We start from the raw sequence: 115,343 nt of genomic DNA, 5'->3' as shown, positions 1-115,343 counted from the left end.
GCGGCGTGGTGCCTCGCCACCCAGCCACGATCAGCCATCACTATTATCGACATCAGCCCGAAGCCAACCCCACCGAGGGAAACCAGATCCGATATTTTCTCACCTTTGGTTCCCCGCCTGTCATAGGGGAGACCGGTGGCCGTGTCGGCACCATCCCAGAAATATGCGGCATGCTGGCGTTGAATAGTGTCAAGGAGACTAGGAAGCGATAGGTGCTGGGGCCGAGGCGGATGACTCATGGACCGGGGTTGGCTCACGGCATCGTATGTTCCCAATAAAGAAATTACATCCGCCATTTCAGTTCGCGTCTTTTTATTGCGTACTCTGCAGCCAGTCTCAGCTGCGTGCGGGTTCGCAGGAAAAATGTGTTTCGAGGACGCGTCATCGGCGACACGCTTAGCGGTCATGAGAATCGCATCCGCAACCATGTTTTTGCACTTCGCAACGCGAACTTTTGAGCATCGATATGCCGCAGAATTCGCGTCAAGTTGCGACTCCTATATTTCGATTGTCGGCGGCACCAAGACAGCAACCCAACTGTCCTTGGCAGGATGGGAACTCCGCCTCCGATCATCAGTGATCGGCGACCAACGGTAAGCCGCCGCACCCATGCGCAAACTGACGCCGTCAAAGCGCCATAGTGTGCCGAAACCCCGCGGGCCGGCTTTCAAACGTCCGCCTGTCGCCAGATATGCAAGTCGGCCACCGGCTTTTCCCGCAGGCTCCTCCGCCCAGATCCCGCAGGCTTGTTCAATCGAAAAGACAAGCGTTTTCACAGCATAAGCGACCGGCAGAAGCAGCTTATCGCGCTTGGCGCTTCACTGTGCATCAGCGTTTCGGTGCCTGCGAAGTTGCGGAATCGTCGAGCAAAGGCGCACACTGACCTAACTGTTGGAGGACAGTGCCAGCAATGCCGGCAGCCTTCAACCTGTCTTAAGCAAGGAACGAGGGTTGAACAATGAAGCTCACTGGTGGCCAAGTCGTCGCGAAGGCCTTGAAGGAATACGGTGTAGAATATGTGGCTGGTGTACCCGGTCACGGGATCTGGTCGCTCTTCGATGCCTTTTTGGAAGAGGGGTCTGAAATCCCATTCATCCAGGTCATGCACGAGCAGAGTGCTGTCCATATGGCCGATGGATACTATCGCGCTTCGGGAAAACCGATGGCTTGCTCGACCTCCGTCGGACCAGGCGCCGCAAATACCATCATCGGTCTCGCCACCGCTCTTTGCGACTCCACTTCGCTCTTCTACGTTTCCGGCTCCCCCCAGACTTACATGCACGGCCACGGGACGATGCAGGAACTGGAGCGCCATCAAGACAACGCATTTCCGCGCGTGACCGAGCAAGTCACGAAACGTGCATGGCAAGCCAATTCGGTGCAGGTCCTCCCAAGCATCATGCACCGTGCCTTCAACGCGATGATGACGGGGCGCCCTGGACCAGTCCACGTTGAAGTTCCGATGGATGTCCAGGTTGAGGCTGCGGATGTCGCCATCCACCCGCTCGAAAAGCGCCTTCCCATCGGTATTGCCTATCCGGACCCAAAAGCAATCGAAGCTGCTGTCAAGGTCCTTATGACAGCTGAGCGCCCAGTTATCGTAGCCGGTGGCGGCGCGATCACAGCGAATGCATCTGCAGAGCTTACTCGCCTGGCTGAAAAGCTCGGTGCGGCTGTCTCGATCACCTGGAACGGCAAGGGCGCGATTTCAGAGGATCACGAACTCTTCATCGGTGCTGTCGGACAGACGGGAACAACGTGCGGCAACAAGATCACTGCTTCAGCAGACGTCGTTGTCTCGGTCGGCTGCCGCTTCACCGATTGGTCTGCATCTTCCTATGCCAAGGGGGTGTCTTTCTCCATTCCGTCTGCGAAGCTGATCCATATTGATCTGGATCCGCGCGAGATCGGCAAAAACTACGAAACGGAAGTCGGTATCGTGGCCGACGCTAAGGTCACGCTCGAAGCTATCCTGTCGCTTATCTCTGACAGTGACTCGCAAAAATTGCTGTCACGGCGCGAAAACTTCCTTGCTGACGTTCAGAAAGCGAAAGCCGATTGGCGCGCTCAGGTAGGCCCTCGTGAAAACAGCGTTGAAACACCATTTACCTCGCAGCGTCCGCTGATGGCGCTTCGCAAGGTCCTCGATCGTGACGGTATCGTCGTCGTCGGCTCCGGCAATACTCAGGGTTCAGTCAAGCAAAGCTTCCCTGTCTATCAGCCACGCACCCATCTGACGTCCGGTTCTTACTCGCCAATGGGTTGGGCAGTGCCGGCTGCTCTTGGCGCCAAGCTCGCGTGCCCTGACAGGCAGGTCGTGGCGATCGTCGGCGACGGTGATTTCATGATGTCGTTGCCGGAAATGGGTACTGCCGTGATGAACGGTATCAACGTCGTGTTCCTTGTTCTCAACAATCAGGGCTACATGTCGATCCGTGGCGGACAGCGCAAGTTCATGGGCCGTCATGTTGCCTCGGAATTCAATCATCATGCCGGCAACGGCGAGCCATACTCCGCTGACATTGCCGCGTCGGCTCGCGCGTTTGGGCTTGAAGCCTGGCGTGTCGAGAAGAACGAGGACCTTGAGTCCAGCATCAAAGCCGCTCTCGAATGCGGTGGGCCAGCGCTTGTCGAAGTGATTGTTTCGCGTGACGCGGCCGGCCCGTTCGCGACGGGTTGGTGGGACTTCCCGTCGCCAGCTTACTACGAAAAGGAACAGGCGGCTTACGCGGAAATGCGTGCCCGCGAGCAGCATCTCTAAGCTGCACTGATCCTCGGGGCGCCGGGCAGGCGCTCCCAAAACCCAGGTTTTAATCATCGCGACTGCGGAGCGTGCTGCTTCCGCGAACGAAGAGCTATGTCATGATCAGACACATCAAAACAGCCAAGGCAAGCAATGGAGGCGGCAGTGACGCCGCGGTAACCAAGGCAGTCGAAACACTTCTCGCGAAGGTGGAGTCGGGCGGCGACAAGGCTGTTCGGGAGCTGTCGGTACAGTTCGACAAGTTTGATCGGGAGTCCTATCGCCTGTCGAAAGAGGAAATCTCAACCGCAGTCAATTCGTTGACGAAACAGGAGCGTGAGGATCTGGACTTTGCCCAGGATCAAATCCGCCGTTTTGCTCAGGCTCAAAAAGATTCCCTCAAGGATCTTGAGATCGAAACGATCCCGGGTGTTGTCCTCGGCCACCGGAATGTCCCGGTTCAGAATGTAGGCTGCTACGTCCCGGGTGGAAAATATCCTCTCCTCGCGTCTGCCCACATGACGGTTCTGACTGCGCGCGTGGCAGGATGCGAACGCGTAATAACCTGCGCACCGCCGTTCAAGGGGCAAATATCAAACAAGATTGTTGCTGCGCAGGCGCTTGCCGGAGCAGACGAAATCTATTCTCTGGGCGGTGTTCAGGCGATTGCAGCGATGGCATACGGGACTGAGACCATCCAGCCCGTCGATATGCTCGCCGGCCCGGGCAACGCCTACGTGGCCGAGGCAAAGCGTCTGCTTTTCGGAAAGGTGGGCATCGATCTTTTCGCTGGCCCGACGGAGACTCTCGTCATCGCTGATGACAGCGTCGACGGCGAGATTGTCGCAACCGACCTACTCGGCCAAGCGGAACACGGCGCAAACTCGCCGGCGGTCCTGATAACGAATTCCGAAAAGCTCGCGCGAGATACGCTCCACGAGATCGAACGCCTTCTCAAGATCCTCCCCACTTCCGCCATCGCAAGTCAGGCATGGGCCGACTACGGAGAGATCATCTTGTGCGACTCCCTCGAGGAAATGGTTGCGGAAGCTGACCGCGTCGCCTCGGAGCACGTCCAGGTCATGACCCGAGATCCCGACTATTTCCTGAACAACATGACGAACTATGGAGCACTGTTCTTAGGCGCTCGCACGAACGTCGCTTTCGGCGACAAGGTGATCGGCACCAACCACACGCTGCCAACAAATCGAGCCGCTCGATACACCGGCGGCCTGTGGGTCGGAAAGTTCCTGAAGACCTGCACCTACCAGCGCATCGAGACCGACGAAGCATCAGCATTGATCGGCGGCTACACCTCACGGCTTTGCATCATGGAGGGCTTCGCTGGCCATGCGGAACAAGCAAACATTCGCGTCCGTCGCTATGGCGGACGGAATATTCCTTATGCCGAGGGGGCGTCGCCCGTCAGAGCATAATTCCCTGGCGGCATCAGCTTTGAGCGCTCGGGCCGCCAGCCACAATCTCTAACCAAAAAGGGGAACTACCATGAAACTCAAAACTCTGCTTGCAGCATCGATAGCATTTCTTCCGGTCGCGGCTGCGGCCCAGGAAAAGACGAAGATCGAGGGCATCCATCATTGGGTGTCCGAGAGCGAAGTGAACGCGCTCAAGGTAATCACCAACAAGCTCGCAACCAAAGGCTATATCTGGCAGGACAGCGCAGTCGGAGGCCTGTCTGGCGGCAATGCACTGCAGGCTCTGCGGACACGCCTTGCGGCGGGCAATCCCCCCGCGACAATGCAATTTCTCGGCTTTGAAGGCCTGGACTGGGCAAAAGAAGGAGTCCTCCGCTCCCTCAATGACGAGTACGAGAAAAATGGCTGGGAGAAGACACTCGCTCCGCAATTGCTTGCTTTCGTCAAGAGCGACGATGACTTCATCTCGGTGCCCATCAATATGCACCGGCAGAACTGGGTCTGGGCCAACAAAGCCGTATTCGACAAAGTTGGACTTTCGGAACCGAAGAGCTGGGATGAGTTGATCGCCTATGGCGACAAGCTCAAGGCTGCAGGGGTGGTTCCACTCGCAATGGGCGATGAACCATGGCAGATTCTCGAGGTGTTCGAAGCGATCGTTGTCGACGTAAACGGTCCTGAGTTCTACAAGAAGGCGATAATGGACCTCGATGAAGAGGCCCTCGGCAGCGACAAGATGGTCGACGCTTTCGAGAAGCTTCGCAAAGTGCGCGGACTGGTCGACGACGGCTTCACCGGCCGCGACTGGGCTGTTGCGACCGGCATGGTTGCAAGTGGAAAGGCTGCCATGCAGGTCATGGGTGACTGGGCCAAGGGCGAGTTTCTGGCCAAAGGCATGAAGCCCGGTACGGACTTCCTGTGCTTCCCGACTCCGTCGGCCACGCCAAACTACAAGTTCGTCATTGATGCGTTCGGCATGTTCAAGATCGACAACGAAGCGATTACCGCCGGTCAGGACGCGTGGGCAGAATCGATCATGGACCCTGAAGTCCAGAAGGACTTCAACAAGATCAAGGGTTCCATCCCGGCGCGTTCCGATATTTCTGTTACCGATTTTGACGCGTGCGCTCAGCGCAGCTTCGCCGATCGAGAAGCGGCTATCGCCAGCAATGCGATGCTTGGCGGCCTGACAGAAGGTTTCGCCACTCAGCCACAGTTTTCCGGCGTGTTTAGTGATGTCGTCGGCAAGTTCTTCGTTACAGACATGTCTGCGAAGGATGCGGTCAAGGCCCTTGTAGACGGGATCGACAACGCTCGCTGACCGATCGTCAGAGCGCCGGCTATCGCGCCGGCGCTCTGAAACACTAGTACGCCTTCAACGCCGGATTACTGTGATGCACAGGACACCTTCACTAAAAGATAAACTAGCGCGCTGGCTACCTCGGCTCGTGTTGTCGCCAAGCCTAATCGTCGTTTTCGTCGGGGTTTATCTCTTCATCGCCTGGACGGCCGGAATTTCTTTGTCGTCCTCAAAAATGGTTCCTAGGTTCGATTTTGTGGGCTTGGAAAATTATATGCGTCTATGGGCGACGCCTCGATGGGAAACAGCGGTCGCAAATCTGTTCATCTTCACGGTGCTGTTCCTTGCGGTCACCATCGCGCTTGGTCTGTTCATTGCGATCTTGCTTGACCAGCAGGTGCGGGCAGAGGGTTTTCTTCGGGCTGTCTATCTCTATCCGATGGCGCTGTCGTTCATCGTAACGGGCACGGCATGGAAGTGGATTCTCAATCCCGAGCTGGGTGTTCAGAAGGTTGTCAATGAACTCGGCTGGACAGGCTTCGTATTCGACTGGATCACTCGGCCGGAATACGCAATCTATTGTGTGGTAATCGCGGCGGTGTGGCAGTCAACTGGATTTGCCATGGCGATCTTCCTCGCTGGTCTCCGCGGTATCGATACGTCGATCATTAAGGCTGCTCAAATCGAGGGTGCGACACTGCCGCGCATCTACATGAGCATCATCGTCCCCATGCTGCGACCAGCATTTCTCAGCGTCGTTGTTCTCCTCAGCTACATCTCGATCAAGAGCTTCGACCTCGTCCTGGCATTGACGGGCGGTGGTCCGGGCAGCGCGACCGAAATGCCCTCAACGTTCATGTTCTCTGCCACGTTCAAGCGGAACCAGATGGGCATCGGAGCGGCCAGCGCGATGATGATGTTGATGACCGTCGCGGCAATCATCGTGCCTTACCTGTATTCGGAGCTGAAGGAGAGCCGCAATGCACACTGAAGCTAGCTCAGCGCGACGCTCTTTGCAGTTTGGCCGGATATTCATCTACGGTTCGCTCATCGCACTTGCCGCCTTTTATCTGATGCCGCTGTGGGTGATGATCGTCACCTCTTTGAAGTCTCTGGACGAGATTTATTCCGGTTCGTTTATTGGACTTCCCAAGGTGATCTCCTTCGAAGCTTGGCAGAAGGCCTGGGGTGAGGCGTGCATTGGCACTGCGTGCGGCGGTCTCAAGCCGTACTTCGTCAACTCGCTCCTCATGGTCGTCCCTGCGGTCACCCTTTCGACCATGATAGGCGCAATCAACGGCTACATTCTTACGAAATGGCGATTTCCGGGCTCGAACTTCGTGTTTGGAATGTTGTTGTTTGGCTGCTTCTTGCCATTTCAGGCAGTGATCCTGCCAATGGCTCAGTTGCTTGGGGCACTGAAACTTTCCGGCACCATCCCCGGACTGGTCCTAGTTCATACGGTATACGGGATCAGTTTCACGACCCTGTTTTTCCGCAACTACTTCATCACGATTCCGGACGAACTTACCCGCGCAGCTCAGATCGACGGTGCCGGATTCCTTCGTATCTTCTTCTCTATCATGTTGCCAGCTGCTCTTCCGATCATCGTGGTCTCGTGCATCTGGCAGTTCACGCAGATCTGGAACGACTTCCTCTTTGGCGTGTCGTTCACCGCGGGTGAGTCATCACCGATCACCGTAGCACTGAACAACATCGTCAATGTGACGATGGGTAGAAAACAATACAACGTCGATATGGCCGCAGCAATGATTGCCGCAATTCCAACCCTTGTCGTCTATGTCATCGCCGGGCGCTACTTCGTCCGCGGACTGACTGCCGGTGCCGTGAAAGGCTGATACAATGTCTACTCTTGAAATCGATCGAGTTCGCAAAGCCTATGGTGACCTTGAAGTGCTGAAGGAGGTCTCGATCTCCATTGGCACCGGCGATTTCCTCGTGCTGCTAGGACCATCCGGCTGTGGAAAATCGACACTCCTCAATATGATCGCTGGTCTCGAAACGATCACCGGGGGCCAGATTCGCATCGCCAACAACGTGGTCAATGATCTGTCGCCAAAAGACCGCGACATCGCGATGGTGTTTCAGTCCTACGCGCTTTACCCGACCATGACGGTGCGTGAAAACATCGAATTCGGCATGAAGATTCGCAAAGTCTCCCCCGCCGATCGCGATAAAGCCGTGCGATCAGCAGCCGAGTTGCTCCAGATCAGCCACCTGCTGGATCGAAAGCCATCACAGCTTTCCGGAGGACAGCGTCAGCGCGTCGCAATGGGACGTGCCATTGTCCGCCAGCCAAAGCTCTTTCTGTTTGACGAGCCTCTCTCGAACCTTGATGCAAAGCTTCGCGTCGACATGCGAACGGAGATCAAGCGCCTCCATCAGCGCTTGGGAACGACGATTGTCTACGTCACGCACGATCAGATCGAAGCAATGACGCTCGCGACACGCGTTGCCGTGATGAAGGACGGTATCGTCCAGCACCTGGATGAGCCTCAAAAGGTTTATGATCGGCCGGCCAACGTCTACGTCGCGAAATTCGTCGGCTCTCCGTCCATGAACATTGTCCCTGCACGGGTTGAAGCCGACGGTTCCGGTGTGAGCGCAGTCGTGCAAATTCCGAACCGGGCACCGGCTCGCATTTCCGGCATTCCGATCTCCGCATCCGCACTGAAGAAATATTCAACCAAGGATGTGCTGATCGGGATCAGACCGGAAAACTTCAGCCCCGCACCGAGCGCAGGCGCAAACTGCCTGACGGTTGATATTGACGTTGTCGAGCCCACCGGGCCGGACGCGCTTGTTGTTTTCCAGCTTGCCGGTGTGGAAGTGACAGCACGACTTCCCCCCAACAGCGCCAGGTCAAGAGCTGAAGCTTGTTTGTCTGTCGACGGCTCGAAAATCGTGCTGTTCGATGCACAAACTGAAGCGCGGATCGATTGAGGATTTACACAGCCATGCAACACAATGCAGACATTGTGATCATTGGTTCCGGAGTTGGTGGCAGCTCCTTGGCCTATAGCCTGGCCGCATCGGGGCGACGGATCGTTATCCTGGAGCGCGGCGACTACCTCAAGGACAGCGCCGAAGCTCGGGACGACATTGCGATCTTTCAAAAGGGGTTCTATCGACCGGCCGAGGAGTGGCTTGGGACAGACGGTGAGAGCTTTCTGGCCAACAACTACTACTATGTCGGCGGAAACTCGAAATTCTTCGGGGCGGTCATGTACCGTTACCGGAAGGAAGATTTTTTACCCCGTCCCCACCTCGACGGGAACTCACCAGGCTGGCCTATGGCATACGACGACCTTGAGCCCTGGTATGAGCGCGCTGAAGAGGTGTTTCGCGTGCGTGGTGCCACTGGGGAGGATCCAACCGAACCTCCCCATAGCCGACCTTATTCCTACACGGCCGTTCCGGACGAGCCATCCATCGCATCAGTGCGAGCGCGTCTAAAAAGGGCGGGGATCCATCCCGCCAGCCTTCCGCTTGCCATCGACCTCGAGGCGTGGCTTGGACGTGCAAAAACCGGCTGGGACGCCTTTCCAAATACCGGGTTAGGCAAGATCGACGCCGAAGTCGGACCTTTAACTCGCGCCCTTCAGCATCCGAACGTGAGTGTCATCACCGGCGCAAGCGTATCTCGCCTGGAGACCGATGAAACAGGTAAGCGCATCATATCAGCGACGTTCACCAAGGACGGAGCAGTACATTCTGTTACGGCGGATGTCTTCGCTGTGGCCGCCGGCGCTGTTCAGACTTCCGCGTTGCTTCTTCGGTCTGCGAACGCGGCTCATCCGATGGGCCTGGCAAACAGTTCGGACCAATTGGGCCGGAATTTCATGAACCATAACACCTCCGCGATGCTCGTACTGGACTACAAACGGAACGCCTCAGTCTATCAGAAGACCTTGGCTTTCAATGATTTCTACAATGAGAACAACGAATTCGGAGCGCCCTTGGGAAACGTGCAACTGCTTGGTCACATCACCGGTAACATCCTGAAAGCGAATTTTCCCGTACCCGCACCATCCTGGCTCATCAACATCATCGCAAGGCATGCATATGGGTGGTTCCTTACGAGCGAAGATCTCCCCAACCCGGAAAGCCGGGTCATGGTCAGGCACGATCGGATCGTCGTCAACTGGGTGCGTTCAAACATGCGCGCGCATCAAGCGTTAATCAAAAAGACGAAGCAGGTGATGCGGAAGGCCGGCTTCCCGGTCGTATTGACCCATACATTTGGAAGAAAGACCACGTCCCATCAGTGTGGAACCGCCAGGCTCGGAAGTGATCCCAAAACATCGGTTGTCGACCTGAACTGCCGGAGCCATGATATCTCGAACCTATACATCACTGACGCGTCGGTATTGCCGACCTCGGCAGCCGTCAACCCGGCCCTTACCATTGCTGCCCTCGCAATTAAGGCAGGCGCATCGATAGGGAGCCGCTAATGTTCATGAACTGTCTCGGTTCTGCTCGTTACGGCGTGAAGCCGATCTCAGGCAAGGAAAGCCGCTATGACTATATCGTTGTCGGAGGTGGCTCGACCGGTTGCGTGATTGCATCGCGCCTTTCTGAAAACGAATCCGTCAAAGTGGCTCTTCTCGAAGAGGGGCCGCCTGATGCCAGCCCATACATACACATCCCTGGAGCGTACTACAAAACAGCGCAAGGTAGCTTGCTCAAGCGGTTAAGCTGGGAAGCCGGTCCCGAGTTGGCCCGAAACGAAAAGCAGACAATGGTTCAGGCCCGCGTCTTGGGCGGCGGCAGCTCTGTGAACGCGATGATCTATATTCGCGGCGTACCGTTTGACTACGAGCAATGGGTTCAGCTCGGCGCTGAGGGGTGGGGATATGATGATGTTCTACCCTATTTTCTTCGCGCAGAGGACAACAATCGCTTTTGCAACGAAGTTCATGCCGTTGGGGGGCCGCTAGGCGTCTCTGACATTGACTACATTCACCCGCTCACTCGCAGCTGGCTGCAGGCTTGCCAGCAGGCAGGCTTGCCTTACAATGCGGATTTCAATTCCGGAAATCAGGCTGGGTGCGGTCTCTATCAGATCACAGCGAAGGACGGTCGACGCAGCAGCGCAGCTGTAGCCTACCTTAAGCCCGCACGGGAAAGGCCAAATCTGCAGGTTGTTACTCGTACCGTCGTTACTCGTATTATTATCGAAAACGGCAAAGCGGTCGGCGTTGAATATATTCGAAACGGCGAAAAGCATGTGCTTCGAGCTGAACGAGAGATTATTGTTTCGGCCGGCGCGATCGGCACGCCGAAGTTGCTGATGCTATCTGGCATCGGTGCAGAAAAAGAACTGTCCCGTCATGGCATCGCGGTACAGGCTGATCTCCCCGGCGTTGGAAAAAACCTTCAAGACCACGTCGAAATATCGCTTATCTACCAGCTAAATGGACCCCACAGTTACGACAAATACAAGAAATTGCATTGGAAAGCCGCAGCGGGTCTCAATTACGCGCTCTTTAAGGGGGGGCCTGCCTCCTCAAACCTCATTGAGGGAGGAGCTTTCTGGTGGGGCAACAAGGAGGAACAGGTTCCGGATATCCAATATTTCATGGTGGTCGGCGCGGGTATCGAGGAAGGAGTCGATGCTGTTCCGGGTGGTAATGGATGCACCATCAACCTCGGGCAGATTCGGCCAAAGTCACGCGGTGAAGTTACATTGACCAGCTCCGACTTTGCCGCTGACCCCCGGGTGTCTCCCAATTATTTTTCTGATCCTTACGACTTGGATGCAATTACGGAAGGCACGATGAAGGCAATGGATATCATGTCCAAACCTGCCATCGCGAAATACCTTCACTCCAGATACGTGCCCGACCGGAGCGTCCTGACGCGGGATGAGGTGAGAGCATTCTGCCAGCGTAACGCACATGCAGCTCTCCACCCGTCGGGCACCTGCCGAATAGGCACGGACGAAATGGCCGTTGTCGATCCAAAGCTTCGCGTGCGGGGAATCGAAGGACTTCGGGTCGCCGATGCTTCAGTCATGCCCACTTTAATTTCGGGAAATCCCAACGCGGTATGTATCATGATTGGGGAGCGAGCCGCGGATTTTCTGCTTGCTTGCGCTTAGCGCATTGGCCCGAACTCCCAGGTCGGCCGATTTAGTGGATTAAGTTCGTTGCTTACCCGCTCACATTGCAGGTCCACATAGCAACCGAGCATTGTCGGTCGCGGTTGAGCGACCGACTGCCAAGGTTTAGCGGGGTCGATTGCAGAATGTTGCCCTCCTTATTTATCGGGAATGACGCAGCCCATGCGGCTGAGGTGCTGGGCCGTGTCCATTGGAGTTCCAGGGAAAATCAACACTACATCGTTGGTAATTTCAGCGCATGATGGCGGCGTTCGGCGCGCCCGACGCTTACGCTTTTCGCATGCCTTTGTTGAGCGGAACAGTTGTTGGGGCCAGAAGCGCGCCATCGACTCAAGCCACCGGATTTCTAGGCAGGCTCATGCGCTTGCAGGAGGCGACAGTTCACAAAAATTGCAGCTATATCGGCCTGGCTTTCAAAAAGGGCGGCAATGGTCCAGAAAGCGAGTGAACTGCTGAATGGCCCTGTCACAAGAGATTTGGAATTCGATCCGATCGTGGATCTCACGACGGCGAGAGGCTCGCATTTGGCAGAGCTTTGTAATCTTGTCTGGAATTGCCTCGATGTCTTTGAAACACAAAATTTTTCTCAGGTGGCTATCGAGCATCTCCTTCAGGCAACGATGATAACGCTCCTAAAAAAGGCATCAGGCCTTTGTGGGTGCCTAGCGTCCGTGAAGCGCGATTTGGCGAAACTCTTTTCAGGCTAACACTTTTGTCGGTACATTCAATTCTGAATTCCCTGTTGCGGAGCCATATTTTCGGAAGTTCGACGGCGTCGTGCGCCATTTTGACCGAAATGCGCGTACAAGATGGGAATCGTCGGCGAAACCGCTGGATGCCACAGCACAACGCGAGCTTCTGCAGAAAAAATGGTGGGCCTGCCGCTAAGCGTGAAGCCGTCGCGCATCTGAAGGCCGTCATGGGGCTTTCGGAACGGCCGTCCCGCCAGATCATATCCGCCGAGCGCAAGACGGTTCGCTATCGGTCATGCCGACCGCCGGAGATTGAGCTGCGTGCAAGGCTGCGAGAACTCGCAACCGAGACGGCGTTTTAGTTATCGGCGACTGTTTGTCCTGCTTTGGTGGGAGGGAGAGCCGGCCTGGATTTCGTCCACGACCAATTCGCCTGCGGCAGACGCTTCCGCGTGCTCAATGTCGTCGATGACGCGTCACGCGCCCTGGCGGCGATACCTGACACCTCGATCTCCGGTCGTCGCGTTGCTCGCGAATTGGCGGCGCTCATCGAACTGCGGGAAAGCCCCGCATGATTGTCTCCGACCATGGCACGGAATTCACGTCGAACGCGATCCTCGTCTGGTCAAAGGAACACAAGGTCGAGCGGGATTACATCGCACGGGGAAAGCCGATGCAGAACGGCTATGTCGAATCCTTCAACGACCGCGTGCGCGACGAACTGCTCAACGAAAGCCTGTTCTTCGGCCTCGACCATGCCCGAAGCGCAATGCTTAATGGGCCGACCGATTACAACCACTTCCGGCCGCATTCATCGCGGGGATACAGACCCCGGCGGCTTTTGCCGATGATATTGCCGCAACCGGCTACAACGCTACGCGAGATGAAAGCTTCGCGTTTCCGCCGGTTGCTCACCCTGCGCCACTTGCCGGATCGAAAACCGCCGAGGCTCTAATCGCCGCTGGATGAAAGTTCAGTGGCAGGTCATAGTCGACCCAGGCGCCTCTTAGGGCACGCCGCGACCGATGCGTGTTTGAGGAAACCTGAAAAAAGTAGCTCAAGATTTGATCTCAAACTGCTGGGCCAATGAGCGATTGCATCAGGGATTTAAGCTGTCTTGCAACGTCAAAGCTGTTTTCCTGGTGATTTCGATTGCAGAAAAGCTCGCAGCTCCACCAGCCTTCATAGCCAGTTGATTTCACCGCATCTGTCCATTCCTTCAGGTTCAAAACGCCGTCACCGGTTGGTACGTCGCGCAAAATGGGCTCGTCAGGTATGCCGCCTTTGAACTCCAGGGAGTCACACACGTGCACACCATAGATGAGATCCTTGTCGATTTTGGCAACTCTTTCAGGAGTATCGCCGGAGGTATAGCAGTGCCAATAATCTATGAGCAGCTTGATGTTGGTCCGTCCCGCCTTCTCGATGACCTTGAGCTGCTTGTCGATGGTATTCAGTGGTGTCCAGGATAGCGATTCAAGGTACAGCGTAAGATCATGTGATGCGGCCACGTCGGCGAGTTCCCGCAAATTCGCTGCAGTAAGGTCAATCTGCTCCTGTTCTGGGCGATCGATCAGACCGCGATATAGCCCCTGAATCGGAGTTTTTGATCTTACAGCATCAAGGCTGAGCGGCCCCGTTATAACCTCGACACCCTTTGCGCCGACTGCCGTCGCCAACTCGAAAAGTCGTACGGCGTCACTGAACAACTGGGGTCGTTCGTCGTTTTGGCGTTCAATGTTGATCAGGAAGCCAATCCCGGGGATAAACATACCATCGACCATCTCCCGCAGTGACGCTTTGGAAACGCCGGCGGCCAGGCAGTCGCTGATTTTCGACCCCGATGCCTCCAGCCCATCAAATTCAAGCCGCTTCGCAATCTCCAGATCGATCGCCATGGTCGAGTGTCTGGCAACCAGAGAGTGAAGGATGATTTTTTGAGTGGTAGTCACGAACCTGCTCCTGCGCTAATTGGCCGATATATTGTTCAAATCAACGACCTCACCCGTTTTCACTGACGTTCGCAGTGCCTCGATAGTTTGAAGATTTGATATGCTGTCTTCTCCGGTCGAAAGCCATGTGGGCCTTCCATGCAAACCGGTAACGAAATCATGCATCGCAGCGGCGTGCACATCGCGCTCGCGTATTGGGATCAGTTCGTTCTTACCCGCGATCCGTCGCGTAAGCGTTCCAGCTCCGCGGCCGTTCAACGTTCCATTCGCAATGAGCGAGCCTTTGTTGCCGGCCACCAGCACCATATCCTCGATCTCGGAGGTTGCGAAACTCTCATGCCCCTGAACGATGCAGCCGTCGTTCATCCGCAATAAGAACGCAAGATGCAGCGGGAGTTGATCCTGTACCTTTTTGAGACCGCTGATTTGGCGAGGTTCGGCGTCGGTAAGGTATCGGGCAAGGTCGACACTTTCGATGGCTGCATCGAAGAAGATGTCGCCGGCAGCGCGTTCGACCTTACCGCGCCGTTGCGGCGGTGGCTCGTGGGGACCGCCACGAATGACGATTATAGATTGCAGTTGGCCGATGTCGCCGTCGCGGATTAGCCTCTTCATCGTCTGGTGCACATTGGATGCGCGGGCGACGTGATGTACTGCTAGGGTGACCTTCATGTCATGGCAGAGTTTCACTAGTTCCGTGGCTTGCTCGCGATCATCGCAGAGGGGCCCATCGCATAAGATGTGCTTTCCGGCTCTCGCTGCTGCAGCCACGTGATAGGGGCGCCGATCTCTCGTCGCGCTAACATAGACAAATCGGACCTGGGGCGCAGCCCAGACAGTTGTCAGATCACTGGTAGCGTTCGAAATATCTAGATCGCCTGCAAAAGCCTGCGCATATTGAAGGTTTCGGCTGAAAACCCATAGAGGCAAATGGCCGATCGACCGGATCGCAGATACCATGTGCTCCGTAGCAATGGTTTCCGTGCCCATAATCGCCCAACCGATTTCGGCGCTTGCTGGCAATGATCGATCCCCTTCATATTCGCAATAAAATGTAAGGGGAATGACGGCCGGAGCAATTTCGCATTGCGTCTAAGGCTTTCGCGATATAGCGTAGCTATAGCGTCAATACGCGTCATTTTCTGGACGGCCAATGAACCATCTTATCAGCGATACGGCCTTCTTCGCTGCCAATCTTCGAACTCTTTGCAATCAACAAGGGTCAGTGGCAGCTGTATGCAGGAAAATAAAGGTAAATCGGCAGCAGTTTAATAAATATCTGTCTGGATCTCATGTTCCGTCGGCGGCGAACATGAGGATCATCGCAAACTACTTCGGCCTCAGTGTTCCCATTCTTTTCTCCGACCCCGAAGAGTTCAGAACCCTGGTCGATGGCAACTTTTTCCACGCTATGTCGGCGGCGCGGCAATTGCCTGAGTTTTCGCGATTTGTATCGACCATGTTGGTGGAAAACTCGGTACCCGATAGCGACCTGATCGGCGTCTACGATCGATACCAATTCTCGTCGATCTACAAAGGTTTTGTGCTGAAGTCGGCATTCTGCATCTACCGGTCCAACCAGTTCCTGCAACATTATTATGTCGAACGGTTCCCCAGTTTCGACGACCCGAAGAAGATGGAGTATGTCTTCAAATATTATGGGTTTTGCTTTCCGATCGCAGATCGCCTCTTTACCGCAGACTTTGAAGGAATTCAGTCAAACGAACTGACCTTCGGTGTCTATGCGCAGGTGAAGCGAAACTCCAAAAAGTTCATGTTCGGGATTTCAAGCGGTATTGCCGCAACCGTCTTCCGGCAGCCTTACTCAACCAAAGTAGCCCTTCACTATCGAGGGCCTGGGCTGCTTAGGAGGGAGCAAATCAAGGGGATTACGGTAATGGATAAAAATGACCCCGCAATACCTCGCGAGGCCCTTCAGTATCTAGGAGATGGCTCGGACATGATCCAGATGTCTTGAGACTCGCCCGAAGGCCATCAAGGATGCAGCTCAACAGCCAACCAGACGGAATCAGTGTCTGCGTAATATCTATGCCAAGGATAGGTCCACTGATTATATCCTGTCACCCTGCAAAACGGGTCGTGCGAATAGCCAATCGGCATGACGACGTCTTCATAGAGCGTTAACTGATCGCGTTCGGCGAATTTCTGCATCCGCCCCAGGCCGTGGATTTGTGTGTGCACCTCGAGGAAAGGATGTTCATTGTGAATGAAGCAGTCCGTGTCGCCAGGGGACCACCACAGGTTCAACTTCAGCGTAAAAGTTTGCTCGGCGATAGACTCGGCGGTTTCGTTGGTGAAAACGCGGGGGTCCACCCTCACCTGACCGATCTCGTCTTGAGCGGAAATGAAGAGGGGCGTGTCGCGCGGGAAGCTACGGATACGATTTCCGAGCCAATCCCAACCGCGGAATTGCGCGCCGCCAAGGTTCGTGGCTTTGACGACCTTGATCAATGCTGCGCGTTCCGCCGACTTGATTCTCCCGCCTTTCAGCCAGGTCGATTTCCAGGCGGGAACGATCGCTGGATGTTCCGTACCCGTTACCATGGGCGAGGGGCCGAGGTTGACAACAACCGCGTCGCTCACGTCATAATCGACAACGTTTTCCACCAGCTTGGCGGAGATAAACTCATCTGCGAATGCAAGGTCTCTTGTTGCGTTCTTCACGGTCGTCGGATCCCATAAATTCCAAAGCTCAAGCATATGAAGCCACGGATGGGTACTCGAAAACAGTGCGCGGGCGCCGCTTTTCTGAAGTGACACGCTGCTTGGTTTGCGCCACATTGCGTCAGAAGTCGGCATGAGGACGAGGTTGCCCAGTCCGAGCCGGCGGCGATACCAATTGGAAGGCGGAGCCGCGCCGTCGCCTGCGGTCGATGCGGCCCCGGTGGGCATCGAGCTTCAATGGGAATTGTTCGCCCCCTATAATGCGCTCGCCCGGATGGTTAGCCACCCTTCAAGATCGAGCTCATTCGGCTGCGCAGACAGTGGTGGAGTTTCGAGGGCTTGCAACGTCAGCCCATGGGCGCGCGTCAGAATAAGCTAGCCGGCGTGGTGACCATAGTCCGTATCGCCGAGCGTCAGGGTTGAAGCGCGATGCGAATTCGGGATGCGTAATTGTTCATCGCATTCAGCCATAAGCCGCAGAAGCTGCAAACCATAGGTGGCGTCGCAATATGGTTTTTCCTCTTTTCCGCTGACCAACTGACGAATTGCTTCGCGATAGGCCTCTGCTGCACCCCCGTTGATCATGTCGATCTGCGGCAGTTCAACCTTGCCTTCACTCCCAACAAAAGCGGTGTCACTTGCGAGGTCAGCGTCGAGCGCGGTTAATGCGAGTTCCGAATATGATGTAGCGCCGCCTTTGTGGCGAGCGAACAGCAAAACATGGCCCTTGGCATCAAACTTAGCGCAAACCTCTGAGATACCTCCGAGGACGGACTGCAAGACGGAAAGTGCGTGTGGCCCCAAGTCCCAAAGGGCAGCATGCGGATCGTGGCGCCACTGCGAGTTGTTGTATGGCGATGAAACTCTCATGGAGTTCGCCACGATCCTCACTCTCCCATGCATCAAACCGTGTGCTTGAGCAGCCGATGCAAGCTGCGATCGGAGCCGCGGGTGAAACAGGCGGGTCAGAAAAACAACAGAGCGTACACCGCTGTTGAGTATTGCATCGTTCAACGCGATGCCATCCCCCAGATTGAGCGCTATCGGCTTTTCGAGCAGCACATGTTTTCCCCGTTCTGCGGCCCTTTTTGCTAACGTGGCTTGAGCGCCGGGCGCGACGGCGAAGCTGACGGCATCCACTTCGTCCAATAGCTCGTCAAAATTGTCGAACGCCTCGACCATGTGGGTGTCGGCCAGTGCAGTTGCTTTGCCCCGATCTCTCGCCCAAACTCCAACGAAGGTCACATCAGGATCACCGGCGAGCCCGGGGGCGTGAATTTCCGATGCCCAGTGCGCGGCACCGACAAGCCCGATCTTCATGCCGTTTGCATCCTCTTCTGCGGCGATTCCTGATAGCCTAAAGCGCGAGAAACTTCCTTTGCAGCCGCCGAGATAACATCACCGATCGATGCAATGTCCTCCGAAACGATGCGACTAACGGGGCCGCTCATGCTGATTGCTGCAATTGGGCGCCCCGTCGCATCGAATACAGGCGCGCCGATACAACGTCCCCCGAGTGACGATTCTTCGTCATCGACCGCAAAGCCCAGCGCACGGATGGTTTGGAACTGAGCCCGCAGCAGAGATCTGGTTGAGAGTGTATTCTTGGTGAATACTTCCAGCGCTGGCGTGGGCAGCAAAACGTTAAGCGTCTTCTCGTCCAGCCAAGCCAAAATCGATTTGCCAAGTGAACTTGCGTGCCACGGATTCGGCAGTCCGACGGTTGCTCCCTGTTTAAGTGCCTGAGTGGCCTCAATACAATCAATTACGACAAGTTCATTATGAACCCACAGCGCGAGACTGACGGTCTCGTTGTAACGGCGGTGAAGCGCTTCGAGCTGGGGACGCGCCAGATTGCGTACATCACGATGTTGGAGGGCTTTCTGCCCCAGAAGGTAAAGCCCGATGCCAAGCACGTATCGCCCATTGCCGTCCCGTTCGACGTACCCGTGGCCGACCAGGCTCGTTAGATACCGCGACGTAGTCGGCTGCCCCAATCCTACCTCACGGGCAATTTGCGACAAAGAACTCGGTCCGTTGGCAGCGCCGAGAGCAGCGAGAATTGCAGCTGCCCGGTCGACAGCATCAAATCGTGTCGACTTTCCGCTTTCCACTTCCATCCGCCCGTCCTTATTAACTAGGAAACCGAACCACGCGAGATGCGAGGTATTTCGCCTGAACCCTCGGAGCTGCCTCCAAGAGAAGTCGCGTATATTCGTCCTGGGGGGAACGCAAAACCTGGTTCGTGCTTCCGCGTTCTGTCACCATACCATTCTTCATTATGATGATAGATTCGGCAATCTCGGACACCAATGGAAGGTTGTGGGTTATGAACAACATTGATAACCCGTCACGCTTCAGCTCCATAAGGAGATCGACAACGGCTGCTTGTACGGAAACATCGAGGGCTGAGGTGATCTCGTCGCAGATCAGCAGGTGGGGGCTCATTGCAAGAGCCCGGGCAATCGCAACACGTTGCCTCTCTCCACCTGATAGGTCCGCCGGATACAAGGTGGAAACGCGTCGTGGCAAACGCACTCTGTCGAGCAGCTGCGTCACCTTAGAGTCCATTGAGCCTTCGTCCGCGCCCGCAAGTTTTGCTGCGCGACCCACCGCATTATAGATGGATTCACGCGGATTAAGAGAACGATCAGGGTTCTGAAACACGATCTGAAGCGCGGCCAGTTGCGCCCGCGAACGGTTACGGTAGCCGAAGCTCAGCGCCGCATTCTGAAAAGTCATTCGGCCGTGACCGTTTGCATGAAGACCGGCAATGCACCGCCCCGTCGTTGTCTTGCCGCTACCACTCCCGCCGACAAGAGCTAGGCATTCTCCACGATCGATTGAAAATGAAATCCCGTGGACGACCCTGACATCACCATAGGAAACGCTCAAATCTTCAATCTTAAGCACAGCGGGGAGAGCCCCGTTGGAAGCGCCAACCTCCTCGACGACGTTACACCGATCGGGTAACTCCGGAATTGTGCTGAGCAGCGTGCGCGTATAGTCAGTTGCGGGCTCCGCAAAGATTTGCTCTCTCGTGCCCGTTTCAATGATCTTTCCGCCAAGCATGACGGCGACGCTGTCGGCGATGTTATGCACGACTGCAAGGTCGTGCGTCACATATACGAAGCTCGCCTTCGACGTCTGGACCAGTTCGCGTATCAAGTTCAAAATGGTTTGTTGCGTCGAGACGTCGAGCCCCGTGGTGGGCTCGTCCATGACGATCACGCGAGGGCGAGTAATGAACGCCATCCCGATCGCGACCCTTTGCAACTGGCCGCCGCTGAGTTCAAACGGGTAACGGCGCAGGAAGCCACCATCTGTGGGTAAGCCGACATTCTCGAGCATGTCCCGCCTCAAGGCCGGGGTCTCCGCCGCTGAGTAGCCGTGAACGCTCAGCAGTTCTGCGATCTGATCGCCGATTCTCATGCGCGGGCTGAAACTCGTCGTCGGATTCTGTGGGACCAACGAAACCTTGCTTCCCCTGTATGTTTGCAGCTTTTGCTCCGAGACACTCAGGATATCTTCATTATCGATCATCACCTCGCCGCCGCTGATCAGCATACCGGGCCGCGCAAAGCCCAGCAGGCCAAGAGCCAATGAGGTTTTCCCGGACCCCGATTCCCCGATAATAGCGAGCACTTCGCCCTCGCCGACAGCTATCGAGGCGTCGTCTACTATGATGCGGCCCTCGGTGTCGCGCATCGACAAGTTCTTAACGATCAATGGAGAATCAAGCATTTCCCTGCCTCTTCGAATGGCCGATGGAACGCGCGAAGTTGTCGGTCAGGACGTTCACTGCGACGGAGAAGATCGCTATCGCGGCCGCCGGTGCTACCGCAAGCCAGGGGGAGATCGTGATGCCCAAGCGATTCTCGCTGATCATCATTCCCCAGTCTGCGGCAGGCGGCGGCAGTCCCAGGCCAAGGTAACTGAGCGAGGCATAGAGAATGATCGATCCGCAAAGCCGGACGCCATAGTCAGCAAATATCGGAGGAAGGATGTTCGGCAGGATGTCTTTGAGGCACACTGCCGACCAGCTTTCGCCTCTGACGAATGCTGCCTCGACATATTCGTTTCGAGATATGTCGATCGTAATGAGCCGAACGATCCTCAGGACACGGGGTACGTGGATAAACACAATGCCGAAAATCACCGTGGTCAGGCTGGGCCCGGTTGCTGCGAGGAGCACGAGCAGAAAGATGGCGGGCGGCAAGGCATAGACGATGTCCGACAGCGCCACGAGAGCGTGGTCAAACGAGCCGCGCCGAAGACCTGATAATATTCCAATCGGCACTGCGATCATAAATGCCAGGGTCGTTGCAAGCACGGCGATCGTCAAGATGGTTTGGCCGCCGGTGAGAAACCGGCTGAAAGCGTCTCTCCCAAGGAAATCCGTCCCCAGGATGTGGTCCCGTGATAGCTGTGAAAAAGGCGGGCCAACGATCTCATCGTACGCGTAAGGCGCCAGCCAGGGCCCGACGGCGGCGACGCCGACGACCGCTACTATGAGGAGCAAAGATATCCATGAGGCACGATTTGAAAACATAAGGTGCAAAGTTCGAAGCATTGATCTTCCTCACGAAATCAAAGCACGGCGTGCTGTGCCCGCAAACGCGGGTTGAGAAACATGATCAGGATCTCAGAGATCAGATTGATCAGAACGTATGTTGCCGTGATCAACAGGGTCACGGCCAATACTGTCGGCATGTCCCGGTTGATGACAGCGTCTGCGAACGCACTGCCGATGCCGGGCAGTTGAAATACCGCCTCCGTCACGACGACTCCACCTGCAAGCCAAGCCGCGTTCAGTGCAATGGTCTGAATTGATGGGGTTACGACGTTGGGGAAGACATGGCGTATGAGCACGCGGCCTGGGCCAAGGCCACGGAGACGAGCCATATATACATACTCTGCCGACAGCACCTCGATGGCGACGGCCCGCACCATACGGACGACTTGGGCCAGCGTGGTGCACAGGAGAGTGACGACCGGCAGAAAAAAGAGGGTCGACTGTGACAGCAGCGTTCTGTTCCCCTGGATAAGCGATACCGGCGGGAGCAGGTGTAGACCAACGGCGAAGACAACGATCAGCACAGTGCCGACAACGAATTCCGGCAGCGCCACGAGGACTATGGTCGGGACGGTGATGATGTGGTCAGGAAATCGATCCTTCCATATCGCTGCTGCGATTCCCAGTAAAAACGACAGAGGAATCAACAACAGAAGCGAAGAGGCTGTCAGGATCACGGTATTTATCGCCTTCGGTCGGATCATCTCCCAGACCGGACGACCCGACGGAATGGACTTTCCAAAATCTCCGGAGACAACGCCTGTCGCCCAAGAAACGTACTGGGAAAATGCAGGGCGGTCCAAGCCGAACTCAACACGCAGCGCCTCAACGGCGGCAGGATCAGCTTTTGCGCCGAGCGCGGCCCTTGCCGGATCTCCTGGAAGGTAGAGCGTCGCAGTGAAGACCACCGCCGAGACAGCTACCAGTGTCAGAATCGAAAGCGCCAGTCTTCCGATCAGCAGCTTGGAAAAGCGTGCAATAATCATCCGTGTTCCCTTCTTTTGGTGCTCCGCCTCATCGCCAGGCGGAGCATCGTAGGCAAGGCAAAAGCTGACTAGGCTTGCAGGGAAATCCCTTCGAAGCGGTAATAGCCAAGATTACGCTGGCTGGAGGGAAGAAGCCCCTTTACGCGGACGTTCGCGGCGTCCAGGAGGTCTCTAAAGCCCCAGATGATATAGCCGCCATCTTCCCAGATGATCTTTTGCGCCTCGAAGAGGTACTCCTTCCGCTGAGATGGATCGAACGTGGTGCGAGCCATGGAAACCCACTTGTCAAACGTGTCGTTGGTCCAATCCGGTTCGTTCCAATAGGCACCGCGGGCATATGCCTGTCCAAACACCGACTCGATCGTGTGTTGTCCCCAGTCAGAGCTGGCCATGGCGGTCTTCTTGAATTTCGGTCCGGAGTAATAGCTGTCCGGCGGGACAACACTCAGGTCGATTTTCACGCCAGCCTGTTTTGCCTGGTTCGCGATAAGGGTCGCGGATGCCAGCATTCCTGGCGCCGCGTCCGAGGTGTAGAGCTCAAACGATAGATCATTGTCGTATCCTGCTTTTTTCAGGAGCGCGCGGGCCTGATCCGGATCGTGCTGTCGCTGCGGCAGCGCAGAAGCGTAATCGGGATCCGTTATGCAATGAAGATCGTTGCCAACCCTGCCATAACCGGCCAACGCGTTGGTCACCAGCTGCTCGCGATCGACAAGAAACCGCATCGCCTGGCGTACTCGGACATCGGTGAACGGCTTCTGCGCCACCATCATGAATTGGTCTGTAGTGGCGGCGCTCTGTGACCGCAGCAAAGCCATCGCTGGGTTTGCCTCGATGATACGAGCAAGATTGCCATCGAGTTGTGCAACAACATCGACCTGATCGGCAATCAGCGCGTTCATTCGTGCCGTCGGGTCATTGATTGCTATGAACTCGACACCATCGAGATAGGGCATTCCCGCTTTCCGGAAGGCGTCATTGCGCTTCAGGGTCACCCGTTGACCTTGGCTCCACTCGACAAATTTAAAGGGCCCGGTCCCGATAGGCTGGTTGAAGTCCTTCGTGCCATCCTTCACCAGAAACATCACTTTGCTGCCGAGAACCTGGGGCAGAAGCGCGTAGGGTTTGGCGAGCGAGACTTCAACCGTGCTATCGTCGAGCGCCCGAACGTTCGACGGCTTCATCAAGGTTGAAAGGTTGGTGTAGCCGTCCGCCTTGTTTTCCGGCGTCAGCATGTACTGCAGCGAGTAGACTACGTCTTTCGCAGAGAATGGCGTCCCATCATGCCAGACAACGCCGCTGCGAATTCGGATTTTCCAAATGTTGCCTTCCTTGTTGTGACTGAAGTCCTCCGCCAGGCTGTTGTAGATGTTTCCGTTGCCGTCGAAATCGGTCAACCGGTCGAAGATCGATTGTGCGACGGCAAAATCCATGTCTCCCGTCGAAATAAACGGGTTCAGCGATGACTTGGCCCCTGCTGCGCCCAGACCCACTCTCAGAATACCCCCGCGGGCCGGCTCATCGGCAAGCGCTCGATCGACAATGGCTGGGTTTAGTGCGATGCAAGACCCGACGGCCAGTCCCGCCTTGAGGAAATTGCGTCGCGGCATTGTCGCCGATGTAAAGATGTTGGTGCTCTTCTCTTTCATGACAGCTGCTCCCTTTTTGTGTTTGTAACGGCAAGCGGATGAGGTGCCGAAAGCTGGAAAAGATGATCCGACACCTCGGAAGGTCTTTGAGCTATGCGATAAGACCTGCGTGGCGCAGCGCAGCGCGGATATTTTCTTGATCTTCTCTGGCCAGATCGCCGCTGGGCTTCCGCGGTTCGCCCACCCGACGACCCAGGAGATTGATCGCGAACTTCACACGTGCGGGAAAGTTGGCCGGCTTGATCATCTCTCGCGCAAGAGGCGCGATTTTCTCGGTCAATTCTCTGCCCCGTCTGTAATCGCCTTCGACGTGAGCTCGGTAGATTTCCCCGTACTCTTTCGGGATCACAGTGTTTACGCCGGAAATCGACGCGTCAGCGCCCAATAGGAAACTTGCAATGTTCACACTATCCGCGCCGGCAGCAATCGCAACTCGGTCGCCAACTGTCTGAACGAGCTCAGCGACCGGCTCAAGCGCGACCTCCTTTACGCAAATCACACCAGGAAGCTTGGCGATGCGCTGCATGACCGAAGGAGGGCTGAAAAAGTGATTGTAGAAAATGATCGGCATTTGCGTCGCGTCGTGGATATCTCGGACAAACGCCTCGAGACCCTCCTGCGACGGCGTCGTATAAATCGGCGGGCCGACCATCAGGGCGCTCGCCCCTGCCTCTTTTGCCTTCTGGCCGCGCAGGATCGCATCCTTCGTTGTTGTTGTGATCACGCCGGCGATAATGCGAATGGAGCTGTTCTGCACCGCCTCCGAGACAAGCTGCTCCAGCTCATCAGCGGACAACTCATCTCCCGACCCTGTACTGCCTCCAACGACAGCCAATGTGACACCAACACTCTCCATGAAGCGCAACTCGTTTCGGAAAAGCTCGAGATCCAAGCTTCCGTCCGCCGCGAACGTCGAAACGAGTGGCGGTATGACGCCGCTAATCTCTTCCTTGCGTAGCGTTTGTCTCGTCATGATTCTTTCCTTATTTCACTGAATGAAAGCAACATTCGCACAATGAAATTCTTCAGCAGTCGGCTTTATGTGTCAACTCGCATTGAAAGCAAGTGCGCCACATCGCGTCACTTATCGATTTATTGCGAATGCTCCTCGAGCGTGCGATGGCCAGTAGGCCGTCACGGACGACAGCGGCACCGGACAGACGCGTCGACAGCGCCTGCCGGGTCTCACGCGAAACAGCGCACTCCCCGGCCGACCGTCCGGAGCTCCAACTTTGCAAACAGTGGCGAAGTGTTCCTCGTCGTAATCAACGAATGAGGGCGAGCTAGCTTGTTTCCATACAATGTGGCTGATTGGTGTAATCCTGCCGGCTTGTAGATCTCGGCAGCCAACCGAAAAAAGATGGATCGGCGTCATGCGATTTTCTCACGTTGAAGCATTTCGGGCGGTCATGCTTTCAGGCTCGACCACGGCCGCGGCGGAAATCCTGCACACGTCTCAACCCAACGTGAGCAGGTCGATTGCTCAGCTCGAGAAAATCAGCGGTCTGCAGCTGTTCGAGCGCTTGCCCGGCAAGCTTGTCCCTACCAGCGACGGACTTTCGTTCTTCAAAGAAGTGCAGCGCAGTTTTGCGGGTTTGCGGCACCTTGAGGAGGCGGCGAGAAGAATCCGCAGGTTTAGCGGCGGTTCTCTCACTATCGCCGCGATCCAGTTGATCGCGCTCGGTCTGGTTCCTCGAACGGTCAAACGCTTTGCCGAGCAATATCCCGAGGTAAGCATATCGATCCATACCGGTCACTCATCTGCGATCACCGAATGGGTGGATGATCAGATTTGCGACATTGGAATTGTCTCTCAACTCAACGCAGCTTACGCGCTTGAAAGCGAGGTTCTGTACGAGATTGACGCCGTCTGTGTGATGCCGAAGGGACATCACCTTGCGGCCAAGACATCCCTGGGGCCAAGCGATATTGCTGACGAGCCATACATCTCGTTTCCGCGCAACGAATCCGGTTATTCAGCTGTCGACGCGATTTTTGAAGAGGCTGGGATAAGCCGCACGATCAACTTGGAGACCTCGTACAGTTCGATCACGTGCTCGCTTGTTGCTCAAGGGCTCGGTATCGCCATAGTGAACCCGTTGGCCGCTCTGGACTACCGGCACACAGATATCGTAACCCGGCCGTTCCGTCCTGCGATAAAGCATTTTGGATATCTGATCTATCCGAAAGGCCGCCCGGAAGATCGGCTCATTGCCAGCTTCGTCGACACGCTCAAGCTCGTATTGCGCGATGACAAGCACCTGCTGACCGGCTCGTCATTGCCTTGAATGGGAGCTGCGCCCAGAAGTGAACTTTAGGCCGCGATAGGCGTCAGAGCTCTCGTTCGCAGACGGTAGAAAAGCCGCACCAATATAAGCAACCGGCCAAGCGCCGGATACAACAGAGACATACCGCAGCGAGCATTCAGGTCGATATCGCCGGTATTGTAGTGGCGAGATACGGAATTTTTGCTTCATCGATATATCAAAAACGCATAACCCCTTGTCGTATTTCTATTTGCTTCACTCCCCTTCCGCTCCTACCGTGCGTATCCGTCAGGCCGAAAGGCGAGAGCGGACCGACCGCTCACAAGCGGACCGCCCGAAACAAACAAGGGGAACGATGATGAAAATGAATACGCTTTGCTTGCTTGCAGCAACCGCATTGAGCTCGCCCGCGTTAGCGCAGGATACGCTGTATTTCGCCGGCTATTCCGGTGACTTCCAAACGATGTTCGAGAAGGAGATTTCTCCGTCGTTCGAAGCGAAGCATAATGTCAAGATTGTCTATGTCCCCGGAAACTCCAGCGAAACCATTGCGAAGTTACAAGCGCAGAAAGGCAACCAAGAAATCAACGTTGCGATGGTCGATGATGGCCCGATGCACCAGGCGATCCAGTTCGGTCTGTGCGACAAGGTTTCGGACGCGCCGGTCTACAAGGATGTCTACGATCTCGCAAGTATTGCAACTTTCGACGGCCGGGCGATCGGGCTCGGTTTAGTGGCCACCGGCATCACCTACAACAAGCAGGCTTTCGAGAAGAACGGCTGGCCGGCCCCCACCTCCTGGAACGATCTTACTGATCCGAAATTCGCTCAACGGCTTGCTTCCAACCCCATTTCCGGAACCTACGGTCTCAACACCCTGGTCATATTCGCTCGAATGAACGGCGGCGGCGAAACGGATATCGAGCCGGGATTTGACGCGATCCGCGAGAAACTGGCGCCGAACGTTTTGAGTTGGTCGTCATCGAATGCGCAGCTCGCACAGATGTTTCAGAACGGCGACATCGATGTCGCGGTCTGGGGAAGCGGCCGATCGGTGGCGCTGAAGAGCACCGGGTTCCCGGCTGAGTTCGTCTACCCCAAGGAAGGTGCCCCGGCAATCGTGATCTCCGCCTGTGCCGTCGCCGGTGGGAAGCTTCCGGAGGCGTCACAAGCGCTCCTGCAATACCTGGCGTCGCCGGACATTCAAGCGAAGTTTGCAACGCAAGGCTATGGACCAACAAATCGTCAGACGAAACTCACCGATGAACTTGCCGCGGCCGTGCCTTACGGCGAGGAGCGGCTGTCGAAGCTCGTTGCCGTTGACTGGACGACAATCAATCAGAAGCGCGCCGACTGGACGAAGGAGTGGACGCGGACGGTCGAAAAGTAAGCGCGACGCGCTTTGACCGTAACGCCAACGATTGAGCTTTATCCGATGACTACATTGTCTATTCGCGGACTTTCAAAAACCTATGCGGGCGACATCCATGCCGTCCGCAAGGTTGATCTTGAGGTCGAAAGCGGAGAATTCCTATCGCTGCTCGGCTCCTCCGGGTGTGGTAAAACCACCACGTTGCAGATGGTCGCGGGGTTCGTACCTCCGACCGCCGGCGCCGTTCTGGTGGATGGTCAGGACATCACGCATGCCGCGCCTGAAAAACGTGACATGGGAGTTGTCTTTCAGAGTTACGCCCTGTTTCCCCATATGACCGTCGCGCAAAATGTCGGCTTCGGTCTTGAGATGCGGAAAATGAAGCGGCCCCAGCTAGAGGACCGCATCGCGGAAGCTTTGTCCATGGTCCGGTTGTCCGGTCTCGAAAAGCGCTATCCGGGCGAGTTGTCGGGCGGGCAACGCCAGCGCGTTGCCATCGCTCGCGTGCTGGCGATCCGTCCACGTGTCCTCCTGCTGGATGAGCCGATGTCCAACCTCGACGCCAAACTGCGCGGCGAGATGCATGTCGAACTCCGAGCCCTGCAACGGCGCTTGGGAATCACGACAATTCTCGTGACGCACGATCAAGTCGAAGCCATGACGATGAGCGACAGGATCGCGGTCATGGCCAACGGGGGAATTGCCGAGCTCGGTACTCCCCAGGAAATCTACGATCGTCCCACCTCTGAATTCGCGTTTAAGTTTCTCGGGCAGACGAACGTCATTGTCGGGGATATCACCTCGGTGCAAGGGGAGATCGCCAGGGTTCGGGTCGGCTCGGCGGTCTTGCAGGCCAAGACCAGCGGAGGTCACAACGACCGGCAGATCAAGCTTTTCATTCGACCTGAGCGGCTCCGCATTTGTCCTGCCGATAGCTGCAGGGTCAAAGGAACGATCGTCACGCGCCTGTTTCTGGGGGGCGTGTGGTTCTATGAAATCGAAAGCGATCTTGGAAATCTGCGCCTCAGCGTAGTCAATATCGGAACTCCACAGCCTGAGGAAGGCGAGGTTGTCGGGATCACTTGGAATGACGGCGACTTGCAATGTGTCGCATCGGAGGCCGCCAATGGCTGAGATAAGTACACGCGGCAATGGTCGGCAATGGTTTCTATCGTCACCGGCACTCGTCTTGTTTTTAGGACTTCTCGTTGTTCCTATGGCGCTGACGGCGATGCTGTCGTTCAACGCATTTGATTCGGCGCGTGGAACATTGCCTGAATACACCTTGAGCAATTACCTCGAGGTCCTGTCGGACAGCTATTACTATGAGCTCTTCCTGCGCACCGCGCTGATGTCCCTCGGCGTGACAGTCCTTTGCATTGTCCTCGGTGTGCCGGAAACACTGATCCTGGCCAGGATGCGGCCGTTTTGGCAGGGCGCCTTTTTCGTTGTCATCCTGGGACCCTTGCTGATCTCGGTGGTGGTTCGCACCCTTGGCTGGTCAATCATTCTTGGCCGTGAAGGATTCATCAACGCGTCGCTGGTTTCGCTTGGCCTCGTACAGAAGCCGGTTCAGCTGATGTTTTCGATGACGGGCGTTGTCATCGTGCTGACGCATGTGATGCTGCCGTTCATGGTCATCGCGGTCTGGAGCACGCTGCAGAAGCTCGACGACCAGGTCGCCAATGCTGCTCGTTCGCTCGGTGCCGGGCCTCTGACAACGTTCCGTCGCATCATCCTTCCCCAACTGATGCCGGGCATTCTGTCCGGAGCCATCATCGTTTTCACCTTGTCCGCATCGGCTTTCGCAACGCCGGCGCTGATTGGCGGCAGGAGGGTGAAGGTCGTGACCACCGCAATCTACGACGAGTTTCTGAGTTCGCTGAACTGGCCGCTTGGCGCTGCTGTTGCGGTCCTGCTGCTCTTCGGGATCGTGTTCGTGGTGGTCGGAAGCAATCGCCTGATCGAGCGCAAATTCAAGCAGGTGTTCTCATGAGTAACCGTGGCATTGGCCAGAACGGGCCGGCGGCCCTGGTATTCCACACGCTGTTTACAGCGTTCATCATTGCTCCTTTGGCGGTAATCGTTTTGGTTTCCTTTTCCGACAAAGGCTTCATTTCGATGCCCTTCGATGGCGCCTCCTTGAGGTGGTATCGCGCCATATTCGACGCTCCTGAGCTTGTGAGCGCCTTCTGGCTGTCGATATGGCTCGCTTTGGGATCTGCAACTTTGGCAACTGCGGTCGCGATTCCTGCGGCGATCGCAATTGCCCGGTATCGGTTCATCGGACGCGACGCGCTGACCGCCTTGCTCCTGTCGCCTCTCATGATCCCTCATGTTGTCCTTGGCGTTGCCTTTCTCCGCTTCTTTTCCGTCATGGCATGGACCGGTTCCTTCGCGGCATTGCTTCTCGTTCATGCGCTGATCGTGGTGCCCTTTTCTCTCCGGCTTACCCTTTCCGCCGTTATCGGCCTGGACCGCGATGCGGAGCTTGCCGCCAGGTCGCTGGGTGCCACACGATGGATTTCATTCCGCCGGATCCTGTTTCCGCTGATCCTGCCCGGCGTGGTCGGAGGCTGGGTCTTGGCGTTCATCCAGAGCTTTGACGAAGTCACTATGACGATCTTCGTCGCGACACCGGGTACGACCACTCTTCCGGTAGCACTTTATCATCGGGTTTCGATGCTCACGGATCCGGTCACCACTTCGGTGTCGACGGTAATGATCGTTGGAACAATGCTCCTCATGTTCGTTCTCGACCGCGTGGTGGGATTGGACAAGGTTTTGATCGGCAAAAAGTAGGCGCGGCAACGGCCTGATCGTCCTCGCCACCGAGCGAGAGGACAGGAATCGTGCGCCGATTTCACAGAAAGAGCGGCCCGCTATGGGGATGTTGAATGAGTAGAGAACTAGTGACAGTCGTAGGGGGCGGGCTCGTCGGAGCAGCGATCGGCTATGGTGCAGCAAGGTGCGGCGCGCGCGTTCGGGTGCTCGACCAAGGCGATGCGGCCTTTCGAGCGTCGCGAGGGAATTTTGGTCTAGTGTGGTTGTCCAGCAAGGGAAGCGGCATACCGCGTTATGTCCGCTGGACGAGAGACGCCTGCCGCCTCTGGAGCGATCTCCATAACGAGTTGCTGGATCTAACTGGCGTCGACACCGGCCTCCAGCAAAAGGGTGGCTTCTGGCTGGGCTTCAGCGAGCAGGACGTGCAAAAGCGGGCGGAGTTGCTGGCGAAGATCGATCGCGAAGTCGGCGATGTCCCGTTCAAAATGATGGAGCCGTCCGAGCTGCGGCAATATCTTCCCGGCCTCGGACCAGCTGTCGTCGGCGGAAGCTTCGGTGCTCACGACGGCCATGCCAATCCATTAATGTTGTTGCACGCACTCCACGCTGGCCTTCGAGAAAAGGGTGCAGAGGTCATCACCGGCGCAGATGTCGTCGAGCTCAAGCACGATTTGGCGAGGGGTCAGTTCACGATCAGGGCCCGAGACGGCCAAAGCTGGAAGAGTGACCGGCTTGTGCTGGCGGCAGGCCTCGGCATTGCAAAGCTCGCCGACCAGGTGGGGATCTGCGCGCCCGTGACCACGACACGTGGTCAGGTGTTGATTACTGAGCGCCTTAAGCCGTTTCTCGACTATCCGACAAACAAGGCACGGCAAACACGCGAAGGTTCAGTTCAAATTGGTTCGACAACGGAGGATGTGGGGTTCGATGACAGTACGACGACCGACAAGATCGAATGGCTTGCACGCCGGGCCGTGGCAACGTTCCCACTTCTCGCCAGGGCGCGGCTGGTTCGCGCCTGGGGTGCTTTGCGTCCGCTGACGCCGGACGGCTATCCCATTTATCAGAGTTCGACGTCTTGCCCCGGTGCTTACGTCGCCATCTGTCACAGCGGCGTTACGCTGGCTGCCGCGCATGCGTACCTGATCGGCCCTTGGATGGGCGGGCTGGCCGAAGCCCCGCCTGACTTCGACATCTTCCGGAGCGAGCGCTTTTTGGATCCCAATGCGAGTTTCAGCCATGCCCACTGACGCACTCTTTTCCATTCCAAAATCGCCTAATGTACGACTGATCACGATTACCTTCGAAGACGCGAAGATCATGGTCCCCGAGGGTATCAGCGTTGCAGCGGCCTTACTGACCGGTGGGGCTCGGTCCTTCCGATCAAGCATCGTCAGCGATGCGCCACGAGCACCCTATTGCATGATGGGCGTTTGCTTTGAGTGCCTCGTTGAGATCGACGGGATGCCTGCCAGGCAGAGCTGCCTGATCCCGGTTCGCGAAGGAATGCAGATAAAGCGTCAGCAGGGCGCGCCGGCGCTGTGTGACGCGGCTATGGGAGACGATCATGACTGAAGTGGTTGATCTCGTTATCATCGGTTGTGGCCCCGCTGGAATGGCAGCGGCCTGTGAGGCTCGCAAACTCGGACTTTCGGTTGTCCTGCTCGATGAACAAACGGCGATCGGGGGACAGATCTATCGCCGGATTGAAACAGCGCCGCGCCAGCTCGTTGAGGTCTTGGGCAAGGACTACGAAGCTGGGCAGCGGCTAGCATCAGAATTCCGCACCAGCGGAGCCCATTATATTGGCGGCGCTGTGGTCTGGAACGTCGCTGCTAAGGGCGTCGTCGACTACGTCGCGAACGGCAAGGCTGATAAAGTCGCCGGCAAGTTTGTCCTGCTTGCCAGCGGCGCGATGGAACGGCCGTTCCCGATCAAAGGTTGGACCCTGCCGGGGGTAATGGGGGCAGGGGCAGGGCAGATCATGTTGAAGGGCTCGGGCGCTCTTCCCGCCGGGCCTGTGGTTCTCGCCGGCTCGGGTCCATTACTCTATCTTCTGGCGTGGCAGTATTTGCGCGCGGGGATCAGAATTCGGGCGCTGGTCGATACGACGGAACGATCAGCGTATTTCCATGCTGCCCGCTATCTGTTCGGAGCGCTCAAGGGCTGGCGCGATCTGCTTAAGGGCATCAAGCTGATTTCGGCGATACGGCGTCATGGCGTCCGAGTGTATTCCGGTGCCCACGATCTTTCGGTCGTTGGTGAGGCTCGCGCCGAAGGCCTGACATTCCAATCGCACGGCAAGACCATTCAGGTGCCTGCGTCGCTGGTGCTCCTCCATCAGGGCATTGTGCCCAATACCCAGCTGAGCTGGTCGACAGGATCAGCGCATAGCTGGAACGCTGACCAGCTCTGCTGGCAACCGGTGACAGATGAGGCGGGGCGTTTGGGAAGCACGTCTGTCTACGTGGCCGGTGACAGTCGTGCCATCGTCGGGGCCAAGGCATCAGCAGTCCAAGGACGATTGGCAGCGCTGGCTATCGGTGAGGAGATCGGCGTGGCGAGGGACTCGGCCAGAAAGATATCAGCCCTCAAAGCTGAGCTGAAGCGATCTATGCACATCCGCCCGTTTCTGGACGCGCTGTACCGGCCCCGCGACGAGAACCGTATTCCACCCGACGAAGTGCTCGTCTGCAGATGCGAGGAAGTGACCGCCGGACAGGTTCGCCACTATGTCGAACTAGGCTGCCTGGGACCCAATCAAACCAAAGCGTTCGGTCGCTGCGGGATGGGCCCGTGCCAGGGCCGCCTCTGCGGACTAACCGTCACAGAGGTGATTGCTGATGCGCGCCGGGTCGAACCAGCCGACGTTGGTTATTACCGCATCCGGCCTCCGGTCAAACCAATTCTTCTCGGCGACTTCGTCGATTAGAGACCCGAGATCCTTTGTCACCACACGAAAGGAACGTTAATGAACGACATCACTCGCATCGACACCGATCCCCGCCGCAGCCGCGCAGTTGTTTATAATGGCATGGTATTTGTTGGCGGCATGACTGCTGACGATCGCAGCCAGGACATTACGGGGCAAACCAAGCAGACGCTGGCGAAGATCGAGCAGTTTCTTGAAAAGGCCGGTACGGACAAAAGCCGACTCCTAACCGCGCAGATCTGGATCAAGGATCTTGCTCGTGACTTCGACGCAATGAATGAGGTCTGGAACGCCTGGACGGCTCCCAACTCTGCACCGACGCGCGCCACCGCACAGGCCGAAATGGGCGCTCCGGACGTACTCGTCGAAATCATCGTGACTGCAGCTGTAGGTTAGTAACATCCCCGATCCTTGCAACAGATGGATCATTCGGCGCGAATGATGCTGCAGCGGGGACCTGTTCGGCCTTCCGCTGCCCTCCATTCTAAGGAAAATAATGGACCATCAAAATGCCGGAACTAAACATCTAGATTCTCCCCAAAACTGGAGGGAACAATCGGCTCAGGTCACAACCGTTGCCGTCGGCCTCATTCGGGAATATCGGCAGAAAAGCGGGCTTCGGAAGGGCGCCGAAAACTGGAGCCGAAGCAGTCTGCAGCGTCGCCACGGCATCGACAATCAGATGCTGCAACGTCGTGCTGAGCGGAGGAAATTTTTCATCCTTACCGGCATCTTTTTTGGCCATCGAACATATTCCCTCGCTGCTTCCACCGAACGGTCAACATATCAGCGTGAAACAGGCGGATTCAATATGCCAGATATGTAAGTATCTTAGCTCATGCAGATGATCGAGCTCTAGATCGGCGTTTACGCTGCACGCTCCCTCAACGAAGCCTCGTCCCGGCGATTGCGGCCAGAACCAGCAATCCGCTGATTCCGAGGAAGGCAGCTGAAAGATCGGCCGCATGGGCGACGAAGCCAACCAGCGCCGGGCCGAGCAGGATTCCCGAATAGCCGATCGTAGTGATGGTCGGGATCGCGACGCTTGCTGGCATGATATTTTGGCGTCCGATGGCCGAAAACAGCACCGGCACGATGTTCGCGCAGCCAAATCCGGCCAGGAAATATCCGGCGAGGATGCCGGCAAATTGCGGGATGACCGTTGCAACGAATAGGCCGGAGGCCGCACCGATTGATCCCACAACGACAATCTTCCGGGGGCCGATCTTGCGAACCAACCAGTCGCCGATCAATCGTCCAAAAGTCATGGCGGCAGCAAACGACGCGTAGCCAAGTCCGGCATAATCGGCTCTGATACCGCGCAGCGTCGTCAGGAAAATTCCGCTCCAGTCGAGAACGACGCCCTCGGCTAAAAACAGCACGAAACACAAGACACTGATCAGCAAAACGGGACCTTTCGGAAGAGCATACCGAAAGCTTCCGCCTGCGCCGAAGCGCAGCAGGTTTGCTGAAACCAACGCCATGGCGGCGAGGGAACCGAACGACACGACGACGGCGGCGGCAAAAGGTGTATAGCCTGCCGCCATAATCGCGACCGGGCCGCCTGCGCCAAAAATGCCGCCGACGCTGAACATCCCGTGAAAGCCCGACATCATGGGTCTGCCGCCGGCGCGTTCGACGATCACCGCCATGATGTTGATGGTACTGTCCATTGCACCGATCCCGGCCCCAAAGAAGAACAGGGTGAGGCCGATAACGGCGAGCGAGCCGCTATACCCAAGAAAGGGCAGCGACCCGCAAACACTGAGGCAGGAAAGGAGGAGGATCGACCGGCATCCGAACCGGTGCGCAAACCTGCCCGACAAAGGCATTGCGATGATCGACCCTAGCCCAAGCAGCAGAAGAAGAAGGCCGACGGATCCATCTGGAATGCCCGTTCGCTCCTTGACAAACGGAATGAGTGGCGCCCATCCTCCCATACAAAAACCGAGCACAAAGAAGACGACTCTGGTGGCGATCTGCTCCGGTCGACCCCGAATCAGGCTTTCACTCCCACTTCGGCTGGCGCTGCGGTGATCCATTAGATTGTGTCGGCACCGATGGCCGCGAGGGCTGCCCGAGCGACATGAAAATCCTGCTCTCCGCTTCCGGATCCGACACCGATGGCGCCGGCGAGCCGGCCCGAAAAGCGGATCGGCAGCCCGCCTGGCAGTGAGGTGACGCCGCCCTGGGAGGCGATGCCAGCCGCCGTCCCAAACTCGAATGCCATCGAGCCGGTCGCGCTGTTGATCGATGCTGCCGTCCGCGCCTTGGCGCGCGCTGTATGCATGCTGAGGTATTTCGCGCCGTCCATACGCAGGCTCGCAATCGTCTCGCCGCTTGCATCTACGACGAAAATGCATTGCGGAACGCCGATCGAGAGCGCTTCCGCGACGCCCGCGGTTATTGCCGACAGCGCGCCTTCATGCGTCATCGAGATCGTTTCTTTGAACGCGGCCATGTTCATTCCTTGCCTTTACCGAAGTGGCGAAAACGCCGTTGGAGTGAGAATACGGATATTCTGCACGTCGATCAGTCCCTTGATGCTGGCCAGATATCCTGGCCAGCGCGGGTCGGCGAGCATTTTCGCCCGCTTCTCGGCGCGCTCGATCATGTCCTCGTATCGCCACATCGAAACGACGTGGTTGAGTTCGCCGATATCCGAGACGAAGAAGGCGTGCGGCTCGCCGAGATGTTCGCGCTGAACCGCCAGCCCCAATGTTTGATAGTTTTCCAGAAAGTCGGCGACGTAGCCGGCTTTGATCCGGTAATCTCTTTCTTCCAAGATCATGCCGAAACCTCCAAGGCCGCCTTCACCAGGCAGCCGCCCCGCCGTCGACGGTCAGCATCGAGCCCGTCGCAAATCCAGACTCGTCGCACGCAAGGTAAAGGATTGCATTGGCGATATCGAGGGGCTCCCCGTAACGGCCCATCGGCGCGCGCGCCTTCAGTCCGTTGACAAAGGCATCTGGGTCGGGGACCTGGGTCAGCATCTTGTTGTAATAGTTCGACCAGATGACGCCCGGGGCAACAGAGTTGACGCGAATGTTGTCGACCGAGTGGTCAAGTGCCATGGCTCGGGTCAGAGCTGCAACGCCGCCCTTTGCCGCCACATAGGCTGCTCGATCCTTGATAGCGAATTGGACGATGTTCGACGCCGTGTTGACGATCGCCCCGCCGCCGCGTGCGCGCAGTGCTGGAATCGCATATTTCGAGCAAAGGTAGACGCCCTTGAGGTTGACGGCGATGATGTCGTCCCAATCGCCTTCTTCCATCGTCTCTACCGTTCCGAGGCTGCCACGGCCAGCATTGTTGACGACGATATCCAGGCCGCCGAACTTGCTGACGGCGAGGTCGACCATCGCCTTCACCTCGGCGCTGTCGCGCACATCGACAGTGCACCCGATGGCATCCTCGCCGAGGTGGCTCACGACTTCGTTAACGGCATCGGCGTTGAAATCCGCAACGACAACCTTCGCGCCTTCCCTGATGAATAGTTCAGCGGTCGCCGCGCCGATACCTGCACCGGCACCGGTGACGATTGCTACTTTATTGATGAGACGCATGTTCGGTTCCTCACAGTTCGATGTTCTGGAAGTGGCGGATGATGCTTTGCTCGATGCTGAGAGCAGCAAGCCAGGATGTCTTGGGATTGTCCGGGAGAGGGCGGTTCTCCAATGAAATCGAGAAGCGTCCGAACGCGCCATGGGCTTCCACCTGATGTATGTTGCTCATCGAAGCCGGATCGGCAATGAGTGTCACCTTGGTGTTGTCGAAGCCAACGCCGGCGAGCGCCACTGCAGCCGTAACGTTTGCGTTTTTGGGGTAACGTCTTGAGGCCTCGAGTGCAGTCCCATCAAAGATCACGGTGCGCTCGCTCAAAGCGGCAAGGTCGAATTTTTCATCCGCCGGCGTCCCTTTCCAAGCAGCCGGAGGCTTACTTCCCGTGTAGACGACCGCATCCAGGCCAGCGATTTTGGCCGACCGCAGAACGTCCAAACCGCCGATTGCGCCGGAGGCAACGGTTAGACGGCTGTTTCCCGATTGGGCCGCTTTTTCGAGGTCAGCCAGGAGCGCCTCGTCGGACAAACTGCCGACGGATACGACAACTACGTCAATACCCGATCGCAAGAGCACCGGGACCGCATTTTTGACCGCCTCGTGACTGGCACATTCGACGACGAGGGATGGTTCCCATGCAATCAGCTCTTCGACGGTGCTGCATACGAAAACACTGTCCGGCACAACGGTACTTGCGTGGAACTCCTTCGGAAGCAGCGTGGCCTTGATTGCCAGACCGCTTTGCGCCTCGGCCAATGATGTTTGGAGGCTGCGGGCCATCGCGCCGAAACCAATGATTGCAATCTTTTGCGGATCTTTAGGCATATCCGTACTCCAGAAATTGGCGGATGATCTTCGCGAACCTGTCAGGGTGCACTTTGGGGAAAAAATGAGCGCCATCGAGCACCGTCAGCTTCGCGCCGGGGATCATCGCAGCGAGGCGCTGCGAGTGATAAAACGGAATGAGAGCATCATCCGTTGCGCCGATGATGAGGGTGGGCGCCTTGATCGAGGCTAGCTCATCGGACCGATAGTCCGTAAAGAGCATTTCGATACGCGCGCTGGCGACTTGCACAGGAGACAATGCAGCGTGGGCGCCCTCGATAACGGTATTGAGCTCGGCCTGATGCTGGTCTAGATAGTCGGCAGGGTATCCCACGGCATGCGTCAGGCGCTGATATACCTGCGAACCTGCTTCGAGAAGCACACCTAACCGAGCTTCGAACATCATGCGAAAACGAGGATCGGGTTTTTCCCAGCTGCCGCTGATGACGAGACGGCAGACCAGATCGGGATAGTCCAGCGCGAGATACTGGGCTATCATTCCTCCCGTCGAGTGGCCGATGACCGTGGCGCTCGTGGCGCCAGTCTCAAGAAGGATCTGGTGCGCATCCTCAGCAATACGCGCGATCGTGTATTTTCCGTTCGGTCGATCGCTGCGACCGGTGCCGCGATGATCGAAGGAAACGACCCTGTAATTCTCAGCGAGGCGCGGCACGATTGCCGACCAGAAGGCTGCCTGGCCTCCAAGCCCCGGTATGAGAAGTAACACTTCCCCGTTGCCGGAGACATCATATGTCACCCGGCATCCGTCGGACGCCACTATCGTAGGCATTTTAGACCTCTAGGCGTTATTCCGGCTTGGCTGCAACGAATGCAGTGCGCCGTTCGATCTCCAATACGTCGTCCGGTCGCGCAAAGGGCGTCGGGTCGGGCTGACCCGCTTCCATCGGACGGCCGATCTCTTCGAAGAAATCCTCCAGCCCGTTTGGCTGGATGAACCAGAGCCAGTGCAGATCCTGATCCGTGCTGGTATTGATGAACTTGTGCTTGCGGTTACGGCCGACGAAAATCGTCGTGCCGGGCAGGGCGTCGTATTCGACGCCTTCGACGACAGCCGTCCCCTTGCCGGAGATGAAGTGCAAGACTTCGTCGTGGACCGGATGGGCGTGCTCTCGGACATAGCCTTGCGGAGGGAGCGTCTGCGTGCCGATGCTGAAGGGGGTTTCGACATTGACGAACCCCGGCGCCACACGCACTGAAATATGTCCGTTTGCCGGTACCGGCTGCCAAAAATTCCTGCCTTCTTCCGGACGCAGGATCAGGACATCGCCCTTCCGTTCGGTATTTTCGCTCATTTCGAACTCCTTCACTCTGCCGCCGGCAGGTAATAATCCGCCACTTCATTGGGAAGTTTCTTGCCAAGAATGTCGTCGGACAGCTTCTCGGCCATCATAATCACGGGAGCGTTGAGGTTGCCGCTAACGATTGCGGGCATGATCGAGGCGTCGATGACGCGCAGGTTTTCGATGCCATGAACCTTCGCATGGGTATCCACGACCGACATGCTGTCGGTTCCCATCCGACAGCTGCAGCATGGATGATAGTTCGTGCCGGCTTCCTTGCGTAGAAACGCGAGAATGTCCTCGTCGGACTGGACGTTCTTGCCGGGCGTGACTTCCTCGCCTCGAACGTCGTTCCAGGCAGGCTGGGCAACGATGTTGCGGATTGCTCGCACGGCTTCGATCGCCTCCTTGCGGTCTTCCTCATGTTCGAGGAAGTTGAAGACGAATTTCGGCGCGACGTCAGGATCGGCGCTGGCGAGCCAGACGCGACCTTCGCTCTTCGGCCGCATCAGGCTGAAGAAATATTGGAAGCCGTTCTCCAGAGCGACACTGCCATGCTGCATTTCGCCGATAAGGGGAACGAACTCCAACTGCACGTTGGGTACCGGATGCTTCTTGTTGGTCCTGAGAAAGCCGCCGACCTCGAAGAAGTTCGTCGCCCCCAGTCCCTTCTTGGCGATAAGCCATTGCAGGCCAAGCTTCAGCTTGCCAAGGCGCGTCAGTTTGCCGACAACGGAGACAGGCTTGGTCGCGCGATACTGCACGGGGGCGGCGACATGGTCTTTCAGGCCCCTGCCGACGCCGGGCAGGTCCTGCACGACCGGTATCGACAGCTTACGAAGATCTTCCGCATCACCTATGCCGGAAAGCAGAAGGAGCTGCGGCGAGTTGATGGCGCCGGCTGCAAGAAGGACTTCCTTGTCGACGCCGATCGAGAAATGCTTGCCGTCGATCCGCGCACGCACGCGCACCGCCCGTTTTCCTTCGAACTCGATCTTAAGAACCTTTGCCTTGATCACGACGTCGAGGTTGGCCCGCGCGGGCTGAGCGTGGATATATGCTTGGGAGGAACTCCACCGAATGCCGTGGCCGACATTGCGCTGGGTTATATGGATGCCTTCCTGGCGGTAGGCATTGTGGTCTTCGATATAGGCATAGCCGGCCTGCTCACCGGCTTTGATGAAGGCCCGATAAAGCGGGCTGTCGGCCTTGCAGGTCTCGATTTGCATCGGGCCTTTGCCGCCGCGATAGGCACTGCTGCCTTTGTCGGAGGTTTCTGCGCGACGGAAATAGGGAAGAACTTCCTTGTAGCTCCAGCCCTCCAGGCCCATGGCCGACCAGTTGTCGTAATCCCACGGGCTGCCGCGCACCCAATTCATGCCATTGATCGAGGAGGAGCCTCCCAGCACACGCCCGCGCGCTTCCAGAATAATTCGGTTGTTGAGGTGCGGCTCCGGCTCGGAATTGTAGAACCAATTGAACCGGTCATTTGCGAGCGGAAGCGGAAGAGCCGCCGGCATTCGAATATGGATATGCTGGTCGGATGGACCAGCTTCAAGGAGCAACACGCGGTTCTTACCGTCTTCAGATAGGCGGCCGGCCAGGACGCTGCCTGCGGATCCGGAGCCAATGATCACGTAATCATAAGAAGAGCGTGACGGAGCGGTCGAAATCTTACCCATTTTTGTCACCGTTGTTGCGTTCGCGGAGCGCGTCGGTTGATGCCGGAGCCTGTAACTGGCCTCTGTCAGTACCAGCGAGAAAGCCATCGACATCACTCCCTATTTCGAGGTCTTCCAGGTATCGCCAAGCTTGTAACCCGTCGGGAATGGATCCGTCGGATCGAGGACATACTGGTGGAAAGCGGTAATCCAGGCCGTGCCTGTAATGGCCGGGCGGATCGCCGTATGGCCGGCGATCGACGTCGTCTCGACCACTTCACCGACGAACTCCGTGCCGATGATCGACTCATGGACGAACTTCTCGCCAACACCGATCTGACCCTTGGCGTGCAGCACCGCAAGGCGCGCGCTGGTGCCGGTGCCGCAAGGCGAACGATCGTGACGGCCAGGCGAAACGATGACGGTGTTCTTGGACCGCTTGATTCCGTTCTCTACGCGCATCGGGCCAGCAAAAAGGGTCTGGTTGATCGTGTGGATCTCGGGATTTTCCGGATGCACGGCAGGAACCTGCTCGGCCGCCGCCAGCTTGATCTTTTCACCGACATCGACGAGTTCGGCCGCTTCGTCCTCAGTAATGGCATACCCCAGCGCCTTGGCGTCAACGAGCGCGTAGATCATGCCGCCATAGGCAACATCGACCGTGACGGTGCCAATTCCCGGAACTTCCACCTTGCGGTCGAGAGCCATGACGAAAGAGGGAACATTGGCGAAGGTAATGCCGGTGACCTTGCCGTCCTTGCAATCTGCCTTGACTCTGACTAGACCGGCCGGGGCCTCCAGTGTCAGATGCGTGACCGGCTCGACCATCGGGATCATGCCGGTTTCTAGAAGCACGGTTGCCGTGCAGATCGTGTTGGTGCCCGACATCGGCACGTAATATTCCGATTCCATGATGATGAAACCGGCATCGGCGTCAGGACGGGTCGGGGGGAGGACCAGATTGACGCATTGCGTTACCTTGCCCCTTGGCTCGTGAAGCAGAAACTGCCGCAACGCATCACCGTGCTTTTCCAGATATTGCATCTTCTGAAAAATGCTGTCGCCGGGCACCGGCAGGACGCCGCCGGTGATGACCTCGTTGAGCTCGCCGGCCGCATGAGCGCCGACGACAGTTACCATTCTGCTGAAACGCATCAGTAAACCCCTTTTTCCGCAATTCGAAAACTGCGGCTCTCTTGATTGATAAAAGGAGTAAACGTTTTCTCGAAATGCGTCAAGCGGCTCTATTCGAACCACTCGGAGCGCGCGCGATGGAGTCGCGCATGATGAGGCTTGTTTCGAATTGCATCGACGTCAGCTTCTGGCCTTCCTCGAGATTCGCGATCATGGCGCGCGCCGCGTAGCGACCCATATCGCCTGAGGGGACCGCAAGCGTCGTCAGCGGCTGATAGAGCAGTGAGGCGAAAGCGACATCCTCGAAACCCGAGACGGACATTTCGTTCGGGACGCTGATTCCGAGCTTGCGGCATTCGGCAAGGACGCCGCAGGCGAGTAGGTCCGTTGCGCATATAACAGCCGTAACATTCGGATTTTCTTCAAGAATTCTGCGGAAAGCCTGGCCGGCGTCATTGATCGTATAACCAGGCTGCACCATCTGGGCCGTCGTCTTCAGCCCGTTGGCCTGCATCATATCTTCGTAGGCCTTGCGTCGCGCTTGCTGGCGGTCGTTGCCCTTGGTCGGCCCTGAAATATGGGCGATATCACGATGCCCGAGCTGCAGCATCAACTGCGCAATCTTTTGAGTGGAAGCGTAATTGTCGATGCCGACAGAAGGAATCGGGTTGCCTTCAAGATAGGAATAGATCTGTATGATCGGAACCTGATTATTCTTGATAAAAGCAAGTAATTTTTCATCGTCAATTCGACCAAATATAAGTAATCCCTCCGCTCCACGATTTAATAAACGAAATACAGCATCGAATATCCGGCTGTTGTCGTAACCGGAAGTCTGAAGAAAGCCTACATAATCGTTGGCAAAGAGCGTTTCCTGCACGCCATGTGCAATTTCAGAGAAGATCGGATCGTCCAGCCGCGGCAGAAGCGTCCCGATTGTCCTTGTTCGGGCGATTTTGAGCGCTTTTCCGGCGGAATTCGTCGTGTATCCGAGCTGCGAAGCCGCCGCCATCACACGATCGTACATCTCGCGGTTTACTTTTTCAGGCTTGTTCAGCACCCGCGAAACGGTCGCGATCGACACGTTTGCGACCTTGGCGACATCGTGGATCGTGGCACGCCGCAAATTTTCTGGCATTTTCTTCATGATAGCTCATGGCTCCTTGTATCTCAGCGCGCTTAACAGGCCCAAGTGGAGCCTGTTTATATTTAAATAAGTTGAATGCGTCCACAAAAACTGCATTGACAAAGCGCAAGGCTGGTGTTTACGTGAAAACGTTTACTCGGCATGGAGGAAAAGCCGCCGAGAACGTCCTTCAAAATTAAGGGGAACTGATATGACTCAAGGGCCATTTTCCAGTGAACTGTCTCGCCGTGCATTGATGCGCACGCTGGCGGCAGGTGCTGCAGCCTATGCATTGCTCCCAGCGGGTCGCAGCTTTGCCGCTGCGGCGGCTGTCAATATCCTCAACAGCAACGTCGCCTGGTCGAATGCTCTGACGGGCAGCGTCGCCAACGCTTATACTGGCGCCAAAATCACCGGTGAGTCCAATGCCTACGAAGCGCATTACGAAAAACTGCTGATCGAGCTCAGCCAGGGGTCCACCACCTTCGATATATTTACGACGGACAATCTGTGGATCCGTCAGCCGCTTCGCAACGGTTGGGCGAGCTCTTTCGACGACATTCGCGCGGAGGATAGTTCCTTGCCGGAAATCACCGTTGAAAAGCTTTCGCCTGCTTCAACCCAATACACTGAATACGAGGGCAAGCGCTGGGGTCTCCCAGTAGCGATGACCACACCTGTCTTCGTCTACCGCAAGGATCTCTTCGAAAAGGCGGGCATTACCAAGGTTCCGGAAACATGGGACGAGTACCGGGATGCGGCGCAGAAGCTTCATTCCGATGACGTGGCCGGCAACGTCCTCATGCTCGGGGGGCAGGACGCTCATATGAGCGGCGATTGGGGCAGCCGTCTCATGGGAATGACGAAGATCGCGCCGCATGACGACGGCGTTCTCGACGAAAACAACAAAGTGGTCTTCAATACTGAAGGTCAGGGCGCCCGTGCGATCGAACGGCTGCGCGAAGTCCTGCCGTTCACGCCAAAGGGCGTGGAAGGTTTTGACTACGCGGAGGGATCCTCCACCATGCAGCAGGGCAAGGCTGCAATGATGGTGACCTGGTCCGATGTTATCGTCGGCATCGAGGATGGCCCCCACAAGGGTAAATTCGGTTACACGGTCGCGCCGACTGAAAAATTCCAGCAGTCCATGATCGGCGGCTGGTCGATTCTCATCAACGCGGCGTCGGAGAACAAGGCGGAAGCCTACAAGTTCCTGAAGTGGATGAGCGAGGGCGAAGCCTACAAGCTCTTCCGCGAAGGCGGAGAGTCGTCTCTTTGCCTGCAGTCCGATATCGACAGCGACGAAGTGCTCGCGAAGGTTCCGATGCTCCAGGCGTTCCGCGATTTCAAGAAGCGGGGAACGTCGCCGGTCAGTATCCCGCCTTACCGGCTCACCAACGCCGTCGAGGTACAGCGCGTTCTCTACGAGAACATTCTCGCAGGTGTGAACGGGCGCAAGAAGCCGCAGGAAGCTATGGACGATGCCGAGAAGGCACTCGCCTCCGTCATCCGAACCTAACTGCTAACTCTTGTCGGTCACGGCACTTGGCTGCCGTGACCCTCCTGGAAGGAAATCTGTTATGGCCAAAGCTGGCTCCATCGGCGTTTCACCGGCAGCAATCGGCGCGACGAAGGCGGTTCGCGCAGGCGAGAAGAATGTGCAGTGGCTGCTGCTTGCGCCGACCCTCATCATCATGAATGTGGTGGGCTTATATCCGCTGTTGCACTCTCTCTATATCTCGCTGACGAACTACAATCCGACGTTCGGTACGAGTTACTCGATCATCGGCGTCGGCAACTATGTGCGGGCCTTCAGCGATGGGCAGTTTTGGCACTCGGTCGCTCTGACACTGCTGTTCACAGCCGTCAGCGTCTCCATTTCGCTGACGCTCGCGGTCCTTCTGTCGCTTCTCTTCAATCAGAACAGGCCCGGTTTTCTGTTCCTGCGCACTTTCCTCCTCATTCCGATGCTGATAACGCCGATCGCAGTTGGTATCGTCTGGCGTACGATGATGATGCCCGATCTTGGCATCCTCAACTACCTGCTGTCCTTTATCGGGATTGCGCCGCTTGCATGGGCAGGCTCGCCGAGCGGCGCGCTGGCGTCGGTGATCCTCGTGGACGTCTGGCAGTGGACGCCGTTCATGTTTATCATCATTTTCGCTGGTCTTCGCTCGCTGCCGCGCAGCCCCTTCGAGGCCGCCCAGATCGATGGCGCCGGGCATCTCAGTACCTTCATCCACGTGACATTGCCGATGCTGAAGCCGGTGATCGTCATCGCCACGCTTCTGCGCATCGTCGATGCATTCCGTACCTACGATACCGTCTATATCATCACGCGTGGCGGTCCTGACTTCGCAACAGACCTGCTTAGCGTTTACCTCCAGCGCGTCAATTTCCGTATCTTCGATCTCGGCTACGGATCGGCTCTGTCGTGGATCGCGTTGGTGATCATCCTTCTTATTGTCATCGTCTTCGTCAACGTGACCGGCTTCCTCAAGCTGGTTGCCGACAAAGAAAACCGTTGAGGAGCGCGACGATGTCTAGCGCAAGACTTATCAAGAAAGGCGTCAGCGGCGTTACTGCCTATGTGCTCGCAATCGCCGCAGCATTGTTTTTCGCGTTCCCGATCTACTGGATGGCCTCCTCCTCCTTCAAATCCGAAGTGGACATCTCCGCCTTTCCGCCGATCTGGTCGTTTGGCCCGACGTTGGACAACTATCGGCAGCTCTTCACCGAGCTCAATGCCTGGGACGCCCTGATCAACAGTGCACTGATCGTCGGAATGTCCACCTGTATCGCAATGGCCGCGGGCACCATGGCCGCTTATGCGCTCGCCAGGTTCGAGATCAAGGGCAAGGAAGTCCTGGCCTTCGAAATCCTCTCGATCCGCATGTTGCCGCCAATCGTTTCGGTCATCCCGATGTTCATAATCGCGCGGCAGATGGGCATTTTCGATACGCCCTGGCTCCTGACGGCTGCTTATGCGCTTTCGGGGCTGCCCTTCGTCGTCTGGGTCATGCGCGTCTTTATCCAGGACATTCCGCAGTCGATCGAAGAAGCCGCGATGATCGACGGATGCAGTCGTTTCGAGACTTTCTGGCGGGTAACCCTGCCGCTGCTTCTGCCCGGTCTTGCCGCGACCATGGTCATCGTCTTCATGTTCGCCTGGAACGAGTTCCTGCTGGCCAGCATGCTGACCTCGCAAGAGGCCAAGACGCTGCCGGTCATCGCAGCCAATGCGATCAAGCCGAAGGCGATCGCCTGGGGACTGGCCTCGGCGGCAGGCGTCGTCATGTCTCTGCCCGTCGTCGTTCTCGTCCTTCTCATGCAACGTTATCTCGTGCGCGGCCTGACGCTCGGCGCAGTCAAAGGTTAAGGAGCCCAGCCATGGCTATTCATATCGATACCGTCACCAAGCAGTTCGGTGCGCTGCGCGTCGTCAACGGCGTTTCCGTCGATATCAAGGATGGAGAATTCTTCTGCATGCTCGGCCCGTCCGGTTGCGGCAAGACGACGACGCTGCGAATGGTCGCAGGACTTGAACTGCCGACTTCCGGTCGCATCAGCATCAATGGCGCCGACATGACCTACGCCGAGCCGCGCCACCGCGATATCGCGATGGCCTTCCAAGACTACGGTCTCTATCCGAACATGACGGTCTTCAAGAACATCGAGTTCCCCCTGAAGATTCGCAAGCTCGATCAGGCGAACCGCCGTCGCAAGGTGGAGGAGACCGCCGAGAAACTCGGGCTGCACGAATATCTTCAGCGCAAGCCGTCGCAATTGTCGGGTGGCCAGCGTCAGCGCGTGTCGCTCGCCCGCGCGCTCGTGCGCAATCCGAAGGTCTTCCTGATGGACGAGCCGCTTTCCAACCTCGACGCCAAGCTGCGCGCCGTCATGCGCACGGAAATCAAGAAGCTCGTCACCAATCTCGGCATTACCACGATCTACGTCACGCATGACCAGATCGAAGCCATGGCAATGGCCGATCGCATCGCCGTCATGAGCAAGGGCAACATGGTGCAGGTCGCCTCTCCGCTCGAGGTCTATGACCGTCCAAAAACCAGGTTCGTTGCCGAATTCATCGGCTCTCCTCCGATGAACCTCTTCCCGGCGCAGCTGCACTCCGGATCGGCGGTAACCTGTGTGATCCCCGGGTTTGCGCATTCCCTGTCGGAGCAGGAGCGATCTTTCGCCGCCAAGATCGTCGACGCAAAGGGCGGTCTCCTTCTCGGCATCCGTCCGGAACATCTGGTGGTCACCGCCGCCGGCACGGCGGGTTCGACCGACGCGCTGGTGGAGCTGGTGGAACCGCTTGGTCAGACGACCAATATCTATGTAAGCGTCGGCGACGTCAGGTTCGTGATCGTCACCGATCGCACACAGGCCCGGGCCGGCGATACGATCGGTGTCGCGGCGCCCTCCGAACTGCTGCGTGTCGTTGCCAATGACGATGTGGTAGTCCGCCAGTAATCGAATTCTCTCGAGCAAAGGAAAGACGATGACGAATGTCCGCGAGTATGGGAACTGGATCGACGGATCCTGGGTCAAGACCTCCGCTACCGTCGAGAGGACCTCTCCCGCCAATGGCGAGCTTCTCGCCCGCTTCGCCGACAGCGGCGAGAAGGAAGTCGACCTCGCCGTGAAGGCAGCGAGAAAGGCCTTCGACGACCGGTCGATCTGGTCGGCGCTACCGGGATCGGAGCGCGCCAAGGCCATCGGCCGCTGGATCGAGCTGCTTGTGCGCGACACGGACAAGCTGGCGAAGATGGAAGCCGAGGAGGTCGGCAAGCCGATCCGCTTCGGCAAGGGCGAAACGGAATGGTCGATCGAGCTTGCCCGTTATGCCGCCGCGCTCGCTTGGCAGATCCCGAGCGACCTCGTCAACAACGCCGGCGATGCCAATCTTGGCCTGGTCGTGCGAGAGCCGCGTGGCGTCATCGCCATGATCACGCCTTGGAACTTCCCGCTTGTGACTCTGTTCCAGAAACTGCCCTACGCGCTTGCGGCAGGATGCACGGCGGTGATCAAACCGTCCGAGCTGACGTCGAGCACCACGCTCGAGATTGCCGCGCTCGCCAGGGAAGCGGGGATTCCGAATGGCGTCATCAACGTCGTGACCGGATCCGGCAAAGCCGTCGGCGAGGCGCTGACGGGCCATCGCGGCGTCGATATGATCTCTTTCACCGGATCGACTGCGGTCGGCAAGCGTATTGCAGCCCGCGCGGCCGAGCAGATGAAGCGCGTCGGTCTGGAACTCGGCGGCAAGGCGGCAAACGTCGTCTTTGCCGACGCCGATATTGATGCCGCTCTCGATGGCGTGCTGTTCGGCTATATCCTTAACCAGGGTGAAGAATGCGTGCAGGGCACCCGCCTGCTGATCGAGGAATCGATTGCCGAGGAATTTGTCGCAAAGCTGGTCGAACGGTCGAAAAAGATCCGTATCGGACTGCCTGAAGACCCCGACGCGGACCTCGGCGCACTGATTCACGAACAGCACATGGAAAAAGTGCTCGGCTATATCCAGTCGGGACTGGAGGAAGGCGCAAGACTCGAAGTTGGGGGCAAGCGCCTCACTGACAGCACGTTCGGCAAGGGCTTCTATGTCGCTCCGACGATCTTTTCGAATGTCACTCCAAACATGAAGATCTTCCGCGAGGAAATCTTCGGGCCCGTTCTCGCCGTGACCACGTTCAAAACAGTCGCCGAAGCTATCGAACTTGCGAACGACACCAATTACGGTCTCGGCAATGGTGTTTGGACCAAGGATATCGACAAGGCGATCCAGGTCTCGCGCGAACTCAAGAGCGGCACCGTCTCGGTCAATACCTTCCTCGAAACCAGTGTGCAGATGCCGTTCGGCGGCTACAAGGAAAGCGGTATCGGACGAGAGAACGGCATGGACGGCCTTTTGGAGTTCACTGAGGTGAAGTCGATCTTCATCAAGCTCGGCAAACGACCGCACGCGCTGCCTCATACGGCAGACTAATCCGCTCGAAGCGGAACACAGCCGTTTCGAAGCGTCGCACCTTCCAAGTGGCTACAGCTGGTGACGGAACTTCCCTTCATCAGCTTTTTCTGAAATTTGCGGCATTGGAGTAATCTCATGGATGAAAGCTTTCTCGCGCCGAGCCCATCGGAAACGCGCAGTGAATATGACTCGCTCGGTCCCGTCGAAGTGCCGGCAGCTGCCTATTTCGGAGCGCAGACGGCTCGGGCGATCAGTAATTTCCAAATATCCGGTATTCCGATCGGACATTATCCGCTGTTCATCAAGGCGCTCGCCTTCGTCAAGAAAGCTGCCGCGGCCGCCAATTGCGAGCTCGGCGATCTGCCGGAAGACAAGCGCGATGCGATTGCGCTTGCCTGCGACGATATTGCTGCCGGTCGTCTGAGGGGCCAGTTCATGCTCGATGTCTTTCAGGGGGGGGCGGGAACATCGACGAACATGAACGTCAACGAGGTCGTCGCCAATCGCGCGCTCGAGCATCTCGGACTGCCACGCGGCCGCTTTGACATCATCCATCCGAACAACGACGTCAATCTTTCTCAGTCGACCAACGATGTGTATCCGACTGCGATCAGGCTCGCTCTTCTCCTGAGTTACAAGCAGCTGTCTTCCGCGATATCGGATCTTGCGGACGCGTTCGAAGCCAAGGCGCAAGAATTCGGCGATGTCGTCAAGCTCGGCCGCACGCAGTTGCAGGACGCCGTTCCGATGACGCTCGGCCAGGAATTCATGGCTTTCGCGGTGACGTTGCGCGAGGATATCCAAAGGCTGGAAGATGCGGCAGCTCTGCTTCAGGAGGTCAATCTCGGCGGCACGGCGATCGGCACCGGGATCACAGCAGACCCTCGCTATGCGGCGCTTGCGATTGCCGAACTTGGGAGAATCGCAGACGTCCCGCTGAAACCTGCAAATGACTTCGTCGAGGCCTGCTGGGATACAGGCGCTTTTGTCCTCTTCTCCGGCACCTTGAAGAGAACGGCTGTCAAAATCTCAAAAATCTGCAATGATCTTAGACTGCTTTCGAGCGGACCACGGGGTGGACTGGGGGAAATTAGCCTTCCGTCAATGCAGCCCGGCTCCTCAATCATGCCCGGAAAGGTCAATCCGGTCATCCCCGAGGTCGTCAACCAAGTAGCCTTTCAGGTCATTGGCGCCGATCTTGTCGTTACTCTGGCAGCTGAGGCGGGCCAATTGCAGCTCAACGCCTTTGAGCCAGTCATCGTTTTCAACCTGCTGCAGTCGATGACTCTGATGACCAACGCTTTGCACACACTCGACGAAAAATGCGTGCGCGGCATTATTGCCAATGAAGAACGTTGCCGCGAGAATCTAGAGGCGGGCACGGCGCTGGCCACGGCGCTGACATCCCTTATCGGGTACGAACGTTCGGCCATGCTTGCCAAGGAGATTTTGGCAACAGGACGCACGATGCGCGAACTCCTGGAAGCCGATCTCACGCTTTCGCCCGAATTGATTGATCAGGTGCTGGATCCGAGGGCGCTGACACGACCTTCCAGGCTCCGGCTTGCGCCAAAAGCAGTCTGACAGACAAGAGGCACGCATTGCATAACGGGTTCGCAAGGCAACCGAAAACAATTATTTTTGATTTCGACGGGGTTATTTTGGACTCTGCCCGTCCGAAAACGATGGCGTTCGCTCAGTGTTATGCGGGTGAGGACGAGAGCAAAATCGCCGAAGTCATCCGTTATCAGGAACGCCATGGGGGCATCGGTCGCCAACAGAAATTCGAATATTTCGAAGAGCATGTCTTTGGCAGGAGAGTGGATGCCAGCAGAATAGCCGACCTGTGTGACCGCTTCGCATCCATCGTCGATAAGGCAATGATGGATGCGCCGTTTGTCCCGGGCGCCGAAGAACTCCTGCAAAGGTTAAACGGTTGCATCCCTTTGCATCTGGTATCCGGCATGCCGGATGGCGACTTAAAGTTGGTGCTCATGCGTCGTGGGCTTGTGCATTACTTTTCATCAGTCGCGGGATCGCCGAAAAAGAAGATCACTGAATTTTGCCGGATTTTGAAAAGCGAACAGTGCGATCCCAAGGATGCCCTTGCTGTCGGCGATTCTCGCACTGAGTTCGATGCTGCAGTCGAACTGGGTATCCCGTTCCTGGCGGTGGTGGCGCAGAACGCTCCGGACTTCTTCCCAGCAGATGCGGTCCGGTGTCGCGACCTGACCGGATTCGATGCGCTGGTAGCGCTTAAGAATTAGGACCCATCCCCGTTCATAACGATGTCGTCCAACGTGCCACATTTCGCTACTTATGGGCGGCGGCTCATCCAAAGATGGAAAACTACAGATCCAGGCTGCTTCGGCGATTATTCACGAGCTCACCAGAAATCCGTCGGGCTTGACGGGCTCGACGTCCGTTATGAGCACACCAGTTTCCCAAGCGACCAATGCGCGCTGTGACGCACTGCAGGTTTACAATGCAGTCTCCGCAACGAAGAGATAGAGGCGGGAGCGGAAGGCGACCCGCTCCAGCACGCGCCGTCACCCAGCAAAGCGCGAGGAGGCATCGAGCTCATCACACCTGACCAAGATGCGCGACAGACTGGCCAACGTGGGCCGCCGAAAACGCCGAGGTCAAGGGCTCCTATGCATCAAGCGGTTATCTCGACACGCGACCCATCCGGAGTGGTTATGACCGCTTCGTAAAATCCGTCGCCAGTCATTCGCGGCCCGGAGACAAGGATACCGTCAGCCTTACAGCGCGCAGCCATTTCGTCGACGGCGGCTGCGTTACCAAGAGAAATGGCGATATGATCCCATCCCGAGGCTTCCTCATAATCACCTGCATTAATCCAAGGTCCGGTCATAATCTCGATCTGGGCACCTTTCCCTGCGAGGGTAATGAACCTGGAAACGAAGCCCTCCCTCCGTTTGCTGCAGTAAGTCTCACCGATTTCGGCGTCGAAGTATTTTTCCCAGAACGCAACTTGCCGATCAAGGTCGGGGGTCCAAAGGGCAACATGAGCGATATACACTTGATTTCCTCTCAATTTCATACGGCGCCACAGCCGGTCTCTTCACCCGAAATGCAGCCCGATGTAAAATAGCGATATGTTTTTATCCGTTGTAGGGCGTCATCGGGCGACTCGCACAGCTATCATGCCGTCGCTGCGTTCAGGCCGGTCTGGATGTTTAGTCCCGGCATTTGATGGATAGGGTAGAGGGTGAATTGATCTGGCTCGGAAGTCCGCCGTTGCACATGAACTCGTCGGGCGTGAGGCCCTTTAATGTCTAGCGCGTGGCGGGCTCCCCGGTTGTTTTGCCGATAACGAGCTCCGTCTTAACGAAGGGGTCGCCTCCGTACGCGGCGTTTGTATCGATCAGCCTGCAAAGAGCTTCCAACGTCCGGCGCGCGAGCAAATCGATGCTTACTCTGCAAACCGTGAGCGCGGGATCCTGTTCAAGTGGTCCTATTGTGCCATCGTCGTAGGCAATGACGGAGATATCCCTTCCGACGACCAGCTGGCTCTCCGCGGCCGATTTCAAGATTTCGCGGCCAAGCCGCATGTTTGGGCACAGATAACTCGTCGGCCTCTCATGCTGTGCGACGTGCGAGAGACTTCGCAACGGTTCGAGAGATACAATCGCAGAACCATGAGTGCCGTTGGCAAATTGCGCCTTGGCGCGCATTGCACCGCTCAGATAGAGCTGCATACGCTCAGATTCATCGTCAATGATCGTAACGCGCTGATGGCCGAGCTGAAATAGAAACTTAGCTGCGGCATAGGCGCATTGTGCGTAGTCGATGTCGATCCAATTCAATTCTGTCCCGATAACGGGTCGCATACCGAGGCATACGATCGGCACGGGCCACTCGCCAGGGACCGGTGTCGTCCTTGGGTTGAGAAGCAAGGCCGCGTCAATCATACCCCTCAACGAAAGTTCTCGGGTTTCGCGGAGCCCGCCGTTGCGTCCAGCCATGATCAACACGAAGTGGAAACCGTAAGCGCAGGCGGTGGATGCAAGGGATCGGAGAAGGGTGATCTCAGAACTCTGACCCGGCTCACATCCTTCGGAGTACCATACGAGCCCGATCGCATTGGATCGCCCACCGGCAAGCCGCCGGGCATGTTGGCTGGGCTTGTACCCTGTTGCTGAAGCGGCTTGTAGTATTCGCTGCCTCGTCGGCTCGGCTACCTCCGGATAACCGTTAAGCGCTCGGCTGATTGTCGTCTGCGACAGTCCGAGTAGATTTGAAAGTTCCTTCAGATTCACGCGTCTACGCTGCAATCGCGGTTTGTTGCCGTTCGATTGCAAACTCCTCTACTGAAAGTCTTAACTGCAGGCACCCTTCTGCCAAGACTTGACTTGCTGCGTTGGCCTCTTCCACCATCGCGGCATTGCGCTGTGTTATTTTGTCCATTTCGGACAGCGCGGCATTCACCTCTGCCACACTGCTCGACTGGTCTCTTGTTGCTTGTGCGATAGATGCGACATCTTTTCTAATCGCGGCGACTTGAGTGATGATTGCTGACAGGGCAAAGCTGGTCTTTTCCACCAAGAAAGCGCCATTTCTCACTTCTGCAGTTGAGCCGCTGATAAGGTCCTTGATCTCCTGAGCCGCCGCCGCAGACCGCTGCGAGAGCTCGCGTACTTCCTGCGCGACAACCGAGAAGCCCTTGCCGGCGTCTCCGGCCCTGGCAGCCTCAATACCCGCGTTAAGTGCCAAAAGATTGGTCTGAAAAGCGATTTCGTCAATGACCTCAGTAATGCTGTTGATTTTGCCAGATGCGCTTTCGATTTTTTTCATGGCGCTGACTGTATCCCCGACCACCTGTGCGGACGACTCAGCATTCCTGTTCGTCAATTCGACGGCGTTGTCGGCACGAGCGGCTATTTCTGCGGACGCCTGAAGGGTCATGCCGATGTCCCCCATCGCTGCAACCGTTTGTTCCAATGAGCAGGCCTGCTGTTCGGTCCGACGGGCAAGTTCGATCGAGGCGTTCGACAAGTGACTACTATTGTCTTGCATAGCTACGGCGTTCTGCCGGATAGATGAGAGGCTTTCGTTAAGCTTCTCGACCGAGGAATTGAAGTCCAACCTTAGCGTTTCGAGGTTGCCTACAAACGGACGCTCGATCTTTTGGGACAGGTCACCGGCTGCGAGATTGGCAAGAGCCGTGCCGAGTATCTGTACCGCGTCGTTGATCTGGTCTTGCACCGCTTGCCGCTCTTCCTCGTTTGCCGCCCTCTCGGCGTCCGCAAGCCGGCGGGTACGCAGAGCCTCTTCTTCCGCATTCATTTTCGAGATCGCATTGCTTTTAAAGACTGCAAGCGCGCGCGCCATGTCGCCAATCTCGTCCTTACGATTTCCGCCGGAAACCTCGGTTTCGGTCCTGCCTTCGGCAAGTTGGCGCATTGCACGGGTAATGGCGCTGATCGGCCGGCGCAGTGTCCAGACCAGTCCGAAGCCGGCCACCAATGCGATTAGTGTCCCGACGGCCATCGCTGTCGCGGAAATCGAATTCGCCAATGCGGTTTGACTATCGGCTGCCGTCTTCTGACTTTCAGCAAAGGTTCGGAGGTCGTCCCATGCCTGATCGACAAGGACGCCGGCGCCATCGAAAGCGTCGCTTCGCTCGGCGTTGACCTGGATCAGGGACTTCGTATACTGCTCCATCCCGTTCATGATCCGCAGCAGATCTTCGGAAACTTGTTCCAATCCGTCCTGGCCGCGGGCGACCGCGCGCACGATTTGCATGTCATTCTGGACCGTATCGAAACGCTTCATCAGATCTTGTCTGCTATCGTTCGTTGCCGACCCCAGAAAGCGCGTTGCCGAGAGCTGAACGCCATGGATCGACGTCTGAAGCTTCGCCACGCTCTTTGTTACGGCTTCGAGTCCTTTGCCCGCTTTCTGTGCGACCTTCTGCTGTCCTACGAGCTCATCAAGCTTATCGAGGATCTGATCCGTTGATGAATTTGCGCGTGCAGATGCGACCGCATCGTTCAATAGCCCGTCGATCGAACTCTTGTCGGCAGCAGCTTGTTTGGCGAAAGCGCGCGTACCGGTATCGAGCCGCTCGGCGATCGCGGTGAGTTGATCGATGTTCGACGAGATCGTCGCGCGGAGGCTCTGTTCGGAGCCATACACTTGCCAAAGTACGTCAATGCCTGCGCTGATCCGGTCGGTTTTTTCACGCGCGGTCGCGAGAAGGTTCGTATCTTCTTCCTGCGCCATTCCACTTGCAACGGCAGCAAGCGCCGTCTGTTGATCGGTAAGGCGACTGACGACGGCGTTTTTGTTGGCCTCCGTGGTATTGCGCAGGAAGGTCGTCATGCCGGCATATGTGTCCTTGAACCCTGTCAACGCGTCCAGAACATTGTTCGATACGCTCAGCCTCGAACTCAACATGCCGGAGGAGTAATAACCCATGGCGCCCAGACATCCGATAGTGGCAAGAAGAGGCACCAGGAAAAGGATCACCTTGGTCTGGATTCTAAAGCGCGAAAGAAAAGCTTCCATATGGTGTCCCCCATTCTCTCGCGCCGTGTGCTCACCAGCGAACGTCGGCGACCTTTCCTAGTAAACGTATACTCGCGCTAAATCATTAAAGTTTGATGAGTTGGGCGATCGTCAATTTTGCAGCGCAAAAGGCACCAATATTGCTGTCATAACCGCATTCAAGCCCATGCCGACACCAGAAAACGTTCCCGCAATCGGGTGAACTTGCAGCGCCCTTGCTGTCCCGATGCCATGTGCGGCGAGCCCTGCCGCAAAGCCCCGTGCGCGCCAATCGCGGATACGCAGCAGGTTCATGAGTGGTGTCACAGTCATCGCGCCAATGACGCCGGTCAAAATGGTGGTGACCGCGGTCAGCGAAACGTCGCCGCCAAGCGACTGGGCGATGCCCATCGAAACGCCGGCCGTCGCTGATTTCGGTGCGATCGACAGGAGGACGTCCCGCGGTAACCCGAACAAGGAACTGAGCACGATGACCGAGCCGATGCCGAAACTGGAACCCACCAGAAGTGCGCAGCCGATCGGCAGCGTCGATTTGGCGATCACCTCCCTGTTACGATAGAGAGGTATTGCAAGCGCGACCGTGGCCGGTCCGAGAAGGAAGTGGATGAACTTCGCGCCTTCGAAATAAGAGCCATAAGTCGTCCCGCTCAATAACAGGATAATCGCGACCAGAATCACTGAATGGAAAACAGGATTAGCCAGAGGGTGCCGGTCCAGGAGCCTCGAAATGGCATCGCAAAGGCAGTAGGCGCCAAGCGTGATCGAAAGCCACAGGAGTGGCGTTCTCGAGAGATAGGCCCATAGCGAGAAATCGACGTCATTCATGGGTTTTGCCTCCCGTCAGCAGCCTGTCCGAAAGCCGCGATCCGCAAAGAAAGACCAGAACGGTCGCTATCAAAGTGATCAGCGTCGAGGCAATGATGACGATGCTGAGGCCAACTCCGTGGGCTGCCAGAACATCAATCTTCTGGATCACGCCGACCCCCGCCGGCACGAATAAAAGGGACATGTTGCGAAGGATAAACTCGCCGCTTCCCGTAATGAGTGGATTGCGATCCAAAAAGCCTCTACCGCCAATCCTGTCCAAGCATCCCAGAACGAGGAACAGAAGCACCATTCCCAGAACCGGTCCCGGGACCGGAAGAGAGCCTTCGTAGGTCAAGACCTCTCCCAACAATTGACATGACAGTATTGCGAGCAATCCTAGCAGCATCTGAGCACCGATCGGTTTGATTTCATTGAGCCTGTTCGTTTGCAGCAACAGCCGTCAATTCAACGATCTGCTATCCATTGCTTCGATCGAGGGAATAAGGGCAGCGCCGCTCAGCCAGTGACCGGACCAATGACGGAGGCCGCGCTGGCGACATGACGGCGACGGGATCGTTTTCGCCTCTCCGGCCACGCCGTTTTCTGGTAAACGTTTTCTCCACATGCAGGATATTTTTCTAGCGCAAACCGCAACGCGCTGCTAGTGAGAGATTTTATTGACATAACGTTTTCTGGGTAAGCGACTTGGACGCAGATTCTGCCGATTATTCCACTCGTGATCTGCTCGCGATGGAACGGCAAGGACGTATCAGAGGCATGATCGCAACGATGGGCTGAGTTTCTTCGCGCGAACTGGCCTCCCGTTTCTATGTGTCGGAAGATACGATTCGACGCGACCTGCGCGCGCTCAATCGCACCGGCGCGGTGCTGAAGGTCTATGGGGGAGCGGTTCGCGCTGGGACCGCCGATCCACCTTCATCCCCCCCGCGACGAGCAGCCGGAGGCGCTCTCGTCGACGTAACCCTTCGGCTTATTGGTCCAAGTCAGAGTATCTACCTGGATGAGAGCGACGAGAGCGTTGCCGTCGCCGGGGCCTTGTCTCCCGATCTTGATCTTACGATCACGACGAATAGCAGCCGTGTGCTCCATGTCCTGCCTGCACGGACTCGTGAGGTGATCGTCCTCGGGGGAGTCTTTGATTTTGAACGCTCTGCAACTTTCGGCAGCGCCCCGATCGGAATGGTGCGCAACCTACGTTTCGATCTTCTTGTCGTCGGCGACTGCGTCGTCGACATTAAGCGCGGACTTGCCGCGGCGAACTTGCAGATGGCCGAGCTCAAATCGGCGGCGGCCGAGCGCTCAAATGCCATCGCTCTGCTGAGAACCGGCACCGCGTTTGGCGCGGCGCCCTTCGCGATCGCCCCGATACACAAGATCAAGCATATCGTCAGCACGCACGCGCCGGACGAACGCATGCTTGGTCCGCTATCTGATCGGGGCATTGGTATCGAGACCGTCTACGAGGGTAACTGAGCATGGTCTCGATCCCAGTAAGGGTGAGGGCCATAGACGTTTGCTAAATAGTCTATAAACGCACGGACCTTTGACGGAAGGAACTGCCGGGTCGGATAGACCGCAGAGACGGTGATGTTGTGCGATCCCTTGACCTCGGGGAGCACGCGAACGAGCCTGCCAGTGCGCAGTTCCTCGCCGATATCCCAGGTCGATCTGAGAGCGATGCCGATCCCTGCGATTGCCGCCTCGCGCACGACTTCGCTGGAATTCGTGATCAGGCCGCCCTCTGGCCTCACGACGAAGCCGCCGTGAGGCCCGACGAGTCTCCAGGGGTCGCCATTTTGCGAGGGAAGGCAACAGTGGCTTTGTAGATCGTCAATCGTCAGTGGAGCACCGTGTGTGGCTATGTAGTCCGGAGAGGCGCAGAGGATCCTGTGCACAGATGCCAGACGGCGCGCAACGAGACTGGAGTCACTCAGCTCGCCAACGCGGATCGCCAAGTCGTAGCCTTCCGCAATCAGATTCGAGAACCCATCGTTCAGCGTCAGTTCAACGACGATCTTCGGATGCTCGTCCATGAAGCCCTTCAAATGCGGAGCGACGTGCATTCGGCCGAAAGATGTCGGAGCCGATAGCCGCAACGTGCCGCTCAAGTCCGTAGCGCGCCAGGAAATGTAAAACTCTGCCTCTTCGATCCCCGCCAATATATTGATGACCCGCTCGTAAAAACCGCGACCGGCTTCCGTCAGTGTCATCTGCCGTGTCGTTCTCTGCAGAAGCCTCGCGCCGAGCCGGTCTTCCAGCCGTTTGATGCGCTTGGATACGACTGCAGGCGAGAATCCCAGCAATTTGCCCGTTAGCGACATGCTGCCGGTCGCCACGACTTTCGCGAAAACCTCAAGATCGCCCAAGTTGGTCATGCCCATTCTTTCCGGAAATGTCATATGTCTTTAGCGTTTGCGCCAAATCGAAAAAGATAGTAAACGTTTTCTCGAGTAAAGAGGAGCGCTTTTTGCGCTGGGGAAATGTCACAGGCATCTATTTCTTTCCTGCCGCCGAAACAGCATATCCTGGCCAGGCGAGAGACGATTATCGCGGATCTTGAAGAGCTGTTGACACCGTCTTGTGTGATCAGCGACGCGCGCGAACTCGTACCGTTCGAGACGGACGCCTTCATAGCCTACCGGCGACTGCCGCTGGCGGTCGTTCTGCCGGAAACCACCGCGCAGGTATCGAGAGTCGTGGCCTATTGCCAGGCCAACGAGATTCCGATCATTCCGCGCGGGGCAGGGACCTCGCTTTGCGGCGGAGCCATTCCGCAGGAAGATGCCGTCGTTGTCGGCTTGTCGAAAATGTCGAAGATCCTGGAAGTCGATCTCGAAAACCGCACGGCGACCGTCCAGGCCGGCGTGACCAATCTGAATATTTCGAATGCGGTCGCAGGCCACCGTCTATTTTATGCGCCCGACCCGAGCTCGCAGCTTGCCTGCACCATCGGCGGCAATATCGGCATGAATTCCGGCGGAGCGCATTGCCTCAAATATGGCGTAACCACGAATAACCTTCTCGGGCTGACCATGGTAATGTTCGACGGGACAATCGTCGAAATTGGTGGAAAGGCGCTGGATGGTGCGGGCTATGACCTTCTCGGGGTCATCTGCGGATCGGAAGGCCAGCTTGGCATCGTTACCGAGGCAACGGTTCGCCTGATCGCTTCGCCGGAAGGATCACGTCCTGTCCTGTTCGGCTTCGACACATCCGAACAGGCGGGCTCCTGTGTCGCGGGCATCATCGCGGCAGGCATCATTCCGGTCGCCATCGAGTTCATGGACAAGCAAGCGATCGAAATCTGCGAAGCCTTTGCGCATGCCGGCTACCCCATGGATGTCGGTGCCCTTCTGATCATCGAGGTCGAGGGCTCCGACACGGAAATGGACGCCGTCCTTGCTGATATCATCGCCATCGCGCGTCACCATGACGTCAGGATCATCAGGGAGAGCCAGTCGGCTGCGGAGGCCGCGCTGATCTGGAAGGGTCGCAAGTCGGCTTTCGGTGCGACCGGGCGTATTGCAGATTACATTTGCATGGATGGCACGGTGCCGCTCGGCCAACTCTCTCATGTGCTTAAAATGACGTCCGAAATCATTGATAGATTCGGGCTTCGCGTCGCCAACGTCTTTCACGCCGGCGACGGCAATATGCATCCATTGATCCTCTACAACATCAATGACCCCGAAGATGCTGCTCGAGCGGAAGAGGCGGGAAACGAGATTCTCAAGCTTTGCGTCGATGCCGGTGGCTGCCTGACTGGTGAGCACGGCGTTGGTCTCGAAAAGCGCGACCTCATGCGTCATCAGTTCTCCGATGCCGACCTCAAGCAGCAGATGGCCGTCCGCCGGGCCTTCGATCCTGCCTGGATCCTCAATCCTTCGAAGGTCTTTCCCTTGGAATGCCGAGACGTCGCATGATCCTTTCTCCCGCGTCCGAAGACGAAGCATGCGAACTGGTCCGCGCGCGTTCGGCCAGCCGTTCTCCTGTCCGGATCATAGGCGCCAACACGCGTTCGGCGATCGATCCGACCGATGGTGACCTTCTCGCCACGACGGAGCTTACCGGCATTGTCGATTATGACCCTTCGGAAATGGTAATGACAGCCAGAGCCGGCACCGCGCTTGCCGACATCGAGGCGGCTGTATCGGAAAAAGGCCAATTTCTGGCATTTGAGCCGATCGACCTCGGTCCCGTCCTGGGGACGGCGGGCAGATCCACCATCGGCGGGGTAATGGCGACGAACAGCTCCGGGCCGGCGCGCTTCGTCAATGGTGCGGCGCGCGATCATCTGCTTGGTCTTCGCTTTATCAATGGGGCCGGCGAGATCATACGCGCCGGAGGGCGCGTCATGAAGAATGTGACAGGCCTCGATCTTCCGAAATTGCTTGCCGGATCGCGTGGAGAGCTCGGGCTGATTACCGAGGTCACGTTCAAGGTGCTCCCGAGACCGCAGACCTCCTCGACCCTCGTTCTTTCCTGTGACGACGATGCACACGCAGCAAAGGCAATGGCGGCCGCCCTTCGCCTGCCGCTGTCAGTATCGGGCGCAGCATTCGTCCCGGACGATCTCGCGGGTCGCGTCATGATCGGGAATTTGCCGGAGGAGGGCGCCGTTCTCCTTCGCATGGAAGGTTTGACCGCTTCTGTGAAAGAACGGGCCGAAAAGATGCGCATTGCGATGGCGCCGTTCGGCCCTGTCGCTATCGCTGATCATGAAGCCAGTATTACCATGTGGAACACAATACGTCATGCAATCCCCTTTTCCGTCGACCGCAAGTCATTCGTCTGGCGAATCTCCCTGCCGGCGATGTCGGCTCATCGTTTCGTCGCCGCCATTCGTCGAGAGGTAAAAGCAAACGTCTTCTACGATTGGCAGGGCTCTCTGGTCTGGATGGAGACAAGCGAAGGGCTCGACGCTCAACTAGTTCGGACGGAAATCGCCAAGGCGGGCGGCGGGCATGCTGTTCTGGTGAGGGCGAGATCGCGCTTGGATAGTCGTTCCTTCGATCCTCCGAGCCTACCTTTGCTGGCGCTCTCCCAGCGGATCAAGGCCGCGCTCGACCCGCAGACTATCTTCAACCCCACATTTTGACGAGCTACTGAGCGATGCGCACCAATTTCAGCGTCGAGCAACTATCAGATCCGGCAGTCGCCGAGTCGGAAGCTATTGTCCGCAAATGCGTCCACTGCGGCTTTTGCACGGCAACCTGTCCAACCTATGTGACACTCGGCAACGAACTCGACAGTCCGCGCGGACGCATCTACCTTATAAAGGACATGCTTGAAAACGGCCGCGCAGCTGACGAGAAAACCGTCACGCATATTGACCGCTGCCTTTCCTGCCTTGCCTGCACGACCACCTGTCCCTCCGGTGTCGATTACATGCATCTTATCGATCACGCCCGAATACATATCGAAAAAACGTACCGTCGGCCCATCTTCAGCCGCCTGCTGCGTAGCCTTGTCGCTTCCGTTCTTCCCTATCCCGGCCGATTCCGCGTCGCGCTGGCAATGGCCAAGTTTGCTCTTCCGCTCAGCGGTTTGTTCGACCGAATAGGCCCGTTGAAGCCGGTCGCCGCAATGTTGCGGCTTGCCACTGTTCCCAGGCGGAGCCGCTCGGCCTACCAACCGCCGGTGCGCGAGGTGATACCGACACGCGCCAAGGCAAGGGTCGCTATTCTTTCCGGTTGCGCCCAGTCGATCCTCGACCCCGGCATCAATATCGCGACCGCCTCGCTTCTCCAACGCCTGGAAATCGAACTGGTCTGGCCGAAAGGCGAGGGCTGCTGCGGAGCACTTGTCCATCACATGGGTAGGGAAGAAGCAGCCCTCGACGCGGCCCGCAGGAACATCGAAACATGGACGAATGAGATCGAAGCGAGGGGTCTCGACGCCATCATCGTGACGGCGTCCGGATGTGGCACGACCATCAAGGATTACGGCCACATGCTGCGCCACGACCCCGCTTACGCAGGCAAGGCAGCACGGATATCCGCGCTCGCCAAGGATATTACAGAGTTTCTGGCGAGCCTGGATCTTCCGAAGGCCGATCCGAAGAACCTCACCGTCGCCTATCATTCCGCGTGCTCCATGCAGCACGGCCAAAAGATCGTCGCGGCGCCGAAAATCCTGCTGAAGCAAGCTGGATTTGAGGTCCGTGAACCGGCGGAGGGACATTTGTGCTGCGGCTCGGCCGGAACGTACAATATTTTTCAGCCGGACATATCCGCCTCGCTGAAGGCGCGAAAGGTCAAGAACATCGAGGCGACAGGCCCCGACGTCATCGCCACGGGTAATATCGGCTGCATGACCCAATTGCGAAGCGGAACCGATATTCCGCTCGTTCACACAGTCGAACTGCTGAACTGGGCCTATGGGGGACAGGTACCACCTCCACTTGCCAAGCTGTCATCCACGACGACCTAGCTGCTGTTGGTGATTGCTGCCGCTCAATCCCGCGCCGGGATTGTCTGATAATCATCGCTATGCCGATGAGTTAAGCCTACTGCGCCGAAGAAATTGCCTTCAATCAAGCGTGGCCTGCGCCAAACGCATGCCTCTAATGCACAGCAATGCATTCAAATTAGGCGGAAAAATGCCTATATCTTCATCAACACCAAACGGAGATGATGAACATGAATATTCGCGAACGCGTGAAGAATTATGCCGCCAAGCGCCGGGCTATCCGCGAACTGAGTGCCCTTGACGACCATGCGCTGGCAGATGTCGGCCTGCTGCGGGAAGAAATCCGCGGCGCTGTGCAGGGCCGCTGATCTCAATCCCCTGATTTTCAAAAAACTCCGCTTCGGTGGAGTTTTTCGTGCCGCTACGAGCGCTGAGCGAAGAGCTGCTGGGCTGCCGTCGTTCCGGATCCGAGTGCGACGGGATAACCAAGCTCGTTCATTGCCATTTCGATCGTCGCCAAGCCGCCGAGGATCATCGTATCGGTAATCGAGCCGAGGTGGCCGATGCGGAACGCCTTGCCGTTCATCTGACCGAGGCCGATCCCGAAGGAAACGTTATACTTCTTGAGCACTAGATCGGTCAGAACATTGCTGTCGAAGCCCGCCGGCACGTAGACGGCGCTGATCGTGTCAGAGTGATGCGGCGCAGACTTCGAGCAAAGCTCCAGGCCCCAGCCGGAAACGGCCGCCCGCACTGCGTCCGCCGCCCGTCGATGGCGTGCAAAAACTCGATCGAGGCCTTCCTCGCTCAACATATCGAGGCTCTCCCGGAGGCCATAGAAATGTTGAAGAGCAGGTGTATAGGGGTAGCCCCCTGCCTTGTTGGCTTTCAGCATTTCCTGAAAATCGAAGAAGCAGCGGGCCGTCTTCGACACGCGCGAGAGTTCAAGCGCCTTTTCGCTGGCGGCCACCAGCGCGAGGCCTGCCGGAAGCATGAAGCCTTTCTGCGAGCCCGACACGGCAACATCCACGCCCCAGGCATCCATTTCAAAATTCATCGATGCGATCGAGGACACGCCGTCCGCAAGCAGGAGCGCCCCGTGCCCCGCCCGATCGAGTGCCTGTCTGACCGCGGCAATGTCGCTGCGCACGCCCGTTGCGGTTTCGTTATGCGTGACCAGAACGGCCTTGATTGCGCCCGCCTTGTCGGCCGCAAGCCGCTCTGCAAATGTTTCTGCCGGTGCCGGATTGCCCCATTCGGATTCGATTACCTCCACATCGAGGCCGTGCCGCTGGCACATGTCGATCCATCGGTGGGAAAACACGCCGTGGCGCGCTGCCAGGACCTTGTCGCCCGGTGCCAGAGTGTTCTCGATCGCTGCCTCCCAGCCGCCGGTGCCGGTGGAGGGAAAGGCGAACACGGTGCCCTTGCTGGTCTTGAAGATCGTCTTGAGATCCTGAAGGACGCTCCCGAACAATTCGCTGAACTTCGGAGAGCGATGGTCTACCGTCTGCCGGTTCATCGCATTGCGGATGCGGTCGGGAATGTTTGTAGGCCCGGGAATGAAGATCGGATTTTGGTCGGTCACGTATAATCCTCCTCTGGAGTGCGTGACAATACGTGATCGATCAGCCAAGGCTATTTTATATTTTTTCTTATCCGAAGCTAAAAAATAAAGCGCAAACATATGAAATCAAACGTATATATTATCCCACCAATGATACTTTCTTAAACCGAAATGGTTCTTCTGCAAAACTGTTAAAAATGATGGGACCATCATGAAAAATCCGCGAGGGCGCCCGCGCAGCAAGCAGGTTGATCTGAGCATGACCGGTCGGACCATGGCCGACCATGCGATCGACGTCATGGAAGCTGTCTCAAGCTTTGGCCCTATCTCGCTGCGCGACTTGACGACGAAAATGAAGGTTCCGGCTTCGACCGCTCATCGGTTTCTCCTCATCCTGGAGGCGCGGGGATTTTTATCGATGGACCCGGTGAGCCAGAAATGGGAGATCGGCGTTCGCGCGTTCCAGGTGGGCAACGCCTATCTGCGCTGTACCGGCCTTGCGGAGATGGCGCGCGCCTATCTCGCCACGATCGGCGCGGCATCCGGTGAAACCGCGAACCTTTCAATCCGGCAGGGAGATCGGATGATCGTCATTGCGCAGGTCGAAAGCCACAATCCGCTGCGCGCTTTCTTCCGGCTCGGATCGCAGATCCCGATCTATTGCTCGGCTGCCGGCAAAGCTGTTCTTGCGCATTTGCGGGATGATGAAGTCGATGCGATGTTCGAGAAGACGGTTCTTGCAAGGCTCACCGATCGAACGATCGTATCCTTGCCGTTTCTGCGCATGCAACTGAACGAGATCAGGGCGCGCGGCTGGGCACTCGACGACGAAGAACAGGTCGCGGGTATGCGCTGCGTCGCCGCCCCGATCATGGACAAGGATGGCCTGCCGGTCGCGGCACTGTCGCTGACAGGACCGAAGAGCCGCTTTGATGCGTCCTCGCTCAAGGGACTGAGCGTTTTGGTGATAGACGCCGCGCGGGGCGTATCTGATGCAATACGCGGCCGATGATGATCGCCGCTGGCGGTTCAACCAACGTCCAGAGAAGAGAAGCAACCTCGACAACCCGGAGCCTGAGGTGCAGCCTGTCGCCCGCGGCATATTCCATCGTGTCGAAGGCGTTCAGATCCGGCCGGAAGGTACGGTTCCCAATCCGTGATCATGTTCAGCACCGTCGACTTTCCGCATCAAAACGGAGCGGCCTGGACGGCGGGACGCGTTCTCGATATTCAGGTTCGCTTCTGAAATCACGCCGACGAAGCCGAAATTCTTGCGATTTTAGTCAAAGGCCAGCCAGACCGGCCTGTTATATACGTGAAAGGGAAGACACGGACGCCTCCTAGTCGGTGTCAAATCCCGGTAAGAGCAACCGCGCCGCCCGGCGTGTCGGGATAGTAGACGTTTGTCGTCCAGATGATCTTGTCGAGGTTAAGCTCGACGAGCCCGTTATCGACGAACACCTCGAGCGTAAACGTCCCGAGATCACCGGCCTCGATATCATAATCATGCGCGAACTCGTTCATGTCGCCGTAGGCGTCGCGAACCTGGCGGATGCGTGTGCGCCCATTCTCGTCGCGAAGGAATGTGAACTGCGGACGGTCGGCACTGAACAGGCTCAGGGCCACCTGTGAGCCTGGCGCAAGCGAAACCGTCTTTTCGAGATGATAGGTTCCGGAAGCCGGCTGCGCTTGCCCGGAAGACAGGTCGATCGTCGGGAACGCACCCGAGACGGCGTCCGGCACGAAGGACCCAAGACGCAGGCCGTCCGGTGTTTCCACCAGGCGGAGGTGGCGGGGCAGCGACATCAGCCCACTGAATTCCTCCATCGGCGTCTGTTGGGAATATTTCCAGTTGTTCGACCAGGCGAGCGAAAGCGGCGCATCCTTATGGGCTCCGAAAAAGCTCTGAGCCGCGTAATAGTCGCGGCCGTAGTCGAGCCACAACTCCGTCTCTCGTGGGTTCGAATTCGTGAAGGTTTTGCCGTCGAACTGGCCGATGAAATACATCGTGCCGGACCCCGGAGCATAGGCCTCATCACCGATACCGGCGACCAAGATCCAATGCTTGCTGCCATCGGGCGCGACCATCGGCAGGAGATCGGGGCATTCCCACGGGCCACTGCCGTGACGGCCGTCTTCGTTACCGAATTCGCTCTCGAAGGTCCAGTTGTTTAAGTCTACTGACGAATGGAAGCCGATCGACTGTCCGACCGTTTCACCATGCGCGAGTGCCATGATCCAACGGCCGCTTTCTCCATGCCAGAATACTTTCGGGTCGCGGAAGCATCCGAGGCCTGAATTCTTGATGACCGGGTTACTTGGCTCCTTCTCAAATTTCGAAAGCGAGCGGTCGGCATGAACGAGAGATTGCTGCTGAAAATCCCTACCAGCTTCATCAAAGCGATGCGACGTGTAGATCAGCTTGATCTGGCCCTCTTCTGTTTCGACCGCGCAGCCGGAGAAACATGTGCCGTTCTCATCAGGAAACAGCGCGACCTCGTGTTGGATCCAGTTTACCAAGTCACGCGAACTGGCATGGCCCCAATGCATCGGCCCGTGACGGATGCTGTTCGGATCGTGCTGGTAGAAAGCGTGGTACACGCCATCGACGCAAATCAACCCGTTCGGATCGTTGATCCACCCGTACTTCGCCGTCAGGTGCAGTTTTGGACGAAATTTCTCGCTGAGTGACGTTGACATATTTATCCTTTCGCAAAGCAAATGACGGGGAGGGTCATCATGGCAGCTGCCTGAATTTCGGAATTTCAAGCCGCGATCGGCACTTCAAAATGTTCGCATCATCCGGAAGACCGGTGGCGGGGCTAAAGCGTCGGTCCGGAAAATGGATCAAGGTCTATTGTGTTCTCGCCATCAACCAATCGAGCGCGACCGCCATTCCACCTTCGTCTGCATGCGGGCCAATAAAATGAGCAAAATCCCTGATCTCGATAATCGCGTTCGCCACGGTAACCGGCGTACCGGCCCATCGTAGCAGACTGAGGTCGTTTTCGGCGTCGCCCGCGGCAGCGCAGAGTTTCGGATCGAGTTTCAGGCGGTCGGCAAGCTGCCGTGCGGCTGTGCCCTTCGAGACGCCTGTCGGAGTAATTTCGAGAAGCCTCCAATTCGAGCCTGTCATCTCGCATAGCGGCAAAAAGCGCGCCCGAAGGGCATCGAAGCCTCCCCCTTCGGGCAAGGGACGCGCACACATGATCTTGAAAGGCTGACCGGGAAGGTCATTGAGGTCAGCCACCTCACAAACGCTCTCGCCGGTGATTGCGGCCTCCCGCCGAACGAGAGGCGAGTTGTCCAGCGTATAGATGGCATCATCGCGATACCACATGCTTGCTATTCCAAGACGACGGGTCTCCGCCATCACTGATAATGCAATCCGCCGTGCGATCTTAGCCTCCGAGATCGCCGCCTGTTCCAATGGTCTTCCGATCCATCCGCCGTTGAAACAGATAGCATAGTCGATACCGAGCGCACGGCAAATCGGCGCAACGCCATTCGGCGAACGCGCCGTCGCGAGAATGGCCTGGATACCGCGTCTGCGGGCCTTAAAAAAACCACGCACGACCGGCTCGGGAAGATCGTAGTCAGCGGTTAAAAGGGTTCGATCAACATCTGAAAAGAGGGTTGAGATCATGTTAGCCACGTTATCGGGGTGGGGGTCCGAGCATGCCTATGCTGCCACAGTTGTAAGTACAAGCGAAAACGTTTACCAGATCCAACCCTTTGCGCGGGGACACCTGAGCGAGAACGAATACAACAGTATGAGATTTCTAAGGATTTTCGTACTGCCAGCCCCGAATAATGGTAAACGTTTTCTTGTGGGAATTGCGGGCCCGGACATCGGAACCGACCTCGGGGTCGCCGCTGGTTCTGATCCCTTCAACCGCACGAAGGAGAACCGGACAACCTAAACTCACATCATGCCAGGCACGAGATCACAGGTTACGCTTCCGCCCGTGCGGCTGAGCGCGGAATTCTCCCCAGTTCATCGAAAGACGCCAAATCGTTTACGCCTGCGTTGTTCTTCGCGCGAGCCGCGGCTCCGTCAGCGCCTAGCTTTCGTTTTCTGTTTTCAGGGCATGCTTGACGCGGAGGATCGTGATCGCAACAGCTCCCACCACCACTGGAACGGCAACAAGCATGATCACGGGATCGAAATGGTACCCGGCGTGGTCAGCAGTCTCATATATAAATTTCATCAAGCTCAGCAAATAGTAGCTAATCGCGATGATCGAAAAGCCTTCGACCGCGCGCTGGATCTTGACTTGTGTCGCAGCGCGATCTGCCATCGCCTGGATCTGTGTAGCGTTCTGGAACTCAATCTCGACCTGAATCCGGGTTTGCAGCAGGTCGAGCAGGTGCATCGTCGCTCTTGATAGGTACTCAAGCCTCAAGGACGTTGCTTCGCAACTGCGAACCGCAGGCTTGAATCGCCGCTCTACGAAGGTACCGAAACGTTGGAAGCCGGCGACACGGGTTTCCCGCAACAGGGCTATCCTCTCTTCGACGATTTTGGCGTAGGCAGCGGTCGCCCCGAACCTGTTTCTGGTTTCGGCAGTGGCCGAAATGATATGCGACGATAGGACGGTGATCTCCTCAAGCAACTGCTTGTGCTGATGAGCAGAGGTTCTCAAGTTGCGGTCGGTCAGCTGAACGAGTTCCGCATCGTACCCGCCGAGAAGCGGGGCGAGACGTCGCGCCTCCGGCAGCGCAAGCAGCGCCATCGACCTATAAGTTTCGATCTCAAAGATGCGGCGCACCATACGCCCCAGGCGATGCGCATTCAGGTCCTTGTTGAAGAGGATGATCCTGCTTGAGTTATCCCCTCGAACTCGGAAGTCCGAGCAGACCTGCGCCGATCCACCACCGATCGACGAGGCGGCGGTATCGCCGAAATCGAAGGTTTTCAAAACCGGTTCCAGTTGGTCAGGAGGGTTGCCCAGGACAAGGATACTGGCGTGGCAAACAAGTCGAGGAGAGCTCAATCCTGCGAGCCGCGCAAAATCGTCTTCCGCGAGATCCGGTTCGGGCCAACGCTCTGGTTCCGAGGCTAATTGTCGGACGCGTGTGACCGTCACGAACTCGGTATGCCGTTCGACCCGGACCGAAATCTCACCTTCGGATTTGAGGCTGTCGTGGAACTCCTTGATCGTTCCATCTAACGGCATGAATGCAACGTGCTCGACGATCGCGGGACCGATAAAATAAATCGACGGGCGCGCGTGAAGCTCGGAGTTGAAGTCTCCTGGCTGCGGGCCAAAATCAGTTGGGCCAGAGACAGGTGGTGTGGGGCCAGACATTGTCGATGAAACCGTTTCTCCCGCGTGAATTAAAGTCACGGCCATCTCCCGTAGTCGCCAAGATAGGGCCGCCTGCTAAGCGCCGTACGCCCCCGCCACAAGGTATGACGTATGATCCAAGTGGAGGCAAGTGCGGCACTAAGATGTTGCGAATCTTATAAAATAACAAACTTGATGCCCTCTGGTTGATGCCACTGAAGAGCAGATAATTGCGGTGCTGAAGGAGCAGGAGGCTGGTGCGAAGGCGGCCGATCTCTGCCGCAAGCACGGGATTTCGGAAGCCACGTTTTACAATTGGAAAGCCAAATACGGCGGCATGGAGGTCTCTGAGGCGAAGCGGCTGAAGGCGCTTGAAGATGAGAATGCCAGGCTGAAGAAGCTCCTGGCCGAGCAGATGTTGGACGCCGCAGCACTGCGCGAGTTTCTTTCAAAAAAATGGTAGGGCCTGCCGCCAAGCGTGAAGCCGTCACCCATCTGAAGACCATCATGAGTCTTTCGGAACGGCGGGCCTGCCAGATCATATCCGCCGACCGCAAGACGAGCCGCTACCAGTCGAACCGACCACCGGAGACCGAGTTGCGAGCAAAGTCGCGCGACCTCGCCAATGAGCGGCGGCGTTTCGGCTACCGTCGGCTGTTCATCCTGCTTCGGCGGGATGGAGAGCCGTCCGGCGTCAATCGCATCTACCCCCTGGCCGGTAGGTGATTGCATGCAATCACCGTTAGGCGTCTTTACCGCGAGGAAGGGCTTTCCGTTCGCAAGCGAAAGGCCCGGCGGCGTGCTGTCGGCACGCGTGCACCGATTCTGGTCGAGGCGAAAGCCAATGCCCGCTGGTCGCTGGATTTCGTCCATGACCAGTTCGCCTGTGGCAGACGATTCCGGGTCCTCAATGTCGTTGATGACGTGACGCGCGAATGCGTTTCCGCCGGTTGCTCACACCGCGCCACTTGGCGTATTCAAAACCGCCGAAGCTCTAATCGCCGCCGGATGAAAATTCAGTGGCAGGTCACAGGTCTCATTATCGAAAATGAAGCGGGTTCGCTTGTGGCTTTGGAAGTCAAAGCATCCGCAACAGTCTCTGCAGCGGATTTCAGAGGTCTGCGAAAGGTGGCGCAGGCTGCAGGCAGCGATTTCCGTTTAGGCCTTGTGCTCTATGACGGTGAAACAGTTCTCCCATTCGGCGACGGTTTCTTAGCGGCACCCCTTTCATGCCTTTGGGGCTAACCGGCATCGAAGTGTCAAACAGCCGGATTTGAAGTTCGATTCCCATCAACTGCAGTCAGACGTCGGAAGACGGAATCTCAGCGTGATGCGTGCTAACCCAATTCCAGAATGACCGGCGGCGACATTGGATAGGCCCAACTGGTTGACGTGCTGGCGCCAGCTTTCAGGTGCTTATCTGTTGGATCTGCATGTCCGCAGAAGGCTCGGCAATGACGGCTTGATTCCGGCCACGCTGCTTGGCGCGATAAAGCGCGCGATCGGCTTCGAGCAACAGCGCCTCCGGGGAGATATTTTGATCCGGTGTCGCCAGCGCAATGCCGACGCTGATCGTTACCTGCCCGAAGGGCGACCCCTCATGCGCCAGCTTGACGGCCGCCATTGCCGAACAGAGGGCCTGTCCGATGACGGGCGCGTTGCCGGCTGAGGCAATCCGCGCGATGATAGCGAATTCCTCTCCGCCATAACGGGCAACGAGGTCCTGTTTGCTGCGCGTATTGCGTTCCAGCACCCCGGCGATTTCCTTCAGGCAGGCGTCTCCCGCCGGATGGCCGTATCGGTCGTTGTAGCCCTTGAACCAATCGGCATCCACCATGGCAAGCATCAGCAGGTCCTGACCCTGCCCAAGCCCGGCGAGCTCGCTTGCGAGAACCTCGTCGAAGCGACGCCGGTTGGCCACGCCCGTCATCTCGTCCGTCTGGCTGATCGTCAGGAGCCTCTGATTGAGCCGCTCCAGCTCGGACGTTCGATCCCGTATCTTCCCCTCAAGCGCTTCATGGGCGGCGTGAACGCGGGCGGCCATCGAGGCAAAATCGCGGGCAAGCTCGCCGATCTCGTCGTCGGAGTGCGTGGGCAGGGCGTCATTGGCAACGGTAACGCCGGAACGGCCGACCAGCTGCGTGGCGTGGATCAATCGCACCAGCGGTTCGGCGACCTGCTTCTGCAGGATCGAACGGAGGATGAAAAGTTCGACGAACAGGGTCAGCAGCCCGACCGCGATGACGATCCCGAGATTGGTGAGGATGGCGGATCGCATCAGAGATTTCGGATAGTGGACGGCGAGCACCCAGGGCGTATCCGGGATCCGGCCGACGGCGGCAATTTCACCAGCGCTGTCGATGAGCGACACCGAACCTGCTTCGATCGACTGGCTTGCCTTCAGCAAAGGCTGGTAGTCGGCGATTTCAAGAGAGGAAATCGAGGCTTCCCCGGCGCTGGCAGTGATCTTATCGGCGTATTTGCCGTCGAAGATCAACGTGCCCTGAGTATCGGCGGCAAAGATCGTCGCCCGGGCGCCCGGCAGTGTCGGGCTGGCGGTTCGTTTCATCAGATCGTCAAGCAGTACGTCGACACAGGCCATGATGCGATGTTTGCCCGAAGCGTCAGGCGCGTCGGGCGTCGCGATCGTCGTCATCCACGCATTGTTGGAGGGATCCCAATAGATGCGCGTGAAGAAAGTATCGTTTTGCGGCCCGCCGAACCCGCGGGAGTAAAATTCGAAGGTCTCGAGCTTCAGTGCATCCGGGCCTTCATATTGGAATACCTTGGCGATGTCGGCAGCCTGATAGATCGGGAAACCTTTTTCCGGCACCACGCCGTAGAAATTGAAGAGGCGGCCTTTGGTGGCAGAACCGAATTGGTAAGAGAGCAGATACGACAGCGCAAACCGTGTCTTGACGTCCTCATCCGGCGTCACGTCAGGCGCGTAAGTCGCCGACATGCCGGGAAACCTGCGCCCATCAGGCAACGGCTCGCCTTCGAACAATCCCGGGCGCTGGGTATAGGATCCGTCCTCATGGCGATAGAAAATATGGTCGAAATCGAGTGCCAATGATTGCCGGGCTTCCGCTGCCGCGTAGATCCGGTCGAACTCGGCCAGGAAATTCTTTTCGAGATCCTTCACCTCGCGGAATGGCAGAGACTCGCGCTGCAAGGCCTGTTCGGTGGAAAGCGAGAGCTGCTTGCGCACCGACTGCTCAAGTGCTGCATGATTGATGAAATAGGACACGCCGCCCGCACAGGCGCAGACGAGCGCGATGCGCAGTGCCGCAAGCCGCAATGCCCGCGACGCCAGCGTATGGCGTGTTTTCCGGTTCACCTTCGGTCTGAAGACGATCTTTAATAACGCGCTGATGCCGATGCTGCTCATTTCAGCGCTCCAGCCTGCGAGATCGACCATCCCTTTACACCGATCGCTCGCGTGTCAATAACCAGAAAACTGCTCAAGATCATGCATTTACCTCAGTCGTTGGAAGCAAACCTGTCCGGCTTCCCCCTCGAGGACAGCATCAAGACGTCGTGCATGGATGGGCATCGAGGGAAAGCGCCACAATTCATTCGTGACGTGATGAGTTCGGCAGCGGCGCCGAAGCTCGTCGGCACACCGAGACAGTGCTCGATAGACAGGAGCGATAAAGGCGTGGCGAGATGTTAACAAAGGGTGCTTTAACTAAAGCGCGAGCGAAATTGCCTGCGCGATTCGGATAGAGTTCGGGAAAAACGGATCAACGTTGCTCCATCGGCCGCCCGCGTCGGTCACGGGCCGTCACCTTGGTCGGCAAGACGGTACTGCAGGGTGGCTGCGCTGCTCGTCGTCGCCCCGGTTTCACAGATCATCGCGGTCGTCAGGCCGATACCATCTACGCTGACAAGGCCATTCAAGCGATGAAAGAAGGTCATTGCCGTGCGTATCGCCTCGTCGTTCGCCTCGGCGCAGCCATCGTACCAGCTGAAGATCTAGGGAGCGGGCAAGTGCAAGATCGGTGGAATGCATTCATGCCCTATCCGACTGTCAATGTCGGGCATGCGGCCACCGGCCCGCTCTCTGGCTTTCGCCTGGCAGTAAAGGATCTTTTCGACGTTGCCGGTTATCCCACAGCTGCCGGCAATGCCACGATACTCGCTGCCTCAGGTATCAAGACGTCAACGGCGCCTTTGGTCCGGACGCTGCTAGATGCCGGCGCTTGTTTCGTCGGCAAAACCAATACGGATGAGCTCGCCTATTCGCTTGTCGGCGGTAACATCCACTTCGGCATGCCGATCAATCCCGGCAATCCCGACCTCATTCCCGGCGGATCCTCGTCGGGCTCGGCCGTCGCGGTCGCGGCCGGCCTCGCGGATATCGGGCTTGGAACAGACACGTCCGGCTCCATCCGGCTGCCCGCCGCCGTCAACGGCCTCGTCGGCTGGCGGCCGACACATGGAAGCCTTGACACCCGCAGGCTGCGTCCACTGGCGCCAAGCTTCGATGTACCGGGGTTCATGACGAGAAGCCTCGAACCAATCGCAGAGGTGATGAGTACCCTCGGCATGCCCGCGACAAACGAGCACCCCTTATCTATTCTCATCGTCGAGGATATCTTCGAAACCCTCGACGATGCGGTCGCCGACGAGATGATCGTCAGCCTTCGGTCGGCGGCCATGTCTGTCCGCAGGATAGATACGATCTCCTCCTTCAGCCTCGCGGATCTTTCTCTGGCATTCACCACCATCCTCCAAAGTGAGGCCTGGGAAAGCAACAAAACGCTCTTCGAGCGGAGCCCTGAGGCCATTGCGCCCGATATTGCCGCGCGTCTTCTATCGGGGTCTCGCCTGGACGACGGGGAGGTGCGTGAAGCACGCGGGATCGCCAAACTCTTTTCCGAAGAGATCGACCGATTGCTTTGCGAAAAAGCGGTCGTGGCTCTTCCGACATTGGCAATGAGCCCGCCAACGCGCGATGCCACGCCGGAAAGCTTCGCTGCATTTCGTTCCGCCTGCATCAAACTTCTGTGCCTCTCAGGCCTTAGCGGCTGCCCGCAACTGGTGTTTCCGATTCCCGGTTCTGGCAGAAGGATTTCAGTCTCTTTGATAGGTGCCAGGCGCACCGACAAAATGCTGGTGAATGTGGCGAAGCAGCGGTGGTTCGAATGAAAAGCAAATGCCTCATCAGAGAGAAACGGACGGGACGCCGCCCGTTCGAGAACATCGGAAAGCGTAAGAGCAGCCGAATAGATACCTCGCTAACATAGCAGCTTGATAATGAGATATCTGGTGTCACAAATTCCCAGGTCGTTGGTTCGAGTTCGTTCAACTGCAAAAACGATTGTGGGATGGCAGAGTAGCCGCTCAGCTTGCCATCACTGTGCGAGGTAGCCCTAAGATCGGCACATTCAAATCATTCGCCGAACAGGATGGCGCCATAGTCGGTGGCGCTATGCAAGATATGGATAATGACTACCTTCGCAGTTTCGACGCGGTAGAAGATCAGGTAGTTGCCATGAACACGACGACGAATACCATGGTGCTCGTAGCGAGGGATGAGGGCGAAGCCGTTCGGACTATCAACTAGATCCACACATTTGCTCCGCAGCTCCCGGATAAATGACAGGGCGCGCAACGGATTGTGCTCAGCGATATAATCGGCGATCTGCTCAAGGTCGTTTTCTGCCTCGCTTGAGAACTCAAGGATCATGCCGATTTTTCGGCCTTGTCAGCCATCGCACGGTATTTGGCGTCGAGACGGTCGAAGACATCGCTCGCCGGCTTCGTCCGACCAGCGTCCGCATCGGCAATGCCGCGCATGATGGAGGCGTCCAGCGCGGCGAGCCGGGTCTCGCGGTCCTGGATCAGTCGCACACCTTCACGCAGGACTTCGCTTTTCGAGCCATAGCGACCAGTATCGACGAGTTGCTGGATATAGCTTTCGAGCTGTTTTCCCAGTTCGGCACTGATCATACGGTCCTCCATCTGATGTTGGTAGGCAAGATAGGCTCTTTATCAACTATTATCAAGAGTCATCATACCTTTTCCCGCTGTTCAGCGCCGGCCATTCATGCCTCAGCAATCGGCCTGAAGACATCTACGACGATCGCCTTGGCCTATGCATTACCCTGGTTCTGTCGACCGGGATCTCGGCAGCAAGACCAATCTGGTTGTCATAAATCACACGCTCGTATGCTTGGATGAACTTCCGATAGATAAAGGTAGCGGAACTGCTGGGTCGTTGGTTCGATCCCTTTCAAAGCGACCCTTTCAACGCGGCTCGACTAGCGCGACGCAAGGATACTTCATGCCGAGGACCTCGGCACAAGTCGGCCCTGCATGACAACCATCTCGGCGTCGCGTTTGCCTGTTATCATTTCGACCATGGCGTTGATCATCTCGTCAGTGGGCTGTTCGTAGCTGGTCAGTTCGTAGGCGGGAGCCCCGCCGAGTTCGATATTGTCGAAGCCGACGACTGCCAAGTTCTGTGGAACGCCAAGCCCGAATTCGCTCCGGGCTACATCCATCGCTCCCAGGGCCAAGATGTCATTTTCACACATCAGTACGTCGATGCGCGATGTGGGCGAAGTGGTGCTCAAATAAGTGCGTGCCGCTTCGGCGCCCGCCTGTGCGCTATATCTTTCCGCAGCCAACTCTGCGACGCTTTCGATGCCTTTCCGTCGCCAGAAATTTGCGTAGTGATGCCGCCTGCCCAGCGCCGTCGACAGGGTTCGTGCTCCCGTCATAAAGCCGGGGCGGCGATATCCCTTGTCGAACAGGTAGTCGACGATTTCGCTTAGAGCGAGTTCGGCGTTGCAAGCGATCGCGGGAACGCCGGGGATTTGGCTGTCCCTCGCAAGAACGAACATCGGCGGGAAACCTGCGCCAAGCCGTCGATCGCCCAGTGTTTCCTCGCGAAAGGCCGTGCCGAACAAGATCACCGCGTCGAATTGTCGTTGGTCGGCATTGATCAATGCGTGAACATGATCGAAATGGCGGTTAATGTTGATCAATACGGTCAATAGACCCTCCGCCTGCAGGCGCTCGGTCAACCTCTCCAGAACCGGGAGCTTGTGCGGGTTGGCGAAGTCGTCGACGAAGACGGCGACCTGATGTGTGGTGTTCGTCGCAAGGCTGCGGGCAAGCAGGTTGGGCGAATAATTCAGGGCCTCGGCCGCCTGAAGAACCTTTTGCCGGCTGGTGTCCGTAATGGATGCACCGGGCGTGAACGCACGGATGACGGTCCATTTCGACACACCGGCGGCTTCCGCCACCTCTTTCGCCGTCGCCCGTTTGCGCATGCCCGTCTCCTCTCAATTGGAATGAATATTCCACAAAAAAATAAAAATGGAATGGATGCTTGATTTTTGTCGATAATAAAGTAGCTTCGCAGAACTTGCTACCGGGTGCAAAGGAGACTGCTACCGGTAGCAATGGGAGGTTCGCATAGGGCGGACTGTTTTTGGGAGGGTAAAATGAAATTCGGTTTGAAATCACTTTTTGCGAGCGCAGCCATGGTGGGCGCGCTCCTCTGCTCTTCGGCAATCGCCAACGCCGCAGACATTCACATCGTTGCCGTCACCCATGGCCAGGCCAATGATCCGTTCTGGTCCGTCGTCAAGAATGGCGTCACCGCCGCGGCGAAGGACATGGATGTAAGCGTCGATTATCGTGCTCCGGAAACCTTCGACATGGTATCGATGGGGCAGCTTATCGATGCAGCCGTCAATCAGAAGCCCGACGGACTTATCGTCTCCATTCCGGACGCTTCTGCGCTCGGTCCATCCATCAAGAAGGCTGTTGCCGCTGGCATTCCGGTGATTTCCATCAATTCCGGTTCCGACGTTTCCAAGGAGCTGGGAGCACTTCTGCATGTCGGCCAGGACGAGTATACCGCCGGCAAGGCCGCTGGCGCGAAGCTTCATGAGTGGGGTGGCAAAGAAGGCCTCTGCGTGAACCAGGAGGTCGGCAATGTTTCGCTCGACCTGCGCTGCAAGGGCTTTGCCGATGGTTTCGGCGGTAAGGTCACGGTTCTGCCCGTCAGCAACGATCCGGCCGATGTCCGCGCGAAGCTCAAGGCGGCGCTGAGTTCCAATACGGCTGTCGATACCGTCATGGCGCTCGGTGCGAGCACGGCCGGCGAACCGTCGCTCGCGGCCGTCGAGGATGTCGGAATGACCGGCAAGACCAAAGTGGCGACATTCGACCTTTCAGCCGATTTCCTGAAGGCCGTGGCCGACGGCAAGGCTGCATTCGCGATCGATCAGCAGCAGTTCCTGCAGGGCTATCTGCCGGTCGTATTCTTGGCCAACTATGCCAAATACGGGCTTATCCCAGGGGGTAATGTTCCATCCGGCCCGAACCTTATCACCAAGGAAAAGGCTGCCCAGGTTGTGGATCTTTCCGCCAAGGGCATCCGCTAACCGGAATTGCCGAAAGGCATTCTCCCAGAATCTCCTCCCCCTGAGGGGGAGGGGGTTTGGTTGACAGAGCGCGCTGTCGAGCAGCGCCGCCGCTACGCTAAATTACGGTACCGTTGGAGGAGTTATGGCTTCGCTTGAGCAGACAAGGGCGGCCGCGCCGAAACCCGATGAGCGCGTGAAACAAGTGAGTTTTCTGACGCATATGATGCGGCGGCCCGAGCTTGGTGCCGTGGCAGGCCTCGTTCTCGTCATCGTCTTTTTCTTTCTCACCGCAGATTCGACGATGTTTTCGCTTTCGGGCCTGATGACGATCATGGCGCCCGCATCGCAATTGGGGATTCTGGCCATTGCAGCGGCACTTCTGATGATCGGAGGAGAGTTCGATCTCTCGATCGGCTCAATGGTGGCTTTTGCCGGACTGATCTTCGGCGTCATCCTCACGAACTTCGGTCAGCCGCTTTCGGTTGCCATCGTCATGACGATGCTCTTTGCCGCGTTCATGGGTGCGATCAATGGGCAGATCGTCATTCATACCCGTCTTCCGTCCTTCATTGTGACCCTGGCATTCCTCTTCATTCTTCGCGGCCTGACGCTCGTCGGCCTGAAGTGGGCGACAGGCGGCTCGACGCAGCTTCGCGGCATCGGTGACCATGTGAAGGACAGTCCGCTGCTCGGGCTCTTTTCCGGTGATGCTCTGAAGAGCCTATTCGTCTGGCTTGCAGATCACGACTTGATCGACAAGTTCCCCAATGGCCTGCCGAAGGTCACGGGCATTCCCGTGTCGGTCCTGTGGTTCGTAGCACTTGCCCTGGCTGCAACCTGGGTCCTGCTGCGCACCCGCATGGGCAACTGGATATTCGCAGCCGGTGGCGATCCGAATGCAGCAAGAAACTCGGGTGTGCCTGTCCATAGGGTGAAGACTGGCCTGTTCGCCTTGACGGCGTGTGCCGCAGCGCTGGTCGCCATCATCACCGTGCTTGACGCGGGGTCGACTGATGCGAGACGCGGTTTTCAGAAAGAGTTCGAGGCGATCATCGCCGCCGTCATTGGAGGATGCCTGCTCACAGGCGGCTATGGGTCGGCGATCGGCGCCTTCTTCGGAGCGATCATCTTCGGCTCGGTTTCCATCGGCCTGACCTATACCAAATTCGACTCCGACTGGTTTCAGGTCTTTCTCGGCTCGATGCTGTTGCTGGCTGTTCTCTTCAACAATTTCATCCGCCGCAAGGTTACCGGGGAGCGCTGATCATGCCAGACGTCAATAATCGAACCCCGATCATCGAAGTGACCGACATCACCAAGCACTACGGTTCCGTGATTGCACTCAACGGCGTGTCGATGCAGGTGTCGGCCGGAGAGGTGCTTTGCCTCCTTGGAGACAATGGTGCGGGCAAATCCACCTTGATCAAGACGCTCTCCGGTGTCGTCCGTCCAAGCGGAGGTGCGTTCCTGGTCGAAGGCAAGGCGGTCAATTTCCGCAGCCCGCGCGACGCGCTCGATGCAGGGATCGCGACCGTCTATCAGGACCTTGCCATGATCCCGCTGATGTCGATCACCCGCAATTTCTTCATGGGACGAGAGCCCCGCAAGGGCTTCTTCCCCTTCCGTCACCTCGACCTCACGCACTGCAACGATGTCACACGTGAAGAGATGCGTAAGATCGGCATCGATATCCGCGATCCCAATCAGGCGGTCGGCACTCTGTCCGGGGGCGAACGCCAATGCGTTGCGATTGCGCGTGCGGTCTACTTCGGCGCCAAGATTCTCATTCTCGATGAGCCGACTTCGGCGCTCGGCGTGGCGCAAACCTCGATGGTGCTGAAATACATCCATCAGGTCCGACAGAACGGTTTGGGCGTCATTTTTATCACCCACAATGTCCGTCATGCTTATGCGGTGGCGGACCGCTTCACCATCCTCAATCGCGGCCAGACGCTTGGCACTTTTGCCAAAGCGGATATCGCGATGGATGAGCTTCAGAACCTCATGGCTGGTGGCAAGGAACTGCAGCAATTGTCCGAAGAGCTCGGCGGAACGATCTAGCCGGCTTACTACTGAGGCGGCGCCGGTTGCCTTCCAAAGGCCGTCGCCCCCTTTCACTCAACTATCAAACATGGAATACGGTCATGAACGACGGCTCGTCGAATGCCTCATCCCCCTTCACGCTCGCGGTCTGCGCTGAGATGGTCTTCAAGTCGCTTCCTGTGCTCGACAGGCTAAAGCGCATCACCGAACTTGGCTTTCATGCCGAGATCTGGGACTGGACGAAACATGACATCGCCACCCTAGCAAAATCCGGGGCGGTCTTCTCTTCAATGACGGGCTATGTGACCGGCACGCTCGCGGATGATGAGGGCGCCGACGAATTGCTAAGAACTGCGAAGCAATCGATCCCGATCGCCAGAGAGCTCGGTTACCCGCGCCTCAACCTGCACGGGACCGGTCTCGATGGCCAGGGGCTGCCGGTGGTCAAGGCCGAAAAGGTAACGGGCGCCATGTGGCTCAAGGCGCGCGACACGCTCAACCGCATCGCCGACCTTGGAGAGAAAGAGGGCGTCACCTTTGTGCTCGAAAACCTCAATGAAGCCGTCGATCACCCCAAGACGCCGTTTGCCAAGGCGGAAGATACGCTTGCTCTCGTCTCGTCGGTAAACCGACCATCTCTGAAGCTCAATCTCGACCTCTATCACGCCCAGATCGGCGAAGGAAACCTGATCGAGCTATGCCGGCGCGCGCTGCCCCATATCGGTGAAATCCAGGTGGCGGATGTTCCCGGCCGCATGGAACCGGGCACCGGAGAAATCAACTACAAGGCAATCGCCCGTGCGCTCAAGGAAATGGGTTATCGCGGTACCATCGGCATGGAAGCCTGGGCCTCCGGCGATGATGAGACGGCGCTTGCCCGCTTCCGCGACGCCTTCACTGTTTGAAGATTTCGATAGTCAACACCTACATATCACGGAGAAATATCAATGATCAGGTTTGGAGTGATCGGCGCTGGCCGGATAGGCAAGGTGCACGCCGCGACCATTGCGGCGAACCCCAAGGCCAAGCTCGTCTACGTGGCGGATGCCTTCAGAGCATCAGCTGAGGCACTGGCCGCGCAGACGGGCGCCGCGGTTGCCGATGCGGAAGATGTCATCAAGACCCCAAACGTCGATGCGATCCTCATCGCGACACCAACCCCCAGCCACGCCGATCTCATCGAGGCGGCGGCGAGGGCCGGCAAGGCAATACTCTGCGAAAAGCCGGTTTCCCTGTCGGTCGAGCGCATCAATGCCTGCCTCGACGTCGTCGAGAAGAACAAATCGACCTTCATGATCGGTTTCAATCGCCGGTTTGACCCGAACTTTGCCAGCGTGGAAGCGCGCCTGCGCCGCGGCGATATCGGCGAAATCGAGATCGTGACGATCACCAGCCGAGATCCCGCGCCGCCGCCGGCCGACTACGTCAAATCCTCCGGCGGCCTGTTCCGGGACATGATGATCCATGACTTCGATATGGCTCGCTTTCTCATGGGGGAGGAATTCGTCGTCGTGAACGCGCTTGGGTCGTCTCTCGTCGACAAGGCAATCGGCGCCGAGGGCGATGTGGATACCGCCGCCGTCCAGATGCAGACGGCTTCGGGGCGCATTGCCGTCATCACCAATTCCCGCCGGGCAACTTATGGCTATGACCAGCGCATCGAAGTGCATGGAGCCGCCGGTATGCTTGCGGCGAAGAATATCCATGCAACAAGCGTCGAACTTTCCAATGCAGACGGCGTGAGCGGCGATCCTGTTCAATATTTCTTCCTCGAGCGCTACGCGCAAGCCTACGCCAACGAGATCAATGCCTTCATCGATGCGGTCGAAAGAGGCGATCGCTCGCCCAAGCCCGGCGGACTTGATGGCCTAGAGGCTCAGAAACTGGCGGAGGCGGCCACCGTAAGCTGGCAGACGGGCAGGCCGGTTCAGGTCGACTAAATGCTTTTGATGCGGCCGTGTGGAACATGGCCGCATCGGCATCAAGGATGAGATACCTCAGAGCCTCCGGGTCGCCAAAGATTACCGGAAGCGGGTTCTTTGGAAGGTGAAGCGCAATGCTACAGGATAGAGACCACCGTCCTCCCGCGACGCTACAGGAAATGAAATACCTGATCGCCAAGCGGAAGATCGTCTTTCCCAACAGTCTCGAACAGATCGCGAGGCTGATTTTGGAACGACCGGAAACGATTGCCTTCGAAAGTGCTGCCGCGTTTGCACGTAGATGCAGCGTTTCACCAACGACCGTCCACCGGCTTGCACAGTACATTGGGTTTCGGACATTCGCCGAGCTCCGCACAATGGTACGAGAACACCTTCGCAGCTCCGCCACAGATTCTCCTGATCCAGTGTTGACCTCACATGCGCGAGCAGGGCTCCCCTCCGCGGAAAGGTGCGCACCTCCGTCCAGATGGATTAGATGATCTTCATGCCAGTCATCGACACGCTCGAGATTATTCTCACGTTCCACCGTTCGCCAGAATCCGCTTTCCAATTCTGAACTGATTGAAGTTTGGCGTTTCGTCAGCCGGCCGGTAGCACAGCGATGATGGAGGTCTGGCAACGTGCTTGAGGCGAGGAGGTACTTAGGCAGCCAGTCCAAGCCCGGTTGCGCCGAAGATGATTTCCGCATTTGCGTTGACCTCTTCCCGGATTCGGTTGGCCGTTTCATCGAGTTCGAAAAGGCTCAGGCCTTGGCCGCCACGGCAGCTCGTCCCGCAGTTTCTCCGGTCCTCGTCACGGCCATGCCCATGTCCCACGTAACCGCAGTGACATCCGCGAAGTCGAGGTTGACCAGCCCTCTTTCAAGATCAGCTCTACGATCGAGCTAACACCTTCGTAGAGTACGGCGTTCAGCCTCGCCCGGTTGCGCGAAATGATTGTAACCTCTGCGCCTGCCGCAGACGCGATTTGAGTGGAAAGGCTTTACCCGAACTGCCGCGAATACGAGACTCGTTGGACACTCAGATCCGCGATGCCCATTGCTATGTTTCCCGCCTTGCCTTTCCGTCCGTCAGTTCCGTTCCGGCGAGCAATTCGACAAAACGGGCCAAAGCTGTGTGATCCTGACCTCGGCCGAGCGCCTTCCGGGCGCAGGACCAAAGATTCAGGCACAGTCCCGAAAATGGGACAGTCGTATCCGTGGCCTTGGCGACGCCCGGCGCGATGCCCAAGTCCTTAACCATCAGGTCAAGCCCGAAGCCCGCATCGAACCTCGGCGACAGCACGAACTGCTTTAGCTTCTTCTGGGTCGAATTGTTCATGCCGGTCGACACGTTAAGAACATCGACCATGAGGGATGGGTCGAGCCCAAACTTCTGGCCGATCAGCAGGGCTTCGACCCCGATGAGGAAACCGCCGGCGCTCACAAGATTGTTTAACGCTTTCATCGCATGAGCAGTGCCAACCGGGCCCGTTCGGATAATCGACGATCCCATTGTCCGCAGCACAGGCTCGATTTTGGCGAAGCCATCATCCTCGCCGCCAACCATGATCGCGAGGGCACCGGTCCGCGCGCGCGACACGCCGCCCTAGACTGGCGCATCCATCATTCAAGTATGACAGCCCCTTCCTTGAGGAAGGTAAGTGCGCCGTCGCTACCAAGAGTACCGACGCCACGATGGCGCTGCTCGATGTGAAGCGAGTAATTCTATCGCCTCTGTCAGCGCGCTCGATGCTCGGTTAAGCTCGCGATTAGCCCGACCGAGGTGCCGCACTTCATCATCTCGTTTCAGCTCATCCTATTTGCGCCATTGCCGATGCCGAGGCGAAACTAAGAGCGGCTTCCGCATATTGCTGGTCGGACATAGCGCGCGCAGCAGAAACTGAACCAATCATCAACGCGATGATATTCCACGCCTTCCGTTCGCGTTCGTGAATTTCGCCTTCTACAACTTCGGCGATTTTCGTAACCAGGAACTTGATCCGTCCAGTATAGGTGTCGCGGACATCGCCGCTGGCACGCGCGACGTCCGCGCTCAGGGCGGGCATTACGCATCCAGTGCCCGGACTATCTCGATGAGCGACGCTAAAGTACACGGTCAGCCATTCTTTCAGCTTCTGTCGACGCTCTGAAACCGTGCCCTCCGCGTTGACAAACGGTTCACCGAGGCAGGCCCCGATGACTTCCTGGAGCAGTGCCTCCTTGTTGGCGAAGTTTGAGTAGAACGCACCCGAGGTTACACCCGCTGCAGACGCGAGCCCATCCACTCCTATCCCGTTAAATCCATTCTGCCGAAGAGCTTTGGCTCCAGCCTCCACCATCGCGGCCCGCGCCTTCGCCTTCTGGTCGGGGGGATATCTCATCAATCACTCCAATTCACCGCTTGACATGTACAGACAGGGATAGCATAACGTTCGTTATATCACGATCGTTATCTAAAGCCAACATTCCGTTGGCGACGATGTGTTTTTGAAAGAGACGCTACCCATGACGACCTTTGCGACTGCCGAAACCAAGAAAGTTGACGTGAACGGGACCAAGTTCGTGTATCGCACACTGGGTCCGACGGACGGCGTGCCCGTTCTTTTCCTCCATCATCTGACTGGCGTTATGGATGACTGGGATCCGCGGTTGATCGAAGGAATTGCCGCCAACCATCCTGTTATTCTTTTCGACAATCGCGGAGTTGGTGGAACCGATGGCATTGCCCCCACGACCGTAGAGGAAATGGCTGCGGATGCCGTCGCCTTTGTCAAAGCCTTGGGGCTGGAGAAGATCGACCTCTTTGGATTTTCGCTCGGAGGGTTCGTTGCTCAAGCCTTCGTCCAGCGCGAACCTGGGCTCGTTCGTAAGATCATTCTTGCTGGAACCGGCCCAGCAGGAGGGGAGGGCATATCGGGTGTCGGCGGCCTGATCCAAAATGCCTTTCAGAAGGCTGGAGAGACGGGAAAGCACCCGAAGCACTTCCTGTTTTTCACCGAGACGGCCGACGGGCAGGCTGCTGGCGACGCATTCCTGGCACGCCTGGAAGAGCGCGCGGAACACCGCGATGCAGCCGCGCGGGATGAGACTATCGGCGCGCAGATCGCCGCCATCGATAATTGGGGCACGAGCGACGCAATCGACCTGAGCACCGTCGAACATCCGGTTCTGGTCGTGAACGGAGACGCAGACATCATGGTGCCCACGGTGAACTCCTTCGAGCTCGCAAAGCGCCTGCCCAATGCGCAGGTGAGCATTTTCCCGGCAACGGGCCATGGCGCGATCTTCCAGCACCACAAGCTGTTCGCACAGCAGGTTGTTGAGTTCCTTCGCTAATAGTCCGCAAACAGCACAACAAATTCAGGTGTGAAATGATCAAGCGCTTAGTACTGTCCACGATGCTTCTTTCGGCGGCCGTTATCGGCAACGTCGCATCGGCCCAGCCAGTTGCAGCCTCTGACTACACAACGACGGAAAACAAATATGTCGAGATCGGCGGCACGCGTTACGCCTATCGAACGATCGGCGACCGAGGCTCCAAGCCACCGCTTGTTCTCTTCCAGCATTTTACCGGCACCATGGATGATTGGGACCAACGAACTATCGAAGGTCTGGCGAAAGGCCGGGAACTCGTGATATTCGACAATGCTGGCGTCGGAGCATCTGGAGGCCAGTCCCCGGACAATGTGGCAGATATGGCTGCGATCGCCGCGCAGCTTATCGAGGCTCTAAAGTTGCAGCAGGTCGATGCACTCGGCTTCTCTCTCGGAGGCTCCATAGTTCAACAACTTCTGATAGAAAGACCATCCTTGATCAGGAAGGCCGTCTTGGTAGGTTCGGCGCCGCAAGGTTCGGCAGGGTTCAGGCGGCTTCCCGATGTGATTTCGACCGCAATCAAAACCAGCGGCGAGACCGGACGTCCTCTCCGTGCCCTGCTGTTCTTTACCGATACCGAATCGGGGAAGGCAGAAGCCGACGAATATCTGAAGAACATCAACAATCACTCAGTTGATCCCGAAGCTCCTGTGTCTGAGCAGACGATGGGCGCGCAGGCGAAAGCCCTCGTTACCTGGGGCAGCATGCCGGAGAATACCGAGCAGCTTGCGCAAATTAAGCAGCCTGTGCTGATCGTAAACGGTAGCGATGACAGCATCGCACCGACGCTCGAATCCGTTACGCTGTTTCAGCGCATTCCGAACGCCCAACTTAGCCTCTACCCGGACTCCGGGCACGGGTCCCTGTTTCAGCACGAGACTCTCTTCGTCTCGCAAGTCGACACATTTCTTGACTGACTGAGGTAAGCCTGGCGCAACAAGGCCAGATTGAGTCAGTAATGGCATTGTCCGGTGGGCGACGTGAAGGCGCCCCCGGTTTCGTCTGATGAGACTACGAGATGTCGATTGCTGTCTTTCCAGACTTTACCGCTCCTAGCTCTGTTTCTCTGCGCACCATTCACTGTGCCGTTTCACCTGGCTGCGTCCGGCGGCAGGCACCTAACACCTGACCACAACATGGGGGCCGTACGGCCCAAAATTCGGAGTACCGACTAATGAAGAATGAACCGGCGGCCATAGCACGACGCGACCTCATCAAGGCGGCCGCAACGATAGCTGCGGTGGCTCCCGTGACCGCAGCGGCCTCCTACACCTTCGCTGCGGAGCAGGCCCAGCAGGCTCAACTCGCACAACCGACTTCGGCCGTTCCGACGACACAAGTCACGACCCTAGCGGAGGTGGACTTTGGGCCAAACACCAAATTGACCATCGAACGCCGCGACCAGGTGGTGTTGTTCGGCCTGAATCGTCCGGACGCAGAAAATCGCGTCGATCCGGAAACTTTTCAGGCGTTGGCGAAAGCATTCTATGACTATGATCACGATCCGTCGCTGCGGGCCGCGGTCTTGTTCGGCCACGGCGAGAGGTTTTCTCGCGGCATCGACGTGGAGGCGTACAGAGCTGTGGCCGACAAAGGGGGGCCACTCGCTGGCCTGACTGATGTGATCAATCCACTCAACTACGGCACACTACAGCGCAAGAAGCCGCTGATTGCCTCCGTTCACGGCGATACCTGGAACTTGGGCCACGAATTGTTTCTCTCGGCCGATGTCCGGGTCGCTGCGGTCGGCACCAACTTCGGTCAAGATGAAAACGCGCATGGTCGGTTTCCGGGCGGCGGTTCGACCGTGCGCTTCGTGCGCGACGCCGGCTGGGGCAACGCAATGCGATACATGCTCACCGGAGATCATTGGACCGCCGAAGACGCTTACCGGATGGGCGTCCTGCAGGAGATCCTCGATACACCTCAAGGTGCCCTTGATCGCGCGATTGAGATTGCCGTCAAGATTGCAGCATGTGCGCCACTCGGTGTGGCAACGACCCTCGCTTCAGCGCACCTGGCCGTCGATTCGGGTGATGCCGAAGCGTTCTCGAGGCTCGGCGTGCAGTATGCGGCACTCTATCGAACGAACGACTTCATCGAAGGCCGGACCGCGCAAGCGGAAGGTCGTTCACCCGTTTTTCACGGCAACTGAACCGAAAGCGAGCTTTGCAGGTCGCAAATAACCTCGCTGGGCAACGGGTAAAGCAAACGGCCACGGTGCGGCATCGCCTCCGGACCAGCGTTACCCGCATATTCGCGCGGTCGATTTCGACGAGGCGCTGGAGGCTGACACGATCATCTTAGCCGTGATGTATACGACCATTCCTGAACTTCCTGGGGCGACCGACTGCGAGACAGTTGTTGACGCCACCAACGCGATCGACTTCGGACCTGGCGGCGGCGAAGGGCGCAATCGGCTCACAACCGCCAGACTACGAAAGATAATATCGACCATATCATTTCATCGAACCGCTATTTTAGCCGCCTCTGACCGTTACAGCTTCAACTGACGTCAGCCACAGTTGAACTCAACGCGGTGGGAGTCCGGTTCGCCAAGGGATCAATTTCCCACACATCCCGCCACACGTTTTATTTGACTCGTAATCTAAATTCCATATAGATTTCGATAGAAATCCAAATTCGCTTTCCGATCAGGCAAAAGTGGCCCAGCCCACTTACGCTTGGACCAAGTTGTAAACCACACACATCACCGAATGACGGCTATGCATCCAACTGTATCAATCTTCAAGAACCCTCCCGACGGCGGCCGGGGCTATCACAGGGATATGCGCGTACGTTGGGCACTTGAAGAAGTTCGCCAGCCTTATCAATTGCGCCTGCTTTCGTTTTCCGAAATGCGCCGTCCCGAATACCGCAAGCTTCATCCCTTCGGTCAAATGCCGACATATGAGCAGGGGGATCTGGTACTTTTCGAGTCCGGGGCGATTGTCCATCATATCGCCCAATCCTATTCCGGCCTGCTACCGCCGGATCAAAATGCCAGGTCTCGCGCCGTCATGTGGATGTTCGCGGCATTGAATACGGTTGAGCCGTGCGTAGACTCCGGAAGCGTGGGCTATTTGGTTCAACGGCTTCACGAACTGTCCGCTGTGCTTGATGCGCACGATTGGCTCGATGGAGAGTTCAGTGGGGGAGATCTGTTGATGGTGTCGGTGCTGCGTCCGCTGCGTGGAAGTGACGTCCTGCAGGACACTCCAAATCTTGGCGCCTACATCGCACGCGCTGAAGCTCGACCAGCATTCCAGCGCGCGCTAACGATGTCTTCCGACTTGATCCGAACGGCATAGCCGCAACCTGTAATCAAACAACGGAAAAAGCTCGTATGTCATTCAACACCAAGCGGATTTTTGTGATCGGGGCCACCGGAGCCCAAGGAATGTCTGTCGTGAAGGGCTTGGTCAGCGACGGCCAGTATAATGTTCTCGCTTTGACCCGTGACCGTACGTCAGATCGCGCGAAAGAACTTCTGGATTTAGGCAATGTCTCTGTCTTGCAAGGCTCCTTTGCGGATGAGGATATTGTTCGTCGAGGTCTTCGAGAGTGCGACGGGGCCTTTGTCAATATTGACGGGTTCAACACGGGGGAAAAGACAGAGACTTATCTCGCAATGAGAATTTATGAGATCGCCTTGGAGGAGGGGATCAAGTTCTTCGTTTTCGGCAATCTCGATTATGTCCTGAAAAAATCTGGATATGACTCGCGCTTTCGAACGGGCCATTATGACGGTAAAGGCCGCGTGGCCGAGTGGATTTTGTCGCAAAACCAAGACAATACTGCGAGGATGGGTGCCGCGATATTTACCACCGGCCCATACATTGAAATGGCATTTTCGCCCTTCACTCCTATGACGCCAAGAGTCGAGGACGGCGTTGTCACATGGAGGGTGCCGCTTGGCCAAGGCGCCGTGGTCCATGTCTCACTGGAAGACTGCGCATTTTACGTACGCTGGCTTTTCGACAACCCTGAGCGGTCCACGGGGATGAATCTTGAGGTTGCCATCGAACATGTCCGCTACGACGAGCTGGCCGCCGCCTTCGAACGTGTGACGGGACATCCAGCACGCTACATCGACACCGACATCGACGATTATTTCGGCGGGCCGCTTAAAAACGCAGCCGATCGTCCGGCTGGCTACAATGCGGACCCCGCAGACAAAAGCACCATGAGTTTCAGGGACAATTTCACAGGCTTCTGGAACATGTGGAAACATGACGTCATCAAACGCGACTACCGGCTTCTTGATGAGATTCATCCCAACAGATTGAAGTCCATCGATCAGTGGCTCGAGCGGCATGAGGAGTTGGCGCGCAAAAGCGGGCTCCCTTCGCTTTGGGACAAGATCCAGCCCGACGCGTTGCGAAACAGCTTTTCGATTTTGAAGAGTAGTGAGGATCGGCAGAAGGGCAATCTCGGGGGACTTTGAGCGCCCGGCATGCTGTTCCAAAACCTGTGAGGAGAATCCGATGGTTAACCACTCTGCACCCGACATCGTCATCTGCAATCCCGTTCGAACCGCGATCGGCACCTTCAACGGCTCTCTCAAAGAACTGCCGGCGACGGAACTTGGTGCGCTCGTGATTGCCGAAACTTTGAGACGATCGACGCTGGCTCCGTCAGAGATCGGTTCAGTGGTGATGGGAAATGTCATTCAGGCTGGGAACAAAATGAACCCGGCACGCCAAGCTGCAATCAGAGGCGGCCTTCCTGTAAGCGTGCCAGCCATGACGGTGAACAGGGTCTGTGGTTCCGGCGCTCAGGCGGTCGTGAGTGCCATCCAGCAGATCGTCGCCGGAGAGTGCGAAGCGGTGGTCGCTGGAGGAATGGAAAACATGGACCGCGCTCCATACTTGATGACTGGCGGACGCTGGGGCTACCGGATGGGTGCTGCAGAGATACTCGACAGCATGCTCACGGACGGTCTCGTCGACGCCTTTTCCGGGGCGCATTCCGGCTGGCACACGGAGGACCTCGTTGCGACGTCGCAACTCACTCGCACAGAGCAAGATGACTTTGCTCTGCGCTCGCAGCAGCGCTTCGTTGCCGCCCAGGATAGTGGCAAGTTTGTGCGGGAAATCGTACCGATTGAGCTAACGACAAAAAAGGGTATGGCGGTCTTCGCCGTCGATGAAGCCCCGCGGCCGGACACCACCATGGAGTCACTTTCAAATTTGCGGCCCGCCTTCCGCAAGGATGGAACCATCACCGCTGGCAACGCGCCCGGTCTCAACAGCGGTGCTGCGGCGATGATCGTGACAAGTGCCGATTTTGCGCAGCGCCATGGTCTAGAGACCATGGCGCGCGTTGCAGCGTACGGCATCGCCGGGGTCGAGCCCGGCCTATTCGGCCTCGGACCCGTGCCGGCTGTTAGGATCGCCCTGGAGCGCTCCGGTTGGTCGCTGGCAGACATCGAGCGCATCGAGATCAACGAAGCCTTCGCTGCCGTGCCATTGGCCGTTCAGAAAGAGCTCGGTCTTCCCTTGGACATTGTCAATGTGGATGGCGGAGCTATTGCGCACGGACATCCGATTGGAGCAACCGGGGCCGTGCTGATCACGCGCCTCCTCTACGCTCTGGAGCGTGAGGACCTGAGGCGAGGAATCGTTACGCTCTGCATCGGTGGCGGACAGGGCATCGCCATTGCGCTGGAGCGGCTGACCACCTAACCGCCGATCACGACGCACATGTTTACGAGGCCAACTACTCAAGCGTTTGCACTCGCTGACAATCCCCTGCAGACTGGCGAGCGGCTGCTGATCTCGCGCCCACTGCCTCAGCGCGGAGCGGTGACCTCCCGGTTGCGGGCAACAATCGCCTCGTGGCTGATCGGCTCGACACTCCTCATAAGTCCATTCATTACCGTGTCGCGATCACGGGCCAAGCGGTTCTGATCGGCAGAAGCCAGAGCATGACGAAGATCTGGAGCCGACAGTTCGGTACAATAGGCGGGTGAACCTGGCTGCTGCCGCCAGGAATCAGCCAGATCTCCTGCATCAAGTGCATCAAAGCCGGCGGTTTCAACGATACCCTGCGCTACGCTCTTTCCGCGTTGATCGTCTCCAGCAACAGGGATTGCAATCCGACCCGCAGTCCCCTTAGTTGCTCCACTTTGTCCCAGCGTATAGGCCAGAACAGCATTGAACGCTTTGATAACTGGCCGGCCAAGTTGCTCGCTGACCCAGATGCTCTCTGGTTTGCCTGCGTTGACCTCGGCGATCTGCCCGTCACGCTGCGGGTAATAGTTGGAAGTGTCGATGATTGTCACGTCGGCCGGAACATCGGCGAACAGCTCTGCGACATCAGGGATTTTCGCAAACGGAATGGACAGAACGATCACTTCGACGCCTTTTACTGCGTCCCGTGCGGTGGCCGGCACTGCACCAATCTTTTCTGCCTGGTCCCGGACGGCGTCAGGCCCTTTGGAACCCGCCAGCTTCACAGAATGTCCAGCCGCGACGAGCTTCTTCGCGATCGTCCCGCCGATATTGCCTGCACCGATAATTCCAATATTCATTTGCCTTCCTTTCAGCATTTGGATGTGAAGCCGCGGATCGAGCCCACATTGAGGGGGTACGCCGAGATGGGCGCGCAGGGTGGAGCCTTCGTAGTCATGGCCTTGAACTGACGCGCGAGATTATAGGGTTCATTGAATGTAGCCGAGCCTGTAGCCACCAGTCCGATCCGGCTGGTCCCGCGCGCGACCGCAGCGAGCGTCATCATCGGATCGATAGTGATCTGTGGGGCTTCGTTTTCGATATCGCCCTTCATTGCCGGGAAGTCGGGGACGAAGAGGAACTGAAATTTGCCGCGCTCCGCCAGCGTAGCGCACCTGATTGTCGAAGTTGGTATAACCCATGGGATCAACACCCGGCATACGCCAAGCACCGGGCTGCGAACCGTAGCCGTTGCCAAAATGCATGCTTATGATCATCTGCCGGGCCACAATGGATCCTCCTGCCGCAAAAAGTGCGTTTGGCCGGGGACCGCATTTGCTGTTTGACGAGCCGGCTACTAGCTATATGGAGAGCCTCTCCGTTTCGCAACAAATATGGAGAGTGTCTCCACTTTGCAAGAGGGCAGTGATTTTATGTCTCCAACTTCATCCTCACGCAGCGCCCGCAAGGATGCGCAATATAACAGAGCGCAGATATTGGATGCGGCGAGCCGCGCATTCGCAAGCCAGGGGGTCGACGCTTCCATGGACGCCATTGCCAAGGATGCGGGTGTCGGGGCAGGTACGTTGTATCGGCATTTCCCGAACAAGGATGCTCTGCTGGCCGCGTTGCTTGATGCACACTACCAAACTTTGGAGACAAAGCGCCAACTTATCGCCAGCGAAGACATCGAAGCTGACCAAATGCTCGACCGGTGGATAGATGCGCTCGGTGACTGGATGCTGGTCTACAACGGCTTGCCGGAACCACTCCGCGCGGCATGGTCCGAGGTGCGGTCACCACTGTCGCCAACTTGTCGGCAAGCAATCGAAACCACCGATCAATTTTTGAACAAAGCGAAACGCGAGGGGAGAGCTCGTCAGGATTTGACGGGCCATGAGATCTTTCTTGCAGCACTGGCAATCGCTTGGGCGAGCGGCGCGTCCACCGCGGACGGCAGCACGCGGAGCGCGCTTCGGAATCTGCTGAAATTGGGCTGGACTACTGGAAAGGATCAACAAAGGAGTTGAGCATCCCTAGATGAGCCCAAATGCCTGTAGGCAAGGTCAGAGCCGTTCCTGATCAGTTGCCCGTGCCGTCAAGGACACGAGAGAAACGACTTTGCAACGCGACTGCCGCAACACTTGGACGACAGGAGCCGACTTGCTGGTTTCGGAAATCCTGTCTTGACCAAGGTCAAATTCGACCGTCCAGACTTTATCAGCCGTCGGCATAGATATCCACTTTTCACCAGAGTGTCCGTTTTGCGGAGCAAAGGAATTGTGTCCGGTTAAATGCAAGACCTTCTTAACTCTACTCGGCGAGTTCTCGGGGCAGCGTTGTGCCAATCAGCGGATCATCAAGCCGCTTACCTCTCTTCAGGAGCTCCTACATGAAACGAAATTTTGGATCCTTCGGAATCGGAACCCGCCTGGGGATGGGTTTTGGTTTTCTTCTGCTCTTGATGCTGGCGCTAACGCAATACTCGGCAAGCCAGGTCAACGCGATTAATGAAGGTCTAGGCCAGATCAACGACGTCAACAGTGTCAAGCAGCGCTTCGCCATTAACTATCGCGGCAGCGTTCACGATCGAGCCATTGCTATCCGGGATGTCACGCTGGTCGAAACACCTACGGAACTGCAGGCCGCCGTCGATCTGATTGCGAAATTGGCGGAAACCTACGCTGTTAACGAGAAAAAGATGGCGGACATGGTAGCCTCTTCCGCTGGCGCCTCCGTCGAGGAAACGACCATACTTGCTGAAATCGCCGACATTCAGGCGAAGGCCAATCCGCTGGTTGCACAAATCATCGATCTGCAGAAGAAGGGCGATAAAGCGCAGGCAAAGACCATTCTGCTTGAACAGGCTCGGCCTTTGTTCGTAGCTTGGCTAGGCGCAATCAACAAATTCATCGACTATCAGGAGGCTCTGAACCAGAAGCTTGGTGGAGAAGTTCGTCAATCCGCCAGTGGTTTCCAGACATTGGCATTCGGCTCACTCGCGGGCGCCATTCTTTTGGCGATCGCCTCAGCCCTCTTGACGGGCCGTTCAATTACGAAGCCCATCGCCAAGCTGCGGTCGGCACTCCACCGTATGGCAAGCGGGGAAGGTAACGAAGCTGATACTAGCCTCGACGCTCGCAGCGACGAAATCGGTGATCTTGCACGCGCTGTCGGCGCTGTCCGCGACACAATCAACGAGCAGGCGGCACGCCGGGCTGAAAGTGATGCCAACCGTGCGGCGGCAGAGCGCGAACAACTCGAGAGTACTGCCAGGGACCGCGAGGCGGTGGTGGCAGAAACCAATGATGCGGTCGCACGACTCGCTCAGGCGCTGGAGGCCATGGCCGACGGCAATCTCGCTTTCCGCCTTACTCGAGCATTCGGCCCTGCCTTGGACAGGCTGCGTGTGAACTTCAACAATTCCGCCGACAAACTGCAATCGACCCTGAAGGCCGTCGGCGGCAATGCGTTCTCGATCGACGCTGGCGCTGCTGAAATTAGCACAGCAACGAGCGATCTGGCTCGCCGCACCGAGCAACAGGCGGCATCGCTTGAAGAAACCGCCGCCGCACTCGATCAGATCACGGCGACGGTCAACGGCTCGACCGCGCGTGCGGAAGAAGCTCGTACCGTTGTCGCCAAGACGCGGGAGAATGCCGAGCGGTCCGGCGACGTGGTCAAGCGTGCGGTCCTCGCCATGGGACAGATCGAAAGCTCGTCCAGCGAAATCAACAACATTATCAGCGTCATCGACGAAATTGCATTTCAGACCAATCTCTTGGCACTCAATGCCGGTGTTGAAGCAGCACGTGCGGGCGAGGCTGGTAAAGGGTTTGCCGTTGTCGCCCAAGAGGTCCGAGAACTGGCGCAGCGCTCAGCGACTGCGGCCAAGGAGATCAAGCAGCTGATCCACACATCTGCCGAGCAGGTCCGCTCCGGCGTGGCGCTTGTCGACGAGACAGGCAACGCTCTCTCGGAAATCGTTTTGGAAGTGCAGGAGATCAATCAACACGTTGACGCTATCGTCGAGTCCGCAAGGGAGCAGTCAACCGCCCTTAAGGAGATCAACAACGCCGTCAATGCGATGGACCAGTTCACTCAGCAGAACGCTGCAATGGTCGAAGAAACTTCTGCGGCAGGACAGAAGCTGGCTTCCGAAGCGGCGGCGCTATCGGCCCAGCTTGGAAAGTTCCGTTTCGATGGTGCAGATGCTGCGTCGATCCATCTGGCAGGGCCTGGATCCGAGCCGCGACCTTCTGCTCCCGTCGCCATGATCCGGAAGATTTCATCAGCGTTCGGCGGTGCTAGGGGTTCGGCGGTCTCAGCCGCGCAGCAATGGGAGGATTTTTGATGGGCAATCTTATCATCCTCCCTGTCAGCAAACCCGGGGATCGTTCAAAATCGATCGAGGTCGAGATAAGACTGAAAACGGAGGCTATGGAAAGCGCCCGGGACCAAATTCAGGAGGTCTTCGCTAAACTTGCGGTCATTCAAGATGAACTTGCACGGGTGCGGATCTGTGGCACTTAACCCGAGACAGCTCACCAACGATTGTCTCCACAAGAAAGTGTTATTGTGCAATCGCCGCGCTTTCGGCGCGGGGCTAGGAGCGGATTGCTTTTCCGCAACATCAGTTCGCTGGGGCGGTGGTTTCGAAGCACAGCTGAACCAATCGCGGACGCCAGTCGTCCGCGGCTTCTCCCTTGAGAAAGGCGACTAACGAGTCTGCCGCATCTTCGTTTGCTGCGGGGTTTCCCCGTAAACGGACTTGTAGAATGCGGAAAAGCGGCCTGGGTGGAAGAAACCCCACTTGAGACAGATGGTCTTGACGGATTGGCGGTTAGAAGCGTCCAGAAGGTCTTGTCTGACGGCCTGCACTCGCAGCATTCTTAAGTAGTTTGCCGGTGTCTCACCTTTGAAATTTCGAAATCCATTTTCTAGGGCACGAACGGATACATTGATCGATTGTGCGACCGTCGAAATTGTGATCGGGGTACTGATATTTTCCTGCATGAAATCTATAGCGCGTCGAACATGCCACGGCGCTGGCGTGATCCTTTGCTGGTCAAAACGTCCAGGATAGCGATGGCGCACCGAGCCAACCAGCAAATGAGCGAACGCTTCGGTCAGGCTAGCCATTGCCAACGGAGACTGTCGCAAGCCCCCGTCTTCACGCATGCCACAGATCAACGTCTCAGTTAAATTCTTGAACAGCGGACCCGTGTGGCTCAAGTCGTCGACCACGGGTGCCAGATCCAGAGATCCGCTCAAGGGAGCGTCGAAAAAATCGACGAATGCCTTGGAGATCACGCTCCAGTCCAGAAAAAACTTCTCTGATCTGTGAAAGGCGCCACCGACAAGGAAGTGGTCCACCTCATGATTGTGTCCAACGAGTATCTGGCCAGGCGACGCTATCGCCTGGATATCACGTCGCCCTATTCCGCAGATGCCGTGACGGGGCACATACACCGCAAGCCATGCCGGAGCATCCGATGTCGGCCGACATTTCAGCTCTCCATTACATTCGAACCTGGCAGATGTCATCGTTCCATTAGACCAACCATCAGCAGTCCAGCTAAAACCTGTGAGCGTATTGGTGGGTGTGGCTTCGAGCCGAGCAACCTCGGCCAGTGTGTCAAACATGCTCTGGGCATTCGCACCAGCGCATGGTGGCGTGACATCTGCGCTATTGTTCATGTGAATGCTCCGAAGGTCAAAGACATACAGCCTGATGCGAATGGTTTGAATTCAAAAGTACGAAAACGAAGACGGCTGGATGAAGCGAAACTCGTTGCTTCAACATCTATATTATCCCGCCATTTAAATTCAGACCAATGGCGGAAGCTATTCAAATCCATCATCCAGGCTAGCCGGCTATGCGAGACGTATTTTTGGATGTCCCATCCGTCGCGTATCGGAATTCTCGATCGCGGCCCCCCTGTAGCTCGACTTTCTCCCATTTCGGCCAATACACAGCTATGGTCGACAGGATTCCATAGATGATGGCCGATAGCGCCACGATAGCGTACAACGTTGGAAGGTCAGCACCCATCCATTCGACCGTGGCCCATCCTATGAACGCGGCAATGACCATACGCATAGTCCCTGCGAGAACGGGAAGCAGCACTCGCTTTGCGCCTTGACTGGCGAAGTAGAGTGCTAACCCAAAGGCGACAACCGGATAGAAGGGTGCGACCGTCGTCAGATAGAGACTGCCCTGAGCCACGACCTCGACCGAGCCAGTGAACAGCCGCATCCACACCCATGGCCAAGCGGTCGCCACGATTCCTACAACGGCTGAGAACCCGAAAGCCAAAGCAGCGCCAAGCCATGCGACCCTGCGGGCGCGTTCCACCTGACCCGCTCCGATATTGAGCCCCACCATGGTAACGATAGCGGTCCCGACGCCGAAAATGACCGGTATCTGGAGGTAGTCCAGCCGCGAGGCGATGCCGTAGCCTGCCAAGGCGTCGATCCCGAAATGGCCGACGGCTGCCGTGACGAAAACGACGGAGAGATTGACCTGGATGGTTCCGATCGCAGATAGAAGGCCCACGCCCAGGATCTCACTGAACAGGCGCCGCTCCAGGCGCACGATCCTTAATCTCAGGGTGCTACGGCCGGATCGCAAATACGAGACCAGAGCCAATGCCGCAATGAGATAATACACGACCACTGCAACGCCGCCGCCGGCCACCCCCATGTTTGGAAATGGCCCCCAACCGAAAATGAGCGCTGGAGAAAGAGGAAGAAGAATAAACGTTCCAGAAATGATGACAATCGCCGGGACCTTCGGGTTGCCTGCGCCGCGCAGCGCGGATGACAGCAGTGCCGTGACCCAGATCGGAACTGCGCCTGAAAATACGACCGCCGAGTAAGTCAACGCAGCGTTTAATGCGTCGCCCTCGCCCCCCATCGACCGATAGAGCACTGATCCGAGCGAGAATGCCAGCGTCGTGAACAAGATCCCAAACACCCATGCAATCACGACCGAATGCCACACCAGTGCATCGGCGTCGTCCCGCCGGCCGGCGCCTATCGCTCGAGCGACGGCTGCGGCAGTTCCGCCTCCAATTCCACCGTTCGACATCATCTGCATGAGCATCAGCACAGGGAACACCAGGGTTACACCAGCGACAGCATCGGTACCCAAAAAGCTGACGAAATAGGTCTCCGCTACACCAACGGATGTTTGCACCACGAGCACGAGCACCGTCGGTATCGAGAGACGCATAATTGCCGGGATGATGGGGCCGGCGAGAAGGCTTCTGCGATCACTGGTTGGCGCATTGCTTGTGACTCGGCCCATGGCATTCCCTGCAAGTTCGTTCGCACCCATTTAGAAGGAAAAGGAAATCTAAGTCAATATTTAGATGTCATATAACATCTAAACATATATGATCGAGCCACTCGCATGAAATTCGCCCCGCGACGCCAGATCGAAAGGTTTATGCATTGATGTTATTGATGTTCGCCGACTTGGCCGTGCGACTTTTCGGCGCCGCGTCATCTGAGAGCGTGGACAGGGATGTGTTTCTGTACGCGTTCCCCCAAGACAACCACATCCGCCGACCGCCTGAGGCCGGTCGCTATGATCGAAACCTTCAGCTTTTCGCCGAGAGATTCATCGAATGTGGCACCCAGGGTGATCTCGGCATCCGCATCGACCTGATCACGAATGCAACTCGCTGCCTCATCGACTTCGAACAAGGTCAGTTCTCGGCCGGCCGCGATCGACACCAGAATGCCTTTCGCACCTTTCAGGGTCGCCTCCCCAAACAGAGGGTTTTCTACAGCCGCCTTCGCCGCGTCGGCCGCGCGACCTGGCCCTGAGGCCTCGCCTGTGGCCATGACGGCTGGTCCCATCTCCTGCATCACGGACCGGACGTCAGCAAAATCGAGATTGATCAGGCCTTCCTTCGTGATCAGTTCCACGATCGACATGACCCCCGAATAAAGAATCGAGTCGGCCATCGCGAAGGCCTCTTCGAGCGTCGTGTGGGGACCCGAAAGCCGGAACAGGCTCTGGTTCGGAACGACAATAACGGTATCCGCCGCATGGACCAGTTGTTCGATGCCTTGTCTGGCCTGGCGAGCCCGGTGCGTTCCCTCGAAGCTGAACGGCTCCGTGACGACCGCGACAGTGAGAATGCCGGCCTTGCGCGCTGTATGCGCAATCAACGGTGCCGCGCCGGTTCCTGTACCACCTCCCATTCCGGCGGTCAGGAAACACATATGAGTATCGCTCAGATGCGTCATGATCTGATCGATCGATTCCTCGGCCGCAGCCCGGCCGAGTTCCGGCAGCGAGCCTGCACCCAGCCCCTCGGTGACTGTCACGCCAAGCTGGACAATGTGGTGGGCTTTAGACATCGCAAGCGCTTGTGCATCGGTGTTCACGGCAATGAACTCCGCACCGGACAGGTTTCGTGCGATCATGCTGTTGACCGCGTTGCCACCGCCTCCACCAACGCCGATTACTGCAATCTTGGGCTTCCAGCCGGTCATCTCAAGCGAAGGCATCACTACTATCCCATTCGGTTTCAATCTTGGCACTCGCAACGGCATCGTCTGCTAAATGCTCAGAATATCAAGCTTCTGCTTAGGAGCTCTGCCGCAGCTTCATCTTCTGGACCTGTGTTGTTCAGGCAGGTCATTCGCTCCAGCGCCGGAAAAGAGCGCTCGCGTTCACACCCCCGAACCCAAATCCGTTGGTAATTGCATAGTCCATCTGAACCGGCCGGGACTTGTTTGCGACAAAGTCGATTCCGTCGCCTGCAGGATCGGGCGCGTTCAGGTTCAACGTTGGCGGTGCGACCTGGTCTCTGAGAGCCAGGATCGTGAAGATAGCTTCCAGTCCACCTGCGGCGCCAAGAAGATGCCCGGTCGCGGATTTCGTGCCGCTGACCGCGATCCCTGCAGTCGAACCGAACACCGTCTTAATCGCCTCGATTTCCCCTCGATCGCCAAGCGGGGTCGACGTGGCGTGCGCATTGAGATGCTGGATCTCATGTGCGGCAATCCCCCCCTGCCTGATCGCGATTTGCATGGCTCTCGCCGCGCCTGATCCGTCTTCAGGACCGGACGTCACATGATAGGCATCCGCCGTTGTTCCGTAGCCCACCAGTTCGGCCAACGGTTTCGCCCCACGAGCCAGAGCGTGGCTCAGGGATTCGATCACAAGGACGCCCGCACCTTCACCCATCACGAAGCCGTCGCGCATCATGTCGAACGGCCTGGAGGCGAGGGCAGGAGTGTCGTTGAACCCGGTTGACAGGGCCCGAGCGGCTGCGAAGCCTCCGAGGCTGACAGTGTTCATGCACGCTTCCGTCCCACCGCAGACGGCAATGTCCGCCTCGTTCGCCCGGATCATCCGGGCCGCGTCGCCGATTGCCTGGACGCCGGCCGCACATGCTGTCACCGGAGCGCCGAGCGGCCCCTTTAGACCATGCCGGATGGAAACCTGACCTGCCGCTAGGTTGACCAGAAACGATGGAATGGTGAAGGGCGAAAGGCGTCGCGGCCCCTTCTGGTCGACGATTCGTACCGCGTCTGTGATCGCTGGAAAGCCGCCGATCCCGGAAGCGATGATCGTTGCCGTTCTGAGGCGATCCTCTTCCGAGACAGGTTTCCACCGGGCCTGTGCGAGGGCCTCGTCTGCCGCTGCCAGTGCGAAGAGGATGAAGCGGTCCACCTTGCGCTGATCCTTTGGTGGCAAGACGCTGTCAGGATCGAAACCAGCGTCGGCATCCTCTGCCACAGAGGGGACAACACCTCCGACCTTGGCGGGCAAATCGCCGACGATCTCGTCAGGAAGACGACGGATCCCGGACCTGCCCGCCAACAGGCGGGTCCAAGAGCTCTGGACGTTGGCACCGAGCGGGCTGACCGCTCCCATTCCCGTTACGACGACACGACGCATGATGACTCCAGAATAAAAACTGCGAACTAGCTGACTGCGGTTGCTGAACCGGTCAGGAACCTGTCGTTCCGGCCGTTACTCCGCCGCCTCCGAGGCTGCGACACGTTTTGCTTCGGTCGCGGCTGCTTCAAGCAGGCGGTCTGCCAGCTTCTCGTCGGTCACGATGCGCGACAAAGTGACCGCACCAACCATGAGCGCAAGCATCGCCATGGCCTTGCGGGGTGCATCGTCATCGTCACCACTGGCCGGCAACAGCTCTTCGATAACCTGCAGGTGGGCTTTGATACCGTCCTGAAACGGCTTGCGGACCTCGACGCTCTGGCGAGCCGCATCGGATCCAAGGGCGACCAGCGGGCAGCCGTCTCCGGTTTCCCCACGGTGCCCTGCCGAAAGATAAAGATCGACGACGCCCTGCAGTGGATCCGGGCTCAACGCAGCGACCGAGGACCATCTACGGGTTGCGCTTTCCATCGCTCGACGCGACGCAAGGGCTGCCAGGTCATCCTTGGATTCGAACTGCTTGTAGAAGCCGCCCTGGGTAAGACCGGCACCTTTCATCAGGTCCTTGAGGCCGATGCCATCGAAGCCCCGCTCGCGAAAGAGCCTGCTGGCGACGTTGATGACTGTCTCTCGGTTCGCTTCGGCCTGGGCACGACTGACCCTCATGATCATCTCCTTTTAGATTTCTGTTGACATCTATATACCTTTTAGAGTTAGAATGCAATCTAAGAATTGTGCTGCCACCATCAAGAAGGCCAGTGTCATGAAACGAACAATCCTCCTCTCAACCGTGGCAGTGGCCGCCCTTGTCGGCGTCGCCGCTGCAATTTTCCTGTTGCCGCCAACGAGCAAGGACGCGGAGGCTGCGGATCCCCGCAGTCTGGCTCCGCTGGTCAGCGTGACGAAGGTCAAGACCCCAGACGCAGCAAGCCGAAGCTTCACCGGCACGGTTGCTGCCCGCGTTCAAAGCGATCTCGGCTTTCGGGTGCCCGGAAAGATTGTCGAGCGGCTTGTCGGCCTTGGCGAAGAAGTCAAGGCGGGGCAGCCATTGATGCGGGTCGACGACACCGACCTGCGCCTTGCATTGTCGGCAAAGCGCAATGCCGTTGCGGCCGCCCGGGCAACATTGATTCAGGCGCAGGCCGACGAGCGGCGCTATGCTGCTCTCGTCAAGAACGGTTTGGCTGCTACTCCGCAGCGATATGAGCAGGCGAAGGCAGCGCTCGATACCGCGACCGCCCAGCTCGCCGCGGCCGAAGCAGAAGCGAAAGTTGCCGAAAACGAGGCGGCATATGCGGTTCTCGTGGCGGACGCGGACGGAACGATTGTTGAAACGCTTGGCGAGCCGGGGCAGGTGGTCTCGGCGGGCCAGCCGGTTATCCGCCTGGCGAAATCGGGACCCCGCGAAGCCCTCGTTTGGCTGCCTGAAAATCTGAGACCCGGGATCGGCGCCATGGCACAGGCCACTATCTATGGCCGAAGCACGGTAGAAAAGGCGGCCCTCAGGCAGATCTCCGATGCCGCCGATCCTCAAACCCGCACCTATGAAACGCGCTGGGTTCTGCAAGGTTCTGCAGCGGCCGCGCCGCTAGGGGCAACAGTTACAATAAGCCTGCAGAACGAAACAGCGCAGTCACACGCCGAAGTCCCCGTTGGCGCGCTGCTGGACGATGGCACCCGCACGGGTGTCTGGGTCCTGGATGAGCAGGCTTCCAGCGTTCATTTCCGGGACGTGAAGGTCGAGCGGATCGGGGAGGAGAAGGCCATAGTCTCGAACCTGACGGCCGGGGAAGCGATCGTTGCCCTTGGGGCACATTTGCTTCAGGACGGCGCAAGCGTGCGCACCGGCGTTGAAAAGGCGGAGGCGGCAAACTGATGAGCTTCAATCTCTCCGCCCTCGCCGTCCGTGAGCGAGCCGTCACCCTGTTCTTCATCGTCCTCTTGGCCACCGCGGGGGCCTATGCCTTCGTCAAGCTGGGCCGAGCCGAAGACCCGTCATTCACCATCAAGACGCTGACAGTTACATCGGTTTGGCCGGGCGCGACCGCGCGCGAAATGCAGGATCTCGTCGCCGAACCGCTCGAAAAGCGCCTCCAGGAACTGACCTGGTACGACCGTGTGGAAACGACTACGCGACCCGGCTATGCCTTCCTGACAGTGACGCTAAAGGACAACACTCCAGCGTCGGCCGTCGAGGGGGAATTCTACCAGGCGCGCAAGAAACTTGGCGATGAAGCTCGAAATCTTCCTCCCGGCGTCATCGGTCCTTTCATCAATGACGAATACTCAGACGTCAGCTTCGCCCTTTATGCCTTGAAAGCAAAGGGCATGGCGATGCGCGACCTCGTGCGACAGGCCGAGACGATCCGCCAGGACATGCTTCACGTTCCGGGCGTGAAAAAGATAAATATTCTCGGCGAGCAGCCGGAACAGATTTTCGTCGAATTTTCCTATTCCAAGCTCGCAACTCTCGGGATCTCGGCGCAAGACATCGCCGCTGCCCTGCAACGGCGCAATACCGTGACCCCGGCCGGATCGATCGATACGCAGGGTCCGCAAGTCTTCATTCGGTTCGATGGTGCCTATGACAGCGTCGAGTCGATTGCCGATACGCCGATCGTCGCGGGTGGACGTGTCCTGAAGCTGTCGGATTTCGCCGATGTGCGCCGCGGCTATCAGGACCCGGCCACCTACGTCATTCGCCATGACGGCGAGCCCGCCATCATGCTTGGCGTGGTGATGCAGCAGGGTTGGAACGGGCTGGAACTCGGCAAGTCGCTCGAAGAACGATCTTCCAAAATTGCGGGAAGTTTGCCGCTTGGCATAACGCTGACGAAGGTGAGCGATCAGGCCGTCAACATCGACGCGGCGGTCGGTGAATTCATGCTCAAGTTCGCGATGGCACTTGGCGTCGTTCTATTCGTCAGTCTCGTCGCTCTCGGCTGGCGCGTCGGCATCGTGGTGGCGCTTGCGGTACCGCTGACACTCGCCGTTGTGTTTCTCATCATGCTGGAAACAGGCCGGTTCTTCGACCGCATTACGTTGGGCGCGCTGATCCTGGCGCTCGGTCTGCTCGTTGACGATGCTATCATTGCCATCGAGGTCATGGTGGTGAAGATGGAGGAAGGCATGGACCGTATCAAGGCGGCCGCCTATGCCTGGAGCCATACGGCCGCCCCCATGCTGTCGGGCACGCTCGTCACCATCATCGGACTGATGCCGGTCGGCTTTGCCAAATCCACCGCGGGCGAATACGCTGGCAACATCTTCTGGGTTGTCGGGTTTGCCCTGATCGTATCCTGGATCGTCGCGGTGATCTTCACACCTTACCTTGGCGTCAAGATGCTCCCTGAAATCAAGCCGGTGGAGGGCGGCCATCACGCCATCTATAATACCCCAAATTACAAACGCCTTCGCAGCACGATCGAGTTTGCTGTCCGTCACAAGTTTCTGACCTGCGGCCTCGTCGGCGTTATCATGGCTGTCTCCGTCGTTGGCATGGGCTCCGTGAAGCAGCAGTTCTTCCCGACGTCTGATCGTCCGGAGGTTCTGGTGGAAGTGCGCATGCCGGAAGGGACCAGCATCGAGACGACCACTGCAACGGTCGAGAAACTCGAAGGCTGGCTAAGGGAACAGCCTGAAACGGAAATCACCACCAGCTACATCGGCCAAGGCGCGCCGCGCTTCTTCTTCGCCATGGCGCCCGAATTGCCGGACCCGGCATTTGCGAAGATCGTCGTGCTGACACCCGACGCGCATGGACGCGAAGCCTTGAAGCATCGCCTGCGCGAAGCAGTTTCCGGCGGCTTGGCACCGGAAGCCTTTGTGCGGGTAACGCAGCTTGTCTTCGGCCCCTACACGCCATTTCCCGTCGAGTTCCGTATCATGGGACCGGATCCGGATAAATTATACAAAATCTCCGAACAAGCGCTTGCAATCATGAAGGGCGTGCCGGACGTTCGTCAGGCAAGCCGCGACTGGGGCAATCGCACGCCCGTGCTGCGCTTCATTCCCGATCAGGACCGGCTCAACCTCATTGGCCTTTCTCCCGCAGAGGCAGCCCAACAGATGCAGTTGCTGCTGAGCGGCGTGCCGATCACGCAGGTTCGCGAAAACATTCGTAACGTGCCCGTGGTCGCGCGGAGCGCCGGTGAAAACAGGCTCGATCCTTCGAGACTGGCGGACTTTTCCCTGATGAGTAGGGATGGCCGACCGGTTCCGCTCGACCAAATCGGTCACTCCGAAATCCGCTTCGAGGAGCCGATCATGAAGCGGCGTGACCGCACTTCAGTCATTACCATCCGCTCGGACATTAACGAGACCACCCAGCCGCCGGAAGTATCGCAGGAGGTCATGAAGGCCCTTCAGCCGCTGATCGCCTCTCTCCCTGTCGGCTACCGCATCGAAATGGGGGGCAACATTGAAGAATCACTGAAAGCGAATGTGGCACTTGTCCAGATCTTCCCTGCCATGATCGCCGCCATGCTGATCGTCATCATCCTCCAGGTTCGGAGCCTGTCGACCATGACAATGGTGATGCTGACGGGCCCGCTCGGGCTCGCGGGTGCTGTTCCGGCCTTGCTCATGTTCAATCAGCCCTTCGGATTTAACGCCATTCTGGGCCTGATTGGCCTAGCGGGTATTTTGATGCGCAATACCTTGATCCTGACAGAGCAGATCAAGGAAAATCAGGCGACTGGTCTGGATGATTATCATGCTGTCATCGAGGCGACTGTGCAGAGAACAAGGCCGGTCATTCTGACAGCGTTGGCGGCCGTGCTCGCCTTCATCCCTCTCACGCACTCTGTGTTCTGGGGATCCATGGCCTACACGCTGATCGGCGGCACGGCGGTCGGGACGATTATGATCTTGCTGTTTCTCCCTGCACTTTACGCGACCTGGTTCCGGATCAAACCGCCCAAGAGGGTCATTGTCCCAGACACGGAGGAGAAGATTCCGAGCCTGAAACTGTCGGCAGCAGCAGAGTGACCCTCATGTCCATACAATGTACTGGCGTAAAGGAGAAAACCAGCGGTGCGGCATCGACGGTTCGTGATGACTTGGCGCACCATCGGCAAGAGCTGAAGCCTGAGGAGCGAGGTCTTCGCTCCGCAGTTCCGGGTGACCCAGTCTTGATGCAGGAACGTGATCGGATTCTGGACGTCGCAGAAAAGCACATTCGCCGTATTGGTCACCGCAAGACAACCGTTGACGATATCGCTTGTGATCTGGATACAAGTCGGGCGAACGTCTATCGCTTCTTTCCGACAAGAGCGGCAATTGATCAGGACGTTTACGCCCGCATTGCTAACCGGACACTCGATATCGCACGAGCGATCTCGCGAAGAAGGGATGCGTCAGGCATCAGACTGGCTGCAATGTTTGACGAAATTCACCGGCAGGCCCGAACACAACTCGCGGATGAGCCCTATGTTCATGAACTATTCGTCGCTGCCACAGAGGGCAAGTGGGGCGTCGCGAAGTGGTACTTCGATGAGATGACGCGGATATTCGAAGCGACTGTTCGCGAGGGCTTGCAGGTCGGAGAACTTGAAATCGACGATGCGGGTGATGCTGCTCGGTGCGCCATGGCAGCAATCATTTCGTTCGTTCATCCGAGCCTTTTAGAGCAACGGATTAGCAGTGATAAGGATGTGGAGGATGAACTCGGAGCTCAGACCCGCTTCGTATTGCGGGCTCTTGGGATTATGTCGGGATGAGCTTTTGCACGTCAGAGCCTGGTGGTCATCCATCAGGCTTTGTCGACCTGGCTCGAACCAGCCTCCACGGGCACACCAAAGCCTTTTGACTTACCGGCCTTTCCGCACGATCATGCAAGTCGAAGTACCGTGCGCGTGAATTTTACCCTCCTTCGTTTCTATTCTGCCTTCCAGCGTGATGATGGTCCAGCTAGGCGAAATAACCTGGCCGACAATGCAGTTCTCCGCTATCTCCCAGAATTGGGCGGACAAACTTCACTGATGTTTCCACCGCAGGGCATAATTCTCCAGGATCGAGCAGCGTATGCGCGGACAGCGCCATAGACGTGTCAAGGATTGTCATGCTCCAACCGCCGTGCACGGTGTTCAAGGTGTTGAGGAGCGGGGCCTGGGAGAAGCCCTGAGGTTGAGCGCACGTTTCTTTGGCGACAGAAGGAACAACGGCAGTAATTAGACCATCGGTGGACGGTTTTCTGATTGCGTACTCAGCCGCGCCCTGGCGCGAGCAATTGTTGCTTCGCATGCATCGGGGTAATCGGGGGCTGCCCCGTGCATGTCCTGTCTCTACATCAAAGTTCGGGCTTCCGGCGAAAATGCGAAATTCATGACATTTTTAAGCCCTTTCGCTCGAATACTACTTGATTTTTAATATTACGGGTGACATCTAATAACAAGATAGATTTCTAACGAAATCTATCCGCTTCGATGCCACCGCCGCGTGAATTTCATTTGACGAGCCACCGGTCTGGAACAGACGATAAATTTCAATAGAGGAGCCCGCAGTGGCCGAACAGAAAGTAGTAGTGATAACAGGGGCGTCCTCCGGGATTGGTGAAGCTACAGCCCGTCTTCTGGCGCAGAACGGCTATCGTGTGTTCGGAGGGGTGCGCGACCCAAGACGGGTTAAACCGACTGCTGGTGTGAAATTCGGAGCGCTGGATGTGACGGACGATGCGTCGGTTGCGAATTTTGTAGAATGGGTCCTGTCCGACGCAGGGAAGATCGACGTCTTGATCAACAATGCCGGTGTTTCCCTTGTCGGCCCGGTCGAGAATACCACGGTCGCCGAAGCAACGAAGGTTTTTGACGTAAACGTCTTCGGCCCCCTTCGTATGATCCGGGCGGTCCTCCCGTCGATGCGGAGTGCACGCAGCGGGCTGATCATAAATATCAGCTCGGTTCTGGGCTTCCTGCCGGCGCCGTTCATGGGAATCTATGCCAGCACCAAACACGCCCTTGAGGGCATGTCCGAATCTCTCGACCACGAGATCCGCGACTTCAACGTCCGGGTTATCCTTATGGAACCGACGTTTACGAAGACTAATCTCGATGTGAATGCCACGAATACGGAAGCGCCTTTGGGTGTCTATGCCGATCAGGCCGAAGCGACAATCAAGACTGTTCTGGCGCAGATTAAATCTGCACCCGCCCCAACGTTGGTTGCAGAAAAGATCCTCGTCGCCCTTAAGAGCCCGTATAAAATGCGCCAGCCCGTCGGGGGCCAAGCAACGCTCTTGAGTCGTCTGCGCAGGTTTGTGCCAGCAAAGGGATTCGACGGAAGTCTGCGAAAGACGTTCGGTTTCCGTAAGAGTTAATCCTCCTGTCCGGCGATGCCAAATAGCCGGTGTACGGAAACGAGTCGTATATCCCCCACTATCCCTGCGACTCGGCCGCCCATCTCCTGATGGGCGGCAATCTGTCCGGAATCACCGAAACGCAGAAGTTCAGTCAAGATTCCAAGGCTGGTAGATGATGGCGTTACAGTACGGCTTGGCTCGGTTCCATAAATTGGTTCTGTGCGTCAAGTTCAGCAATTTGGGACGGTCATGAAGCTGGTCATGCGGCGTTGCGGAGAGCCAGTTTCTTGTGCTCTCTGAGATCCTCTATGTTGATGTAGCGGCTGGCCTTCATCCAGTTCTCGTGGGTTTCGACGGCGAGCGCCCTGACCAGGCGCAGGCAGCTGTCGGCGTTGGGAAAGATGCGCACGACATCGGTTCGGCGCGGATCTCCTCGTTGAGGCGCTCGAGCATGTTGGTGCTCTTGAGGTGCTTGTGATGGGTGCGCGGCAGTCGCAGGAAGGTGAGCGTCTGCTCGATCGTTTCCTCGACCTAGCCAGTCAGCCGCGGGTACTTGCCTAACCATTTGCCGAGCCAGGTGGCGAGATCGGTCTTGGATAGCCAAGCCGCTCCCGCGTACGCTCGCCTTTTTGTGCCCCCAGCGCCTCGTTCATCTCGGCCTCCGGCACCTCCTGCATCACGGCGCGGATCACCTCGCGCAGTCCATCGGGTTGGCAAGCAGAATGTCTTTGACGGCGAAGGTGGCGGTCTTATCTTCAGTCTTGGTCATGGTGGCGTTCCTCGTGAGGGAATCAGGTGACGTGAACATCACCAGCCTGCCATGACCGCCCCTCTCAGAGAATTTGCAGAACCTTCAGCACACTACCCCAAAATTGCTGTTATGCCGCCAGGACGGCACCACGGATCCGCGGTTCGATCCCCTCAGGGCTTGGAGCAACTCAAGCGAGCGATGTCGCTTGGCAGTCGCTGGGATCGACGGGGCCGGCGTTTATTTCTCAAGTGCGCGCAGGCGACTGTCGAAGGGAAAGACGCCGAAAAGTGTTGATATCGTCGTGCTAACCCAACAATTTTAAGCATCATTCAGAAGCGAGCATAGCGCTCTTCCGGCTGGGGCGACTTCAACTCCTGGCAGCCACATGACGCGCCTGAGGGCAGTCGTGCTGCCGTTTCAAGGGCGACGCGCGAGGCGAGCACGGACAAGCTGGGCAGCACGCCCTCCTGAAGCAACGTGCCACGGCTCCGATCCATATAGTCATTAAATCCCGCAGTGACGAATGCGCATGGCACGAAGCACGCGCCTATCTCGCGCGAGAGCGTCGCTTCGGGCGCTATCGAATGGTTGATCACATCTGCGCCCATCGAGCGAAAAGCCAGCGCCTCGGCGGGAGTCGTCAGGCGTGGACCGTAGGCGTGCGCCGCAACTAACCCGTGTTCGATCCCATGGACCCGGCAGGATGACGGCCAGAGGCGGCGGGCCGTATCTGCCAGGACGGCGGCGCAATTCGGGCAGACGATCTGTTTGCCGGAACAATCGAAACGTTGCCGCCCCGGAAGAAGCGAGTACGGGGTCTGGGTCAGCTCGAGGATGTCGGCATTGATCACCATATCACCCGGCTGAATGGCCTTGTTGACTGCGCCAAGGGTCGAGCAGGCCAGCACGTGACGAACGCCAGATTCCATGAGAACCCAGAAGGCGCGTCGATGACAGGCGTGGTCTATATGATCTCGGGGATTGCCATGGGAATACATGCAGAGCGCGCGTTTGCTGTGTTGATCCGGCACGATGCTTGCGTCGAATTCCAGCAGTTTCCAGTTTTCCGACACACCGTAAGGGGTATCGAAAGACAGGTCGCGTGCGAGCACGCGGACCCCCGGCATGGCGACATCCTCGGGGAAGGCAAGGCCCCAATTGGCTGAACCGGTGATGATCGCCAGCTCGGTCTTCGGAATGACGGGAGTGATTGCAAGATTAGTCATGAATTATCTTTCACGGCATCCGAGCCCCGTTCGCGCAGGTTAAAAAACAGAAGCACGACGGAGACCAGGACAGTCCAAAAGGTTGAGATGGCGGCAATGGTGGGGTCGATCTGATCCCGCAGGGACATGAACATGAGTTTCGGCAAGGTGCTGCTTGGGCCGTTGGCGACAAAGATCGAGATGACCGCCTCATCAAGGGACGTCAGGAACGCCATCAATGCGGCGGTCGCTAAGCTGAGGCCCAACTGGGGAAGTATGATGCCTCCTATGGTGCGGAACCAGCCCGCACCAAGGCTGCGGGCCGCTTGGGCCTGAGCCCAGTCGAACCGATCGATGGCGGGGTAGAGCACGATCACAGCCACCGGAATTGCCAGGACCACATGCCCCACAAGAACTCCAGTAAGGGTGCCTACGAGTCCTAGCTTTGCGAGGATAAAAAAGAGCCCAATTGCCAGAAGGATGCCGGGCGTCACCGACGGGGACAGGAGAAAACCGTAGATCGCTCTCGCGCTTGGTCGGCCGAGCCTGTTGATAGCAAAACATGCCAGAAAGCTGACCGGCACCGCTATTACCGCCGTCAGCATACCCAGAAGCATGCTGGTTCTCAACGCGGCCATCCACACGGCTGACGAGAAGAAAGCCTCGTACCAGCGTAGCGACCAGGCCCTCGGGGGAAACTCCAGAAGGTCGGAGGCCGAAAAGGACAGTGGCACCACGATTAGGGTGGGCAGCATCAGAAAGATGAGAATGAGTGCGGAGAAGATCCAAAGGACCGCCTTGGTTAGCCGGCTGCCGTAATAGGCGTCAAGCATGGCGTGCCCCCTTCATCAGAAACCAGCGGAGGCCGAACAGCATGCCACCAGTTACCAGCACTAGGACCAGGAGCAGGACGCCAAGCGCGCTGGCCGAACCCCAGTCCTGAAATGTAGAGAGGGTACGATCGATGCGGACGGAGATCGGGTTGACCTTGCCGCCCCCAAGAATGGCAGGCGTGATAAAGAAACCAAGCGTGTAGATGAACACGATGGTCGAGCCAGACAGGATTCCGCCAGCCGAAAGCGGCAGGATGACGGTCCGCACGCAGTGCCAGAGGCTCGCCCCCATGCTGGCGGCAGCGCGGATCACATTATTGTCGATATCGCGCATCGCGGCATAGATGGGCAGAACGAAGAGCGGCAGCATGTAGTGAACCATGCCGATCAGTGTGCCGGTGAAATTGTAGGCCAGCGGCAGAGGCGTATCCGTAAGGCCGAGGCTCTGCAAGGTGGAATTGACGAGACCATCACGGCGCAGAAGTACCAGCCAGCCATAGGTACGCACCAGGATGGACGTCCAAAGCGGCAGCATGATCAGGATCAGGACCCTGTTCGCTATGCGCGTGCTGGTGCTGGCCAACGTCAATGCCAAAGGAATGCCGAGGACCATGCAGATGAGCAACGTCGCGCCGGACAGGGCGAGGGTGGTGCCAACCGCGGACCAGGTGAGGCCGCTCGAGAGGATCTTTTCGTAATTAGCGGTCGACAGGTCGCCTGCGATAGTCAGGAACGATTGGCGCAGGATCCACATCACCGGCAGGATAGCCGCGAGACCGACAAGCACCAAGGCCGGCACGGCAAGCGACAAAAAAAAGCGACGTTCGCGCCGGGCATCCTGCAAAAGGCTTGCAGCGTTCATCTCCCGGCTCCCTCGGGCAATCTGTGTACGTTCGCGGCCGCCGCATAAGCGGTTATCGCCTGACCGGTCCTGAGCTCGGCGCAGCCGACAGCGCGGGTTGCCGGCACGCTCAATGTGACCAAGACGCCGGTCTCGTTTTCCACGTTGAGAAGCCAGTTCTCGCCACGGAAAGCCTTGGCGCAGAGGCTGCCGGTGATCGCCACGGCGTCAGGTCCGGCATCGGCGGCGTCGAGATGGAAACTTTCTGCCCTGATCATCGCAAATCCCCGGGGGTCCTGCGTTGATCCGTTGAACCCCGTCAGACTTGCTGCGGGAAGAATGTTGGCTTCACCCATGAATTCTGCCACGAAGCGGTTGGTGGGATGGTGATAGATTTCGGAGGGCGCGCCAATCTGCTGGATCCGGCCGGCATCCATGACTGCAATTCGGTCGGACATCGTCAGCGCCTCTCTCTGATCATGTGTCACATAGATCGTCGTGATACCGAGATCGTCGTGCAGACGTCGGATTTCGAACTGCATGTGTTCACGCAGGTTCTTGTCCAGCGCGGAGAGAGGCTCATCCATGAGCATGACACGCGGTTCGAATACGATGGCCCGCGCCAGTGCAACGCGCTGCCGCTGGCCGCCCGACAAGGCGACGATGTTGCGGTCGCCGTAACCTGATAGCTCGACCCTTGCCAGGGCCCCCATCGCGCGCGCTCGAGCCTCGGCCTTTGGCACCCGGCGCAGCATCAATGGATACTGCACATTGGCGAGCACGCTCATATGCGGGAAGAGCGCGTAATTCTGGAAGACAATCCCGATTTCCCTTTTTTCCGGGGACAGCCGGGTGACATCCCGGCCGCCGATGGTAAGGAAGCCGCTATCTGGACGGACAAACCCAGCAAGTGCCATCAACAGCGTTGTCTTGCCCGATCCTGACGGACCAAGCAGCGTGAGGAATTCGCCAGCTGCAATCTCCAGCGAAACATCGTTGAGCGCCACGTAGGAACCGAAGACTTTCCTTACGGTGTCGATGGTTATTGGAAGCGAGGTTATGGCCATCTGGATACCGGCTCCCTGTCCGTCAACGGTTCATCATTTCGTCGAAGGCGACCTGGGCGGCTTCACCATTTTTCTGCCACCAGTCGGCCTTCGAAAAAACCGAGGTTTCGACATTGCCGGGAGCAGTGGCAAGGAGTTGCAGGCGTTCCGACGGGATCAATCCACCTTCATAGGCCTTGGGGTTGACCGGTCCATAAGCGATGAAGTCCGTCAGCTTCGCGCCTCTTTCTGGCTTCGTCATCGCCGCAATGAGCTTCATTGCGGCATCCTTGTTTGCCGCGCCCTTCGGAACGGCAAGGCAGTCCGTGCCAATGACCGAACCCTTGAAACTGTAATCGACAGCACCGCCGTCGGTCTTGACGCTTTGGGCGCGACCATTCCAAGTGACGACCAGGTCGGCTTCGCCGTCCTTCAGGATCTGGGCCGATTGCGCACCCGAGGTCCACCAGATCGCAACATTCGGCTTCAGCTCTTGGAGGCGGGCGATGGCGCGCTCCAGCCCACCTGGTGCGCTCAGGACGTTGTAAACGTCATTGGGCGCTACTCCTTGCGAGAGAAGTGCTATTTCTATGAGATCCTGCGCATTGGCTCGCAGCGCGCGGGTTCCGGGAAATGTCTTGACGTCCCAGAACTCGGCCCAGGTCTTCGGCGGATTCTTGCCGATGGTCTTTGTGTTCCACGCCATCACTGTACCGTAGGAACTGAAGGGATAGCAGTATTCCGATTGCGCGCCTGCTGGCAGTGATTTGCCGTCGATGACGGAATAGTCCAGCGGCTCTAAAAGTCCTTGAGCGGCAGCCTGCGCACCTTCTGGCGACCCGAGGTGGATAACGTCGGTCGTGACTGCACCTGAAGTGACCTGCATCTTGAGTGCTGCAAAGCCGTCGCTCTGGGTTTCTTCACGCACGTCAAAGCCAAGTTCGTGGGCGGCAGGTTCCCACATGGCCTGCTTCATGGCGGCACCATAGTCGCCGCCGGCCGTTGTGATGGTCAGTGTCTGTGCAGCCAGCGGGCCGGCGGCGGTTATGGCGATAACCGCCACGGATAAGCGCAGCATACGAAACATTCGATATCTCCTTTGTTCACCTCTGAATGACGATTTCTGGGGTCTAGCGCCCGATTTTTGTAAATCGTAACGTTACGATTGCTAGATGTCGACGCTTTCGTCAAGCGGAATCTCGTTCTTCAACCGGCCCACTTCCAATCTTCCGGCGGAAAGGGCAGTGTATTGAAGAAGCGAACCACGGAAGATTGACAGACGCGATGGCAGTGAATTCGAGACCCAATCTGAGGCAGATCGCGACAGAGCTTGGTCTTTCGGTGACAACAGTTTCCAGGGCATTGAAAGATGGGCCGGAGGTTCATCCCGACACCATAAAGCGTGTAAAGGCGGCCGCCAGCGCTACGGGCTATGTCCCGAACTTCCATGGCAGGGCCTTGCGCACAGGTCTCACACGAGCGCTCACAGCCATACTGCCGATGGAGACGCGGGACTACCTGTCCGACATTGTGAAACTGCCCCTAATCGAAGGGCTGACGGTCGCCGCTCGGGAACACGGGTATAGCCTCTCAATATACTCCACCACACCAGAAGAAGATCCGCAGGAGAATCTCAGTCGGCTGATCTATGCCGGCGGCGCTGATGGAATCGTGATTACCCGAATGCTCTCGGAAGATCCGCGCATACCGTTTCTCCTGGATCGCAGCATTCCGTTCATCGCCTTCGGCCGAAGCGGCAGGGCGCTCGACTACGCCTTTGTGGATGTCGATAACGAGGGTATAGCCTTCCAGGCAGCCAACATGCTTCTCGAACGAGGGTGCCTGCGCATTGCACTTCAACTGCTCACCCGAGAGGATCAGTCCAGCACCGTGCGGATGACCGGTTATGCCAAGGCTGTCAGCGGAGCGGGGCTTTCGATAGATCCTCAGCTGATCGGGCACGAGGATTTTACCATGGAGGCGAGTGAACGCTGGGTAGCGCGCTTGCTGGAGCTTCCGGAGCCGCCGACAGGCTTAATCTGCGCCAACGAACTCGGCCTTCTCGGAGCGCTAAGTGCCGCGCGCCGAAAGGGCCTGACTGTTGGCCGCGATTTTCACATCGTCGCTCGCGACAACACGCATATGTGTCGCTACCTCTCTGTCCCGCTCATCGCCCATACCGTGGATATGGTAGCCGTCGGACGCAGCCTGGTCGAAGGGCTTGTGCGTCAGATCGAGCGGCCGGACGCCCCTCATGTGCAGTTGGTCGTGGATGGAAAAGTCGAGTTTATCGAAAACGCCTGACGC

Annotated in this window: 103 protein-coding genes and 5 pseudogenes (1 of these 108 running past the window's edge); 55 read left to right on the top strand and 53 right to left on the bottom strand. The window is 57.5% G+C overall.

All coding sequences use genetic code 11. The features are described from left to right. A protein-coding gene (locus tag ATY78_RS12075) for a glucoamylase family protein (protein WP_348626691.1) crosses the window boundary here: on the bottom strand, positions 1-407 show its 5' portion. It extends 1,057 nt beyond the left edge of the window; only the first 407 of its 1,464 coding nucleotides appear in the window; the start codon lies at positions 405-407; the stop codon falls past the left edge of the window. A 551-nt stretch (positions 408-958) separates the two neighbouring features. On the opposite strand from ATY78_RS12075, the gene ATY78_RS12070 reads away from it, so the two are divergent. The 9 genes and pseudogenes from ATY78_RS12070 to ATY78_RS12020 all read left to right on the top strand — a co-directional run. Continuing rightward, positions 959-2,761: a thiamine pyrophosphate-binding protein gene (locus ATY78_RS12070; RefSeq protein ID WP_088682552.1), complete on the top strand. Its 1,803-nt coding sequence runs from the start codon at positions 959-961 to the stop codon at positions 2,759-2,761. Positions 2,762-2,862: 101 nt separating this feature from the next. Next, positions 2,863-4,179 carry a histidinol dehydrogenase gene (gene hisD, locus ATY78_RS12065; protein ID WP_088682551.1) on the top strand — a complete coding sequence of 439 codons (1,317 nt, stop codon included), beginning with the start codon at positions 2,863-2,865 and terminating at the stop codon, positions 4,177-4,179. A gap of 70 nt (positions 4,180-4,249) precedes the next feature. Further along, entirely contained in the window at positions 4,250-5,500 is a 1,251-nt protein-coding gene (locus tag ATY78_RS12060) for an ABC transporter substrate-binding protein (RefSeq protein WP_088682550.1), read from the top strand. Between the two features lie 73 nt (positions 5,501-5,573). Further along, positions 5,574-6,470 carry a sugar ABC transporter permease gene (locus ATY78_RS12055; protein WP_088682549.1) on the top strand — a complete coding sequence of 299 codons (897 nt, stop codon included), beginning with the start codon at positions 5,574-5,576 and terminating at the stop codon, positions 6,468-6,470. Next, positions 6,460-7,338: a carbohydrate ABC transporter permease gene (locus ATY78_RS12050; protein ID WP_088682548.1), complete on the top strand. Its 879-nt coding sequence runs from the start codon at positions 6,460-6,462 to the stop codon at positions 7,336-7,338. The genes ATY78_RS12055 and ATY78_RS12050 overlap by 11 nt, the downstream gene beginning before the upstream one ends. Positions 7,339-7,342: 4 nt before the next feature. Beyond that, positions 7,343-8,443, top strand: coding sequence for a sn-glycerol-3-phosphate ABC transporter ATP-binding protein UgpC (gene ugpC, locus ATY78_RS12045; RefSeq protein ID WP_088682547.1), 1,101 nt, complete (start codon positions 7,343-7,345; stop codon positions 8,441-8,443). A gap of 14 nt (positions 8,444-8,457) precedes the next feature. Further along, complete coding sequence (locus tag ATY78_RS12040) at positions 8,458-9,954, top strand: GMC family oxidoreductase (protein WP_088682546.1); 1,497 nt, start codon at positions 8,458-8,460, stop codon at positions 9,952-9,954. Positions 9,955-9,959: 5 nt separating this feature from the next. Beyond that, positions 9,960-11,603: a GMC family oxidoreductase N-terminal domain-containing protein gene (locus tag ATY78_RS12035; protein WP_088682717.1), complete on the top strand. Its 1,644-nt coding sequence runs from the start codon at positions 9,960-9,962 to the stop codon at positions 11,601-11,603. A gap of 810 nt (positions 11,604-12,413) precedes the next feature. Next, positions 12,414-13,285, top strand: a pseudogene (locus ATY78_RS12020) (integrase core domain-containing protein); the annotation flags it as partial. A gap of 101 nt (positions 13,286-13,386) precedes the next feature. Here the strand turns inward: ATY78_RS12020 and ATY78_RS12015 are convergent. After that, the gene (locus ATY78_RS12015) at positions 13,387-14,268 is read right to left on the bottom strand and encodes a sugar phosphate isomerase/epimerase family protein (RefSeq protein WP_245313563.1); all 882 of its coding nucleotides are present in this window, start codon (positions 14,266-14,268) and stop codon (positions 13,387-13,389) included. Between the two features lie 15 nt (positions 14,269-14,283). Beyond that, complete coding sequence (locus ATY78_RS12010; RefSeq protein WP_245313562.1) at positions 14,284-15,291, bottom strand: Gfo/Idh/MocA family oxidoreductase; 1,008 nt, start codon at positions 15,289-15,291, stop codon at positions 14,284-14,286. Between the two features lie 130 nt (positions 15,292-15,421). Here ATY78_RS12010 and ATY78_RS12005 point away from each other — a divergent pair, with 130 nt between their 5' ends. Continuing rightward, complete coding sequence (locus ATY78_RS12005; RefSeq protein WP_088682542.1) at positions 15,422-16,246, top strand: helix-turn-helix transcriptional regulator; 825 nt, start codon at positions 15,422-15,424, stop codon at positions 16,244-16,246. Positions 16,247-16,263: 17 nt separating this feature from the next. On the opposite strand, the gene ATY78_RS12000 is transcribed toward ATY78_RS12005, so the two are convergent. From ATY78_RS12000 to ATY78_RS11965, 9 genes and pseudogenes are all read right to left on the bottom strand, one after another. Next, positions 16,264-17,181, bottom strand: a complete 918-nt coding sequence (locus ATY78_RS12000) for a hypothetical protein (RefSeq protein WP_245313561.1) — start codon at positions 17,179-17,181, stop codon at positions 16,264-16,266. Positions 17,182-17,328: 147 nt separating this feature from the next. Continuing rightward, entirely contained in the window at positions 17,329-18,273 is a 945-nt protein-coding gene (locus ATY78_RS11995) for a Gfo/Idh/MocA family oxidoreductase (protein WP_088682541.1), read from the bottom strand. After that, positions 18,270-19,073 carry an IclR family transcriptional regulator gene (locus tag ATY78_RS11990; protein ID WP_088682540.1) on the bottom strand — a complete coding sequence of 268 codons (804 nt, stop codon included), beginning with the start codon at positions 19,071-19,073 and terminating at the stop codon, positions 18,270-18,272. Before ATY78_RS11990 ends, ATY78_RS11995 begins: the two co-directional genes overlap by 4 nt. Before the next feature lie 13 nt (positions 19,074-19,086). Beyond that, entirely contained in the window at positions 19,087-20,697 is a 1,611-nt protein-coding gene (locus ATY78_RS11985; RefSeq protein ID WP_088682539.1) for an ABC transporter ATP-binding protein, read from the bottom strand. Then, positions 20,690-21,298, bottom strand: coding sequence for an ABC transporter permease (locus ATY78_RS11980; RefSeq protein ID WP_245313572.1), 609 nt, complete (start codon positions 21,296-21,298; stop codon positions 20,690-20,692). The genes ATY78_RS11985 and ATY78_RS11980 overlap by 8 nt, the downstream gene beginning before the upstream one ends. Positions 21,299-21,412: 114 nt before the next feature. Beyond that, positions 21,413-21,505 (bottom strand): annotated as a pseudogene (locus ATY78_RS28845) (ABC transporter permease); the annotation flags it as partial. Positions 21,506-21,543: 38 nt separating this feature from the next. After that, positions 21,544-22,515 carry an ABC transporter permease gene (locus ATY78_RS11975; protein ID WP_088682537.1) on the bottom strand — a complete coding sequence of 324 codons (972 nt, stop codon included), beginning with the start codon at positions 22,513-22,515 and terminating at the stop codon, positions 21,544-21,546. 68 nt (positions 22,516-22,583) lie between these two features. Further along, positions 22,584-24,164: an ABC transporter substrate-binding protein gene (locus ATY78_RS11970; RefSeq protein WP_245313560.1), complete on the bottom strand. Its 1,581-nt coding sequence runs from the start codon at positions 24,162-24,164 to the stop codon at positions 22,584-22,586. Positions 24,165-24,255: 91 nt separating this feature from the next. Next, the gene (locus tag ATY78_RS11965; protein ID WP_088682536.1) at positions 24,256-25,137 is read right to left on the bottom strand and encodes a dihydrodipicolinate synthase family protein; all 882 of its coding nucleotides are present in this window, start codon (positions 25,135-25,137) and stop codon (positions 24,256-24,258) included. 400 nt (positions 25,138-25,537) lie between these two features. Here ATY78_RS11965 and ATY78_RS11960 point away from each other — a divergent pair, with 400 nt between their 5' ends. The 9 genes from ATY78_RS11960 (at position 25,538) to ATY78_RS11920 (ending at position 33,915) form a co-directional block, all read left to right on the top strand. After that, entirely contained in the window at positions 25,538-26,452 is a 915-nt protein-coding gene (locus tag ATY78_RS11960; RefSeq protein ID WP_190237445.1) for a LysR substrate-binding domain-containing protein, read from the top strand. Between the two features lie 337 nt (positions 26,453-26,789). After that, positions 26,790-27,821, top strand: a complete 1,032-nt coding sequence (locus tag ATY78_RS11955) for an ABC transporter substrate-binding protein (RefSeq protein WP_210191799.1) — start codon at positions 26,790-26,792, stop codon at positions 27,819-27,821. A gap of 45 nt (positions 27,822-27,866) precedes the next feature. Then, on the top strand, positions 27,867-28,937 hold the full coding sequence (locus ATY78_RS11950; protein WP_088682533.1) for an ABC transporter ATP-binding protein: 1,071 nt from the start codon (positions 27,867-27,869) through the stop codon (positions 28,935-28,937). Continuing rightward, the gene (locus tag ATY78_RS11945) at positions 28,930-29,799 is read left to right on the top strand and encodes an ABC transporter permease (RefSeq protein WP_088682532.1); all 870 of its coding nucleotides are present in this window, start codon (positions 28,930-28,932) and stop codon (positions 29,797-29,799) included. Before ATY78_RS11950 ends, ATY78_RS11945 begins: the two co-directional genes overlap by 8 nt. Before the next feature lie 11 nt (positions 29,800-29,810). Further along, entirely contained in the window at positions 29,811-30,605 is a 795-nt protein-coding gene (locus tag ATY78_RS11940) for an ABC transporter permease (RefSeq protein ID WP_190237450.1), read from the top strand. A 95-nt stretch (positions 30,606-30,700) separates the two neighbouring features. Further along, a complete protein-coding gene (locus ATY78_RS11935) occupies positions 30,701-31,837 on the top strand; it encodes an FAD-dependent oxidoreductase (protein WP_088682530.1) in 1,137 nt (378 codons plus the stop codon). After that, positions 31,827-32,162: a (2Fe-2S)-binding protein gene (locus ATY78_RS11930; RefSeq protein ID WP_088682529.1), complete on the top strand. Its 336-nt coding sequence runs from the start codon at positions 31,827-31,829 to the stop codon at positions 32,160-32,162. The genes ATY78_RS11935 and ATY78_RS11930 overlap by 11 nt, the downstream gene beginning before the upstream one ends. Then, a complete protein-coding gene (locus ATY78_RS11925; protein WP_088682528.1) occupies positions 32,155-33,519 on the top strand; it encodes an FAD/NAD(P)-binding oxidoreductase in 1,365 nt (454 codons plus the stop codon). The genes ATY78_RS11930 and ATY78_RS11925 overlap by 8 nt, the downstream gene beginning before the upstream one ends. A 39-nt stretch (positions 33,520-33,558) precedes the next feature. After that, positions 33,559-33,915 carry a RidA family protein gene (locus ATY78_RS11920; protein WP_088682527.1) on the top strand — a complete coding sequence of 119 codons (357 nt, stop codon included), beginning with the start codon at positions 33,559-33,561 and terminating at the stop codon, positions 33,913-33,915. A 130-nt stretch (positions 33,916-34,045) separates the two neighbouring features. Here the strand turns inward: ATY78_RS11920 and ATY78_RS11915 are convergent, their stop codons facing one another. The 11 genes from ATY78_RS11915 to ATY78_RS11865 form a co-directional block, all read right to left on the bottom strand. Continuing rightward, positions 34,046-34,264, bottom strand: coding sequence for a hypothetical protein (locus ATY78_RS11915; RefSeq protein WP_088682526.1), 219 nt, complete (start codon positions 34,262-34,264; stop codon positions 34,046-34,048). A 139-nt stretch (positions 34,265-34,403) separates the two neighbouring features. Next, entirely contained in the window at positions 34,404-35,561 is a 1,158-nt protein-coding gene (locus ATY78_RS11910) for an MFS transporter (protein ID WP_088682525.1), read from the bottom strand. Continuing rightward, complete coding sequence (locus tag ATY78_RS11905; protein WP_088682524.1) at positions 35,561-35,980, bottom strand: heme-binding protein; 420 nt, start codon at positions 35,978-35,980, stop codon at positions 35,561-35,563. Before ATY78_RS11905 ends, ATY78_RS11910 begins: the two co-directional genes overlap by 1 nt. 15 nt (positions 35,981-35,995) lie before the next feature. Beyond that, complete coding sequence (locus tag ATY78_RS11900) at positions 35,996-36,310, bottom strand: NIPSNAP family protein (RefSeq protein ID WP_088682523.1); 315 nt, start codon at positions 36,308-36,310, stop codon at positions 35,996-35,998. A gap of 22 nt (positions 36,311-36,332) precedes the next feature. Further along, positions 36,333-37,085, bottom strand: coding sequence for an SDR family oxidoreductase (locus ATY78_RS11895; RefSeq protein WP_088682522.1), 753 nt, complete (start codon positions 37,083-37,085; stop codon positions 36,333-36,335). A gap of 10 nt (positions 37,086-37,095) precedes the next feature. Further along, positions 37,096-37,905 carry an aspartate dehydrogenase gene (locus ATY78_RS11890; protein WP_088682521.1) on the bottom strand — a complete coding sequence of 270 codons (810 nt, stop codon included), beginning with the start codon at positions 37,903-37,905 and terminating at the stop codon, positions 37,096-37,098. Continuing rightward, on the bottom strand, positions 37,898-38,695 hold the full coding sequence (locus ATY78_RS11885; protein ID WP_088682520.1) for an alpha/beta fold hydrolase: 798 nt from the start codon (positions 38,693-38,695) through the stop codon (positions 37,898-37,900). The genes ATY78_RS11890 and ATY78_RS11885 overlap by 8 nt, the downstream gene beginning before the upstream one ends. A 16-nt stretch (positions 38,696-38,711) precedes the next feature. After that, complete coding sequence (locus tag ATY78_RS11880; protein WP_088682713.1) at positions 38,712-39,218, bottom strand: cupin domain-containing protein; 507 nt, start codon at positions 39,216-39,218, stop codon at positions 38,712-38,714. A gap of 11 nt (positions 39,219-39,229) precedes the next feature. Further along, on the bottom strand, positions 39,230-40,975 hold the full coding sequence (locus tag ATY78_RS11875; protein ID WP_245313559.1) for a choline dehydrogenase: 1,746 nt from the start codon (positions 40,973-40,975) through the stop codon (positions 39,230-39,232). 12 nt (positions 40,976-40,987) lie between these two features. Further along, complete coding sequence (locus ATY78_RS11870; RefSeq protein ID WP_088682519.1) at positions 40,988-42,022, bottom strand: proline racemase family protein; 1,035 nt, start codon at positions 42,020-42,022, stop codon at positions 40,988-40,990. Positions 42,023-42,101: 79 nt separating this feature from the next. After that, on the bottom strand, positions 42,102-43,148 hold the full coding sequence (locus tag ATY78_RS11865) for a LacI family DNA-binding transcriptional regulator (protein WP_088682518.1): 1,047 nt from the start codon (positions 43,146-43,148) through the stop codon (positions 42,102-42,104). A 190-nt stretch (positions 43,149-43,338) separates the two neighbouring features. Here ATY78_RS11865 and ATY78_RS11860 point away from each other — a divergent pair, with 190 nt between their 5' ends. The 7 genes from ATY78_RS11860 (at position 43,339) to ATY78_RS11830 (ending at position 51,368) form a co-directional block, all read left to right on the top strand. Next, on the top strand, positions 43,339-44,646 hold the full coding sequence (locus ATY78_RS11860) for an extracellular solute-binding protein (RefSeq protein ID WP_088682517.1): 1,308 nt from the start codon (positions 43,339-43,341) through the stop codon (positions 44,644-44,646). Positions 44,647-44,707: 61 nt separating this feature from the next. Further along, a complete protein-coding gene (locus ATY78_RS11855) occupies positions 44,708-45,655 on the top strand; it encodes a sugar ABC transporter permease (RefSeq protein WP_088682516.1) in 948 nt (315 codons plus the stop codon). 11 nt (positions 45,656-45,666) lie between these two features. Next, positions 45,667-46,506 (top strand): carbohydrate ABC transporter permease, encoded by an 840-nt coding sequence (locus tag ATY78_RS11850; RefSeq protein WP_088682515.1) that lies wholly within the window; start codon positions 45,667-45,669, stop codon positions 46,504-46,506. An 11-nt stretch (positions 46,507-46,517) separates the two neighbouring features. Further along, positions 46,518-47,603, top strand: a complete 1,086-nt coding sequence (locus ATY78_RS11845) for an ABC transporter ATP-binding protein (protein WP_088682514.1) — start codon at positions 46,518-46,520, stop codon at positions 47,601-47,603. A 28-nt stretch (positions 47,604-47,631) separates the two neighbouring features. Continuing rightward, entirely contained in the window at positions 47,632-49,119 is a 1,488-nt protein-coding gene (locus tag ATY78_RS11840) for an aldehyde dehydrogenase family protein (protein WP_088682513.1), read from the top strand. Positions 49,120-49,236: 117 nt separating this feature from the next. Further along, positions 49,237-50,685: an aspartate ammonia-lyase gene (locus tag ATY78_RS11835; RefSeq protein WP_088682512.1), complete on the top strand. Its 1,449-nt coding sequence runs from the start codon at positions 49,237-49,239 to the stop codon at positions 50,683-50,685. Between the two features lie 17 nt (positions 50,686-50,702). Next, positions 50,703-51,368, top strand: coding sequence for an HAD family hydrolase (locus tag ATY78_RS11830; protein WP_088682511.1), 666 nt, complete (start codon positions 50,703-50,705; stop codon positions 51,366-51,368). Positions 51,369-51,760: 392 nt separating this feature from the next. On the opposite strand, the gene ATY78_RS11825 is transcribed toward ATY78_RS11830, so the two are convergent. The 5 genes from ATY78_RS11825 to ATY78_RS11805 all read right to left on the bottom strand — a co-directional run bounded on the left by ATY78_RS11825 (position 51,761) and on the right by ATY78_RS11805 (position 56,848). Continuing rightward, a complete protein-coding gene (locus ATY78_RS11825) occupies positions 51,761-52,144 on the bottom strand; it encodes a VOC family protein (protein ID WP_088682711.1) in 384 nt (127 codons plus the stop codon). A 256-nt stretch (positions 52,145-52,400) separates the two neighbouring features. Next, positions 52,401-52,931, bottom strand: coding sequence for a substrate-binding domain-containing protein (locus ATY78_RS28835; protein WP_245313558.1), 531 nt, complete (start codon positions 52,929-52,931; stop codon positions 52,401-52,403). A 457-nt stretch (positions 52,932-53,388) separates the two neighbouring features. After that, positions 53,389-55,635: a HAMP domain-containing methyl-accepting chemotaxis protein gene (locus tag ATY78_RS11815; protein ID WP_088682509.1), complete on the bottom strand. Its 2,247-nt coding sequence runs from the start codon at positions 55,633-55,635 to the stop codon at positions 53,389-53,391. A 111-nt stretch (positions 55,636-55,746) separates the two neighbouring features. After that, positions 55,747-56,460 carry an LrgB family protein gene (locus tag ATY78_RS11810; protein WP_088682508.1) on the bottom strand — a complete coding sequence of 238 codons (714 nt, stop codon included), beginning with the start codon at positions 56,458-56,460 and terminating at the stop codon, positions 55,747-55,749. Continuing rightward, positions 56,453-56,848, bottom strand: coding sequence for a CidA/LrgA family protein (locus ATY78_RS11805; protein WP_088682710.1), 396 nt, complete (start codon positions 56,846-56,848; stop codon positions 56,453-56,455). The genes ATY78_RS11810 and ATY78_RS11805 overlap by 8 nt, the downstream gene beginning before the upstream one ends. Positions 56,849-57,252: 404 nt before the next feature. Between ATY78_RS11805 and ATY78_RS29050 the strand changes: the two are divergent. After that, a pseudogene (locus ATY78_RS29050) lies at positions 57,253-57,345 on the top strand (DeoR family transcriptional regulator); the annotation flags it as partial. Continuing rightward, positions 57,328-57,936: a hypothetical protein gene (locus tag ATY78_RS11800; RefSeq protein WP_348626693.1), complete on the top strand. Its 609-nt coding sequence runs from the start codon at positions 57,328-57,330 to the stop codon at positions 57,934-57,936. The pseudogene ATY78_RS29050 and the gene ATY78_RS11800, both read left to right, overlap by 18 nt. On the opposite strand, the gene ATY78_RS11795 is transcribed toward ATY78_RS11800, so the two are convergent. Then, the gene (locus ATY78_RS11795) at positions 57,921-58,838 is read right to left on the bottom strand and encodes a LysR family transcriptional regulator (RefSeq protein WP_088682506.1); all 918 of its coding nucleotides are present in this window, start codon (positions 58,836-58,838) and stop codon (positions 57,921-57,923) included. The two genes, ATY78_RS11800 and ATY78_RS11795, sit on opposite strands and share 16 nt — an antisense overlap. Before the next feature lie 105 nt (positions 58,839-58,943). On the opposite strand from ATY78_RS11795, the gene ATY78_RS11790 reads away from it, so the two are divergent. The 4 genes from ATY78_RS11790 to ATY78_RS11775 all read left to right on the top strand — a co-directional run bounded on the left by ATY78_RS11790 (position 58,944) and on the right by ATY78_RS11775 (position 63,242). Further along, positions 58,944-60,386: an FAD-linked oxidase C-terminal domain-containing protein gene (locus tag ATY78_RS11790; protein ID WP_088682505.1), complete on the top strand. Its 1,443-nt coding sequence runs from the start codon at positions 58,944-58,946 to the stop codon at positions 60,384-60,386. Beyond that, on the top strand, positions 60,383-61,561 hold the full coding sequence (glcE, locus tag ATY78_RS11785) for a glycolate oxidase subunit GlcE (RefSeq protein WP_088682504.1): 1,179 nt from the start codon (positions 60,383-60,385) through the stop codon (positions 61,559-61,561). Before ATY78_RS11790 ends, glcE begins: the two co-directional genes overlap by 4 nt. Positions 61,562-61,575: 14 nt before the next feature. Continuing rightward, a complete protein-coding gene (gene glcF / locus ATY78_RS11780; protein WP_088682503.1) occupies positions 61,576-62,895 on the top strand; it encodes a glycolate oxidase subunit GlcF in 1,320 nt (439 codons plus the stop codon). Positions 62,896-63,104: 209 nt separating this feature from the next. After that, complete coding sequence (locus ATY78_RS11775; protein WP_088682709.1) at positions 63,105-63,242, top strand: DUF1127 domain-containing protein; 138 nt, start codon at positions 63,105-63,107, stop codon at positions 63,240-63,242. Between the two features lie 53 nt (positions 63,243-63,295). Here the strand turns inward: ATY78_RS11775 and ATY78_RS11770 are convergent, their stop codons facing one another. Further along, positions 63,296-64,462: an aminotransferase class V-fold PLP-dependent enzyme gene (locus ATY78_RS11770; protein WP_088682502.1), complete on the bottom strand. Its 1,167-nt coding sequence runs from the start codon at positions 64,460-64,462 to the stop codon at positions 63,296-63,298. 238 nt (positions 64,463-64,700) lie between these two features. Between ATY78_RS11770 and ATY78_RS11765 the strand changes: the two genes are divergently transcribed. Continuing rightward, positions 64,701-65,453: an IclR family transcriptional regulator gene (locus tag ATY78_RS11765; RefSeq protein WP_190237441.1), complete on the top strand. Its 753-nt coding sequence runs from the start codon at positions 64,701-64,703 to the stop codon at positions 65,451-65,453. A gap of 338 nt (positions 65,454-65,791) precedes the next feature. Here the strand turns inward: ATY78_RS11765 and ATY78_RS11760 are convergent, their stop codons facing one another. The 3 genes from ATY78_RS11760 to ATY78_RS11745 all read right to left on the bottom strand — a co-directional run bounded on the left by ATY78_RS11760 (position 65,792) and on the right by ATY78_RS11745 (position 69,753). Then, positions 65,792-67,141, bottom strand: a complete 1,350-nt coding sequence (locus ATY78_RS11760) for a glycoside hydrolase family 32 protein (protein ID WP_088682500.1) — start codon at positions 67,139-67,141, stop codon at positions 65,792-65,794. Positions 67,142-67,295: 154 nt separating this feature from the next. Continuing rightward, the gene (locus tag ATY78_RS11755; RefSeq protein WP_088682499.1) at positions 67,296-68,087 is read right to left on the bottom strand and encodes an HAD family hydrolase; all 792 of its coding nucleotides are present in this window, start codon (positions 68,085-68,087) and stop codon (positions 67,296-67,298) included. Positions 68,088-68,505: 418 nt separating this feature from the next. Beyond that, positions 68,506-69,753: a DUF3422 domain-containing protein gene (locus ATY78_RS11745; protein ID WP_088682497.1), complete on the bottom strand. Its 1,248-nt coding sequence runs from the start codon at positions 69,751-69,753 to the stop codon at positions 68,506-68,508. Positions 69,754-69,934: 181 nt separating this feature from the next. Here ATY78_RS11745 and ATY78_RS11740 point away from each other — a divergent pair. Beyond that, positions 69,935-70,680: pseudogene (locus ATY78_RS11740) on the top strand (transposase); the annotation flags it as partial. 460 nt (positions 70,681-71,140) lie between these two features. Here the strand turns inward: ATY78_RS11740 and ATY78_RS11735 are convergent. Beyond that, complete coding sequence (locus ATY78_RS11735; protein ID WP_088682496.1) at positions 71,141-73,123, bottom strand: diguanylate cyclase; 1,983 nt, start codon at positions 73,121-73,123, stop codon at positions 71,141-71,143. Between the two features lie 602 nt (positions 73,124-73,725). Here ATY78_RS11735 and ATY78_RS11730 point away from each other — a divergent pair. After that, complete coding sequence (locus ATY78_RS11730; RefSeq protein WP_088682495.1) at positions 73,726-74,886, top strand: amidase family protein; 1,161 nt, start codon at positions 73,726-73,728, stop codon at positions 74,884-74,886. 244 nt (positions 74,887-75,130) lie between these two features. Here ATY78_RS11730 and ATY78_RS11725 read toward each other — a convergent pair whose 3' ends face one another. The 3 genes from ATY78_RS11725 to ATY78_RS11715 all read right to left on the bottom strand — a co-directional run bounded on the left by ATY78_RS11725 (position 75,131) and on the right by ATY78_RS11715 (position 77,018). Further along, positions 75,131-75,427: a type II toxin-antitoxin system RelE/ParE family toxin gene (locus tag ATY78_RS11725; protein WP_088682494.1), complete on the bottom strand. Its 297-nt coding sequence runs from the start codon at positions 75,425-75,427 to the stop codon at positions 75,131-75,133. Next, entirely contained in the window at positions 75,424-75,690 is a 267-nt protein-coding gene (locus ATY78_RS11720; protein ID WP_025418433.1) for a type II toxin-antitoxin system ParD family antitoxin, read from the bottom strand. The genes ATY78_RS11725 and ATY78_RS11720 overlap by 4 nt, the downstream gene beginning before the upstream one ends. A gap of 332 nt (positions 75,691-76,022) precedes the next feature. Continuing rightward, on the bottom strand, positions 76,023-77,018 hold the full coding sequence (locus tag ATY78_RS11715) for a LacI family DNA-binding transcriptional regulator (protein ID WP_088682493.1): 996 nt from the start codon (positions 77,016-77,018) through the stop codon (positions 76,023-76,025). 174 nt (positions 77,019-77,192) lie between these two features. On the opposite strand from ATY78_RS11715, the gene ATY78_RS11710 reads away from it, so the two are divergent. The 6 genes from ATY78_RS11710 to ATY78_RS11685 all read left to right on the top strand — a co-directional run bounded on the left by ATY78_RS11710 (position 77,193) and on the right by ATY78_RS11685 (position 82,587). After that, positions 77,193-78,140 carry a sugar ABC transporter substrate-binding protein gene (locus ATY78_RS11710; RefSeq protein WP_088682492.1) on the top strand — a complete coding sequence of 316 codons (948 nt, stop codon included), beginning with the start codon at positions 77,193-77,195 and terminating at the stop codon, positions 78,138-78,140. A gap of 124 nt (positions 78,141-78,264) precedes the next feature. Continuing rightward, positions 78,265-79,386, top strand: a complete 1,122-nt coding sequence (locus tag ATY78_RS11705) for an ABC transporter permease (protein WP_088682491.1) — start codon at positions 78,265-78,267, stop codon at positions 79,384-79,386. A gap of 2 nt (positions 79,387-79,388) precedes the next feature. Continuing rightward, positions 79,389-80,183: an ATP-binding cassette domain-containing protein gene (locus tag ATY78_RS11700; protein ID WP_088682490.1), complete on the top strand. Its 795-nt coding sequence runs from the start codon at positions 79,389-79,391 to the stop codon at positions 80,181-80,183. 83 nt (positions 80,184-80,266) lie between these two features. Then, positions 80,267-81,070 (top strand): TIM barrel protein, encoded by an 804-nt coding sequence (locus tag ATY78_RS11695; RefSeq protein ID WP_088682489.1) that lies wholly within the window; start codon positions 80,267-80,269, stop codon positions 81,068-81,070. Between the two features lie 42 nt (positions 81,071-81,112). Then, positions 81,113-82,105: an inositol 2-dehydrogenase gene (iolG, locus tag ATY78_RS11690; protein ID WP_088682488.1), complete on the top strand. Its 993-nt coding sequence runs from the start codon at positions 81,113-81,115 to the stop codon at positions 82,103-82,105. Positions 82,106-82,221: 116 nt separating this feature from the next. Beyond that, entirely contained in the window at positions 82,222-82,587 is a 366-nt protein-coding gene (locus tag ATY78_RS11685) for a MurR/RpiR family transcriptional regulator (RefSeq protein WP_088682487.1), read from the top strand. 561 nt (positions 82,588-83,148) lie between these two features. Here ATY78_RS11685 and ATY78_RS11675 read toward each other — a convergent pair. Together ATY78_RS11675 and ATY78_RS11670 are read right to left on the bottom strand one after the other, a co-directional pair. After that, complete coding sequence (locus tag ATY78_RS11675) at positions 83,149-83,688, bottom strand: NAD-binding protein (RefSeq protein ID WP_280950437.1); 540 nt, start codon at positions 83,686-83,688, stop codon at positions 83,149-83,151. Between the two features lie 211 nt (positions 83,689-83,899). Beyond that, positions 83,900-84,469 carry a TetR/AcrR family transcriptional regulator gene (locus tag ATY78_RS11670; RefSeq protein ID WP_088682485.1) on the bottom strand — a complete coding sequence of 190 codons (570 nt, stop codon included), beginning with the start codon at positions 84,467-84,469 and terminating at the stop codon, positions 83,900-83,902. Positions 84,470-84,593: 124 nt separating this feature from the next. Between ATY78_RS11670 and ATY78_RS11665 the strand changes: the two genes are divergently transcribed. The 6 genes from ATY78_RS11665 (at position 84,594) to ATY78_RS11640 (ending at position 91,150) form a co-directional block, all read left to right on the top strand. Beyond that, complete coding sequence (locus tag ATY78_RS11665; protein WP_088682484.1) at positions 84,594-85,424, top strand: alpha/beta hydrolase; 831 nt, start codon at positions 84,594-84,596, stop codon at positions 85,422-85,424. A 35-nt stretch (positions 85,425-85,459) separates the two neighbouring features. After that, entirely contained in the window at positions 85,460-86,380 is a 921-nt protein-coding gene (locus ATY78_RS11660; protein WP_088682483.1) for an alpha/beta hydrolase, read from the top strand. 257 nt (positions 86,381-86,637) lie between these two features. After that, positions 86,638-87,618 carry an enoyl-CoA hydratase-related protein gene (locus tag ATY78_RS11655; protein WP_088682482.1) on the top strand — a complete coding sequence of 327 codons (981 nt, stop codon included), beginning with the start codon at positions 86,638-86,640 and terminating at the stop codon, positions 87,616-87,618. A 571-nt stretch (positions 87,619-88,189) separates the two neighbouring features. Continuing rightward, positions 88,190-88,774: a glutathione S-transferase family protein gene (locus ATY78_RS11650; protein WP_088682481.1), complete on the top strand. Its 585-nt coding sequence runs from the start codon at positions 88,190-88,192 to the stop codon at positions 88,772-88,774. Between the two features lie 35 nt (positions 88,775-88,809). Continuing rightward, a complete protein-coding gene (locus tag ATY78_RS11645; protein ID WP_088682480.1) occupies positions 88,810-89,910 on the top strand; it encodes an NmrA family NAD(P)-binding protein in 1,101 nt (366 codons plus the stop codon). A gap of 40 nt (positions 89,911-89,950) precedes the next feature. Continuing rightward, positions 89,951-91,150: an acetyl-CoA C-acetyltransferase gene (locus tag ATY78_RS11640; protein ID WP_088682479.1), complete on the top strand. Its 1,200-nt coding sequence runs from the start codon at positions 89,951-89,953 to the stop codon at positions 91,148-91,150. A gap of 107 nt (positions 91,151-91,257) precedes the next feature. Here ATY78_RS11640 and ATY78_RS11635 read toward each other — a convergent pair whose 3' ends face one another. Both ATY78_RS11635 and ATY78_RS11630 read right to left on the bottom strand, forming a co-directional pair. Continuing rightward, positions 91,258-91,998 (bottom strand): NAD(P)-binding domain-containing protein, encoded by a 741-nt coding sequence (locus ATY78_RS11635; protein ID WP_088682478.1) that lies wholly within the window; start codon positions 91,996-91,998, stop codon positions 91,258-91,260. Between the two features lie 11 nt (positions 91,999-92,009). Beyond that, complete coding sequence (locus ATY78_RS11630; RefSeq protein ID WP_245313570.1) at positions 92,010-92,351, bottom strand: LLM class flavin-dependent oxidoreductase; 342 nt, start codon at positions 92,349-92,351, stop codon at positions 92,010-92,012. A gap of 199 nt (positions 92,352-92,550) precedes the next feature. Between ATY78_RS11630 and ATY78_RS11625 the strand changes: the two genes are divergently transcribed. The 3 genes from ATY78_RS11625 (at position 92,551) to ATY78_RS11615 (ending at position 95,671) form a co-directional block, all read left to right on the top strand. Next, positions 92,551-93,168, top strand: coding sequence for a TetR/AcrR family transcriptional regulator (locus tag ATY78_RS11625; protein ID WP_245313552.1), 618 nt, complete (start codon positions 92,551-92,553; stop codon positions 93,166-93,168). A gap of 362 nt (positions 93,169-93,530) precedes the next feature. Continuing rightward, the gene (locus ATY78_RS11620) at positions 93,531-95,492 is read left to right on the top strand and encodes a methyl-accepting chemotaxis protein (protein WP_088682477.1); all 1,962 of its coding nucleotides are present in this window, start codon (positions 93,531-93,533) and stop codon (positions 95,490-95,492) included. Next, entirely contained in the window at positions 95,492-95,671 is a 180-nt protein-coding gene (locus ATY78_RS11615) for a hypothetical protein (RefSeq protein ID WP_088682476.1), read from the top strand. Before ATY78_RS11620 ends, ATY78_RS11615 begins: the two co-directional genes overlap by 1 nt. 186 nt (positions 95,672-95,857) lie before the next feature. On the opposite strand, the gene ATY78_RS11610 is transcribed toward ATY78_RS11615, so the two are convergent. The 5 genes from ATY78_RS11610 to ATY78_RS11590 all read right to left on the bottom strand — a co-directional run bounded on the left by ATY78_RS11610 (position 95,858) and on the right by ATY78_RS11590 (position 101,729). Next, a complete protein-coding gene (locus tag ATY78_RS11610) occupies positions 95,858-96,838 on the bottom strand; it encodes an AraC family transcriptional regulator (RefSeq protein WP_088682475.1) in 981 nt (326 codons plus the stop codon). 169 nt (positions 96,839-97,007) lie between these two features. Then, entirely contained in the window at positions 97,008-98,450 is a 1,443-nt protein-coding gene (locus ATY78_RS11605) for an MATE family efflux transporter (RefSeq protein ID WP_088682474.1), read from the bottom strand. Positions 98,451-98,647: 197 nt separating this feature from the next. Beyond that, a complete protein-coding gene (gene ftsZ, locus ATY78_RS11600) occupies positions 98,648-99,664 on the bottom strand; it encodes a cell division protein FtsZ (RefSeq protein ID WP_088682473.1) in 1,017 nt (338 codons plus the stop codon). A 130-nt stretch (positions 99,665-99,794) separates the two neighbouring features. Further along, positions 99,795-101,063, bottom strand: a complete 1,269-nt coding sequence (gene fabF / locus ATY78_RS11595; RefSeq protein ID WP_088682472.1) for a beta-ketoacyl-ACP synthase II — start codon at positions 101,061-101,063, stop codon at positions 99,795-99,797. Positions 101,064-101,138: 75 nt separating this feature from the next. Next, positions 101,139-101,729 carry a TetR/AcrR family transcriptional regulator gene (locus ATY78_RS11590; protein ID WP_088682471.1) on the bottom strand — a complete coding sequence of 197 codons (591 nt, stop codon included), beginning with the start codon at positions 101,727-101,729 and terminating at the stop codon, positions 101,139-101,141. Between the two features lie 97 nt (positions 101,730-101,826). Between ATY78_RS11590 and ATY78_RS11585 the strand changes: the two genes are divergently transcribed. The 3 genes from ATY78_RS11585 (at position 101,827) to ATY78_RS11575 (ending at position 106,783) form a co-directional block, all read left to right on the top strand. After that, the gene (locus ATY78_RS11585) at positions 101,827-102,939 is read left to right on the top strand and encodes an efflux RND transporter periplasmic adaptor subunit (RefSeq protein ID WP_088682470.1); all 1,113 of its coding nucleotides are present in this window, start codon (positions 101,827-101,829) and stop codon (positions 102,937-102,939) included. Next, complete coding sequence (locus tag ATY78_RS11580) at positions 102,939-106,052, top strand: efflux RND transporter permease subunit (protein WP_088682469.1); 3,114 nt, start codon at positions 102,939-102,941, stop codon at positions 106,050-106,052. The genes ATY78_RS11585 and ATY78_RS11580 overlap by 1 nt, the downstream gene beginning before the upstream one ends. 146 nt (positions 106,053-106,198) lie before the next feature. Next, on the top strand, positions 106,199-106,783 hold the full coding sequence (locus ATY78_RS11575; protein WP_245313550.1) for a TetR family transcriptional regulator: 585 nt from the start codon (positions 106,199-106,201) through the stop codon (positions 106,781-106,783). A gap of 190 nt (positions 106,784-106,973) precedes the next feature. On the opposite strand, the gene ATY78_RS28830 is transcribed toward ATY78_RS11575, so the two are convergent. Further along, on the bottom strand, positions 106,974-107,105 hold the full coding sequence (locus ATY78_RS28830; RefSeq protein ID WP_245313569.1) for a hypothetical protein: 132 nt from the start codon (positions 107,103-107,105) through the stop codon (positions 106,974-106,976). A gap of 460 nt (positions 107,106-107,565) precedes the next feature. Between ATY78_RS28830 and ATY78_RS11565 the strand changes: the two genes are divergently transcribed. After that, a complete protein-coding gene (locus ATY78_RS11565) occupies positions 107,566-108,378 on the top strand; it encodes an oxidoreductase (protein WP_088682468.1) in 813 nt (270 codons plus the stop codon). Positions 108,379-108,619: 241 nt separating this feature from the next. Here ATY78_RS11565 and ATY78_RS11560 read toward each other — a convergent pair. From ATY78_RS11560 to ATY78_RS11535, 6 genes and pseudogenes are all read right to left on the bottom strand, one after another. Then, positions 108,620-108,957 (bottom strand): annotated as a pseudogene (locus ATY78_RS11560) (transposase); the annotation flags it as partial. A gap of 483 nt (positions 108,958-109,440) precedes the next feature. Beyond that, positions 109,441-110,337: a 5'-methylthioadenosine phosphorylase gene (locus ATY78_RS11555; RefSeq protein WP_088682467.1), complete on the bottom strand. Its 897-nt coding sequence runs from the start codon at positions 110,335-110,337 to the stop codon at positions 109,441-109,443. Further along, positions 110,334-111,149: an ABC transporter permease gene (locus tag ATY78_RS11550; RefSeq protein WP_088682466.1), complete on the bottom strand. Its 816-nt coding sequence runs from the start codon at positions 111,147-111,149 to the stop codon at positions 110,334-110,336. The genes ATY78_RS11555 and ATY78_RS11550 overlap by 4 nt, the downstream gene beginning before the upstream one ends. Then, positions 111,142-112,011 (bottom strand): ABC transporter permease, encoded by an 870-nt coding sequence (locus ATY78_RS11545; protein ID WP_088682465.1) that lies wholly within the window; start codon positions 112,009-112,011, stop codon positions 111,142-111,144. The genes ATY78_RS11550 and ATY78_RS11545 overlap by 8 nt, the downstream gene beginning before the upstream one ends. Further along, positions 112,008-113,057: an ABC transporter ATP-binding protein gene (locus ATY78_RS11540; protein ID WP_088682464.1), complete on the bottom strand. Its 1,050-nt coding sequence runs from the start codon at positions 113,055-113,057 to the stop codon at positions 112,008-112,010. The genes ATY78_RS11545 and ATY78_RS11540 overlap by 4 nt, the downstream gene beginning before the upstream one ends. 22 nt (positions 113,058-113,079) lie before the next feature. Continuing rightward, positions 113,080-114,123 (bottom strand): ABC transporter substrate-binding protein, encoded by a 1,044-nt coding sequence (locus tag ATY78_RS11535; protein WP_088682463.1) that lies wholly within the window; start codon positions 114,121-114,123, stop codon positions 113,080-113,082. Between the two features lie 197 nt (positions 114,124-114,320). On the opposite strand from ATY78_RS11535, the gene ATY78_RS11530 reads away from it, so the two are divergent. After that, positions 114,321-115,340, top strand: coding sequence for a LacI family DNA-binding transcriptional regulator (locus ATY78_RS11530; RefSeq protein ID WP_088682462.1), 1,020 nt, complete (start codon positions 114,321-114,323; stop codon positions 115,338-115,340). The last annotated feature ends 3 nt before the right edge of the window (positions 115,341-115,343 follow it).

The organism is Rhizobium sp. R635, from assembly GCF_002211285.1.
Classification (GTDB): Bacteria; Pseudomonadota; Alphaproteobacteria; order Rhizobiales; family Rhizobiaceae; genus Rhizobium.
The sequence above is the reverse complement of the archived record's forward strand: the minus strand, read 5'-3'. Positions and strand labels throughout refer to the sequence as shown.

What these genes read in the sequence shown, in the direction of transcription:
- ATY78_RS12070 (WP_088682552.1), top strand. Translation starts at nt 959, where the DNA reads ATGAAGCTCACTGGTGGCCAAGTCGTCGCGAAGGCCTTGAAGGAATAC.
- hisD (WP_088682551.1), top strand. Translation starts at nt 2,863, where the DNA reads ATGATCAGACACATCAAAACAGCCAAGGCAAGCAATGGAGGCGGCAGT.
- ATY78_RS12060 (WP_088682550.1), top strand. Translation starts at nt 4,250, where the DNA reads ATGAAACTCAAAACTCTGCTTGCAGCATCGATAGCATTTCTTCCGGTC.
- ATY78_RS12055 (WP_088682549.1), top strand. Translation starts at nt 5,574, where the DNA reads ATGCACAGGACACCTTCACTAAAAGATAAACTAGCGCGCTGGCTACCT.
- ATY78_RS12050 (WP_088682548.1), top strand. Translation starts at nt 6,460, where the DNA reads ATGCACACTGAAGCTAGCTCAGCGCGACGCTCTTTGCAGTTTGGCCGG.
- ugpC (WP_088682547.1), top strand. Translation starts at nt 7,343, where the DNA reads ATGTCTACTCTTGAAATCGATCGAGTTCGCAAAGCCTATGGTGACCTT.
- ATY78_RS12040 (WP_088682546.1), top strand. Translation starts at nt 8,458, where the DNA reads ATGCAACACAATGCAGACATTGTGATCATTGGTTCCGGAGTTGGTGGC.
- ATY78_RS12035 (WP_088682717.1), top strand. Translation starts at nt 9,960, where the DNA reads ATGAACTGTCTCGGTTCTGCTCGTTACGGCGTGAAGCCGATCTCAGGC.
- ATY78_RS12005 (WP_088682542.1), top strand. Translation starts at nt 15,422, where the DNA reads ATGAACCATCTTATCAGCGATACGGCCTTCTTCGCTGCCAATCTTCGA.
- ATY78_RS12000 (WP_245313561.1), bottom strand. Translation starts at nt 17,181, where the DNA reads ATGCCCACCGGGGCCGCATCGACCGCAGGCGACGGCGCGGCTCCGCCT.
- ATY78_RS11995 (WP_088682541.1), bottom strand. Translation starts at nt 18,273, where the DNA reads ATGAAGATCGGGCTTGTCGGTGCCGCGCACTGGGCATCGGAAATTCAC.
- ATY78_RS11990 (WP_088682540.1), bottom strand. Translation starts at nt 19,073, where the DNA reads ATGGAAGTGGAAAGCGGAAAGTCGACACGATTTGATGCTGTCGACCGG.
- ATY78_RS11985 (WP_088682539.1), bottom strand. Translation starts at nt 20,697, where the DNA reads ATGCTTGATTCTCCATTGATCGTTAAGAACTTGTCGATGCGCGACACC.
- ATY78_RS11975 (WP_088682537.1), bottom strand. Translation starts at nt 22,515, where the DNA reads ATGATTATTGCACGCTTTTCCAAGCTGCTGATCGGAAGACTGGCGCTT.
- ATY78_RS11970 (WP_245313560.1), bottom strand. Translation starts at nt 24,164, where the DNA reads ATGAAAGAGAAGAGCACCAACATCTTTACATCGGCGACAATGCCGCGA.
- ATY78_RS11965 (WP_088682536.1), bottom strand. Translation starts at nt 25,137, where the DNA reads ATGACGAGACAAACGCTACGCAAGGAAGAGATTAGCGGCGTCATACCG.
- ATY78_RS11960 (WP_190237445.1), top strand. Translation starts at nt 25,538, where the DNA reads ATGCGATTTTCTCACGTTGAAGCATTTCGGGCGGTCATGCTTTCAGGC.
- ATY78_RS11955 (WP_210191799.1), top strand. Translation starts at nt 26,790, where the DNA reads ATGAAAATGAATACGCTTTGCTTGCTTGCAGCAACCGCATTGAGCTCG.
- ATY78_RS11950 (WP_088682533.1), top strand. Translation starts at nt 27,867, where the DNA reads ATGACTACATTGTCTATTCGCGGACTTTCAAAAACCTATGCGGGCGAC.
- ATY78_RS11945 (WP_088682532.1), top strand. Translation starts at nt 28,930, where the DNA reads ATGGCTGAGATAAGTACACGCGGCAATGGTCGGCAATGGTTTCTATCG.
- ATY78_RS11935 (WP_088682530.1), top strand. Translation starts at nt 30,701, where the DNA reads ATGAGTAGAGAACTAGTGACAGTCGTAGGGGGCGGGCTCGTCGGAGCA.
- ATY78_RS11930 (WP_088682529.1), top strand. Translation starts at nt 31,827, where the DNA reads ATGCCCACTGACGCACTCTTTTCCATTCCAAAATCGCCTAATGTACGA.
- ATY78_RS11925 (WP_088682528.1), top strand. Translation starts at nt 32,155, where the DNA reads ATGACTGAAGTGGTTGATCTCGTTATCATCGGTTGTGGCCCCGCTGGA.
- ATY78_RS11920 (WP_088682527.1), top strand. Translation starts at nt 33,559, where the DNA reads ATGAACGACATCACTCGCATCGACACCGATCCCCGCCGCAGCCGCGCA.
- ATY78_RS11915 (WP_088682526.1), bottom strand. Translation starts at nt 34,264, where the DNA reads ATGGCCAAAAAAGATGCCGGTAAGGATGAAAAATTTCCTCCGCTCAGC.
- ATY78_RS11910 (WP_088682525.1), bottom strand. Translation starts at nt 35,561, where the DNA reads ATGGATCACCGCAGCGCCAGCCGAAGTGGGAGTGAAAGCCTGATTCGG.
- ATY78_RS11905 (WP_088682524.1), bottom strand. Translation starts at nt 35,980, where the DNA reads ATGGCCGCGTTCAAAGAAACGATCTCGATGACGCATGAAGGCGCGCTG.
- ATY78_RS11900 (WP_088682523.1), bottom strand. Translation starts at nt 36,310, where the DNA reads ATGATCTTGGAAGAAAGAGATTACCGGATCAAAGCCGGCTACGTCGCC.
- ATY78_RS11895 (WP_088682522.1), bottom strand. Translation starts at nt 37,085, where the DNA reads ATGCGTCTCATCAATAAAGTAGCAATCGTCACCGGTGCCGGTGCAGGT.
- ATY78_RS11890 (WP_088682521.1), bottom strand. Translation starts at nt 37,905, where the DNA reads ATGCCTAAAGATCCGCAAAAGATTGCAATCATTGGTTTCGGCGCGATG.
- ATY78_RS11885 (WP_088682520.1), bottom strand. Translation starts at nt 38,695, where the DNA reads ATGCCTACGATAGTGGCGTCCGACGGATGCCGGGTGACATATGATGTC.
- ATY78_RS11880 (WP_088682713.1), bottom strand. Translation starts at nt 39,218, where the DNA reads ATGAGCGAAAATACCGAACGGAAGGGCGATGTCCTGATCCTGCGTCCG.
- ATY78_RS11875 (WP_245313559.1), bottom strand. Translation starts at nt 40,975, where the DNA reads ATGGCTTTCTCGCTGGTACTGACAGAGGCCAGTTACAGGCTCCGGCAT.
- ATY78_RS11870 (WP_088682519.1), bottom strand. Translation starts at nt 42,022, where the DNA reads ATGCGTTTCAGCAGAATGGTAACTGTCGTCGGCGCTCATGCGGCCGGC.
- ATY78_RS11865 (WP_088682518.1), bottom strand. Translation starts at nt 43,148, where the DNA reads ATGAAGAAAATGCCAGAAAATTTGCGGCGTGCCACGATCCACGATGTC.
- ATY78_RS11860 (WP_088682517.1), top strand. Translation starts at nt 43,339, where the DNA reads ATGACTCAAGGGCCATTTTCCAGTGAACTGTCTCGCCGTGCATTGATG.
- ATY78_RS11855 (WP_088682516.1), top strand. Translation starts at nt 44,708, where the DNA reads ATGGCCAAAGCTGGCTCCATCGGCGTTTCACCGGCAGCAATCGGCGCG.
- ATY78_RS11850 (WP_088682515.1), top strand. Translation starts at nt 45,667, where the DNA reads ATGTCTAGCGCAAGACTTATCAAGAAAGGCGTCAGCGGCGTTACTGCC.
- ATY78_RS11845 (WP_088682514.1), top strand. Translation starts at nt 46,518, where the DNA reads ATGGCTATTCATATCGATACCGTCACCAAGCAGTTCGGTGCGCTGCGC.
- ATY78_RS11840 (WP_088682513.1), top strand. Translation starts at nt 47,632, where the DNA reads ATGACGAATGTCCGCGAGTATGGGAACTGGATCGACGGATCCTGGGTC.
- ATY78_RS11835 (WP_088682512.1), top strand. Translation starts at nt 49,237, where the DNA reads ATGGATGAAAGCTTTCTCGCGCCGAGCCCATCGGAAACGCGCAGTGAA.
- ATY78_RS11815 (WP_088682509.1), bottom strand. Translation starts at nt 55,635, where the DNA reads ATGGAAGCTTTTCTTTCGCGCTTTAGAATCCAGACCAAGGTGATCCTT.
- ATY78_RS11810 (WP_088682508.1), bottom strand. Translation starts at nt 56,460, where the DNA reads ATGAATGACGTCGATTTCTCGCTATGGGCCTATCTCTCGAGAACGCCA.
- ATY78_RS11805 (WP_088682710.1), bottom strand. Translation starts at nt 56,848, where the DNA reads ATGCTGCTAGGATTGCTCGCAATACTGTCATGTCAATTGTTGGGAGAG.
- ATY78_RS11795 (WP_088682506.1), bottom strand. Translation starts at nt 58,838, where the DNA reads ATGACCAACTTGGGCGATCTTGAGGTTTTCGCGAAAGTCGTGGCGACC.
- ATY78_RS11790 (WP_088682505.1), top strand. Translation starts at nt 58,944, where the DNA reads ATGTCACAGGCATCTATTTCTTTCCTGCCGCCGAAACAGCATATCCTG.
- glcE (WP_088682504.1), top strand. Translation starts at nt 60,383, where the DNA reads ATGATCCTTTCTCCCGCGTCCGAAGACGAAGCATGCGAACTGGTCCGC.
- glcF (WP_088682503.1), top strand. Translation starts at nt 61,576, where the DNA reads ATGCGCACCAATTTCAGCGTCGAGCAACTATCAGATCCGGCAGTCGCC.
- ATY78_RS11775 (WP_088682709.1), top strand. Translation starts at nt 63,105, where the DNA reads ATGAATATTCGCGAACGCGTGAAGAATTATGCCGCCAAGCGCCGGGCT.
- ATY78_RS11765 (WP_190237441.1), top strand. Translation starts at nt 64,701, where the DNA reads ATGACCGGTCGGACCATGGCCGACCATGCGATCGACGTCATGGAAGCT.
- ATY78_RS11760 (WP_088682500.1), bottom strand. Translation starts at nt 67,141, where the DNA reads ATGTCAACGTCACTCAGCGAGAAATTTCGTCCAAAACTGCACCTGACG.
- ATY78_RS11755 (WP_088682499.1), bottom strand. Translation starts at nt 68,087, where the DNA reads ATGATCTCAACCCTCTTTTCAGATGTTGATCGAACCCTTTTAACCGCT.
- ATY78_RS11745 (WP_088682497.1), bottom strand. Translation starts at nt 69,753, where the DNA reads ATGTCTGGCCCCACACCACCTGTCTCTGGCCCAACTGATTTTGGCCCG.
- ATY78_RS11735 (WP_088682496.1), bottom strand. Translation starts at nt 73,123, where the DNA reads ATGAGCAGCATCGGCATCAGCGCGTTATTAAAGATCGTCTTCAGACCG.
- ATY78_RS11725 (WP_088682494.1), bottom strand. Translation starts at nt 75,427, where the DNA reads ATGATCCTTGAGTTCTCAAGCGAGGCAGAAAACGACCTTGAGCAGATC.
- ATY78_RS11720 (WP_025418433.1), bottom strand. Translation starts at nt 75,690, where the DNA reads ATGATCAGTGCCGAACTGGGAAAACAGCTCGAAAGCTATATCCAGCAA.
- ATY78_RS11715 (WP_088682493.1), bottom strand. Translation starts at nt 77,018, where the DNA reads ATGCGCAAACGGGCGACGGCGAAAGAGGTGGCGGAAGCCGCCGGTGTG.
- ATY78_RS11710 (WP_088682492.1), top strand. Translation starts at nt 77,193, where the DNA reads ATGAAATTCGGTTTGAAATCACTTTTTGCGAGCGCAGCCATGGTGGGC.
- ATY78_RS11705 (WP_088682491.1), top strand. Translation starts at nt 78,265, where the DNA reads ATGGCTTCGCTTGAGCAGACAAGGGCGGCCGCGCCGAAACCCGATGAG.
- ATY78_RS11700 (WP_088682490.1), top strand. Translation starts at nt 79,389, where the DNA reads ATGCCAGACGTCAATAATCGAACCCCGATCATCGAAGTGACCGACATC.
- ATY78_RS11695 (WP_088682489.1), top strand. Translation starts at nt 80,267, where the DNA reads ATGAACGACGGCTCGTCGAATGCCTCATCCCCCTTCACGCTCGCGGTC.
- iolG (WP_088682488.1), top strand. Translation starts at nt 81,113, where the DNA reads ATGATCAGGTTTGGAGTGATCGGCGCTGGCCGGATAGGCAAGGTGCAC.
- ATY78_RS11685 (WP_088682487.1), top strand. Translation starts at nt 82,222, where the DNA reads ATGCTACAGGATAGAGACCACCGTCCTCCCGCGACGCTACAGGAAATG.
- ATY78_RS11670 (WP_088682485.1), bottom strand. Translation starts at nt 84,469, where the DNA reads ATGAGATATCCCCCCGACCAGAAGGCGAAGGCGCGGGCCGCGATGGTG.
- ATY78_RS11665 (WP_088682484.1), top strand. Translation starts at nt 84,594, where the DNA reads ATGACGACCTTTGCGACTGCCGAAACCAAGAAAGTTGACGTGAACGGG.
- ATY78_RS11660 (WP_088682483.1), top strand. Translation starts at nt 85,460, where the DNA reads ATGATCAAGCGCTTAGTACTGTCCACGATGCTTCTTTCGGCGGCCGTT.
- ATY78_RS11655 (WP_088682482.1), top strand. Translation starts at nt 86,638, where the DNA reads ATGAAGAATGAACCGGCGGCCATAGCACGACGCGACCTCATCAAGGCG.
- ATY78_RS11650 (WP_088682481.1), top strand. Translation starts at nt 88,190, where the DNA reads ATGCATCCAACTGTATCAATCTTCAAGAACCCTCCCGACGGCGGCCGG.
- ATY78_RS11645 (WP_088682480.1), top strand. Translation starts at nt 88,810, where the DNA reads ATGTCATTCAACACCAAGCGGATTTTTGTGATCGGGGCCACCGGAGCC.
- ATY78_RS11640 (WP_088682479.1), top strand. Translation starts at nt 89,951, where the DNA reads ATGGTTAACCACTCTGCACCCGACATCGTCATCTGCAATCCCGTTCGA.
- ATY78_RS11635 (WP_088682478.1), bottom strand. Translation starts at nt 91,998, where the DNA reads ATGAATATTGGAATTATCGGTGCAGGCAATATCGGCGGGACGATCGCG.
- ATY78_RS11620 (WP_088682477.1), top strand. Translation starts at nt 93,531, where the DNA reads ATGAAACGAAATTTTGGATCCTTCGGAATCGGAACCCGCCTGGGGATG.
- ATY78_RS11615 (WP_088682476.1), top strand. Translation starts at nt 95,492, where the DNA reads ATGGGCAATCTTATCATCCTCCCTGTCAGCAAACCCGGGGATCGTTCA.
- ATY78_RS11610 (WP_088682475.1), bottom strand. Translation starts at nt 96,838, where the DNA reads ATGAACAATAGCGCAGATGTCACGCCACCATGCGCTGGTGCGAATGCC.
- ATY78_RS11605 (WP_088682474.1), bottom strand. Translation starts at nt 98,450, where the DNA reads ATGGGCCGAGTCACAAGCAATGCGCCAACCAGTGATCGCAGAAGCCTT.
- ftsZ (WP_088682473.1), bottom strand. Translation starts at nt 99,664, where the DNA reads ATGCCTTCGCTTGAGATGACCGGCTGGAAGCCCAAGATTGCAGTAATC.
- fabF (WP_088682472.1), bottom strand. Translation starts at nt 101,063, where the DNA reads ATGCGTCGTGTCGTCGTAACGGGAATGGGAGCGGTCAGCCCGCTCGGT.
- ATY78_RS11590 (WP_088682471.1), bottom strand. Translation starts at nt 101,729, where the DNA reads ATGAGGGTCAGTCGTGCCCAGGCCGAAGCGAACCGAGAGACAGTCATC.
- ATY78_RS11585 (WP_088682470.1), top strand. Translation starts at nt 101,827, where the DNA reads ATGAAACGAACAATCCTCCTCTCAACCGTGGCAGTGGCCGCCCTTGTC.
- ATY78_RS11580 (WP_088682469.1), top strand. Translation starts at nt 102,939, where the DNA reads ATGAGCTTCAATCTCTCCGCCCTCGCCGTCCGTGAGCGAGCCGTCACC.
- ATY78_RS11575 (WP_245313550.1), top strand. Translation starts at nt 106,199, where the DNA reads ATGCAGGAACGTGATCGGATTCTGGACGTCGCAGAAAAGCACATTCGC.
- ATY78_RS28830 (WP_245313569.1), bottom strand. Translation starts at nt 107,105, where the DNA reads ATGGCGCTGTCCGCGCATACGCTGCTCGATCCTGGAGAATTATGCCCT.
- ATY78_RS11555 (WP_088682467.1), bottom strand. Translation starts at nt 110,337, where the DNA reads ATGACTAATCTTGCAATCACTCCCGTCATTCCGAAGACCGAGCTGGCG.
- ATY78_RS11550 (WP_088682466.1), bottom strand. Translation starts at nt 111,149, where the DNA reads ATGCTTGACGCCTATTACGGCAGCCGGCTAACCAAGGCGGTCCTTTGG.
- ATY78_RS11545 (WP_088682465.1), bottom strand. Translation starts at nt 112,011, where the DNA reads ATGAACGCTGCAAGCCTTTTGCAGGATGCCCGGCGCGAACGTCGCTTT.
- ATY78_RS11540 (WP_088682464.1), bottom strand. Translation starts at nt 113,057, where the DNA reads ATGGCCATAACCTCGCTTCCAATAACCATCGACACCGTAAGGAAAGTC.
- ATY78_RS11535 (WP_088682463.1), bottom strand. Translation starts at nt 114,123, where the DNA reads ATGTTTCGTATGCTGCGCTTATCCGTGGCGGTTATCGCCATAACCGCC.
- ATY78_RS11530 (WP_088682462.1), top strand. Translation starts at nt 114,321, where the DNA reads ATGGCAGTGAATTCGAGACCCAATCTGAGGCAGATCGCGACAGAGCTT.